This is a genomic window from Stenotrophomonas sp. SAU14A_NAIMI4_5, from assembly GCF_003086795.1.
Lineage (GTDB): Bacteria > Pseudomonadota > Gammaproteobacteria > Xanthomonadales > Xanthomonadaceae > Stenotrophomonas.
Genome location: NZ_CP026003.1, coordinates 691,534 through 806,876, shown reverse-complemented (window position 1 = coordinate 806,876; position 115,343 = coordinate 691,534). Strand labels below are relative to the sequence as shown.

At 66.7% G+C, this 115,343-nt stretch carries 91 protein-coding genes, 1 other RNA gene, 3 pseudogenes and 1 riboswitch (2 of these 96 only partly in view); of the genes and pseudogenes, 21 read left to right on the top strand and 74 right to left on the bottom strand.

Annotated features, from left to right (window positions below):
* The 4 genes in view from C1925_RS03650 to mraZ are tightly spaced (at most 14 nt apart) and all read right to left on the bottom strand, a layout consistent with a single transcriptional unit that may run on beyond the window.
* Positions 1-1,652: the 5' portion of a penicillin-binding protein 2 gene (locus C1925_RS03650; protein WP_108767747.1), read on the bottom strand. 196 nt of this gene lie to the left of the window's left edge; 1,652 of the gene's 1,848 nt are visible here — the first part of the coding sequence; its start codon is at positions 1,650-1,652; its stop codon lies off the left edge, out of view.
* Positions 1,649-1,912 (bottom strand): cell division protein FtsL, encoded by a 264-nt coding sequence (gene ftsL, locus C1925_RS03645; RefSeq protein ID WP_079220624.1) that lies wholly within the window; start codon positions 1,910-1,912, stop codon positions 1,649-1,651. The genes C1925_RS03650 and ftsL overlap by 4 nt, the downstream gene beginning before the upstream one ends.
* On the bottom strand, positions 1,909-2,877 hold the full coding sequence (rsmH, locus tag C1925_RS03640) for a 16S rRNA (cytosine(1402)-N(4))-methyltransferase RsmH (RefSeq protein WP_108767746.1): 969 nt from the start codon (positions 2,875-2,877) through the stop codon (positions 1,909-1,911). Before rsmH ends, ftsL begins: the two co-directional genes overlap by 4 nt.
* A 14-nt stretch (positions 2,878-2,891) precedes the next feature.
* Positions 2,892-3,338: a division/cell wall cluster transcriptional repressor MraZ gene (gene mraZ, locus C1925_RS03635; RefSeq protein WP_004143635.1), complete on the bottom strand. Its 447-nt coding sequence runs from the start codon at positions 3,336-3,338 to the stop codon at positions 2,892-2,894.
* A gap of 323 nt (positions 3,339-3,661) precedes the next feature.
* Between mraZ and C1925_RS03630 the strand changes: the two genes are divergently transcribed.
* On the top strand, positions 3,662-4,450 hold the full coding sequence (locus tag C1925_RS03630) for an NRDE family protein (protein ID WP_108767745.1): 789 nt from the start codon (positions 3,662-3,664) through the stop codon (positions 4,448-4,450).
* 81 nt (positions 4,451-4,531) lie between these two features.
* Here C1925_RS03630 and rnpB read toward each other — a convergent pair.
* Positions 4,532-4,883: RNase P RNA component class A (gene rnpB / locus C1925_RS03625), an RNA gene on the bottom strand.
* 193 nt (positions 4,884-5,076) lie between these two features.
* The gene (gene rsmI, locus C1925_RS03620) at positions 5,077-5,895 is read right to left on the bottom strand and encodes a 16S rRNA (cytidine(1402)-2'-O)-methyltransferase (protein WP_108767744.1); all 819 of its coding nucleotides are present in this window, start codon (positions 5,893-5,895) and stop codon (positions 5,077-5,079) included.
* 81 nt (positions 5,896-5,976) lie between these two features.
* On the opposite strand from rsmI, the gene C1925_RS03615 reads away from it, so the two are divergent.
* From C1925_RS03615 to C1925_RS03600, 4 genes are read left to right on the top strand one after another with little or no spacing between them, the layout of a single operon-like run.
* The gene (locus C1925_RS03615) at positions 5,977-7,698 is read left to right on the top strand and encodes a penicillin-binding protein activator (RefSeq protein ID WP_108770609.1); all 1,722 of its coding nucleotides are present in this window, start codon (positions 5,977-5,979) and stop codon (positions 7,696-7,698) included.
* Positions 7,688-8,056 (top strand): YraN family protein, encoded by a 369-nt coding sequence (locus tag C1925_RS03610; protein ID WP_174213483.1) that lies wholly within the window; start codon positions 7,688-7,690, stop codon positions 8,054-8,056. Before C1925_RS03615 ends, C1925_RS03610 begins: the two co-directional genes overlap by 11 nt.
* Positions 8,056-8,646: a metal-dependent hydrolase gene (locus C1925_RS03605; protein ID WP_108767742.1), complete on the top strand. Its 591-nt coding sequence runs from the start codon at positions 8,056-8,058 to the stop codon at positions 8,644-8,646. Before C1925_RS03610 ends, C1925_RS03605 begins: the two co-directional genes overlap by 1 nt.
* On the top strand, positions 8,643-10,028 hold the full coding sequence (locus tag C1925_RS03600) for an FAD-linked oxidase C-terminal domain-containing protein (protein WP_108767741.1): 1,386 nt from the start codon (positions 8,643-8,645) through the stop codon (positions 10,026-10,028). Before C1925_RS03605 ends, C1925_RS03600 begins: the two co-directional genes overlap by 4 nt.
* 45 nt (positions 10,029-10,073) lie before the next feature.
* Here C1925_RS03600 and C1925_RS03595 read toward each other — a convergent pair whose 3' ends face one another.
* A complete protein-coding gene (locus tag C1925_RS03595; RefSeq protein ID WP_216821990.1) occupies positions 10,074-11,417 on the bottom strand; it encodes a Fic family protein in 1,344 nt (447 codons plus the stop codon).
* 736 nt (positions 11,418-12,153) lie between these two features.
* On the opposite strand from C1925_RS03595, the gene C1925_RS03590 reads away from it, so the two are divergent.
* A complete protein-coding gene (locus C1925_RS03590; protein WP_108770607.1) occupies positions 12,154-12,576 on the top strand; it encodes a hypothetical protein in 423 nt (140 codons plus the stop codon).
* A gap of 53 nt (positions 12,577-12,629) precedes the next feature.
* Here C1925_RS03590 and C1925_RS03585 read toward each other — a convergent pair whose 3' ends face one another.
* From C1925_RS03585 to C1925_RS03570, 4 genes are all read right to left on the bottom strand, one after another.
* A complete protein-coding gene (locus C1925_RS03585) occupies positions 12,630-13,817 on the bottom strand; it encodes a hypothetical protein (RefSeq protein ID WP_108767740.1) in 1,188 nt (395 codons plus the stop codon).
* A complete protein-coding gene (locus C1925_RS03580) occupies positions 13,814-16,357 on the bottom strand; it encodes a TcfC E-set like domain-containing protein (RefSeq protein ID WP_108767739.1) in 2,544 nt (847 codons plus the stop codon). Before C1925_RS03580 ends, C1925_RS03585 begins: the two co-directional genes overlap by 4 nt.
* 54 nt (positions 16,358-16,411) lie before the next feature.
* The gene (locus C1925_RS03575; protein ID WP_108767738.1) at positions 16,412-16,909 is read right to left on the bottom strand and encodes a hypothetical protein; all 498 of its coding nucleotides are present in this window, start codon (positions 16,907-16,909) and stop codon (positions 16,412-16,414) included.
* Positions 16,910-17,021: 112 nt separating this feature from the next.
* Entirely contained in the window at positions 17,022-17,759 is a 738-nt protein-coding gene (locus C1925_RS03570) for a CS1 fimbrial subunit B flags: Precursor (RefSeq protein WP_108767737.1), read from the bottom strand.
* Positions 17,760-18,076: 317 nt separating this feature from the next.
* Here C1925_RS03570 and C1925_RS03565 point away from each other — a divergent pair, with 317 nt between their 5' ends.
* Positions 18,077-18,448: a DUF805 domain-containing protein gene (locus C1925_RS03565; protein ID WP_174213482.1), complete on the top strand. Its 372-nt coding sequence runs from the start codon at positions 18,077-18,079 to the stop codon at positions 18,446-18,448.
* A 100-nt stretch (positions 18,449-18,548) separates the two neighbouring features.
* Here C1925_RS03565 and thiL read toward each other — a convergent pair whose 3' ends face one another.
* From thiL to C1925_RS03485, 16 genes and pseudogenes are all read right to left on the bottom strand, one after another.
* Complete coding sequence (gene thiL, locus C1925_RS03560; RefSeq protein ID WP_174213534.1) at positions 18,549-19,505, bottom strand: thiamine-phosphate kinase; 957 nt, start codon at positions 19,503-19,505, stop codon at positions 18,549-18,551.
* A gap of 349 nt (positions 19,506-19,854) precedes the next feature.
* Positions 19,855-20,334, bottom strand: a complete 480-nt coding sequence (gene nusB, locus C1925_RS03555) for a transcription antitermination factor NusB (RefSeq protein ID WP_108767735.1) — start codon at positions 20,332-20,334, stop codon at positions 19,855-19,857.
* On the bottom strand, positions 20,331-20,798 hold the full coding sequence (gene ribH / locus C1925_RS03550; RefSeq protein WP_079220615.1) for a 6,7-dimethyl-8-ribityllumazine synthase: 468 nt from the start codon (positions 20,796-20,798) through the stop codon (positions 20,331-20,333). The genes nusB and ribH overlap by 4 nt, the downstream gene beginning before the upstream one ends.
* 203 nt (positions 20,799-21,001) lie before the next feature.
* Positions 21,002-22,102 carry a 3,4-dihydroxy-2-butanone-4-phosphate synthase gene (gene ribB / locus C1925_RS03545; RefSeq protein WP_108767734.1) on the bottom strand — a complete coding sequence of 367 codons (1,101 nt, stop codon included), beginning with the start codon at positions 22,100-22,102 and terminating at the stop codon, positions 21,002-21,004.
* On the bottom strand, positions 22,099-22,725 hold the full coding sequence (locus C1925_RS03540) for a riboflavin synthase (protein WP_108767733.1): 627 nt from the start codon (positions 22,723-22,725) through the stop codon (positions 22,099-22,101). The genes ribB and C1925_RS03540 overlap by 4 nt, the downstream gene beginning before the upstream one ends.
* Positions 22,726-22,802: 77 nt before the next feature.
* Positions 22,803-22,948: riboswitch (FMN riboswitch) on the bottom strand.
* Between the two features lie 87 nt (positions 22,949-23,035).
* Positions 23,036-23,398: a hypothetical protein gene (locus C1925_RS03535; RefSeq protein ID WP_108767732.1), complete on the bottom strand. Its 363-nt coding sequence runs from the start codon at positions 23,396-23,398 to the stop codon at positions 23,036-23,038.
* Between the two features lie 119 nt (positions 23,399-23,517).
* Positions 23,518-25,428, bottom strand: a complete 1,911-nt coding sequence (locus C1925_RS03530; protein ID WP_159097473.1) for a peptidoglycan-binding protein — start codon at positions 25,426-25,428, stop codon at positions 23,518-23,520.
* 100 nt (positions 25,429-25,528) lie between these two features.
* Complete coding sequence (locus C1925_RS03525) at positions 25,529-26,272, bottom strand: hypothetical protein (protein WP_108767730.1); 744 nt, start codon at positions 26,270-26,272, stop codon at positions 25,529-25,531.
* A 210-nt stretch (positions 26,273-26,482) separates the two neighbouring features.
* Positions 26,483-27,742 carry a lipase gene (locus tag C1925_RS03520; protein WP_108767729.1) on the bottom strand — a complete coding sequence of 420 codons (1,260 nt, stop codon included), beginning with the start codon at positions 27,740-27,742 and terminating at the stop codon, positions 26,483-26,485.
* On the bottom strand, positions 27,739-28,308 hold the full coding sequence (locus tag C1925_RS03515) for a hypothetical protein (protein WP_216821989.1): 570 nt from the start codon (positions 28,306-28,308) through the stop codon (positions 27,739-27,741). Before C1925_RS03515 ends, C1925_RS03520 begins: the two co-directional genes overlap by 4 nt.
* 494 nt (positions 28,309-28,802) lie before the next feature.
* Complete coding sequence (locus C1925_RS03510) at positions 28,803-30,029, bottom strand: hemolysin (protein WP_108767728.1); 1,227 nt, start codon at positions 30,027-30,029, stop codon at positions 28,803-28,805.
* Positions 30,030-30,032: 3 nt separating this feature from the next.
* A complete protein-coding gene (locus C1925_RS03505; protein WP_159097472.1) occupies positions 30,033-30,683 on the bottom strand; it encodes a hypothetical protein in 651 nt (216 codons plus the stop codon).
* A gap of 192 nt (positions 30,684-30,875) precedes the next feature.
* Positions 30,876-31,205, bottom strand: coding sequence for a hypothetical protein (locus tag C1925_RS20875; RefSeq protein ID WP_159097471.1), 330 nt, complete (start codon positions 31,203-31,205; stop codon positions 30,876-30,878).
* Positions 31,206-31,825: 620 nt separating this feature from the next.
* Positions 31,826-31,945: pseudogene (locus C1925_RS21500) on the bottom strand (type VI secretion protein); the annotation flags it as partial.
* Between the two features lie 173 nt (positions 31,946-32,118).
* The gene (locus C1925_RS03490) at positions 32,119-32,550 is read right to left on the bottom strand and encodes a DUF4189 domain-containing protein (RefSeq protein WP_108767724.1); all 432 of its coding nucleotides are present in this window, start codon (positions 32,548-32,550) and stop codon (positions 32,119-32,121) included.
* 86 nt (positions 32,551-32,636) lie between these two features.
* Positions 32,637-33,287 (bottom strand): annotated as a pseudogene (locus C1925_RS03485) (type IV secretion system protein); the annotation flags it as partial.
* A gap of 553 nt (positions 33,288-33,840) precedes the next feature.
* On the opposite strand from C1925_RS03485, the gene C1925_RS20870 reads away from it, so the two are divergent.
* Positions 33,841-34,146 (top strand): hypothetical protein, encoded by a 306-nt coding sequence (locus C1925_RS20870; protein ID WP_159097469.1) that lies wholly within the window; start codon positions 33,841-33,843, stop codon positions 34,144-34,146.
* 384 nt (positions 34,147-34,530) lie between these two features.
* Here the strand turns inward: C1925_RS20870 and C1925_RS03470 are convergent, their stop codons facing one another.
* The 12 genes from C1925_RS03470 to C1925_RS03405 all read right to left on the bottom strand — a co-directional run bounded on the left by C1925_RS03470 (position 34,531) and on the right by C1925_RS03405 (position 45,884).
* A complete protein-coding gene (locus C1925_RS03470) occupies positions 34,531-34,767 on the bottom strand; it encodes a hypothetical protein (protein WP_108767720.1) in 237 nt (78 codons plus the stop codon).
* Positions 34,768-35,373: 606 nt separating this feature from the next.
* Positions 35,374-36,396 (bottom strand): type IV secretion system protein, encoded by a 1,023-nt coding sequence (locus C1925_RS03455; RefSeq protein ID WP_108767717.1) that lies wholly within the window; start codon positions 36,394-36,396, stop codon positions 35,374-35,376.
* A 17-nt stretch (positions 36,397-36,413) separates the two neighbouring features.
* Complete coding sequence (locus C1925_RS03450; protein ID WP_159097468.1) at positions 36,414-37,241, bottom strand: hypothetical protein; 828 nt, start codon at positions 37,239-37,241, stop codon at positions 36,414-36,416.
* 47 nt (positions 37,242-37,288) lie between these two features.
* Positions 37,289-39,754: a VirB4 family type IV secretion/conjugal transfer ATPase gene (locus tag C1925_RS03445; protein ID WP_108767715.1), complete on the bottom strand. Its 2,466-nt coding sequence runs from the start codon at positions 39,752-39,754 to the stop codon at positions 37,289-37,291.
* Between the two features lie 4 nt (positions 39,755-39,758).
* Positions 39,759-40,073, bottom strand: a complete 315-nt coding sequence (locus C1925_RS03440) for a VirB3 family type IV secretion system protein (RefSeq protein WP_108767714.1) — start codon at positions 40,071-40,073, stop codon at positions 39,759-39,761.
* Positions 40,066-40,449: a TrbC/VirB2 family protein gene (locus tag C1925_RS03435; RefSeq protein ID WP_108767713.1), complete on the bottom strand. Its 384-nt coding sequence runs from the start codon at positions 40,447-40,449 to the stop codon at positions 40,066-40,068. Before C1925_RS03435 ends, C1925_RS03440 begins: the two co-directional genes overlap by 8 nt.
* Before the next feature lie 74 nt (positions 40,450-40,523).
* Positions 40,524-41,444 (bottom strand): lytic transglycosylase domain-containing protein, encoded by a 921-nt coding sequence (locus C1925_RS03430; RefSeq protein WP_108767712.1) that lies wholly within the window; start codon positions 41,442-41,444, stop codon positions 40,524-40,526.
* Between the two features lie 37 nt (positions 41,445-41,481).
* Positions 41,482-42,516, bottom strand: a complete 1,035-nt coding sequence (virB11, locus tag C1925_RS03425; RefSeq protein ID WP_108767711.1) for a P-type DNA transfer ATPase VirB11 — start codon at positions 42,514-42,516, stop codon at positions 41,482-41,484.
* 19 nt (positions 42,517-42,535) lie between these two features.
* The gene (locus tag C1925_RS03420) at positions 42,536-43,732 is read right to left on the bottom strand and encodes a TrbI/VirB10 family protein (protein ID WP_108767710.1); all 1,197 of its coding nucleotides are present in this window, start codon (positions 43,730-43,732) and stop codon (positions 42,536-42,538) included.
* Positions 43,729-44,460, bottom strand: coding sequence for a TrbG/VirB9 family P-type conjugative transfer protein (locus tag C1925_RS03415; protein ID WP_108770604.1), 732 nt, complete (start codon positions 44,458-44,460; stop codon positions 43,729-43,731). Before C1925_RS03415 ends, C1925_RS03420 begins: the two co-directional genes overlap by 4 nt.
* Positions 44,461-44,501: 41 nt before the next feature.
* Positions 44,502-45,458, bottom strand: coding sequence for a type IV secretion system protein (locus C1925_RS03410; protein WP_108767709.1), 957 nt, complete (start codon positions 45,456-45,458; stop codon positions 44,502-44,504).
* Positions 45,459-45,467: 9 nt separating this feature from the next.
* Positions 45,468-45,884: a hypothetical protein gene (locus C1925_RS03405; RefSeq protein WP_108767708.1), complete on the bottom strand. Its 417-nt coding sequence runs from the start codon at positions 45,882-45,884 to the stop codon at positions 45,468-45,470.
* A 598-nt stretch (positions 45,885-46,482) separates the two neighbouring features.
* On the opposite strand from C1925_RS03405, the gene C1925_RS03400 reads away from it, so the two are divergent.
* The 5 genes from C1925_RS03400 (at position 46,483) to C1925_RS03380 (ending at position 51,391) form a co-directional block, all read left to right on the top strand.
* Positions 46,483-47,049 (top strand): hypothetical protein, encoded by a 567-nt coding sequence (locus C1925_RS03400; protein ID WP_108767707.1) that lies wholly within the window; start codon positions 46,483-46,485, stop codon positions 47,047-47,049.
* Positions 47,050-47,162: 113 nt separating this feature from the next.
* Entirely contained in the window at positions 47,163-48,872 is a 1,710-nt protein-coding gene (locus C1925_RS03395; RefSeq protein ID WP_254051424.1) for a type IV secretory system conjugative DNA transfer family protein, read from the top strand.
* Between the two features lie 65 nt (positions 48,873-48,937).
* Positions 48,938-49,564, top strand: coding sequence for an outer membrane beta-barrel protein (locus tag C1925_RS03390; protein WP_108767706.1), 627 nt, complete (start codon positions 48,938-48,940; stop codon positions 49,562-49,564).
* Positions 49,565-49,749: 185 nt separating this feature from the next.
* The gene (locus tag C1925_RS03385; protein ID WP_108767705.1) at positions 49,750-50,373 is read left to right on the top strand and encodes an outer membrane beta-barrel protein; all 624 of its coding nucleotides are present in this window, start codon (positions 49,750-49,752) and stop codon (positions 50,371-50,373) included.
* Positions 50,374-50,512: 139 nt separating this feature from the next.
* Complete coding sequence (locus C1925_RS03380; protein WP_108767704.1) at positions 50,513-51,391, top strand: hypothetical protein; 879 nt, start codon at positions 50,513-50,515, stop codon at positions 51,389-51,391.
* 94 nt (positions 51,392-51,485) lie between these two features.
* Here C1925_RS03380 and ribD read toward each other — a convergent pair whose 3' ends face one another.
* From ribD to C1925_RS03355, 5 genes are all read right to left on the bottom strand, one after another.
* Positions 51,486-52,571, bottom strand: coding sequence for a bifunctional diaminohydroxyphosphoribosylaminopyrimidine deaminase/5-amino-6-(5-phosphoribosylamino)uracil reductase RibD (gene ribD / locus C1925_RS03375; RefSeq protein ID WP_108767703.1), 1,086 nt, complete (start codon positions 52,569-52,571; stop codon positions 51,486-51,488).
* 120 nt (positions 52,572-52,691) lie between these two features.
* A complete protein-coding gene (gene nrdR, locus C1925_RS03370; RefSeq protein WP_108767702.1) occupies positions 52,692-53,213 on the bottom strand; it encodes a transcriptional regulator NrdR in 522 nt (173 codons plus the stop codon).
* A 96-nt stretch (positions 53,214-53,309) separates the two neighbouring features.
* A complete protein-coding gene (locus C1925_RS03365) occupies positions 53,310-53,702 on the bottom strand; it encodes a hypothetical protein (protein ID WP_159097466.1) in 393 nt (130 codons plus the stop codon).
* 171 nt (positions 53,703-53,873) lie between these two features.
* The gene (glyA, locus tag C1925_RS03360; RefSeq protein ID WP_079220605.1) at positions 53,874-55,127 is read right to left on the bottom strand and encodes a serine hydroxymethyltransferase; all 1,254 of its coding nucleotides are present in this window, start codon (positions 55,125-55,127) and stop codon (positions 53,874-53,876) included.
* Positions 55,128-55,382: 255 nt separating this feature from the next.
* A complete protein-coding gene (locus C1925_RS03355) occupies positions 55,383-55,862 on the bottom strand; it encodes an RcnB family protein (RefSeq protein ID WP_108767700.1) in 480 nt (159 codons plus the stop codon).
* Positions 55,863-56,116: 254 nt separating this feature from the next.
* Between C1925_RS03355 and ettA the strand changes: the two genes are divergently transcribed.
* Both ettA and C1925_RS03345 read left to right on the top strand, forming a co-directional pair.
* Positions 56,117-57,781 carry an energy-dependent translational throttle protein EttA gene (gene ettA, locus C1925_RS03350; protein ID WP_108767699.1) on the top strand — a complete coding sequence of 555 codons (1,665 nt, stop codon included), beginning with the start codon at positions 56,117-56,119 and terminating at the stop codon, positions 57,779-57,781.
* Between the two features lie 124 nt (positions 57,782-57,905).
* Positions 57,906-59,222 (top strand): NCS2 family permease, encoded by a 1,317-nt coding sequence (locus tag C1925_RS03345; protein ID WP_108767698.1) that lies wholly within the window; start codon positions 57,906-57,908, stop codon positions 59,220-59,222.
* Between the two features lie 43 nt (positions 59,223-59,265).
* Here the strand turns inward: C1925_RS03345 and bcsZ (C1925_RS03340) are convergent, their stop codons facing one another.
* The 25 genes and pseudogenes from bcsZ (C1925_RS03340) to C1925_RS03220 form a co-directional block, all read right to left on the bottom strand.
* The gene (bcsZ, locus tag C1925_RS03340) at positions 59,266-60,423 is read right to left on the bottom strand and encodes a cellulose synthase complex periplasmic endoglucanase BcsZ (RefSeq protein WP_108770602.1); all 1,158 of its coding nucleotides are present in this window, start codon (positions 60,421-60,423) and stop codon (positions 59,266-59,268) included.
* 106 nt (positions 60,424-60,529) lie between these two features.
* A complete protein-coding gene (locus C1925_RS03335) occupies positions 60,530-64,969 on the bottom strand; it encodes a cellulose biosynthesis protein BcsC (RefSeq protein WP_108767697.1) in 4,440 nt (1,479 codons plus the stop codon).
* Entirely contained in the window at positions 64,951-66,114 is a 1,164-nt protein-coding gene (gene bcsZ / locus C1925_RS03330; RefSeq protein WP_108767696.1) for a cellulose synthase complex periplasmic endoglucanase BcsZ, read from the bottom strand. The genes C1925_RS03335 and bcsZ (C1925_RS03330) overlap by 19 nt, the downstream gene beginning before the upstream one ends.
* Before the next feature lie 2 nt (positions 66,115-66,116).
* Positions 66,117-68,459: a cellulose biosynthesis cyclic di-GMP-binding regulatory protein BcsB gene (gene bcsB / locus C1925_RS03325; RefSeq protein ID WP_108767695.1), complete on the bottom strand. Its 2,343-nt coding sequence runs from the start codon at positions 68,457-68,459 to the stop codon at positions 66,117-66,119.
* Positions 68,456-70,570, bottom strand: a complete 2,115-nt coding sequence (gene bcsA, locus C1925_RS03320; protein WP_254051377.1) for a UDP-forming cellulose synthase catalytic subunit — start codon at positions 70,568-70,570, stop codon at positions 68,456-68,458. The genes bcsB and bcsA overlap by 4 nt, the downstream gene beginning before the upstream one ends.
* Before the next feature lie 135 nt (positions 70,571-70,705).
* Positions 70,706-71,032: a hypothetical protein gene (locus tag C1925_RS03315; RefSeq protein WP_108767693.1), complete on the bottom strand. Its 327-nt coding sequence runs from the start codon at positions 71,030-71,032 to the stop codon at positions 70,706-70,708.
* A gap of 33 nt (positions 71,033-71,065) precedes the next feature.
* On the bottom strand, positions 71,066-71,506 hold the full coding sequence (locus C1925_RS03310) for a cellulose synthase (protein ID WP_254051376.1): 441 nt from the start codon (positions 71,504-71,506) through the stop codon (positions 71,066-71,068).
* A 236-nt stretch (positions 71,507-71,742) separates the two neighbouring features.
* Positions 71,743-72,924, bottom strand: a complete 1,182-nt coding sequence (gene pncB / locus C1925_RS03305; RefSeq protein ID WP_108767692.1) for a nicotinate phosphoribosyltransferase — start codon at positions 72,922-72,924, stop codon at positions 71,743-71,745.
* A gap of 95 nt (positions 72,925-73,019) precedes the next feature.
* Positions 73,020-73,859 (bottom strand): glycosyltransferase family 2 protein, encoded by an 840-nt coding sequence (locus tag C1925_RS03300; protein WP_108767691.1) that lies wholly within the window; start codon positions 73,857-73,859, stop codon positions 73,020-73,022.
* Positions 73,856-74,710 (bottom strand): glycosyltransferase, encoded by an 855-nt coding sequence (locus tag C1925_RS03295; RefSeq protein WP_108767690.1) that lies wholly within the window; start codon positions 74,708-74,710, stop codon positions 73,856-73,858. The genes C1925_RS03300 and C1925_RS03295 overlap by 4 nt, the downstream gene beginning before the upstream one ends.
* Before the next feature lie 731 nt (positions 74,711-75,441).
* Positions 75,442-77,658: a type II secretion system secretin GspD gene (gspD, locus tag C1925_RS03290; RefSeq protein WP_108767689.1), complete on the bottom strand. Its 2,217-nt coding sequence runs from the start codon at positions 77,656-77,658 to the stop codon at positions 75,442-75,444.
* A gap of 9 nt (positions 77,659-77,667) precedes the next feature.
* Positions 77,668-78,450 (bottom strand): general secretion pathway protein GspN, encoded by a 783-nt coding sequence (locus tag C1925_RS03285; RefSeq protein ID WP_108767688.1) that lies wholly within the window; start codon positions 78,448-78,450, stop codon positions 77,668-77,670.
* The gene (gene gspM, locus C1925_RS03280) at positions 78,440-79,144 is read right to left on the bottom strand and encodes a type II secretion system protein GspM (RefSeq protein WP_108767687.1); all 705 of its coding nucleotides are present in this window, start codon (positions 79,142-79,144) and stop codon (positions 78,440-78,442) included. Before gspM ends, C1925_RS03285 begins: the two co-directional genes overlap by 11 nt.
* Positions 79,119-80,282, bottom strand: a complete 1,164-nt coding sequence (locus tag C1925_RS03275) for a PilN domain-containing protein (RefSeq protein WP_108767686.1) — start codon at positions 80,280-80,282, stop codon at positions 79,119-79,121. Before C1925_RS03275 ends, gspM begins: the two co-directional genes overlap by 26 nt.
* Positions 80,279-81,142, bottom strand: coding sequence for a type II secretion system protein GspK (locus C1925_RS03270; protein ID WP_108767685.1), 864 nt, complete (start codon positions 81,140-81,142; stop codon positions 80,279-80,281). The genes C1925_RS03275 and C1925_RS03270 overlap by 4 nt, the downstream gene beginning before the upstream one ends.
* A complete protein-coding gene (locus tag C1925_RS03265; RefSeq protein WP_108767684.1) occupies positions 81,139-81,771 on the bottom strand; it encodes a type II secretion system protein J in 633 nt (210 codons plus the stop codon). The genes C1925_RS03270 and C1925_RS03265 overlap by 4 nt, the downstream gene beginning before the upstream one ends.
* Positions 81,768-82,187, bottom strand: a complete 420-nt coding sequence (locus C1925_RS03260) for a prepilin-type N-terminal cleavage/methylation domain-containing protein (RefSeq protein ID WP_108767683.1) — start codon at positions 82,185-82,187, stop codon at positions 81,768-81,770. Before C1925_RS03260 ends, C1925_RS03265 begins: the two co-directional genes overlap by 4 nt.
* On the bottom strand, positions 82,184-82,678 hold the full coding sequence (locus C1925_RS03255) for a GspH/FimT family pseudopilin (protein ID WP_108767682.1): 495 nt from the start codon (positions 82,676-82,678) through the stop codon (positions 82,184-82,186). The genes C1925_RS03260 and C1925_RS03255 overlap by 4 nt, the downstream gene beginning before the upstream one ends.
* Before the next feature lie 6 nt (positions 82,679-82,684).
* Positions 82,685-83,128 (bottom strand): type II secretion system major pseudopilin GspG, encoded by a 444-nt coding sequence (gene gspG, locus C1925_RS03250; protein ID WP_108767681.1) that lies wholly within the window; start codon positions 83,126-83,128, stop codon positions 82,685-82,687.
* A gap of 49 nt (positions 83,129-83,177) precedes the next feature.
* A complete protein-coding gene (locus tag C1925_RS03245; protein ID WP_108767680.1) occupies positions 83,178-84,401 on the bottom strand; it encodes a type II secretion system F family protein in 1,224 nt (407 codons plus the stop codon).
* A 24-nt stretch (positions 84,402-84,425) separates the two neighbouring features.
* On the bottom strand, positions 84,426-86,147 hold the full coding sequence (gspE, locus tag C1925_RS03240) for a type II secretion system ATPase GspE (RefSeq protein WP_108767679.1): 1,722 nt from the start codon (positions 86,145-86,147) through the stop codon (positions 84,426-84,428).
* 148 nt (positions 86,148-86,295) lie between these two features.
* Complete coding sequence (locus C1925_RS03235) at positions 86,296-88,149, bottom strand: S8 family peptidase (RefSeq protein ID WP_108767678.1); 1,854 nt, start codon at positions 88,147-88,149, stop codon at positions 86,296-86,298.
* A gap of 153 nt (positions 88,150-88,302) precedes the next feature.
* The gene (locus C1925_RS03230) at positions 88,303-96,708 is read right to left on the bottom strand and encodes an ESPR-type extended signal peptide-containing protein (RefSeq protein WP_108767677.1); all 8,406 of its coding nucleotides are present in this window, start codon (positions 96,706-96,708) and stop codon (positions 88,303-88,305) included.
* Between the two features lie 445 nt (positions 96,709-97,153).
* The gene (gene purL / locus C1925_RS03225) at positions 97,154-101,038 is read right to left on the bottom strand and encodes a phosphoribosylformylglycinamidine synthase (protein WP_108767676.1); all 3,885 of its coding nucleotides are present in this window, start codon (positions 101,036-101,038) and stop codon (positions 97,154-97,156) included.
* A 235-nt stretch (positions 101,039-101,273) separates the two neighbouring features.
* Positions 101,274-101,366: pseudogene (locus tag C1925_RS03220) on the bottom strand (IS3 family transposase); the annotation flags it as partial.
* 754 nt (positions 101,367-102,120) lie between these two features.
* Here C1925_RS03220 and C1925_RS03215 point away from each other — a divergent pair.
* Positions 102,121-104,235: a glycosyl hydrolase family 18 protein gene (locus tag C1925_RS03215; protein WP_108767675.1), complete on the top strand. Its 2,115-nt coding sequence runs from the start codon at positions 102,121-102,123 to the stop codon at positions 104,233-104,235.
* A gap of 122 nt (positions 104,236-104,357) precedes the next feature.
* On the opposite strand, the gene C1925_RS03210 is transcribed toward C1925_RS03215, so the two are convergent.
* Positions 104,358-105,143, bottom strand: coding sequence for a DsbC family protein (locus C1925_RS03210; RefSeq protein WP_108767674.1), 786 nt, complete (start codon positions 105,141-105,143; stop codon positions 104,358-104,360).
* 98 nt (positions 105,144-105,241) lie between these two features.
* A complete protein-coding gene (gene xerD, locus C1925_RS03205; RefSeq protein WP_108767673.1) occupies positions 105,242-106,219 on the bottom strand; it encodes a site-specific tyrosine recombinase XerD in 978 nt (325 codons plus the stop codon).
* 56 nt (positions 106,220-106,275) lie between these two features.
* Here xerD and C1925_RS03200 point away from each other — a divergent pair, with 56 nt between their 5' ends.
* A complete protein-coding gene (locus C1925_RS03200; protein ID WP_108767672.1) occupies positions 106,276-106,767 on the top strand; it encodes an RDD family protein in 492 nt (163 codons plus the stop codon).
* 93 nt (positions 106,768-106,860) lie between these two features.
* Here C1925_RS03200 and C1925_RS03195 read toward each other — a convergent pair whose 3' ends face one another.
* The 3 genes from C1925_RS03195 to lptF all read right to left on the bottom strand — a co-directional run bounded on the left by C1925_RS03195 (position 106,861) and on the right by lptF (position 109,976).
* The gene (locus tag C1925_RS03195; protein WP_108770600.1) at positions 106,861-107,718 is read right to left on the bottom strand and encodes a hypothetical protein; all 858 of its coding nucleotides are present in this window, start codon (positions 107,716-107,718) and stop codon (positions 106,861-106,863) included.
* Between the two features lie 78 nt (positions 107,719-107,796).
* Positions 107,797-108,897 (bottom strand): LPS export ABC transporter permease LptG, encoded by a 1,101-nt coding sequence (gene lptG, locus C1925_RS03190; RefSeq protein WP_108767671.1) that lies wholly within the window; start codon positions 108,895-108,897, stop codon positions 107,797-107,799.
* Positions 108,894-109,976 (bottom strand): LPS export ABC transporter permease LptF, encoded by a 1,083-nt coding sequence (lptF, locus tag C1925_RS03185; RefSeq protein WP_108767670.1) that lies wholly within the window; start codon positions 109,974-109,976, stop codon positions 108,894-108,896. The genes lptG and lptF overlap by 4 nt, the downstream gene beginning before the upstream one ends.
* 104 nt (positions 109,977-110,080) lie before the next feature.
* Here lptF and C1925_RS03180 point away from each other — a divergent pair, with 104 nt between their 5' ends.
* From C1925_RS03180 to C1925_RS03165, 4 genes are all read left to right on the top strand, one after another.
* A complete protein-coding gene (locus C1925_RS03180; RefSeq protein WP_108767669.1) occupies positions 110,081-111,559 on the top strand; it encodes a leucyl aminopeptidase in 1,479 nt (492 codons plus the stop codon).
* Positions 111,560-111,655: 96 nt separating this feature from the next.
* Complete coding sequence (locus C1925_RS03175; protein WP_108745936.1) at positions 111,656-112,081, top strand: DNA polymerase III subunit chi; 426 nt, start codon at positions 111,656-111,658, stop codon at positions 112,079-112,081.
* 72 nt (positions 112,082-112,153) lie between these two features.
* The gene (locus C1925_RS03170) at positions 112,154-114,982 is read left to right on the top strand and encodes a valine--tRNA ligase (RefSeq protein WP_108767668.1); all 2,829 of its coding nucleotides are present in this window, start codon (positions 112,154-112,156) and stop codon (positions 114,980-114,982) included.
* Between the two features lie 106 nt (positions 114,983-115,088).
* Positions 115,089-115,343 carry the beginning of an EamA family transporter gene (locus C1925_RS03165; RefSeq protein ID WP_108767667.1) on the top strand. 567 nt of this gene lie beyond the right edge of the window, so only the first 255 of its 822 coding nucleotides appear in the window; it begins with the start codon at positions 115,089-115,091; its stop codon lies beyond the right edge, outside the window.

The following is a 115,343-nucleotide window of genomic DNA, read 5'->3' as shown; positions in this document are numbered from 1 at the left end:
AGGCGCAGGGTGCCTTCCATCACGTTGTGGTACACCGGCGCCGAGACCAGGCCGCCGTAGAACTTGCCGCCCTGCGGGTCGTTGATGACGATGACGGTGGCGAAGCGCGGGTTGGTGGCGGGCACCACGCCGGCGAACAGCGAGTTGTAGTGGCCACGCTCGTAACCGCCCGGGCCGGCCTTGCGCGCGGTACCGGTCTTGCCGGCCACGTGGTAGCCCAGCACGGCGGCCTGCTTGGCACCACCCTGGGTCACCACCGTTTCCATCATGGCCACGACTTCCTTGGCCACGTTCTCGTCGATGATCTGCTTGCCTTCGTTGCGCTGGCCCTTGACGAAGGTCGGGGCGATCAGCTTGCCGCCGTTGGCCAGCGCCGAATACGCGGTGGCGATCTGCAGCGGCGTCACGTTCAGGCCGTAGCCGTAGGACATGGTGGTCTTGGTGGCGCCATCCCAGTTGCCCGGGCGGCGCACCACGCCACCGGATTCACCGGGGAAACCGCTGTGCGGCACCGAGCCGTAGCCGAAGCGGCGCACGCCGTCATAGAACGTCTGGTCGGTCATCTTCGCAGCGATCTTGGCGGCGCCGATGTTTGAACTGCGGGTGATCACCCCGGTGACGTTGAGCACGCCGTTGTTGCGCGGCACGTCGCGGATGGTGAAGCGGGCCACCTGCATGTAGCCCGGGTTGGTATCGATGATGGTGTCCTTGGTCACCGCACCGGACTGCAGCGCGGTGGCGATGGTCAGCGGCTTCATCGTCGAACCCGGCTCGACCAGGTCGGTCACGGCGCGGTTGCGGCGCGTGTCAGGCACCGCACCGTTGAGCGAATTCGGGTTGTAGGTCGGCAGGTTGACCATGGCCAGGATCTCGCCGGTGGCCACATCCATGATCACCATCGAACCGCCGGCCGCCTTGTTGGCCACCAGCGCGTTGCGCAGCTCCTTGAAGGCCAGGTACTGGATGCGGCGGTCGATGCTGAGGGTCAGGTCCTTGCCCGGCTCGGCGGCGCGCAGCAGGTCGCTCTCCACCGTTTCGCCCTTGCGGTTGCGGATCACCCGCTTGGCGCCGGCCTTGCCGCGCAGCCATTCGTCGAAGGCCAGCTCCAGCCCTTCCTGGCCGCGGTCATCGATGTTGGTGAAGCCCAGCACGTGCGCCATCGCCTCACCCTGCGGGTAGAAGCGACGGAACTCGCGCTGTGCGGCCACGCCCGGAATCTTCAGCGCGACCACTTTCTCCGCGTCGTCCGGATTGATCCGGCGGCGCAGGTACATGAATTCCTTGTCCGACTTCTGCGACAGGCGGCTGCTCAGCTCGTCCACCGACATTCCGACCGCCTGGGCCAGCTCGGGAATGCGGTCCGGTGCACGCAGCAGGTCCTGCGGGTTCACCCAGATCGAGGCGACCGGGGTGGACACCGCCAGCGGCTCACCATTGCGGTCGGTGATCATGCCGCGCGAGGTCTTGATCGGCAGCTCGCGCAGGTAGCGTGCCTCACCCTGGCGCTGGTAGAAATCGCTGTTGATGATCTGCACGTAGGCCGCGCGACCGACCAGCGACACCGAGCACAGGCCGAGCGCCAGGGCAACCCAGCGCAGGCGCTGGCGCAGGTTGAAGGCGTTGCGCGGGCGGTTGCGGCCGGTCTTGCTCATGGGCGCACCACCACCACGTCGGCGGCTTCAGGGAACTTCATGCCCAGCTTCTCGCGGGCCACGCGGTCGACGCGATTGGCTTCGGCCAGGGTGGCCTGCTCCAGCTGCAGACGGCCGAATTCCAGGTTGATGTCATCACGCGTGCGCTCGGCACGCGACAGCTCGATGAACGTCTGTCGATGACGGTGACGCACGAACACGACGCCGATCGCCGAGGCCACGGTGCAGGCCAACAGGATGATCAGCAGCAGCCGGCTCATGCATCGGCCTCCCGCTTCTGTGCCACGCGCAGCACGGCGCTGCGGGCACGCGGGTTGGCGGCCAGTTCTTCATCGGTGGCCTTGATGGCACCGCCGATCAGATCCAGGGTCGGCACGAACGCCACGGCCTCGGGCAGGCGGCGGTTGGCCGGCGGCGCCTTGGCCAGGCGGTTCATGTACTGCTTGACGATGCGGTCTTCCAGCGAATGGAAGCTGATCACCGCCAGCCGGCCACCGGGCTTGAGGCGTTCCACGGCCGCATCGAGCCCGGCTTCCAGATCGGCCAGCTCGCGGTTGATGTGGATGCGGATGGCCTGGAAGCTGCGCGTGGCCGGGTGGATCTTGTCCTTGCCACGCGGCATCACCGAGGCGATCAGCTCGGCCAGTTCGCCAGTGCGGGTAAACGGCTGCTTCTCGCGACGGGCGACGATGGCACGGGCGATTCGGCGGCTCTGCCGCTCTTCGCCGTAGGTCCACAGCACGTCGGCGATCTCGCGGTCTTCGACGCGGTTGATCCACTGCGCCGCGCTTTCGCCGCTGTCCGGGTCCATGCGCATGTCCAGCGGGCCGTCCTTGCCGAAGCTGAAACCACGCTCGGCCACGTCCAGCTGCGGCGAGGACACGCCGAGGTCGAACAGCACGCCATCCAGGCCTTCGGCCGTCGCATCCCACTGCAGCAGCTGGGCGAAGCTGCCACGGAAGATGGACACGCGCGGGTCCGGCGCGAAGTCGCGCTCGGCCACGGCGATGGCTTCCGGATCCTTGTCCATGACCAGCAGGCGCCCCTCCGGGCCCAACTGGGTGAGCACGCCGCGTGCATGACCGCCACGACCGAACGTGCCATCCAGATAACGTCCGTTTTCGATCACCCTCAGGCCGTCAATGACCTGGGTGTACAGGACCGGCAGGTGCACCGCCGGCGACTGCGACACCGGAAGGTGACCGGTCTGCGCTTCTGGGCGCATCCGGGCACCCCGGCTCACAACTTCAGGTCGAGCAACCCATCACCCAGATCCTCGTCAGACAATGTCTGCTGGATCAGGGCACGATGCGCCTGCTCGCTCCACAATTCGAATTTGTCGCCCATACCGAGCAATACCGCCTTTTTTTCAATGCCCACCGCACCGCGGTGGCTGGCGGGAATGCTGATACGACCGTTGCCGTCGAGCTCGAGATGGGCGGCCGAACCGACCAGCTTCTGCTGCAACAGGCGCACGACGCGCTGGGTGTTGGGCTTGGACATCACGTCGTCGCGGACCCGTTCCCATTCCGACTCGGCATACAGCCACAGGCAGCCGGCTTCGAACGGGTTGTAGGTCAAAACAAGACGGTTGTTGCTGGCACGCGCGACGAGGTCGCGGTAGGCGGTGGGAACCGCCATGCGTCCTTTATCGTCAACTGTGATGGCCGTCTCGCCCTGGAACACGACGCGTGCACCCTTCCTTCGCCCGGTGAAACATTGAACCACGAAAACCCACAAAACACCCGGTTTTCCCTCTGATGCCCACCTTAGCAGCGGCCCTAGGGTTGTCAACAACTTTTCAGCGGGGAAATCGCCAGCCACATCAATGGCTTGCGGCAATGTTTAGAGAATTGTTCAAGGCTTATCCACAAGTTGCTGATCCGTCTCAATTTTTGAGATTGAACAGAAGTTCAGGGGTGTGGAGACGGCGTGAAACATGGCCTGCGCATTCATCCAGGACGGGCTGAAAGCGGCGTCGGACTGCGCAAACCGGGCACAATGACGCCATGTGCCTGCTTGCTCTTGGCTGGTTACGTCACCCGCACTGGCGATTGGTGATGACCGGCAACCGCGATGAGTTCCACGCCCGCCCGACCGCGGCCCTGGCCCCCTGGCAGGACGAGCCGTCCATCATCGGCGGACGCGACCTGCGTTCGGGCGGAGGCTGGGCCGGTGCAGGCCGTGCCGGGCGCATGGCCGTGGTCACCAACGTGCGTGACCCGCTGGCCGCCCAGGCCGGTCCTTCGCGTGGTGCGCTGGTGGCCGATTTCCTGCGCGGCCGCGAACCGGCCGCCGTGCACATGGACCGCCTGGCCGGCATCGCCGCGGCATATGCTCCGTTCAACCTGTTGTTGGCCGATAGCGACAGCCTCGAGTACCTGGGCAACCATCCTGCCGAGCGCCAGACGCTGGGACCGGGCGTACACGGCATGTCCAACGGCGCCCTGGACGCGCCCTGGCCGAAGACCCGCCGGCTGATGGCCGCACTCTCGACCTGGCTGGACGACGACGGGGTCGGATCCGTTTCGCAGAGCGAAAGGGCTCTGACCCCAGACCTGACCCCCTTATGGAATGCCCTCGCCGACGAACACCGCCCCGCCGACAGCGACCTGCCCGACACCGGCATCGGCCTGGAACGCGAGCGCTGGCTGAGCCCGTCCTTCATCCGCGGCGATGACTACGGCACCCGCGCCAGCACCGTGCTGCTGATCGATGCGCAGGGCCATGGGCAGATGCACGAACGCCGCTTCGGCGCGCAGGGTGTATTCCTCGGCGAGAGCAACGTCGCGTTCTAGTAGATCCACGCCATGCGTGGATGACTGCACGCCCAGTAGATCCACGCCATGCGTGGATGGCATCGCCGATCTGAGAAATGGAGGCGGAGCCGGCCGATAAGCCGGGTTCTGTCGTGGACAGTCATTCCTCTAGGCGTTACGTCGCCGCAACGCTCAAGCAACCTACCCGGATCCAACGCGGGCCGCGCCAATGGATCCCTATTTGGTCTTGCTCCAGGTGGGGTTTGCCGTGCCGGTCTGTTACCAGACTCGCGGTGCGCTCTTACCGCACCATTTCACCCTTACCGGCCTTCCGAAGAAGACGTAGGCGGTATCTTTCTGTTGCACTTTCCGTCGGCTTGCGCCGCCCAGGCGTTACCTGGCACCTTGCCCTATGGAGCCCGGACTTTCCTCGGCACCCCCGAAGGGATGACGCGACTGTCTGGCCGGCTCCGCCAACGCGCATTCTAGCCTACGCAGCCCTTTTCTGCCGTGTTGATCGCGGCACGCGGTTCATCCATCCACGCATGGCGTGGATCTACTGGGCGTGCATCCATCCACGCATGGCGTGGATCTACTGGGCGTGCATCCATCCACGCATGGCGTGGATCTACAGTAGAGCCACGCCATGCGTGGCTGCGCCCTCATCAGCTGCCGTACAACGCCTTGCGCGGGGCGCCGGTCAGTTCGGCGGCCAGCCTGGCGGCGGTCGACGGCGGCAGGTGCTCGCTCAGCTTGGCGTAGACGTGGCGGCCGTGCGCCAGCTGCGCTTCGGCATCGTCACCGGCGCCCTGCACCATCACCACGAACTCGCCCTTGCGCTGGTTCTCGTCGGCCTCGACCCTGGCCAGCAGGCCGGCCAGATCACCATCCAGCACGGTCTCGAACAGCTTGGTCAGCTCGCGTGCCAGCACCGCCGGGCGCTCGGCACCGAAGATGGCCGACATGTCCGCCAGCGATTCGGCGATGCGGTGCGAGGATTCATAGAACACCATCGTGCGCACTTCGCCGGCCAGCGCCTGCAGGCGGTCGCGGCGGCCGCTGGCCTTGGCCGGCAGGAAGCCCTCGAAGCTGAAGCGGTCGCTGGGCAGGCCAGCCACGCTGAGCGCAGCGATGGCCGCGCAGGCACCGGGGATGGGGCTGACCTTGATGCCGGCCGCGCGCGCGGCGCGGACCAGGCGGAAGCCGGGATCACTGACCAGCGGCGTGCCGGCATCGCTGACCAGGGCCAGCGACTCGCCGGCCTGCAGGCGCGCCACCAGGCGCTGCGACAGGGCCTCTTCGTTGTGCTCGTGCAGGGCCACCAGCGGCTGCTGGATGCCGAAATGGGACAGCAGCTGGCCGCTGCGGCGGGTGTCTTCGGCACAGATGGCCGCCACCGAGCGCAGCACCTCCTGCGCGCGCGGGCTCAGATCGGCCAGGTTGCCGATCGGCGTGGCGACGACATACAGGGTTGGCACACTCATTTCAGCGGTACTCACGGGGCAAGGGTAGAATCCTAGCGTGTACCTGGCCAAGGCCGCTGCCCTCATCGCATGGACCCGATCATGAACAAGCCCGCCGCACGCATCTCCGCCCTGTCGTTGTCGCTGATGCTTCTGGCCGGTTGTGCCACCACCAGCCTTACCAGCGCCCCCGAATCGCCGGCCCAGAGCCAGGCGCTGGCGCTGATCGAACAAGGCAAGCCGCGCGACGCTGCCCTGCAGCTGGAAGCGCAGGCCGCCACCCTGCGCGGCGGTGCCCGCAGCAACGCCCTGGCCGATGCGGCCTGGGCCTGGCACCTGGCCGGTGACAGCGCCCGCGCACGCAGCCTGCTGGGCCAGCTGACCGCCCGCCAGCTGTCCGGCGCCAGCCTGCAGCGTTTCCAGCTGACCAGCGCCGAGCTGGCCCTGGCCGACAAGCAGCCGGCACAGGTGCTGGTCCTGCTGAAGGACGCGGGTGACAACGTGCACCCCAGCCTGCGCACGCGCTGGTACATGGCCCGCGCCCAGGCGCTGCAGGCCAGCGGTGACAGCTTCGCTGCCGCCGCCGAGCGCGCCCGTGCCCACGCCGGCCTGGCCGGGACCGCCCGCAGCGATAACCAGGCCGCCATTTCCGGCCTGCTGGGCACGCTGGACGACGCCACCCTGCGCAGCCGCGCCGCGGCGCTGCCGGCCAACGACCCGCTGTACAACTTCACCGGCCGTGCGCTGATCGCCCGCGGCCTGCCGCTGCCGCGCCCGTTCGACCGCGACGGCGCGGCCCAGTTCGATACCAGCAAGCGCCCGCCGGCGATGAGCGATGGCTACCGTCCGCCGGCAAAGATGGCCGTGCTGCTGCCGCTGAGCGGCCGCCTGGCTACCGCCGCACAGCCGGTGCGCGATGGCCTGCTGGCCGCCTATTACGGTGAAACCCGCCGTCGCCCGGACATCAACTTCTTCGATACCGCCGGTACCCCGGCCGGTGCGCTGGCCGCGTATGACAAGGCCGTGGCCTCCGGTGCCGACTTCGTGGTCGGCCCGCTGGGCCGCGACGAAGTGGATGCTGTCTACGGCCGCCAGCCGCTGCAGGTGCCGGTGCTGGCCCTGAACCGCGGCAAGGATGCGCCGCCGGCCGGCAGCGCCGGTTTCTCGCTGGCGCCGGAAGACGACGGCATCGTCGCCGCCGAATACCTGCGTGGCCGCGAGCGCAACCGCGCCCTGGTCATCAGCAGCAACGACGACACCGGCCGCCGTGCCGCTGCCGCCTTTGCCCAGCGTTTCGCCCAGCGCGGGGGCCAGGTGGCCGCCACGGTCGCTGTGGTCGACGCGGTGGGTGATGTCAGCGCGCAGGTGCGCAATGCCGGCCAGATCGATGCCGTGTTCCTGGCCGTGCGTGCCCCGCAGGCGCGCCTGCTGGCACCGCAGCTGGCCCTGGCCGGTGCCGGTGGCGCAACGCGCGTCGGCACCAGCCAGCTGACCACCGGCAGCGGCAAGGCCGAGGAAGACGTGGCGCTGGACGGCATCATCTACCCGAACGAAGCCTGGAACGTGCGCAGCGTGTCCGGCCTGCCGTCGGCCGCGCAGGTGGGGCAGACCCTGCCCAGCGCGCGCGGCGCCGCCGGCCGCCTGTTCGCCTTCGGTGCCGATGCGTGGAAGATCAGCGCCTACCTGGAAAAGCTGTCGAACGAGGGCGGCCTGGATGGCGCCACCGGTACGCTGTACCTGGACAGCAACGGCAACATCCTGCGCCAGCCGGCGTGGTCCACCTTCAGCGGTGGCCGCCCGATGCCGATCGTCGGTGGTCGCTGAGCACCTGCAACGGGGCTCGGCGGTGGAAGCCGCCGCCGAGCAGCACCTGCAACAGGCCGGGTTGCAGCCGCGCGCACGCAACGTGCGCTACCGCGGTGGTGAACTGGACCTGGTGATGGACGACGCGGGCACCGTGGTGTTCGTGGAAGTGCGTTACCGCGCACGCGCGGATTTCGGTGGCGGCGCGGCCTCGGTGGATGCGCGCAAATGCCGGCGCCTGGCCCATGCCGCGCTGCTGTACCTGCAGGAGCACCCTGCCCTGGCCGATGCGCCCTGCCGTTTCGATGTGGTGGAGGCCAGTGGCGATCCGCCGCAGCTGCGCTGGCTGCGCGATGCGTTCCGGTTGGATGATTGCTGATGCCGTCGATCATCACCCATGCCGCCGTGCCGCTGGCGCTGTGGTGCGCCGCTGATCGCGGCCGCATTCCGCCGCGACTGCTGGCCGCCGGCGTGATTGCCGCCATGCTGCCCGACGCCGACGTGCTGGCGTTTGCCCTGCACATTCCCTATGCCGATGCGTTCGGCCATCGCGGTGCCAGCCATTCGTTGCTGTTTGCTGGCGTGCTGGCCGCGCTGGCGGCGGTGCTGGCGTTCTTTGGTAGTCGCCGACCTTGGTCGGCGGTTTCGAGCCAACCAAGGTTGGCATCTACGACATCCACCGTGCAGGCCGCGGTGTTCGTCTTCGTCTGCGCGGCCAGCCATCCGCTGCTGGATGCGATGACCTCCGGCGGGCTGGGCGTCGCCCTGGCCTGGCCGTGGAGCGAGCATCGCTTCTTCGCACCGTGGCGGCCGATCCGCGTTTCACCGTTTGCCCCGCAGTTCTTCAGCGCGCGCGGCCTGGCCACGCTGCTGTCCGAGCTGCGCTGGGTGTGGCTGCCGCTGGCCACCGCCGTGGTCGCCTGGAAACTGATCCAACCTGCCCCTGCCGTCCCCCGGAATCCCTCATGAGCACTGCCCTGCCCGCCGCCCTCGTTGCCGAACTGTCCGCCCTGCTGGGCGCGGAGGGCTGGCGCATGGATGACGCTGCGCTGGAAGCCAACGCGCAGGACAACTCCTGGCGCCGGCAACGCCCGGAAGCCGTGGCGCTGCCGGCCGACATCGAGCAGGTGCAGGCGCTGGTGCGCGCCTGCCGCACGCACGGCGTGGCTCTGGTCGCACGTGGCGCCGGCACCGGCACCACCGGCGCGGCGGTGCCGCAGCCTGGCAGCATCGTGCTGTCGTTCACCCGCATGGACCGCATCGTCGAGATCCGCGCCGGCGACCGCTGCGCGGTGGTGCAGCCGGGCGTATTGAACGGCACGCTGCAGCAGGCGCTGGCACCGCACGGCCTGTTCTGGGCACCGGACCCGTCCAGCGCGGAGATCTGCAGCATCGGCGGCAACCTGGCCTGCAATGCAGGCGGCCCGCGTGCAGTGAAGTACGGCACCAGCCGCGACAACGTGCTGGGCCTGGTCGCCGTAACCGGCACCGGCGATGTGATCCGCTGTGGCGGCGCCTACACCAAGGACGCCACCGGCTACGACCTGACCCACCTGCTGGTGGGCAGCGAGGGCACGCTCGCACTGATCGTGGAAGCCACCCTCAAGCTGACCCCGCTGCCGGTCAGCCAGGCCGGCCTGCGCGTGCTGTACCGCGATGCCGATGCCGCAGCCGCCGCGGTATCGCGGTTGATGTCGCAACCGGTGGTGCCCACGCGCCTGGAATTCATGGATGCGCGCAGCCTGCAGCTGCTGCGCTTGAACGGTGCCGACGTGCCCGAGGCCGGCGCGATGCTGCTGGTCGAAACCGATGGCGACCACGACACCCTGCCCTACCTGCTGCAGGCACTGGCCAGCGCCGCTGAAGGCGACGGCATGATCGAACTGGACGTGGCGATGGAAGGCCGCGCCCGCGACCAGCTGTGGTCCGCGCGCAAGGCGCTGTCGCCTGCATTGCGCAGCGTTGCGCCGGGCAAGATCAACGAAGATGTGGTGGTGCCGGTATCGCGCATTCCCGATCTGGTGGCCGGCGTGCAGGCGCTGGCGCGTGAGTACACGCTGACCATCGTCACCTTCGGCCATGCCGGCAACGGCAACCTGCACGTCAACATCCTCTACCACCCCGAGGACGCCGACGAGAACGCACGTGCGCACGCCGCGCTGCCGAAGATCTTCGAACTGACGCTGGCGCTGGGTGGCACGTTGTCCGGCGAGCACGGCATCGGCCTGGCCAAGCGTGATTTCATGGCGCAGGCCTTCACCCCGGCCACGCTGGCTACGATGCGCGCGATCAAGGCCGCGCTGGACCCGGACGGCATCCTCAACCCGGGCAAGGTGCTGCCGGCCGCGTGAGGGATGTCAATCCCGCTTGTCTGGTTTTCAACCTGCGCAACTGACTTAGCGTGGCCGACCTGCAGCAACCCACTCGTTGACCTGCCGCATGGTGATGTAGAAGCGTGAACAATTATGTTCACCCAGATGCTTGAGCTCCTCCTCAACCAAAGCTCCCAGCGGTGCCGCATCGCTTGCCTCAATCTGCAGTGCATTGATGGCCTGCCTGATCGTCTGGCGATCGCGCACTACCAACCCGATCATGTCGTTCATCGCGCCGCGCAGACGAATTCGCGTCGGATCCGGCGCCACGGCGGCTGCGAGTTGGATCTGGTACTTCTGGATGGAACGCGAGTAGGCGATTTCAAAGAGGTCTACCGCCAATGCCACATCGCATCGCTCATAGATCCCCATCATGGCGTAGGCATAGTCATGGGAATCGATGTCCAGGAATGAAAGCGGCGCAAAGTTGTACATCAACAGCGGAATGTTCGCTGCGAGTCGACTGGTGCGCTTGTTGCCATCCTCAAACGGCTGCAGGTAAGCAACATTGACCCACAGGAAGAAGGCTGCTTCGACCGGATTGTTGATCTGCTTTGCCTTGACGATGATCCGGCTGAACATCTCCTGCAGCACCCCCGGTGCCTGTTCGGGGATGTAGCTGGTGTCCCTGATCTGGATCATCCTCGAGCGGATGTTGCCCAGCCCGCTGCTGTCGGCCAATAGATCCCGCATCAGCGTGGCATGCAGGTTGCGGACCACGGGCTCGGTCAGGCCAACCATCGGTACCTCGTTGACGAGGAACTCAATGGCTGACTTGTGATTCAGAAGCATGACCGCATCCAGATCGCCGCTTCTGGTACCGCTCTCGAAAAGCTCTTTGGTCTCCAACAGCGAGTAACGATTGCCTTCCAATCGCGAGGATGACCAGGACAGGTCCAGCAGCAAAGGCTCCATCACGTTGCGCGCATAGGTACCTGCAGGCTGCTGTCCGCTCATGCGCGCGGCCGCGTGCAGTTCATTCAGCAGCCGGTCCGGCAGAAGCTGGCTTTGGTTGGGAACGTAGTCATCGACAAACGGCCGCTGGTAAGCCACGGGTGTGCGCTGCACGAGCGGACGCTTCAGTTCGGCCAGAAGCGCTCTTCCGTCATCGAATCGAGGGTAACCACCCGTGTCACCTGAGCCGGTATTGACTGGCGAGGTCGCCACGCGTTTATAGCGCGTGCTGCGCGCCTTCCCCTCGCGCATGACAGTGCCTGCATTCTGCAGCAGCACAAGCAGTCGCTTGGTGGTTGTCCAGGGAATGCCAGCCTGGAGGGAGAGCTCCCTTGAACTCAGCCCTTCCCAATGGGCTCCCCCAGCTCGCTGTGCTTGATCGAGGACGCGCAACAGCGTGTCTTGGTCGCTCACACGGTCACCTCGGATGAAGTAGATGCTCCCATTATTGAGTAAAGCTGGGCTGATTTGGGCTGATTTGGGCTGATTTGGGCTGATTTGGGCTGATTTGAGCTGATTTGAGCTGATTTGAGCTGATTCGGGCTGATTCGGGCTGATTCGGGTTGTGATGGGACGATTTGGGTGATTGCAGCGAATGCCCCCATCGGCAGCCGCAGCGCATTGCCGCCAACTCTGCCGGACTTGGCACAGCTTTACCCACCTCCACCGCGCAGCTGGTAGAAGGGCGGCACGCGCAACAGCGCGCTCGCTCCAGGCCCCATGACACCTGCCACAGCGTGCCAACCAAGGTTGGCACCTACCAGAGCGATTGCGCGCTTGTCGCGATCTGCCCGTTCGTGCAACCGCCACCGCTCCGCTGCAAGCATTCGTAATTCTTCTACCTTTCCAACTTTTCTCATTGGGCTGCGGGCGCTTGCGGCCAATCATGGACATGCCACCGACAACGGGTGGCACGGGCTTGCAATCCCGTTTGGTAACACTGTTGTTTACGCTTGCCTGCCGGCGTCGTGCATCCCCTGTGCGCGGCGCCGGCTGGCAATCCGTCCGCGCCTTCATGGCGGGCGGTGCGTGGGGGCCTCGTGCCCGCCGGCGTTTTGCAGTGTTACCACCGGTATTGCAACCACGCACCGTCCGCCACCCTCGCCTTCGCGCGCGGGTGGCGTCCTGCTTCATGCACAAGGACGCCGAGATGACCAAGACCAAGTACCCCTTCCTGTTCGCCACGCTTGGCGACGCCGCCGCGCGCCTGCCCGATGATCTGGCGCGCACGCTGGAAAGCACGCTGGCCGCCACTGATGCCGCCAACGCCCCCGAACGCACGCCCGAAAGCATCACCGTGTTGAACTGCCTGCGGCGCATCCGCCAGGTGGAAGCCGCCAATGGCCAGCCGTGGCCGAACGATGGCCACACGCCCGGCCAGAGCATGGCGCTGGCCCGCATCGACCGCGCCAATGCCGGGCAGACGTTCCTGCTGGAGCTGCTGCACGCCATCGAACGCACACGCGTGGATGGTGACGAAGCGGAACAGGTGGGTGATGGCGCACGCGAAGGCATTCTGTTTGCCTGCCGTGCGTTGGCCGAGTACGTGGATGTGCAGCTGCGCGCGGCGTGAGGTTTCGGGGTCAGATCCCTTTGCAGCGCAAAGGGATCTGACTCGGTGCAGTGTCAGGGGTTTGCGTCAAACACGATCGTGATGTCGCCCCGCCATTGCGAGCCGGGGGCTTTTACCATCTCGTCCACGGCCGCCTGGCCGGCAATGAAACGCAGCACTGAGCGCAGGTTGCGCAGGTAGGCCGGTGATGTGAAACGGGGTGCGCCAGCATCCACCGGCGTCAACGACGTGAACTGCGCGGGTCGCCCGTCGCGCTCGTTGACCATGCCCGGCAGGGTGACATCCACATCCACGGGAACGATCGCGCTCCCACGTGTATCGCGGATGCCGCAACGGTCGCCATCAGCGGGGTACTCACAGCGCAGCTTCATGCTGAAATCCATCGAGGACGTCAGGTGGAACGGCAGCTCCTGGCGCAGGCGCGAAGGCCGTCTGCCGTAGTCAACCCATTGCGACCAACCGCCGTCCGGCGCCAGCAGCACACGCGGATGCTCAACCGGGAAACGCACCTGGAAGTCATGCTGTACGTCGAACTCGAAGTTCAACTGGATGGCCTGCACCCCGGTGATGTTGTCGCCCAGGTCGATGTCGGCGTCGGCACCACCGGTGGTCCAGCTTTCCACGGCGGTGTATCGGCCGTCCTGCAAGGTCATCGCGCTGGGAAGCTGCACATCAATGCCGATGCCCACATTGCGATAGCGGTACACTCGGTTGTTGCGAGTACGCGAGCTGTAGCAGGTATTCGCGCCACTGGGGTTGCGCACCGCCCAGCCGCCTGTCGACCACCCGAGGCCTCCGGCACCTGCGATGGAAGTGCAATCACCGGCAACACCGCCGGTGAAGGGATCTGCGCCATTGGTGAAATCCAGCCGCATGGAGAAAGCAACAAAGCTGATCGCGGCCTGGAAGCTGTGCCCGGAATCCACATTGGTGAACGTCACCATTCGCGGCGGCGGAAGGCCAAAATACAGCGTGTTGCGCCGCGAGGCGTTATCGCCAGTGCCTTGTTTGCGCCAATACTCACGATTGCCAAGATCGAATATGTAGGCATTGCGCCGCTGGCAATCGCCCGGCCGCCAGTTGCACAACGACCCGCGCGGCGTGGTGTTCTCAAACCCGGTATTGCCCGGGTCCAGTGCATTGGGCCGGAAGATACCGGTCACCTTTTTTTCCACCACCTGCGCAGTGGCGGTGCCGGGCCACAGGGCCGCGAGCAGCAGCAATACGGTGGTCCACTTCATGGCTCACTCCTTGAAGGATGCAGGACATCGGTTGTTGGCCGCGCGGCCACCTGGGGCGGGCAGCCAATACCGCCCACCATCAACAGGTCGCCCTCGTGGGGGTGCTGACCCTCTTCCAGGGTCAGCGTGCAGGCGATCTTGTCGGGGTACTGCATCTGCACCACCGGCGCGCGCGCACTCAGTTCCAAGGTGAAGAAGCCGTCGTCCTGGCTGACCGTGCGGCCGGCATGGTTGATGACATGCACGCCTCGCACGCCCTTGCCGTGGCCATCGACCACCTGGCCCATCACCGTGTAGGTGCGCAGCACATCCAGCGTGGTGTGCATCACCCCACCCTTGTTGAGGTGGTAGCGCACCGTGGCCGGCTGCAGGGTGGCGGCCGGCGCGTGGCGGCCGTGGAAATCGAACTGCACGTGGCCGGCGCGGTATGCGTTGACTGGTACGAAATTGCGGCCCGGCCGCAGCATCACGCCACCGCCCTGGCTGTCGTCGGCACGCAGCTGCACGTCCGGGAAATCGCTGCGGACATCCACGATCATGCCGGTTTCCAGGTTGCCGCTGCGGCCCTGCCCGATCATGGCGGCATGGCCGCCACCAAACACCACCGTGCTTTCCAGGTTGGCGCTGCCACTGAGGCGGCCTTCGCTGGAGCTGCGATTGAGGTACACATCGCCTTCCAGCAGCGGGCTCTGCAGGAGCAGGCCGGCGCCGGCGCCGAGACCCTGGCTGTCGACAGTGACCATGCCATTGGCGCTGCGCACATAGCGGCTGTCGATCTGCTGGGTAGCCGAGGCCGTCACGTAGCCGTCGCGGCGGCCCGCATCACCGGTGCGGCTGCCCAGGCTGCCGGCATAGCTGCGGCGGTCGCTGCCCAGCGACAGGCTGACAGTGAGGTCGACACCGCGCTGACGGCGGTACTGCGTGGCCACACTGCCGGGCCGGTCATAGGCGGATACCTGCCAGTTAACATCGTGCCGGCCGAACAGCGTCTCGCGGCGGCCATAGGACACATCCAGGCCGGTGCCGCGGGTGTAGCCGGCGGTACGTGCAATGCGGATGCTGGCGTGGTCGCGTGCGCCGAAGCGGTGGGTGATCGACACCGCCGTACTGTCCTGCCAGCCACCGCTGGTCTGCCAGCGTGGCGGCGTACCATCGCCAGGAAACACGTGCCGGCGCTGTTCCACCCAGCTGCGGCCATGGTTGGCCACTACACTGCCGGCACGGTAGCGGTACAGCGCCTGCAGATCCAGGCCACGGCCAGCGTCGCTGGAGGTGTAGAAATTCGTGTAGGTACTCAATGCCGTCGTGGCCTGCCAGTCCAGCGACACACCCGCCGACTCGCGCTCGCCGATCTTCTGCACGGTGGCACCGGCCACCGCGCGCGGATGCAGCAGATAGTTGACCACTGCACCGGCGGCTGCGCCGCCCTTGTTCTGCGAGGACGTGCTGTTCAACAAGCCCTGCTGCTGGCCCGCGAACAGGCTGTAACGCCAGCGCCGGGTGGGATCCGACCAGCGCGTCGGCTTGTGGATGGAGGCGACTTCGCGCGAGGCCTCCTGGCCATCAGCGATCACCCGCAGCTCGACATCGTAGATGCCACCCGGCAGGCGCCGGGTATCGATTTCCTGGATGCCCGGCGTGACGCCCTGCGTGGACAGCAGGCGGCCATCGCGATAGATCTCCACCACGCCTTCGCGGCTGGCGGTGACATACACGGGATACGCACTGGGGCTGCGCGAATCGGCCAACAGCACATCGGACGACCCGAACATGACGCCGAACGCGGTGTCACTCTGCGCACCGGGGGCTCGGGGCTGGCGGATGATGCCTTCGAAGGTGGGCAGGAAGTAGCCGGCACGCACGAAGTGGTCGCCCAGCTCGCGCTGTGCGTACAGCGCACTGAGGTAGTGTTCGCGGCTGGCGGCCTGCGCGTAGTACTGGTAGCTGCCGACCGTGCTCCAGCGGCCCACGCTGCCTCGCAGTTCGGCACTGTAGCGCGCTGCGGTGGGTTGGTCCTGGCCACTGTGCACGGCCAGGCTGTTGCGGACGATCAAGCCATGGCTGCCCTCTTCGGGCAAAGCGACATGGCGCGCCTCGGCGCCGCCGGCATCGGGCGTGAGCAGGGTCAGCAGGGAATTGGAAAGGCTGTAATGCAGGGCCGCAAGGCCACGGCAGGCATCCGCACAGACGCCCAACGGCATGGGCTCGGCCAGCTGCTGGGCCCAGCGCGCGCGTTCGGTTTCCGGCCACGGGCTCTCATAGGCTTCGGTGAAGGCCAGCAGCTGCACGCGGTTGTCCTCGTGCAGCACGACCTCGGCATCACCCAGGTAGCGGCCATCCAGATCCACGCGGACCGTCAGCGGCGCGCCGAACAGATGGCTGCGGAATTCTGCAGGCATGCGATCGCGCTGCTCCAGCAGACTGGGCAGTTCCCCCAGGGCCAGGCCGGCCGCCTGCGTGGAGGCGGCCGTCACCAGTGCAGCCACGGCCGTGGCCAGTGGGCCCATTCGCAGAGCAATGTGACGGGACGCGGCGTGCATGGGGAGCTCCAGGGGCGGCCTGCGGCGATCCGTGCGGCAGGCCGGTGACGCGACTTACGGAATGTCGCTCTCGAACATCATGTGGAATTGGCCCGTATAGGTGCCCTGCACGTAGTCGCCCGCCGGCTTGACCGGTGCGATGGCGAACGCCAGGGACTTGCCCGCAGCGGCCTGTGCGGCGGTTGCGACAGTGATCTTGCTGGCGGCCGTGGCTGGCACGTCGACGTTGTCGAGTTTCACCTTCAGATCCACCACTTCAGCGGCCGACGACATCTGGGCTGCGGCGGTCAGGTAGGCGCTGATCGCCGCCGGCGACTTCACGTTGATGACGCGGCCGGTCAGCTCGCGCAGTTCCTGGCGGGCGGCATCCCAGGGCAGGGTCTGCGGCAGGCCTTCCCAGCCATCCGGGGTGGACACCTGCAGACCGGCGGTGTTCGGCACGTCGGCCTGCACGTTGACGGTGATGCTCTTGGATTCGACGGCGGCCAGGGCAATGCCCGGGGCCAGGGTGAGCGCCGCAGCGGCGGCCAGTGCAACAGTCTTGATCGACATGGGAATCTCTCAGTTGAATGAAGGGGTATCGGGCCAGGAAACAAGGCAAAGCGCTGCCGGCGGCCTCCTGGCGGGACCGCGTGGGGAGTCCGGAAAATGGAGGGGTCGCGCGCTAGCGGCGCGCATCCACCCTGCGCTTGGCGTCACCTTCGAGCAGATCGAAGCGCGCAAATCGGGCGGGTCCAGCGTTCAGTTCGTAGGAGTTGCCGGGCCGTACATGTGCCAGCACGCCGGGAGTGCAGGTGTCGGGGCTGGCCTGTTCGCAATAGCGCAGGTTGTCGAGCACCAGGGTCGCGTTGCCCTGGTTGTGCACGACGTTGCCTTCGATACGGGTGTCGTAGCGCGGGTTGGTGGGGGGCACGAACAGGATGGTGCCGTAACCAGTGAACACGTGGATGGCCGAGCTCAAGCCTGCGGCTTCCTGCGCCTGTGCTTCGCTCAACGAGAATTCATCGGTGGTGGGTAACACGGGAATGAAGCGGAGACGGAAGTAACGCTCTTCGTCCCGGGTACCGCGATAGACCAAACGTGTCGCCTGCTGCCCGTTGGCAGCAATGATCAAACGACCAGGACTGGCGATCAGGCCCTCTGCACCGTCTGCACTGCGCGCCAGTGCCGCCGTATCCACCGGCACCTCCACGGGCTTGCCTTCGCCATTGAAGTGCATCTGTGAAACTTCGACACGGACATAGGCCGTGCCTTCACCGGTATTGCGGATGCGTTTGAGCAGATGACTGCTGTTGGCCGGCAGGTAATCAAACAGAGGGCCAACGCTGATCTGCGGCGTGCCAGCGTGGCTCGATGGCGCGATGGCCAGCAAGAACGACAACAGCAGTGCGGGACGGATCATGGCGGGCTCCTTTCGAGGCGCCATTCTGAATAGTCCGCACCTCCAGACCCATGCAATTAGTTGCAAACATCGCGCTCATTGCGGCGGGACATGACACTTCGCAATCGCGTCGAGAGTACCCATCATTCCCGCCATGGACGACCTGCAGCCGCGCGCCAGGCAGGCGCTTTGCGCCGCTTGTCCCGCACAGTCCCGCGGCACCGGAACTGTGGGAGAGCCCTTGCTTCAACGACACGCACGCGCAGGTTGCAACGATCTCGATATCGCGCCGGTGATGCTGCAGCCGATAGTGCCCGCTTCTTTGAAGGAGTGTTTCGGTGTTGAAGATGATGATGCCGCTCAAGCGCTATGCGCAGTTCAGCGGGCGCGCCATCCGCAGCGAATTCTGGCTGTTCCAGCTGTTCATCGTGATCGTGTCGATCCCGTTGTATGTGCTGGGCTTCGTTGCCGGCTACACCGACTCGCAGACGCTGGCGCTGGCATCGACCGGCCTGGGTCTGGTGGTCGCGCTGATCCTCACTCTGCCCTCGCTGGCAGTCACCATGCGCCGCCTGCACGACACGGACCGATCGGGCTGGTGGCTGCTGCTGGGCGTCGTCCCCATCGTGAGCCTGGTGCTGCTGGTGTTCCTGGTGCTGCCCAGCACCCCGGGCGGCAATCGTTTCGGCGTGTCCGCACCGCGCGATTGATCGCGGCGGGTCACACCCCGAATGGATCATGCGTGCCAACCAAGGTTGGCATCTACCAAGGCAACGTGGTGGCGCCGGGCCTGCCCGGCGCGCCCCTCTATCAAACGAAGTGCTGGTAACCGCCGCTGGCGGCTTCGCCATCCACCTGCACGCCCTGCCCTTCGGTGATGCGGCCGACGCGGGTCAGCGGCACATCCAGCGATTCAGACAGGTACAGCAGCGCGTCGCGCTGGTCGGCGGCGGCGGTGAAACACAGTTCGTAGTCATCACCACCGCGCAGCGCGCACTCACGGGCACCGTCGCGGCCGAGCAGGCCACGCAGCTCCGGCGAGATCGGCAGCACGTCGGCATCGATCTGCGCGGCCACGCCACTGCGTGCCGCGATGTGGCCCAGGTCAGCCACCAGGCCATCGGACAGATCCACGGCGGCATGCGCGAAGGCACGCAGGCGCAGGCCGAGGGTGACGCGCGGGGTGGGACGCAGCAGGCGCAGGCGCAGGGTTTCGTAGTCACCCAGCAGGGTGGCCGTGGCCACGTCCAGCGCGCCCTGCTGCCACAGCTTCAGGGCACCGGCGGCATCACCGATCGTGCCACTTACCCAGACATCGTCGCCAACCTGCGCACGGTCGCGGCGCAGGGCCTGGCCACGGCCGACCTGGCCCATCGCGGTCACGGTCAACGACAGCGGTCCCCGCGTGGTGTCGCCACCAATCAGCGCGATGTCGTGCTGGTCGGCCAGGGCGAAGAAGCCTTCTGCAAAGGCGTCGATCCAGTCTTCGCTGGTGTCCGGCAGGGACAGCGCCAGCGTGCACCACGCCGGACGTGCGCCCATCGCGGCCAGGTCGGACAGGTTGACCGCCAGGGTCTTCCAGCCGATGTCATAGGCCGGGGTTTCCGCCGGGAAATGCACGCCACTGTTGAGCGTATCGGCGGTGACCACCAGTTGTTCATTCGCACGCGGCTGCAGCAGCGCGGCGTCGTCGCCGATGCCGAGCAGGATGTCGTCACGCTCGCTGGTGCGGGAGCGGATGCGGTCAATGAGGGCGAATTCGGCCAGGGACATGGGGCGCTCCGGCGGGTTGCATGGATGGGCGGCGGGCGCGGGCGGATGATGCCGACGAGATGAACCGGCGGGGTGGAACCGACGCGGCGGAACCGATGAGGCGGAACCGATGGGGTAGAGTCGACTGTTAGTCGACTGTTTTCCCGTCCGACACCACGACTGCTGATCGAAAAGCAGTCGACTAACAGTCGACTCTACCAAAGCAGGTTCCCGCGCCGTTCGAAGTCCAGAGCAGGTTCCCGCGCCGTTCGAAGTCCAAAGCAGGTTCCCGCGCCGTTCGAAGTCCAAAGCAGGTTCCCAGCCATGCCAACCAAGGTTGGCACCCACCAGAAGCAGAATCGGGTCAGTGACCCGATTCGACCTTGCGCCATTCGACGGCGGCACGATCCAGCACGCCGTTGACGTAGGTGTGGCCATGCTCGGACCCGAAACGCTTGGCCGATTCGATGGCTTCGTTGATGACCACGCGGTACGGCACGTCCAGGCGGTAGCGCAGCTCGTAGCCGGCCAAGCGCAGCACGGCGCGTTCGATGGCGTCCACTTCTTCGATGCCACGGTCCAGGTGCGGGCCGAGGGCTTCGTCGATGTCGCGGCGGTTGTCCAGCACGCCATGCACCAGGGCTTCGAAATACGCCAGATCGGCGATTTCGCGGGCCTGCTCGTGGGCGAACTGGGCGATCAGCGACTGTGCGTTGCCGCCGGAGATCTGCCAGGCGTACAGGGCCTGCACGGCACGACGGCGGGCGCGCGAGCGCAGCACCGGGTCGATGCCATCACGGCGGACGGGTTTACCGGAGGGCTTGCCCTGGGTGTTCTTGTTCATGGCAGTTGCTCCAGCAGGTTGACCATTTCCAATGCAGCGATTGCGACTTCTTCACCCTTGTTGCCGTGGCTGCCACCGGCGCGGGCCTCGGCATCCTCGGCACGTTCCACGGCCAGCACGCCGTTCAGCACCGGCACGCCGAAATCCAGCTGCACGCGCATCAGGCCTTCGGCGCAGCGGTCGGCCACGTGTTCGTAGTGGCGGGTATCGCCACGGATGACGCAGCCCAGGGTGAGGATGGCGGCGTGTTCATGGGCGGCGGCCAGGCGCGCGGCGACCAGCGGCAGTTCCCAGGCACCCGGCACGCGGATCACGTCGATGTTGGCTTCGGCAATGCCGTTGCCGGCCAGGCTCTGGCGGGCGCCAGCAACCAGGGTATCGGTGATGCGGGCGTTCCAGCGGCTGGCCAGGATGGCAAAGCGCGCCGACTCGGGGGTGCGAAGATCGCCTTCGTAGTGGCTCATATGCGGCTTGGGGGTTCGATAAGGGGGTGATTCTACCGTGGATGGGCCCCGGGGCGCCCGTGGGTAGTGCCGGCCGCTGGCCGGCAAACCCGGGGTCGTGGTTGCCGGCCAGCGGCCGGCACTACCAGGGGGCCTGAAAGCTGTGCCGACCAACGGTCGGCACCTACCGTGGGTGCCGACCGTTGGTCGGCACGCCAGGCGGCTTACAGGGTCACCGTCTCCACCACTTCCAGGCCGTAGCCGGCCAGGCCCACCTGGCGGCGGGGGGTGCCCAGCACGCGCAGCTTGCCCAGGCCCAGGTCGGACAGGATCTGCGAGCCGGCGCCATTACGGCGCCACTGGCCCACGTCCTTGTCCTTGCCCGGCACCACCGGCGCCGGCTGCTGGCGCAGGCGGGCCAGCAGGGCCTCGCCGTCGCGCGGGGCCGACAGCACCACCATCACGCCCGCCCCTTCGGCGGCAATCGCGCGCAGGGCATCGGTGGCGGCCACGCCGAAATCATCGCGGCGCCAGTGCAGCAGGTCGGCCAGCGGGTTTTCCACCTGCACGCGCACCAGGGTCGGGGTATCGGCCGCCGGGGTGCCACGGACCAGGGCGAAATGCAGGTCGTGGGCGATGCGGTCGCGGTAGGTGACCAGCTTGAACGGGCCGAATTCGGTGTCGATGTCGCGCTCGTCCACGCGCTCGACGGTCTTTTCGGTGGCCAGGCGGTAGGCGATCAGGTCGGCGATGGAGCCCATCTTCAGGCCGTGCTCGCGGGCGAACACTTCCAGTTCCGGGCGGCGCGCCATGCTGCCGTCCGGGTTGAGGATCTCCACCAGCACGCCGGCCGGCTCCAGCCCGGCCAGCATGGCCAGGTCGACGCCGGCTTCGGTGTGGCCGGCGCGGGTCAGCACGCCGCCCGGCTGGGCAATCAGCGGGAAGATGTGGCCCGGCTGGTGCAGGTCGGCCGGCCTGGCGTTCGGCTTCACCGCGGTGCGGATGGTGTGGGCGCGGTCATGGGCGGAAATGCCCGTGGTCACGCCTTCGGCCGCTTCGATGCTGACGGTGAAATTGGTCTGGAACTGCGCGGTATTGGCCTGCACCATCGGCGCCAGGCCGAGATCGGCGGCGCGGGTGCGGGTCAACGGCAGGCACACCAGGCCACGGCCGTGGGTGACCATGAAATTGATGTCCGACGGCTTGACCAGCTCGGCGGCCATGATCAGGTCGCCTTCGTTCTCGCGGTCTTCGTCATCAACGATGACGACCATGCGGCCTTGGCGGATGTCTTCAAGGATCTCGGGGATCGGGGCGAAATTCATGCGGCATCCCCCTGCGGCTGCTGGCCATTGGCCGGCACACCGATCAAACGCTCTACGTAACGGGCCACCAGGTCGATTTCCAGGTTCACCGCGCTGCCCTCGCCGGTGGCGGAGAAGGCGGTGTTGGCCACGGTGTGCGGGACGAGGGCGACTTCGAATCCTTCGTCGTCCACTTCGTTGACGGTGAGGCTGACGCCGTCCACGCAGATCGAGCCCTTCTTGGCGATGTAGCGGCGCAGCGCGGCCGGCGCGGCGAAGCGCCAGCGCTGGGCACGTGCATCTTCGTGGATGGACAGGACCTGGCCGAGGCCATCGACGTGGCCGCTGACCAGGTGGCCGCCAAGGCGGTCGGTCGGGCGCATGGCGCGTTCGAGGTTGATGACGGCGCCTTCAGCCAGCTGGCCGAGCGTGGTCAGGCCGAGGGTTTCGGTGGACGCATCGGCCTGGAAGCTGCTGGCGTCGAATGCGATGACGGTGAGGCAGACACCGTTGATGGCGATGCTCTCGCCCATCTGCACGTGGTCGAACGGCAGGTTGCCGACGTTGAAGGTGAAGCGGACATCGCCGCCGATGGCTTCGCGTGCGGCCAGACGGCCGACGCCTTCGATGATTCCAGTAAACAAGAAACGTTCTCCGCGGAAAGTGAGCGAAAAACGCCGCAAGGCAAACAGGCGGGCGCAGGGCCGCGAAGGCCCTGTGGCACCGTCTTCTTTCATCCGGACTATGACCGTCGGCTCCGGCATTGGACCGGATCTGCTGACCCCCGACCATGGGCCGGGGCGCTCGCGGGCTTGTGCTTGCGCACCTACCGCCGGTGGGGAATCGCACCCCGCCCTGAAGACGTTTGTGTACCGGCGAACCGGCGCGGCCAGTGTACCACCGGCAGGCCTGACGCCTGGATGTTCCTTCAGGTGGCGGTGGGCAAAGGCACGGTCAGTGCCAGCCGTCGGGGCTGGTCTCCGGCATGCCGCCCCCCTGCCAGCCGCCGGGCGATTCCCCGTTCGGGCACACCAGCAGGTATTCCTGCAAGGATTTGATGTCGTCCTGGGTCCAATCCTTACCGTACGGATAGGAGGGCGGCTTGCAGTACGGCATCGCCATGTATGGGCCGTTATAGGGGTACATCGGCCTCCAGCAAGGCAAAGGATTCTTCTGCGGGTCCTGGCCCTTCGTGCAGAACAGGAAGGGATCATTCTTGCGGTAGTTGAGTGGCGAATAGAAGCCATCGGCGCCCGCATCCAGTTTCATGGTCAGCAGCACCACGATGCCCAGGCAGATCTTCAGCGCGGTTTTCATCACTAGTCCTCAGGGCCCGCAGCGTCGGCTGACGGGGATGGTGGATCGTCCGTTGTCCCCATGCGGGGCCGGCAAGCCGGCCCCGCATACCTTCCATTTCAGCCGTCAGCGTCCCCGGCTCAGCGCTGCAGGTCGCCCGAATTACGGGCGGCATCCGGCGCCTGCGGCTGGGCCTGCTGCGGCTGGGTCTGGGTCTGCGCCTGTTCCTGCACCTGGTGCTTGGCCCAGGGCTGGCTCAGAGTGGAGGTGAAATCGGTGATGGCCTTCTGCACCGATTCTCCATCGCCATTGCGTGCTGCACTGAACATGCGGTCCAGGAAGCCACCCGATTCCTTGCCGGCCGCAGCCTGCTTGTCCTGGGTTTCGGCGGCCTGCTCCGGTGCGGGCGACTTCAGCGCAGCGCGCGACTGCGGGCCGAACACGCCGTCCACCTTCAGGCCCTGGGCACGCTGCAGGTCTTCCACGGCGTGGCGGGTCGCATCACCATAGATGCCATCGCGTGCCAGCGGCTGCCCCTGCGCATCCTTGTAGCCCAGGCGGCCCAGCTGCTCCTGCAGCTCGGACACAGCCGTGCCCCGGGACCCATCGCGCAGGGTCTGCTCGCCGGCCGGCTTGGCCACATGCTCGCCCGTCTTGGCCGGATGGTCGCCCGCGCCGCGATCTGCACCGCGCAGTTCGGACATCGGGTCGATCTTGCGGCCATTGCGCCACAGTTCGAAGTGCAGGTGGGTATCGCCATGCGACGGGGTGTTGCCGCTGCGCCCCATGGTGCCCAGCTGATCGCCCGCTTCGATGCGCTGGCCGTTGCGCACCGAAATGTCGTTCAGATGGAAGTACTTGGTCAGCGACCCGTCATCGTGGGTGATGTGCACGGTGTTGCCGGCCGCACCATTGTTCGGCTTGACCGTCACACGGCCGCCGCCGAAGGCCACGATCGGATCACCCACGTCACCCTGGATGTCCACGCCACCGTGGGTACGGCCACCATTGCGGGAGGTGCCGAATTCGCCACGGCCTTCGCCGGGCTTGTCCTTGGCATTGATCTGGTCGTTGCCCGGCGCCGGCCAGGTTGCCCCGCCCTCGGCGCGCGCCTGCGGCTTGGCTTCCGCCTGCGGCTGTGCGGCCGGGCGCTCGGTGGCATTGCGCTCGTTCTGCGGCAGGGCCAGCTGGGCCTTGATGGCCTCGCGGGTCTGCTCATCGGCACGGCCGGTCTGTTCCAGCGAATGGGTCTGCTGGAAGTTGCGCACCGCGTCCTGGGTGTTCTTGCCGTAGATGCCGCTGTTGGTTTCCAGGGTGTTGCCCTGGCCGTCACGCACGCCCAGCTGGTTCAGCGATTCCTGCAGCGAACGCACGTCGTTACCGCGCTCGCCACGCTCCAGCACGCCATCGGCCAGGGCCGACGGACGGCCCTGTGCGGCCGGCAGCGGCGCACTGGCGGTGATGCCGCGGTCGGCAATCTCGATGGCCGCGTACTTGGCCTGCCAGTACTGGCTGAACGAGGTGGCCAGCTCGCGATCATCCATACCGCTGATGGACTCGTACGGCTTGCCGGTCACCCGCTCGAAATCGCGCGAGCTGATGTTGTTCACGATGTTGTCGTGGGTGTCCTTGCGCGAGAACTTGCCGGTGTCGATGGCGCTCTGGATGGACGCATAGCCGCCGCCACCCTGCTGGTGCGCCAGGTACATGTCCATGCCGTTGGGCTGGGCCGAACCGGACAGGAACGGGCGACCGGTTTCTGCCGAACGGTCAACGATCTGGTCGCGGTTGCGTTCGTACAGATCCGCTGCGGCACGGGTGTTGGCAACCGGGTCGAATTCGTGGCCGGTCAGGCCGAATTCCTTGGCGGTGGTGGGCACGAACTGGAACAGGCCCTTGGCACCGCTCTTGGTGTTGTTGGCGTCCGGGTTGAAGTTGCCGCCGGTCTCGATATAGGCAAACCGCATGAAATCGTCGCGGGGAATCCCGCTGCGATCGGCCTGCTTTTCGATGATGTCGAGAACTTCTTTACGATCGTGGTTACTGGCCATCATTGGCTCCTCAGGTGAAGTGCGGCCCTCGCGGGCCGTGGGACGTCAACCGGACTCAATCCTTGAGTCATGTGCAGTGCGGTCAACCGATACGTTGGACTCAGGGCGTATAACGCTCTTTGTCCGCATTGAAGGTATAGGTCAGGGTGTCGGCGGCGCCAAGGTCACGCAGCTTGCCCGGGCCGTCGATGGTCTTGCCCGACAGGCTTACGGTCAGCTTCGGCAGGCCACCGGAGACAGCGCCGAAGGCGAGTGTACCGCTACTGACGGCGCACGGTGTGACGGCGCCGTCTTCACAGGACGCCGAATTGTCCTCGCCAGCGTGGATGGAGCCCAGGTAGCCCCAGCGACGGAACGAGAGCTTGTCCACGTTGTCCGGGTCGAACAGGAAGATGGCATAGCCGAACATGGCCACGCCCTCGGTGAAATTACGGGTGGGCACGGCCAGCAGCATGCGGCCGTCATCCAGCGCGTGGGTCTGGGCCTTGCGGGCGGTGTCCAGCGGCTCGGGCTGGTCGTTGCCGCCGAATTCGCCGACATACCCGTCGGTGTCCTGCTGCACCCAGGCCGGTGCATCGGCGGTACCGCCCTGCACGAAGGTGGCCTGGCCGATGGCCACGTTGCCTGGCTCCATCATGCCGGCGTCGGAATCCGGACCTTCCTCGCCCTCACTGCGGCTGGTGAAGCCGGTGAAGTAGTGCTTGCCCTTCAGATCGAACGCCTGGCCATACCAGTAACTGACGATGGCACCGCCATCGACCTTGTAGGTGACCGCGCCATCGCCGTCACGCTGGTAGATCACGTACAGCACGCTGTCCGCGGAAGGGGGTTTGAGTGCAGTCATTGCAGAGTCCTTGTCATGTTCGGCGGCAGCCGGCCCGGCTTCGGGGGCTGCCGTAGTTCCTTTTGCACCCGCATCGGGAGCGTTGCTTCCGCACGCGGCCAGCGCAAGAGCCAGAAGTGCCATCAGCCCTGTTTTATTGATTGTCATGTTGTCTCCTGGTTCTGCGGGCGCGGCGCAGCCACACAGGCGCGCCGGGCCATGAAAAAACGGTCATCCGCCGCCACGGGCCATCTCCATCTGCTCCGGGCCGGGCTGACGCTGCTGGGGTGCCTGCTGCTGCGTCTGCTGCTGGGCGGCTTCGCGCTGGTTGAGCTGCTGCGCCTGCTGGTCGGCCTGCTGCTGCCACATCCGCCCCATCGGTGAAGCGTACAGATCCTGGGTCGCCACGCGCACGCCATCGGGGTCGTTGGCCCGTGCAGCATCCATCAACTGGGTAACGTGTGAATCCTGGCGGACGGTGCCCTGCCCCTTGGACGACAGCGACGGACCGGCAGACAGCGCGCCCTGTTCCTTGCCTGCGGCCGCGGCCGCTTCGCGTGCTTCACGCGCAGCAGGTTCGCCGGCAGGCACGGGGTCGCGGAAGGCATCGACGCTGTCGCGCACCCAGCCCACCGGGCCACCGGCGACGAAGGTCACCCCGCGCCGGAGGTTCATCACATCGCCGCGGTAGTCGGCAATCATGCGCGAATGCTCTTCGGCGCGCGGGCGCGCCTGCGGATCATCCAGCACCGACAGGTGCGGCGTGCCATCCGACGCGGTCGGCATGAAGTTGCTCATGCTGTGCGCGCCCAGCGAGCGCGCCGCTGCGGCAACCGGCAGATCGGGAACCAGCAGGTCGGCAAACCGGTTCTCGAAATAGCCGGACTGATGCAGGACGTCGATTTCCTTGTCCTTCGCGTAGGTCATCACATCGCCGTACTGCGGGCTGGCGGCGCTGACCACGTCGCTGGCCATCACATGGTTGCGCACGCGGTCATTCGGGCCGCCACCAATGCCACGGTCCAGGCTGGCTGCGCCGTAGGCGTTGAAGGTTTCGCCGCGCAGGTCGAAATGATGGGCCGTCACCTGGGCCAGCGTGCCGCCCAGCGAGTGGCCGGTCACGCTCACTTCCGGCGCCGTCGCACCGGGCTCGGCCCCCATGCGCCGCGCTTCATCCAGCGCTTTGCGGGTGAGCGCAATGGCATCTTCGGCCTGCGGATTGGTCCGCCCCAGCACCATCGCGCCATCGGCAATGACGCCATCCTTCCAGACTTCCTCGGTGCCGCGATGGGAGACGATCAGGTCCTGGCCATCGAGCGTTTTGTAGATGGTGCCCTGGTAGCCGGTGCTCTGGTTGTCGACGTGCTCGTAAACGCGGTACTGGGTGCCATTGACCGACACCAGCGCGTCTTCGCCTGTCGGACGGCCAACATCCCTGTCTTCGTAGACATGGTTGGCCAGGTTGGCGTAGTCCTGCGTGGTGACCGTCACGGGCTGATCTCGTGGGCCGCCAGCGTGATGGTGAAGAACTCATCGCGCTTGTCCATCGGCACCGCCTGCAGGTGTTCACGGCCGAAATCGGCCGAGCCGCCCTGCTCGAAGCGCGGGTAATACCCTTTCCAGAAATTGCGGGTCTTGCTGCCGCCGCCCAGCACGTGCTGCGCCGGCAGGCCAGCGACAAAACGGGTGTCGGCCGGATCGTCATGCGCACGCACGCTCACCCGCGCTTCGGTGAGTGCCCAGCGGCAGACGCCGCGCCCGTAGTAGTCCTCATCAAGGATGGCATCGGCATGCAGCGTGCCCACGTACTCGGTGTCCGAAACACGGGTCAACGCGAAAGGCTCGTGGCTGGCGATGGTCGGGACTGCACCGGAAATGGGGTCCAGCCGCCCGCACTGGGCAGCGTTGCCCACGTCGAACTGGGCCGTCGCTTCCACCACCGCGAACGGACCCGGCGCATTGTCCAGCACCACGCGGAATTCGAAGGCGCGCTTCGGGCTCGGATTCAACGTACGCAGCGGCGGGGTAGCGCGGGTGTCCACAGCAGGAACATTCATAGGGGCATCGGCTCGATACGAACCGCCGGAGGCGGCCAAAGGCAGGGACGCAGCGCAGGCGAATACGGACGCCGCCAAACGGGAGTTGCGCGAACGAGAAACGGAGGCGGTCTGCGTGGCCTGCATCGAGGCCGCACGCAGGAAAGCAGCACTCATTGGCGCGCCCCCTGCCCCGGGACGCATGCACGCACGATGGACGCCGGGATTACCCCACCGGCCTCAACACCCTGCTTGTTACATCCGTCCCAGGAATACACAGCCTTGTGCCCTCTCCACGCGCCTACCCCGGCGTACGTGGGTGGAACTCTACCAGTCCAGCCGCGTGGGTCGCGTCAAGAAAAAGTTGCGAGAGTGCGCTTCATCACACTTTTGCAGTTGTGCCAAAGGCTGTAAGCGTCAATATCATCACGCGCAGTTAACTCCTTGGGCATCGGGTGCGGCGGTGGGGGATCAGCGATGCTTTGCGGCCAATGCCCAGTAGTGTCTGCGATACATCAACGGCCCATGGGCGATGCGGAGTGTTCCTGCTGGGTAGCCTGCTGGGTGGAGGTCTGCGCGTGTTCGCGCGCCCGGTCCTCGGCGTTTGCCTGGTTGCGCACCTGGGAATCCAACGCCTGCCCGGCATCGAGCTTGGACATCTGCTGGTTGAGCGCCTTGAACCGATCAGGATCTGCGTTGAGGAGATCGTTCAAGCGCTGTTCCAGAGGGGACTGGGAATGAAAACTGGGGTTCTCCCGCATGGGCCCGCCGTCGGAGCTGGATTCGCTGCGTGCCTTGGCAGGATTGAACGGGTGAGCAGCAAGCTCAGCCGCGCGCGCCTGGCGCTCGGCGTAGGCGCCGGGTTCGTCCGTGCCGCGCAGAATGTTGGCGGCTTCGAGGATCAACGGCCGGGAGGCAACTGTTGCAACAGCGCGCACGGAGTAGACGCTCTCGCGATACGCATCAACGCGGCGCTGATCCTCGGGATCCTTGATGCGTGCCGATGGATCATCCAGAACCGACTTGACTTCAACCCCGTTCTCAACGTGATCGATGAAGTGCTTCATTCGATGTGAATCACCCAGCGCCAGCGCCGAAAATGGCCTGCTGATTTCACCAGCCATCCCACCCATGAGGCGGGACGCAAATTCAGCACTCTGCAACGTCTTCAATTCGGAGGGCTTCGCATAGACCTCCACAGTGCCATAGTGCCCGGCGCCCGCGCTGACGAAGTCGCCGGCCATTACATGATTTACGAACCGGGCGCCGTTCGCTGGCTGGCCGTCCGGAACCCTGTACCCCAGGCTGGCCGCCCCGTAAGGATTGAACGCTTCGCCTGGCAGGTTGTAGTGGTGCGACAACACCTGTGAAATCCCTCCGCCCAAGGAGTGTCCTGCGACCGATAGATGCTTCCCGTCGCGCTCGGCAAGAGCTACGGCCCGGGCGGCGAATTCCAGTGCGTCCTTGATCTGCAGGTTACCTCTGGTGAGCACCATGCCTGCGTCGGTCACGCCATCCTTGACGGGCTCCCGGTCAAACTCGGTTCCCCGGTTAACGAGGACGTAGTCGCCAGTGGTCCTGTTCTTGAAAAGCGTTCCCTGATAGCCGCTGTGTCTATCCATATAATCAACAACAAAAAACTTACCGCCCCCTGCGAGGACATCGGCGGGACTCCCGTCGGGCTTGAATTGCGGAGGCAAGTACCCGGCTGCGGCCAAGTCAGCATTGACGTTCTTGCTCATTAGTCATCCCTTCCCTGGAGTTGTGGAAATAATTATCGAAAAGTAGTTGCTGCGCTGATCCTCGGGGACATCCCTGGTGAAGCCTTCCTCATCCGTAATATTTGCTGGGTATTTTTTGCCGTCATCGATTAGTGGCTGGATATCCTTGCTGGTATAAAGCGTCTCTGAGCCATCCTCCAGCGTTGTTGATGCCGTGAAGTAAGTGAAAGACTTGGTCTTCTCTGTTTCCAAAAATGCTCCGACCAACTCCACTTTCCATCTACAAATACCCCTCCCATAGTAGTCGCGACTCAGGACGCCATCCCGGAAGAACCTGCCTTTGAATGTGGTCGCATTCACTCGCTTGAGCCTGAAGTCGAGCGAGTGCCTGTCCGTCCCGTAGCGGACGCCCTCGAAGTTGTCGATGGGAGGTAGACAGGCCTCGTCCGCAATCTTGTAACTGACATAGGCGCTTGAGGCCTGGATGTCGTCCGGCCCGTCAAGTACGGTGAGGACAAGGTCGTACGGTTCCTTGGGCGAAGGGTTCTTCTGGTAGGGTGGGGGCGCGCGCTCTTTGCCTCCACATGCCGCCAGCAACGGCAACGTCAGGAGCAAGGCATAAAGTGCCCGCGAGACACTAAGTACACGGAACAGCTTCCCTTTACGTGCCTTCATTATCCGGACCAGCATCCTCTAGTACTCAGAAGATAAGGCCGCGGATGGGTGCTTTTCAAATTGGCGCGACCTCATGGTCGAATGCGTGACGCTCATCACCTATCAAGATCCAGATTCAGGCAGTGAAGTCACCGCACCACGTTTGATGCGTCACCCGTCTCTGGCTTCGTGGGCCTGGAATGCCGAGGCCTCTCAGCGAGGTGACCGAGTGCTGTGTAGCAGCGCCTGGTCACTCTTGACGAACGGACGCGGATCGACCAGCGCGAAGATCAGCCCGACAGCGTATTGGTCAAAAATGCGGTCAGGTTGACGCCGGCAAATGACACCGGGGCGCTGCCCGGGCTTGGATGAAGCCGTCCCGGCATCCCCCCACCGCACCGCGGAACTGGGGGATCTCGTATCGCCAACGCCATGTGCGGGCATGAGAACAGTGTTGTACTCCACAGGTCCAGGCTGCTGGGCAAACGAAGCAGCGGAAAGAAGCAGCGAAGATGCAACGAGCAATTTGAGCTTAAAAGTCATGACCTCTCCTTTCCCTCCGCAATTGGCCTGGACGTGTGCAGCGCCCGCCCTTCACCGAGGAAGCCAAGGACAGAACATCTGAAGTCGGCTCAGAATCAGCCCTCAGGGGAAGGCGCAGCCTGCAAAAACAATTTTGCAATCTGCGCCACAGTCTTCAAGCGCTTCACGGCGAGCGGCCCGCTCTCCTTCAGGTGTAATTTGAAACTGGCGACGAGTGGAATTAGCAGCTATCGCAGCGCAAGCATTAAAAAAGGTCTCTGCAACCTTGCAATCGTATGAGCCACGCGCCTCACAGTCCTCAATCGCCAACGCTCGGGCTTCCTCTTCGCTTCTCGCGGAGAACGTCCAACCGTAGTTTGCATCAGCCCCCTTCGCCCAAGCCCCCCACTTTGAATGCTTGGGCGCTCTGGTATCGCCCACACCGTGGGCAGGCAGGTAAACGCTATTGTACTGAGGCGTTCCCGCCTGCTGAGCAAGTGCCGCCAGTGGCGACAGAAAGACCACAGCAAGTATGAGTCTAGATATCGAAATCATCACCCGGTCCCTTTCTTTTTATCTGAGGCGACATTACCGCTACCCACATAATCCTGGTTGAAGTCCGAAGTCTGGCCCGAGCTGTTACGACCCACATTACCGAAGCTCGAGTTCGCCACGAACTGGCCCAGCGTGCCGCTGAAGAACATGTCCGCCATCGGCGGTGCCATGACCATCAGCACCGACATCAGCAGTCCAACACCGCCGGTCGATTGGCAACTGGCGAAGGCCAACGCCACAACCATCCCAACGTTTACTCGCCCCCGTGACCTCCAGCCCAAATAGCCCAACTCCCGCGCATATAACCGCAAGAAGCTGACGCGAGCAATTCGAGCAGGAAGTCCAGGAAGAAGTCAGCCTGAGCTTGAGCTAACTAATTTCAAGGAACGGCACAGCCCTCAAATACAATCTTGCAGTCCGAACCACACTCTTTCAGTGCGGCCTTACGAACCCATTCAAGGCCATTTGCGGAGATCTGCCACCAGCTATTTCTATCACTCTCCGCGAGCGCTGCACACGCATTCACAAAGGTTCTGGACACCTTGCAGTTGCGGAAGCCGCGGGCACTGCAGTCTTCAACCGCCAGCTTACGGGCCTCACGTTCACTTCTTCCTTCGAAAGTCCATCCAAGCATTCCGCCATCACCCTTTGCCCACGCGCCCCAACGGTTCGGAGACTGGCGCTGGGTATCTCCGACGCCATGCGCGGGCAAATAGACACTATTGTATTCAACCGTCCCAGGCTGCTGTGCGAACGCCATGGGTCCCAGAAGAATCGACGAGGCGATCATAAATCTGAAAACAGCGATCATTTCTTCCCCCCGCTAGTTGGTGTCGACTGGTGTGGACTGACATCCTGCGTCACTTGCTTGAAGTCCGAAGTCTGGCCCGAGCTGTTACGACCCACATTACCGAAGCTCGAGTTCGCCACGAACTGACCCAGCGTGCAGTTGAAGAACATGGCCGCCATCGGCGGTGCCATGACCATCAGCACCGACATCAGCAGTCCAACACCGCCCTGCTGAACGGCAGCCGACTTCAGGCCGCCGCCAAAGCCCAGCGAGGCACTCATCCCTAAGATCTCGGTACCGGAAAGGATGTAGGCCGTAACGATCGCAAGCGCCGTACGGGCAACCACTGCGGTGGCCAGCGAGACCATGAAGGACAGGACGGCCATCGAGAACATGGTGCCGATTCCGTACAACAACCAGCGCTTGAACAGGTCTTTGGTCTGGTCGAACAGCAGGCAGAGGATGAACAACGGCCCGAAGCCGACGAACAGTACCAGGGCGATCTTGTACAGCAGCAGCATGGCGCCACCGATCACCGATGGGCCTGCAATGCCGATGCCCGTCAGCGAGGTGACGGTGCGCTGGGTTGCTGCGTTCTGGTCACTCTTGTCTACGGGCAGTGCGTCGACCAACGCGAAGATCAGACCCATGGTGCGCAGGTTGTCGTCGATCGAGTCTTCGATGTCGTCGTCGTCATTGGCGACAACTCTGTGGATCTCGTTCGGCAACGTGTTGGTCAGAACTGCGGTCAGTTTCACGCCGGCAAGGGAAATCGACCAGGCCGCGATGAACTAGCCGGCAATCACCCCAAACCAAGATGAACGTCTCATATCAGGGAAGCGCGCACCCTTCAACAACAATCTTGCAGTCATCTCCACAAGCCGTGAGAGCCTGACGGCGCCCCCAGGGCAGGCCCCGGTTGGAAGTCTGAATGATGCGATTGCTGGGGCCCGCCGCTACCAAGGCACACGTATTGAAGAACGTCTCCATTGGAAGACAATTCTTCGAGCCTTTCGCCTGACAGTCAGCGACTGCCAACGCTTTTGCCTCGTCCTCGGTTCTGCCATCAAAGGTTATACCCAATGTGCGGTCATCACCTCTCGCCCATGCCCCCCACTTGGCAGGGGGCGCCTTGGTATCACCCACGCCATGCCCAGGAAGATACACAGTGTTGTATTGGACTGACCCTGGCTGCTGCGCAAATGTGGCAGCCGACAAGAAGAGAGTGGAGACAATGACAATCTTTGTGAGCGCACTCATCCCTTGGTCCCCTTATTGGCAGTACTAGTACCGCTACCAACATAATCCTGCTTGAAGTCCGAAGTCTGGCCCGAGCTGTTACGACCCACATTACCGAAGCTCGAGTTCGCCACGAACTGGCCCAGCGTGCCGTTGAAGAACATGGCCGCCATCGGCGGTGCCATGACCACACGCTGGAAAAGCACAGCAGCGGGCGGCGAGATGAAACTTGATTCAGTAAACTCCGCTTTTCAGGGGACAGCACACCCCTCGCAAACAACCCTGCAATCAGATCCACACTCTTTCCCGGCCATTGCAGCCAAGGAAAAGGCGTCAGGGGTACGCACAGCCCTCGAAAATTATCTTGCACTCCTTTGAACCACAGTTCTTAAGTGCATCCTTCTTTACAGCAGATAGCCGATCAACAGCCTCCACGTATTTTCGAACACCTGGACGAACCGCAATCGCTGCACACTTGTTTGCAAAGGTTGCGACTACTTCACAATCTCGCGATCCCCGCGCGAGACAGTCTTGCGCAGCCAGCGCGACAGCCTCCCTCTCGGTGCCGGCGCCAACGTACCAGCCAAGCGTGCTGTCGGCCCCCCCTAGCTACAGCGCCCCATTTCTGAATCTGGGGGGTCGTGTCGCCAACGCCGTGCGCAGGCAGGAACACCCTATTGTACTCCGCGCTACCAGGCTGCTGCGCTACCGCCTGGGCCGAGAAGAGGACGCTTGAGATAACAGCACTACGCAGAATGGAGATCATAGGTCTTTTTCGCCTTTCTTCTTATCCACATAATCCTGCTTGAAGTCCGAAGTCCGGCCCGAGCTGTTACGACCCACATTACCGAAGCTCGAGTTCGCCACGAACTGGCCCAGCGTGCCGTTGAAGAACATGGCCGCCATCGGCGGTGCCATGACCATCAGCACAGACATCAGCAGTCCGACATCGCCCTGCTGACCGGCAGTCGACTTTAGGCCGCCGTCATAGTCCAGCAAAACACTCGTGCCCAGATCTCGGTACCGGGAAGGAGATATGCCGAGATGATCACAATGGCCGTAAGGGCGACGACGACGGTCGCCAGCCAGACCAAGGTGCCCATTAAATGCGTCAGCGTTAGATGCGATGCAGCTTCGTAAGGCCCGGGCCGCTTGGGCCCGAGTTGAATCATACGCTTCAGGGTCGGGCGCAGCCCTCAAATAGAATCTTGCACTCAGGCGAACCGCAATTCTTCAGCGCTCTCTTGCGAACAGAGGAAAGACTGGCGGGGGCTTTGGAGTAGGTTCTATTTGCAGGCCCGACTGCTACAGCAGCACAAGAGTTAAAAAACGTCTCCACGCCCTCACAATTTGTCGAACCACGTGCCACGCAGTCTTGAATAGCAAGCTTCACCGCTTCCTGCTCGGTTTGTGCCCCCACGTACCAACCAAGCGTCTTGTCAGCTCCTCTTGCAAGGGCCCCCCATCTAACATTGGGGCGAGCGGTATCACCGACTCCATGCGCGGGCAGGAAAACTGTGTTGTACTCCTGGCTCCCTGGCTGCTGGGCGAACGCGATAGTTGAGATCGTCAGGATAGCCAACGTAGCCGCTCGCAAAAAGAATGTCATACGCCGCTGTCCTTCTTCTTATCCACATAATCCTGCTTGAAGTCCGAAGTCTGGCCCGAGCTGTTACGACCCACATTACCGAAGCTCGAGTTCGCCACGAACTGGCCCAGCGTGCCGTTGAAGAACATGGCCGCCATCGGCGGTGCCATGACCATCAGCACCGACATCAGCAGTCCAACACCGCCCTGCTGAACGGCAGCCGACTTCAGGCCGCCGCCAAAGCCCAGCGAGGCACTCATCCCGAAGATCTCGGTACCGGAAAGGATATAGGCCGTAACGATCGCAAGCGCCGTACGGGCAACCACTGCGGTGGCCAGCGAGACCATGAAGGACAGGACGGCCATCGAGAACATGGTGCCGATTCCGTACAACAACCAGCGCTTGAACAGGTCTTTGGTCTGGTCGAACAGCAGGCAGAGGATGAACAACGGCCCGAAGCCGACGAACAGTACCAGGGCGATCTTGTACAGCAGCAGCATGGCGCCACCGATCACCGATGGGCCTGCAATGCCGATGCCCGTCAGCGAGGTGACGGTGCGCTGGGTTGCTGCGTTCTGGTCACTCTTGTCTACGGGCAGTGCGTCGACCAACGCGAAGATCAGACCCATGGTGCGCAGGTTGTCGTCGATCGAGTCTTCGATGTCGTCGTCGTCATTGGCGACAACTCTGTGGATCTCATTCGGCAGCGTGTTGGTCAGGAAAGCAGTCAGGTTCACGCCGGCGAACGACATCGAGGAAGCGGCGATGACAATGAGGAAGGCGCGCAGCGATCCCACCACCAGCGACATGAGCGAATCACGGCTGCGGCCGGTCACGATCATGAACCCCTGCATCAGCACCCACAGGGTCAGCAGGGTCAGCGCGATGCCACTGACCCACCCCATGGTGCGCGAGAGCAGCCCCGACTGGAAGCTTTCGATACGCCCATTGATGAAATCAAGCAGAATCTCAAAGAATGCCCACTGGGTGAAGCTGCTCAGATCGAAGCCCAACGCACTACCCATTATCTCGACGCTCATCGCACTGCTCCATTCACTCAGTTGCCGCCGAGACCGGACATGCCCGGAACGCTGATGCTGCCCTTGCCGTTCAAGGCATTGCGGGTAAGCGCCTCACGGGTGTTGTTGATATGCGCGACACGCGCTTCATAAGCAGACATGTAGGTGCGGTAGCGATCGCGGTCGTTGTCCATCAGTGCGGTCAGGGCCAACAACTCGTTGGTGTTGTACTGCACGTTGGCGTAGTCCTCGGCCGCCAGGTTGCGGCGGCGGTCCTCGATCTGCTTCAAGCGGTCATAGTTCTTCTGGGCCCGCTCGAACATGCGCATCGAGAACCGGTACTGCGCCAGTTCGGTCTGTGCCGCGGCCATGCACAGCTGCTGCTGCTGCTGGCCCAGCGTGGTGCTTGCACCGGCCGGGCACAGCTGGTCCATGGCGGTGGCGGTGGCGGTCGGCTGGCTCGCGTTGAGCGCCTCGTCACCGGTCGGCGTGGCGATCATTTCCGGTGTCTGCGTGTCCTGGCCGTTGCGCGGCGTGATCTGCAGTTTCCGGTTGAGATCTTTCAGGTTGCCATTGACCGTGCCGTTGTCGCCGATGCGGGTCTTGATCTCTTTCAGCTGCGACGTGACGCTTCCGCCGTCGCTACCGATGTTGCCCTTGATTTCGTCCAGCTTGCGCTGCGTCTGGGTATCGTTGACCTGCCACGCGGCCATTGCGGCGCCGGTGCCCAGCAGCGAGACGATCGCCAGCGAGAGGATGACCCACTTGTTGGAGCGTGGCATGGCCAAGGAAGTACCAAACATCCGCTGCCATGCCTGGCCGAAGCTCTGCTGGCTGCCGTGCTGGCGGTGTGCTTTAGAGTTCATGGTTCACCTCTGCTGTTCTTTATGTCATCTATTGCGGGGCAGGCCGTTCAGCGCGTGGTCGCGCGGCGGTCTGGGGTTGCACTGCTGCGGGCACTGCCGCGTCCGGATCCCTTGCGGTTTTCGTAGAACGCCTGCAGCCATTCCTCTGGCGTCAGTTCATCGCGATCGACTTCCAGGCGCTGCGACTGCTCGCTGAGCACCCGGTCGAGGACTTCGATGTTGTCGGTGCTGGCACTGATGACGGCCAGGGCATCATCCATGCCCCGCAGGTTCAGCTGGCACACCGTGGAACCATGGCCCTGCTTGACCAGGAAACTGCGCGAGCGCTCATCCAGACTGACGACCACTTCAAACTCGGCCTCGGTCAACTTCAGGCCTTCCATGTAATCCTCGCGCGAGGCGCTGGGATTGGGCAGCAGGATGAAGGTCGCGGTCTGTTCGATCAGCGCGGCGGAGATGTCGCTGGCCAAGGCGTCTTCCGGGCTCTGGGTGGCGAAGATGCCCAGGCCGTTCTGCTTACGGATGGTCTTCTGCTTGTTCTTGGCAAATTCCTTCAGGGCGCCGCCGCCATCAAGAATCTTCCAGAACTCGTCCATCACGTAGATCAGCGGCCGCCCGTCGATCAGCTCTTCGAGGCGGTGCAGCAGGTAGTTGATGACCGGCACGCGCACTTCGGCGTTGTCGATGATGTCGGTGTAGTCGAAGCCGATGATGTTGGCCCGCTGCAGATCGATGATGTCGGTCGGGTTGTCGAACACCCAGCCCAGGGTGCCGCTGACGGTCCACTTGCGCAGGCGCGCGTACAGGCCATCGTCGCCCATGTTGGGCAGGCTTTTCTGGAAATTGGACATCGAGCGCAGGTGCATCGGCATGTCGAGCATGCTTTCCACCGCGCGGAAGATGTCCTCCTCCTCACGCGCGGTGTAGACGGTCTTGGCCGCCAGCACCTTGATCAGGTCGCCGAGGAACTGCACGTTTGCATCGTTGCGTTCGCACTGGAACGGGTTGAAGCCGGTAGGCCTGCCGTTGTCCAGCGCAAGGTAGTTGCCGCCACACGCGCGTACGAAAATCTCCGCGCCGCGGTCTTTGTCGAAGAAGAAGATGGTCGGCGCCGGCTGGTATTTCTGCACCTGGCTGAGCAGGAAGTTGATCAGCGCCGTCTTGCCGGTACCGGACTTGCCGATGACCAGGGTATTGCCGATGGCCTTTTCACCCAGCGAGTTCTCGGCCGGATGGGTGGCGTGGAAATTGAAGTAGTACGGCTGGCCGTTGGTGGTCTGCAGTACCGTCAGGCATTCGCCCCACGGGTTGTTGTCGCGCTTGCCGGTGGCGAAATTGTGCAGCGGCGACAGGCCCAGGAAATTCAGCGAGCTGACGTTGGCCAGCCGCGTGCGGTAGCGCCAGTTGGCCGGCAGCTGCGAATAGAACGACGAGCACACCGCCAGGTCCTCCTTGGCGGAGACAAAGCCGGCATTGGACAGTTCAGCGCGGGTGGCAGCCAGGTTCTGCGACAGCGTCTTCTGGTCGTCCGCATACAGGGCCATGATGAAGTGGTATTCACCCAGGACGAAATTGCCCGAGGCGACCTGGTCCATCGCATGGTCCATTTCGGAGATCTGGCTAACCGCCTTGTCGCCGGAGGAGATCATCATGCCCTTGGTGCGATCAAGCACCTTCAGCGCATCCTGGCGCCCCATGGGGCTGAAGGAATGAGTGATGACGTATTCGAAATCCAGGTACTTGAGGCCATTGAGGATGCCCGGGTAGGTGGCCTCGCTGTATTCCTTGATGTTGAGGATGGCGCCGTAGTGGTTGCGTCCGCCTGGGGCGTTGATGACGAAATCACCCGATTTGGCCGAGAACATGTGCCGGGCGACCGGCAGGTAGTCGCTCACCGAGGCACGCAGCACCGGCACCGGCTCGTCGATGCGGTTGAGCAGATAGCCAAAGAAGCTCAGCACTTCAGAGAACACCACGCCGTTGTCGGCTTCATACATCGACAGCCGGTGTGGTGCGTAATCCTTCAGCACCGCCTCGACGTTGCCGGCCAGTTCCATCACCTTGTTGACGGCCTGGTCCTGCTCGGACTGCAGGCGGACCAGGTCACTGGAGCGCTCGACGAACTTTTTGCCGACCATGACCGGGCGATAGATCATCGTCAGGTACAGCTCGTTCTGCATGATCTTCTGCGAGGTCAGGCGATCGTAGTACTCGTCCGACATCTGCTGGTTGAACACGTGGTCGTACTTGCTGCGGATATCCACGCGGCCACGGCGCCGGATGTCATGCACCCAGAAGGCCACGTTGACGAAATCCGGCGCCCGCAGGGTCTGCAGCATGCGGTTGAAGGTGTTGTGCTTGTGCTCCAACTCCCATTCTTCACGCCCCACGAAAGGCAGCCCATCCAGGCGCCAGACAATCAGGAAGTCGCCACCGGTCGTCTTCACCACGTGCGGGGACACGTGGGAAGAGTACGGAATGAACTCGGCGATGGAGGTGTCTGGCGCCTGCATGGGACTAATCCGTTTTCGTGTCTTGAAGGTCGGGGCGGTAGCTGTTCGGAGTGAACACCCACATGCCGTTGTGATGCTTGACGTTCTTCACCTTGGTGCGGAAGCCCAGACGCAGGCCCAGCAACCGGAAGATCATCTCGTCCTGGCGTGCCATCTGCCGCATGACCATGATGACCACCGGCAGCAGCAGCAGGAACCACATGTCGAAGTAGAACGTCATCAGCAGGCAGCCGCCGGCGGCGATCGCAAAGGGCATGTACGGCACCCCCAGGAACATCGCCGGCCGCGTGCACCCGCGGAAGAGTGTGTCCTTACGCATACTTCATCAGGTCGAGCACCATGATGGCGCTGGTGCTGCCGGCGTTGCCGATGTTGCCGACGTTGTCGGGCAGCAGCATGTTGGCCACCTGGGCAGCGGCGCCGATCAGGAAGCCACCGATCAGGACCGGAGCCACGTCGCTGATGCGCTTGTGGTTGAAGGCGATCTGGTAGCCAGCGAAGATCACGGCAATGGTGACCACGGCGATCGAGGCAATGTTCAGCAGGCCGTTGAGGTTGGTGAAGAAGTTGGTCACGCTGGTCTGCGCGCCGGAAGCATCCTGGGCGCTGGCGATGAAGGGCAGCATGCACAGGCTGGCCAGGGCAACGGCGGAGAGCGCGCGGCGGGCGTTGGTGAGGTTGGCGTCGTTCTTCATGGCGGTTCTCTTCTCTTTGATGGGAAAGGGATACAGCGTGGATGCCGGACTGCGGGGGCAGCCCTCGGGTGGTGCTAGAACACCAGCGCAGCGTCGCGCGGCGGCGCTGCAGTTGCTGGCACGGCGGACGCAGGGGCCCCCGCCATGCCGTTGGAACTGGAACCGGGTGCAGCCATCGGCTGCGCTTGCTGGGCCGCCCCCGGCCAGACATTGGGGGCACCTCCCACGGGTTGCACACGCACCGGGGCGTCGCTGGTGGGCACCTGGCCCGCCGTGCGCGGATCGACCGCAGCCGGCGCCTGCATGGCCTGCACGGCCGCGGGTGCCTGCATCTGCTGCATCTGCTGCATCTGCTGCATCTGCTGCATCTGCTGGATCTGCTGCATGGACTGCTGCTGACCTGCCGACGCGGGGAGCAGGCGCGACAGCGCCGCCTCTTCCACACGCCGCGCCAGCCGCTCGGTCGCCTCGTCACGCACGACACGACGGTAGGTGGTGGTGCCGGCCGGTACGCCATTGCGGATGACCGGAATGGCATTGCTGGCGACGGTCTGGGTGGAGTTGCCACGCCAGGAGGTCATCACCTTGTCGACGTAACCATGGCGGAAGCCGGTGGTGAAGTTGCCGGAGTAGTAGCAGCTGAAGGCCTTGCCCCAATCGTTGCCCGAACGCGAATAGCATTCGGCCAGGATGCGCGAGCCGGCCTGCAGGTTCGGGCAGACGTTGAAGGCCTTCTCGTAGCTGTCCAGACCGTGGCGGTTGAGGTTGTAGCGATTGACCTGGGCAATGCCCAGCGAGAAGTTGTAGCCCTCACGCTCAAGCATGCGGGTGGTGGACACGGCCTCGGCCAGGTTCTTCGGCTGGCGCGCCAGGCGGCCGCCCACCACGCCGATGGCGTACGGGTTGAACGACGATTCGACGTTCACCACGTGGCGCATGATTTCGTTGGGCACCGCCAGATCGGTGCAGGCCATCATTTCCAGTCCAGGCAGCATGGCGTCCTCCTGTCGGCGTGGGCGTGGGCGTGCTGGTTCATGCGGCCAGCCCTCGCGCGGGATCGAAATCGATGCCGGTGATGAAACGGCGGCCGGCATGTGCCTTGATGTGCACCACGATGTCGATGGTGAGCTTGAGCAGGCGCTTGATGACTTCAAACTCAAGGCCAGAGCCTTCAGCCGAGGCCTTGACCATCAGCGCGAGCTGGTCCCAGGTCTGGGACGTGCTGCCGGCGTGGCAACTGGTGATGGAACCGGGGTGGCCGGATGCACAGTTACGGATGAAGTAGAACGACTCATCACCACGCAGCTCGGCCAGGATGATGCGGTCCGGCTTCATGCGCAGGCAGGCTTCCATGCACGACTTGGCACTGGTGTTGCTGGTGCTCTGGCCGCCCTTGGAATACAGCAGGTGCACCACGTTGGGCTGCTGCAGGAACAGTTCGCGGGCGTCTTCAATGGTGACCAGGCGCTCGTCGTGCGAGATGTGGTTCACCAGCGACTTCATGAAGGTGGTCTTGCCGCTACCGGTCGCCCCGGCCACCACGATGTTCTTGTGGTACTGCACGGCCTTCTTGAAGAAGTTGGCGTAGTCGCGCTGCGCACGCAGCTCCACCAGTTCCCTGTCGTGGTCACTGAGGGTCGGCGCCTGTTCGAGAATCTCGCCGAAGAAGCCATCCTCCTCGTACTGCTCCAGCGTCTTGCCGAAGCGTGCGGGCAGACGGATGGTGATCGACACCCGCCCGGCGTCACACGCCGGCGGGATGACGAACTGGGCACGCTGGCCGGTCGGGAACGTCAACGACACCATCGGATCGGCGTCGGTGATGCGCTGCCCGGTGTTGCTCTCATTGACCACGGCGGTGCAGAACTGCCGCGCACGTTCAAACGTGAGCGACGGGACCTCCACGCGGTTCCAGCCGGACCGGGTTTCCAGGTACAGCTCGCCCGGCCGGTTGATGCAGATTTCAGTCACGTCCGACGAATGCATGTGCTCGCCGATCCCGAGGATCTCGTACTGGTATTCCAGGAAAGCGTTGGATACCCGGGCGGTGGCGGATTCAGCGTTCATTTCTGCACTGGGTCACTGCTCAGCGGATCACGGACGAGAAGTCGACGTCGCGTGCGACGTAGACGTTCACGATCGTGCCCTGGTTGATGGTCACGGTCGGCGGACGGCTCATGTTGCGCTCCACCGCCATGTTGGCCAGGCGCTCCATGGTGCGCGCGGTGGCGCTTTCATACGGGTTCTGTACGACCGCACCGTTGACCACGGTGGACGTTGCCGGGCCGTTCTCGGCAGCGGCGTACTTGAAACCGTCAGCCAGGATGCTGATCAGCAGCGAGGAGGCGATGCGCTGGCCCCAATGGGCGTTGTAGTAGCCCGGCGAACCGGCCGAACCCAGCATGTCCACGCCCGGGCTGGACATGTTGATATCCAGGCCGGTGGGGGTGGTGATGCGGTCCCAGACAATGGCAACGCGGTTGCCGATCGTGCCGTCGCCACCGTAGGAGCCCTGCACCTTCGACCCGCGCGGCAGCAGCAGGCGCTGGCCATCGACCGAGTACACCGGTTCGGTGACCACGCACGAGGTGTAGCCCGGGAAGTCGGAGATCACCCGCGCCTGCAGCACGCAGCGGATGTAGGTGCCGCGAAGCAGCAGGGTATTCGGCTTGTACAGCGGCTGTGCGCTGGTGGGACCGTCCACGACGCCACGCGATGCCGGGCCGCCCGTCGCACCCAGCGCGCCGGGGATGCCGGACGCAGGCGGCGCGCCGGCCCCACTGTCAGCCTCGGCGCGGGCGTCGCCCATGCGACGTTCCACCAGGCTCGGGCCTCGGTTGGCTTCCTGGCCGCCGGTGCCATTCATCCCGCCCATGCCGAACCCTTGACCGGACGACGGGCGCTCATCGGTGACCGGCAGCGGCGGCAGCTCTTCCATCGCCGGTGCGGCCTGTGCGCTGCGCTCAGCCGGCAGGGCCGGCAGATCGCGCGGTGCCGCCGGGATGACGACTTCCTGGCGCGGGGCCTTGGCCACGGGCTCCTGCGGGGAGGACATGCCACCGGAGAAGATCCAGGCGGCCAGGCCTGCCAGCACGACGACGATGATGCCGAGGAACAGCAACGCCTTGCGATTCAGACGCTGGACGTCGTCGGCGCGCAGGTAGGGGCTGCCTTCGGTTTCATCCAGCTGCGGCTGGGCAGCGGCGCGACGGGTGTACGGGTTGTCGGCCAGGTGCGGCTCCGACGCCGGATCGACGTGGTCATTGGGAGGAATCTGATTCACTGCTCCGGTCTCCTGCGCAGGGCAATCGCATTGTCGCCGTGGCGCACGACGAGGTAGGCATAGGTGCCGTGGACGACAATCGTGTCGCCTTCCACGGTCGAGTTGACGATGAACTCATCGCCGGACTCGCTGTCACGCGCGAATACTGCCGGGAAGTTGCCGCTCGGGAACCGGCTGCGGTCGCCCATGCGGATGTAGGTGAAACTGCGGTCGTCATACACCGAGGAGGGAACCAGCCAGGTCGGCTGGCGCTTCTTGTAGGTGTAGTCGTAGCCGTAGTAGTAGTCGCGGCCCGGGACCAGCTGGGTATCGAGCGCCGACACCGGTGCATCGGGATCCTTGACCTTGGTCGCCGCAAATTCGGTGTCAGCCGGGTAGACCAGGCGCACCTTGTACTGCACGCCGGCGGCCTTGGCTTCATCCAGTGCACGCCAGCTGGTGGCAACCACCTTCAGTTCAAAGATGTAGGAGTGGGCCGCGGTGCGCACCATCAGGTTGGTGTCAACGTCGACGTTCTTCGGCTTCAGGTAGAAGACGTTCTCGCGACGGCTGATCTCCCAGCCGCCACCGAAGCCGCTGCTGTAATCGAGAATCTGCTCGTGCGGGCTCAGTTCGATCTGCGTGGTGATGCCCAGGCCGGTGCGCACCTGGTAGATGCGGTCAGGCGAGTACTCGTAATCCTCGATGACCTTCGCTGCCACGGGCGCGGAGGCACCGATGCAGAGCATCAGCACCAGACCGACGCGCAGCAAAGACTGCAACGTGTTACTCATCGTCCTACTCCCCCTTGTGCTGGCGCATAGCCGGTCTGCTCGGCCGGTTGCGGCGGCAATGCGCCGTTGTTCGCTGGGCCCGGCGGCAGCGCCTGCCCGGACGGATCGGTGGTCTCTGCCGGATACGCGGGTTCCCCCGGCATGCCCGGCATCGGTGCGGTAGCGGCGGCCTGCGCCTGCGCCTGCGGATCAGCGGCCAGCGGCACATCGGCCGGCGCATTCGGCGTGGGCGCGAAGTCGTTGTCCACGCGGTAGTTCATCACCCGGAAGCCGAGCGGATTGAGCAGACGATCTTCGTCGGCCAGGCGCAGTTCGGGATCGTAGGTGAATTCCAGCGTGGCGATCTTGTTGTCCAGCGGCTGCGAACGGCCCGTACTCTTGTCGAAGATGCTGCGCTGGAACCGCACGGTGGCACCACTGGGACGCTTGCCCTGGCCGCCGCCGATCAGCACGATGCTGGTGATGCGGACATGCAGGGAGCGCGACGCACCATAGATGCGGAAGGGCCGCTGCGGGTTGGCCTGGTTGTGCAGGTTCTGGTAGTCCGGCGCCACTGCCGGGCCGGCCATGGCCAGCGTACTGCGCCAGTTCCGCTGGCCGATGAGCCCCGAGTCATAGGACTCGCGCGTCAGCACAAACTGCGCCACGTTGCTCTTGTTGATCGCCTCTTCGGTGGTCACGTCGCGGTCACCGAAGTTGCCGCGCAGGCGGGCGACCGTGGCCGAGCCGGTGTAGGGATCGGCGACGACCAGGTACGGCACGCGCTCCTTCAGCGGCAGGAACAGCAGGTAGCCACCGGCAAGCAGCACCGACATCAGCACTGCGCACCAGGCGACCGTCCACGCGCGGCGCTCACTGCGTCGCGCACGTTCGGCGAGCGTGATTTCGTAGCTGACGCCCTGGGATACGGCATTTTCCACTGCCGCCGTATCGGTCTTCTTCTTTCCAAACATGGGCAGTCCTCAGCGAGCAGGCGCAGTAGGCGCGATGCCGGCTGCGGGCAGCCGATCCACGCTGGTCGCACCGCCGGCCACGCTGACGATGATGCGCGACTGTTCAACCGACACCACCACGCCCTGCGATGCATAAGCGCTGGACAGCGCCGCTGCGGCTTCAACGATGCTGGTCGTGCGGATGTCGCCCACCGGCACGTACAGGGTGTAGTCGTTGGGGTGCAGGTAGGACAGCGTCATGCCACCGTCCTTGGCCCACCGGGTCAGCAGGCCCTTGAGCGTGCTGTCCACGGGCGAGGACTGGTAGACATGGCTCTGCTGCAAGGGGATGGCATGGGTGACGTCCGACAGCCGGTTGACCGGCCTCCACTTGCCACGCGGTTCGGGCGCAGGCGGCGTAACGCAACCGGCCAGGAGAACCGTCATCAACACAACAGCAACTGCAATCAAATTCCGGCTAGGCATCCTGCGGCTCACGAAATCACCATTAACGGGTTACGAATCAGTGCAAACAGACATCGGCGACGCCGAGACAACGGCATCGAAGTCTGCTGAAGGAGCTGTGCGCAGCTGGGGGCCCCAGCGAACGCGTGGATTTTTGGCGCTCTGCTGGTGCTCAGCTGCGCCACGCCCGCAGGTCATCCCTGCCGCGCGTTCCCCGAATCCAAACATGTATTCATGAAACTTCCATTTCGTAGGCTCAGTCCGTTTACCGTTCAGATGATTCCGTTCCGCCGGCCTGTACCTCCCCAGTACCCAGCCGAATGGTCATCATCTACGGGGCGAAGGATATCTTCGGATTTGTCATCGCGTTGTGAACTAGATCACGCAACAGGCGAAATGAAAATGAGAACTCGATCACAAAAGTTATCCGCCACGTTTTGAATTTCAACGGATTTTCGCGCCGCTGTCTACCTCAGACGACGAGTTTTTAACAGTCGGCATATTCCCTACAAATCTGGCAACATTCCCTCCCCCGCCCAAGGGCTGATGACTCAGCAGGTGTGAAGTGGATCAATCAAGGATGGAAGAGTTCGTCACGAACGCCGCCCTGCTCGCTGGGCACCTGACACAACAATGTGAAAAGGCGGCTGCAGCGCAGGATGCGGCTGCGGCGCAGCTGCAGCGCGCGGCGACCGAGGTCGGACAGGGCGTGGCCAGCGGCCGTGCCGAGCTGGCGCAGAGCGCACGCGCTGCAGTGCGCGAGGCGCTGTCGCAGGAAATTCCCGCTGCAGTGGAAGCCATCGGCGATACAGGTGACCGGTTGGCTGCCCTCGCCGAGCAGCTCTCCCGCCAGCAGCTGGCGATGGCGACGCGGCTGCGCATGCTGACGTGGAAGGCACTGATCGCACTGGCATTGGGTGGCGCGGCGATCGTGGGTGGCACCGCATTCTTTGCCTGGAGCAATGTGCAGCGCGCACAGCAGGCCAAGGTGGAAGCGCAGGTGCTTGAAGCCTTGGAACAGGTCTCGATCACGTCCTGCGATGGCCGCCCGTGCATCAAGCTTGAAGACGGTCTGCAGCGCTGGTCCAGGAATGACGAGTACATTCTGGTCGATACACGCAATACGGCCGCAGCGCAGAAAAAGTAATGTCTTTCCTCAGCGGCGGCGCACGCACCGCAGGGCGTGTGCAGCCGATGCTGAGCCTGTAACGAGCCATTGTCCGGGTCGAAGGAACTGCCTTGAAAACCAACCGCCTTGTCATTTCCGCCGTACTTGCCCTGGTGCTCGCCTTCGTGGGCATCTATCTGGCCAGCTACCTGTCCGTGCTGTCGCTGGGACTGGACACGCGCGTCAGCGGCTTCGGCACCTTCTTCGACTACATGCGCAACATCAACCACCCGCGCGTACAGCCCTATGCATGGCGCATCAAGGCAGCCGGGGTGGGCGCCTTCGGCTTGATGTTCCTGCTGTGGGCGGGCCTGACGATCCTGCTTTTCAGGATGCGCAGCGACAGCAACATCCATGGCCAGGCACGCTTTGCCAGCATGCTGGACCTGGCCAGCAAGGGGTTCTTCAAAACTCCCGATGACGGCATCGTGCTGGGGCAGATGAATGGCAAGCTGATGCGCCTGACCGGCCAGCAGTTCGTCATTCTTGCCGCGCCCACCCGGTCGGGCAAGGGCGTGGGCGTCGTCATTCCCAACCTGCTCGATTACCGCGAATCGGCCGTGGTGCTGGACATCAAGCAGGAAAACTTCGATCTCACCTCAGGCTGGCGCCAGTCGATCGGCCACGAAATTTTTCTGTTCAACCCGTTCGCCGAGGACCGCCGCACGCACCGCTGGAATCCACTGACCTACGTGTCCAGCGATCCGGCCTTCCGCGTATCCGATCTCCAGGCGATCTCCGCCATGCTGTACCCCGATGGCGATGACAAGGACAAGTTCTGGACCAGCCAGGCACGCAACGCCTTCCTGGCGTTCACGCTGTACCAGTTCGAACTGAAAGACGCGATGCAGCAGACGCCCTACCCGACGTTGGGTGCCATCCTGCGCCTGTCTTCGGGTGATGGCACTGAACTCAAGCCCTACCTGCAGAAGCTGAACGAGTCGCCGTTCCTCAGCGACCAGGCACGCGCGGCCTTCGCTGGCCTGCTGTCGCAGGCCGATGTCACCTTCGCCTCGATCATCGGCTCGTTCCGGGAACCACTTAATCCGTGGCTCAATCCAGTGCTGGATGCGGCCACCAGCGCTGACGATTTCCGTCTGGACGATGTGCGGCGCAAGCGCATGACGATCTACGTCGGCATCCAGCCCAACAAGCTGGCTGAGAGCCGCCTGATCGTGAATCTGTTCTTCAGCCAGCTGATCAACGTCAACACCCGCACGCTGCCCCAGAACGACAAATCGTTGAAGCACCAGTGCCTGTTGCTGATGGACGAGTTCACTTCGATCGGCCGCGTCGACATCATTTCCAAGGCCGTGGCCTACATGGCCGGCTACAACCTGCGACTGCTCCCGATCATCCAGTCGATGGCCCAGCTCGATGCGGTGTATGGCAAGGAGCTCTCGCGAACGATCATCACCAACCATGCGCTGCAGATCATCTACGCCCCGCGCGAACAGCAGGACGCAAACGATTATTCGGAAATGCTGGGCTACACCACCGTGCGCCGCAGCTCGCGCACCCATTCGCGCGGCAACGCGCGATCGGTGTCGGACAACGAGGTGCTGGAGAAGCGCGCACTGATGCTGCCGCAGGAGCTGAAGGCGATGGGCCCGGACAAGGAAATCGTGCTGTACGAAGGACTGCCCAACCCGGTGCTGTGCAGGAAAATCCGCTACTACAAGGACCGCTACTTCACCAAACGCCTGCTGGAACGTGCCGAAGTGAAGCCATTGACGCTGACCACGCCGGCAGCACCTTCCGCACCGGGATTCAACCAGGCGCGCAGCACCACCGCACCATAGCCCTGTCATCTCTGGCCGCCATGCCGGCGGCCTGCAACGGACCGCACATCAAAAAGGACCCTGCCATGCGAAAGACTCTGCTTGCCACCGCCCTGTTCGCCCTGACCCCGCTGGCCGCCTTCGCTGCCGACAAGAGCCCGAGCTATACCTACGTCGAAGCTGGCTGGACCCAGACCCGGGTCAGTGATGATCTGCTGGATGATCCCAAACTGGATGGCGGTTACATCCGTGGTTCGTATGCGATCGGGCTGCAGGCCTATGTTTTTGGCGCTTGGTCGACGGTGTCGAAGTCGTACCGCGACAACGGTGCCAATCTCAAGCTGGAACTGGACCAGCCGGAGCTGGGTGTGGGCTATCGCTTGCCGATGAGCGACCGCGTGGATTTCACCGCTGACATTGCATGGGTCCGCCAGAACGCCGAGGCACGCCTGAAGCAGGCCGGCTTCGATACCATCCGGCAGAAGGATCACTTCAACGCTGGCCGTGCCACGCTGGGTGTGCGCACCGTACCTACGTCGAACACCGAACTGTGGGTGAAGGGCGGCTACCTTGACGGCAGCGACAGGGACGGCACCTGGGTAGGGGTGGTCGGCGGGCAGCTCAAGTTCACGCCGAGCTGGGGACTGGTCGGCGAAGTGCAGGTCGTGGAAGACATCACCCAGTTCTCGGCGGGTGTCCGCGCCACCTTCTGACGGCTGTTTGAGACGCGCGCGCGCGGCGGGCCCCGCAAGGGGTCCGCACGCTGGTCGGGGGCGGCACGGGGCCGTGACTCGCAATCTGTAAAATTTTCATTAAACTCAAGCCTCGGACGACATGAGGTCGCCACGGACTGCCAACTGGGCGGCCCGCCGATGGACTGCAATTCACAGGAAAATCCATGCGCAAGATCCTGATCGTGGCCGCACTGCTGGCCGCCGCACCGTTCTCGGCCTCGGCCGATGCCCTGAGCTACACCTACGTCGAAGGTGGCTGGACCCAGGCCAAGGTCAGCGACGACAGCCTCGATGATCCCAAGCTGGACGGCGGCTACGTGCGCGGTTCGGTGGCGCTTGCCGAGCAGGTGCACGTGTTCGGTGGCTGGAACTACGGCAGCAAGACCTATCACTTCTCCGATGGCTCGGTGAAGCTGGAACTGAACCAGCCGGAGCTGGGTATCGGCTACCACATGCCCTTCAGCGACCGCGTCGACTACACCGCCGACATCGCCTGGGTGCGTCAGCAGGCCAAGGTCACCGACCGCCTGGATGGTTTCGCTGATGAGACCTTCAAGGACCACACCAACCTGGTGCGCGCCACCATGGGCCTGCGTGGCAAGCCCTCGCGCATGACCGAAGCCTGGATCAAGGCCGGTTACATGGATGGCGGCAACAATTTCGAAGGCACCTGGGTCGGCACCCTCGGTGGCCAGATCAACTTCACCAAGACCTGGGGTCTGGTGGGCGAGGTCTCCGGCTACCGCGACGTCACCCAGTTCTCGGCCGGCGTCCGCGCCAGCTTCTGATTGCTCGATCCTCGTCGTGTAATCGAACGGGCTCCGCAAGGGGCCCGTTTTTTTTGCAACACATCCGATTCCACACGGGCGTTGCAACGGGTTAGGCTTTCGCGCCTGTGCATCACCCCATTGGAACCGGAACTCCGTCATGAAGACCCCCATCCGCACCCTGCTCGCCAGCGCCCTGCTGTGCGCCCCCGTGTTCGCCACCGCCGCGACGGCACTGACGCCGGAACAGACGCTGGACGTGTACGCGCGCGTGCTGATTGAAGACGATGCCGCTGCCGCACGCACGCTCAACGACGCCATGCGCAGCGCGCACGATGGCAAGGACGCGGTGACGCCTACGCCGGGCGCGCTGGCCAAGGCGCTGGCCCAACCGTGGATGGCGCTGCAGGCCAGCGTCGGCGGCACGCCCGACGCGGCCGCGACCGAAGCGCTGTACGCCAAGGTGCTGAAGGCATCGACCTGCCGCGCCACCGGCAGCAGCATCGAAGACAACGAGTACGTGGACGACCAGAAGATCGCCACGGTCGATTTCACCTGCAAGGTGGTGGACCTGGCCAGCGTGCGCCCGCTGTTCGCCGACAGCATGACCAGTGAAGACCCGGCCAGCAGCACGCGCTTCATCGACGCCTATACGCAAGCGTTGAAGAACGGCACGCAGCGCACGGTGAAGGGCAGCCAGAAGCTGTATTCCGGTGCCGGGCAGGCGTACTGGTTCAGCGGCAGCTTCGATGAGCTGGTCACCCCGGTGCTGGAAGCCATCGCGCCGTTCCAGGCGTGGATGGAAGATGCCGAAGCGGCCAGCGCACCGAAGGTGACCGGTGTGCCGGGTTGCGACCTGCTGCTGCAGCAGCACCGCAGTTGCGTGGCGAAGATCGCGCCGGAGCAGATCAGCGGCGTGGACGCGATGGCCGACGAGCTGAAGGCCAAGGCGCAGGTGAAGTCGGCCGACGAGATGACGCAGGAGTGCAAGGCCCTGCGTCCGATCGCGCAGATGATGTGGACCGACGAGTGCGCGTAAGGCGGTAACCGGCAAGCAGGCCACGGCGCCAACCAAGGTTGGCGTCTACCAGAGCACAGTAGATCCACGCCATGCGTGGATGGATCTCACCGCATCACGCGCGCAGCAGCAACCGCAGGTCATCCCCCACCTGGCGCTGGTCGACAACGCGCAGGCGGCGCTGCTGGTCCATCGCCTCAATACCCAGGCCAGCCAGCAGCGGGCGACCGGTATCCCCCAGCAGCGTCGGCGCCTGGTACAGCAGCAGCTCATCCACCCAGCCACCACGCAGCAGCGCGCCGGCCAGGGTGGCACCGGCTTCGGTGTGCACTTCGTTGATGCCGCGCTCGGCCAGCAGCGCCAGCACAGCCCCCAGATCCAGGCGGCCATCGATGCTCGGCACGCTGGCGAATTCGGCATCGGCCGCATCCGGTGCGCTCACCGCAGCATCGTGCACATACAACGTCGGCGCCCCACCCTCGCGCACGCGGCTGCATTCCAGAGAGCGCAGGCGGGAGTCCAGCACTACGCGCAGCGGCGGCATCACCTCGGTATCGGCCAGGCGCACGGTCAGCATCGGGTCGTCGGCCAGCACCGTATCGGCACCGGTGAGGATCGCACCGGCACGCGCGCGCCAGTGCTGCACGTCTTCGCGCGCCGCCGCGCCGGTGATCCACTTCGAGCTGCCATCGGCCATCGCCGTGCGCCCATCCAGACTGGCCGCCAGCTTCACCCGCAGCCACGGGCGGTTGCGCTCCACGCGCGACAGGAAGCCCTTGTTGAGCTCGCGCGCCTGCGTCGCCATCAGGCCCTCGCACACTTCGATGCCTGCTTCGCGCAACAAGTCGAAACCACCGCCATCGACCTTCGGGAAGGGATCGCGCAGCGCCGCGACCACGCGCGACACACCGGCTTCGATCAGCGCCAGCGCGCACGGTGGCGTGCGGCCGAAATGCGCGCAGGGCTCCAGGGTCACGTAAGCGGTGGCACCCCGCGCTTCGCTGCCCGCCTCGCGCAGGGCGAAGACCTCGGCATGCGGGCCGCCGGCACGCTGGTGCCAGCCCTGCCCGACCACGCGTTCGCCATGGGCGATCACGCAGCCGACCATGGGATTGGGGCGGGTGGTATAGGCGGCGCGCTCGGCCAGACGCAGTGCGTTGGCCATGTGCAGGTGGTCGAGGACGGTGAACGGCGTGGTCATGTGGCCATGGTAACGCCGCGGGTGTGGATGCATGCCATCGTGCCAACCAACGGTTGGCACCCACCAATGGACGGCCCATCGGTGCCAACCAACGGTTGGCACCCACCACCCACCCGGGCGTCAGCCCTTCTTCTTCTTGGTCAGGGCGATGACATCGCCCAGCAGCTGCAGCTGTTCGGTGCTGGACGGCAGGTCGCGTTCCAGCTTCTCGATCTCCTCGCGGAAATCGGCCACGTCCTCGAAGCTGCGGTAGACCGAGGCGAAACGCACGTAGCCGACGTGGTCGAGCTTGCGCAGTTCGTTCATGACGAACTCGCCGACCTTGATCGAGGGCACTTCGCGTTCGCCACTGATGCGCAGCTGGTGGACCACGGCGCGTACCGCCGCTTCGATCTTCTCTTCCGGCACGGCGCGCTTCTGCAGCGCGCGGTCGAAGCCGGCGCGCACCTTGCGTTGGTCGAAGGCTTCGCGGGTGCCATCACTCTTGACGATGGCCGGCAGCTTCAGCTCGACCGTTTCCAGGGTGCTGAAACGTTCGTTGCAGGCCTCGCACTCACGCCGACGGCGGATCGTCGCGCCGTCTTCGGAGACGCGCGAGTCGATGACCCGTGTATCGGCATGCTGGCAGAAGGGGCAATACATGGAACGCCTGGCTCAGGGGGAATACCAATCTGTCATCGTCATGACAGCGTCGCAAAGGTACCTGAGAAGGGCTTTTGCAGCAAATCCGGGCGGCGCTCAGCCTTGTGCGGCAAGGGATTGTCGCCAGCGCAGCCACGCCAGATGCGCAGCCGGCAGCAGCAGCGGCGGGCCGTACAGCAGCAGGCCGAAGCCCTCCGCGCGTTCGGTCAGCCCGACCACCACGCCCAGCACGACGGCGGGAATGGCCGCGAAGGCGCCGAGCAGCAACAGGCACCACCACACCCGGCCCATGGCCTGCAGGCCCGATCGGCCCTGCAGCAGGAAATCGGCGCCGATACGCACCCAGGCGACGATGCCGAGTGCACCGGCCGCGCCCCAGCAGACCAGCAGCAGCCGGCTCAGCAGGCGGGTCTCCTGCATCAGGCCGGCGTACACGCCGACCAGGGCCACGATGCCGCCCAGCAGCAGGCCGGGCAGGCCGAACAACACAGGGCCAGTGCGAGCTGCAGGCGTTTGTGCAGGCGCTCATCCATGTGCGTTGCTTCCTGGGTGCCGGGGTCAGAGCCCTTTTCTGCGAAAAGGGATCCGACCCCTGCTTCGATCTGGATGCCCGGGGTCGGATCCCTTTCCGTCAGGAAAGGGCTCTGACCCCAGGATCAATCAACCGTAGACCGGGTACTTGCGGCACTGCGCGCTGACGGCGTCGCGCACGCGGGCGATGACGGCGTCATCGGCCGGGGCGTCGAGCACGTCGGCGATCCAGTTGGCCAGGTCCACGCAGTCCTGTTCGACGTAACCACGGGTGGTCACGGCCGGCGTGCCCAGGCGCAGGCCCGAGGTCACGAACGGCGAACGCGGATCGTTCGGCACCGAGTTCTTGTTGACGGTGATGTGGGCCTTGCCCAGCGCGGCTTCCGCGTCCTTGCCGGACACGTCCTTGCCGATCATGTCGACCAGCATCAGGTGGTTCTGGGTGCCGCCGGAGACGATCTTGTAGCCACGCGCGATGAGCGTGTTGGCCATCGCCTGGGCGTTCTTCACCACCTGCTGCTGGTAGGCGGTGAAGCCCGGCTCCAGCGCTTCCTTGAAGGCCACGGCCTTGGCGGCGATGACGTGCATCAGCGGACCGCCCTGGATGCCCGGGAACACCACCGACTGCAGCTTCTTGACCAGGTCTTCGTCGGCGCCCTTGGCGACGATGATGCCGCCGCGCGGGCCGCGCAGGGTCTTGTGGGTGGTCGAGGTGACCACGTGGGCGTGTTCCAGCGGGCTCGGGTAGACGCCAGCGGCGACCAGGCCGGCCACGTGGGCCATGTCGACGAACAGGTAGGCACCGACCTTGTCGGCGATGGCGCGGAAGCGCGCCCAGTCGATCACCTGCGAATAGGCCGAGAAACCAGCCACGACCATCTTCGGCTTGTGCTCCAGGGCCAGGCGCTCGACTTCGTCGTAATCGATCAGGCCCTGGTCGTTGACGCCGTACTGCACGGCGTTGAACAGCTTGCCCGACGCGTTGACCTTGGCACCGTGGGTGAGGTGGCCGCCGTGGGCCAGGCTCATGCCGAGGATGGTGTCACCCGGCTGCAGCAGGGCGAAGTACACGGCCTGGTTGGCCTGCGAACCGCTGTGCGGCTGCACGTTGGCGTAGTCCGCGCCGAACAGCTGCTTGAGGCGGTCGATCGCCAGCTGCTCGGCGATGTCCACGTATTCGCAGCCACCGTAGTAGCGCTTGCCCGGGTAGCCTTCGGCGTACTTGTTGGTCAGCTGGCTGCCCTGGGCCTCCATCACGGCCGGGCTGGTGTAGTTCTCGCTGGCGATCAGCTCGACGTGGTCTTCCTGACGCTGGGTTTCGGCGGCGATGGCCTTGGCCAGTTCGGGATCGTAGGTTTCGATGCGGACGTCACGCGGGAACATCGGTTACTCCGGCAGGCAGGGAAAAGGGGGTACGGCACAGCCCCTGATTGTAGCCCCGTGGCGGCCTGCCGGGGCCGAAAGGGACGGGGCCGGATCCCCGTGGAGGAGATCCGGCCCCGTATGGTTTTGCCGGTGGGCTCTGGGGTCAGAGCGCTTTCCTGCGGAAAGGGATCCGACCCCGTCAGCGACCCCGTTGCCTGGATGGGGTCAGAGCCCTTTCCTGTGGAAAGGGATCCGACCCCGTCAGCAACAGACTCAGCGGCTGAGCACGTACTGGGCGATGACGCCGGTGGCGATGGCCACCAGCAGCATATTGCCGCGATCATCCCGGATCCACTGGTGGCCGTACGGCGGGCGACGCAGGTGGTAGCGCGGGTAGTCGTTCACCACGTAGACCGGGCCGCGGTAGTAATCGCGGTAGCGGTGGCCGACCTGCCAGCCGTAGCCCGGGCCCGGGCGATAGCCGGGGCGGTAGACCACGCGCGGCGGCGGCGGTGCCGGATGGTAGTAGCGGCGGTCATGGTCGCGGCGCCAGTCACGGCGCGCATCGCGGCGGTCGCGTTCGTAGTCGCGGCGTGCCTCGCGGACGTCATGGCGGTACTCGCGACGATCGTCGCGGCGGTCTTCGCGCCACTCGCGGCGGTCACGGTGGTCGTTGTCGGCAAAGGCCGGGGTGACGGCGCCCAGCGCCAGTACAGAGGCCATGGCCCCGGCCACGATAAGGGTGATGCGCATGACAGACCTCTGTTGAAGTGGATGGTGATGTCCATATTGCGCAAGCGATCTGAACGGTTTCCGGCTGGAAACGCTTCCCGCTGACGCGTTCCACTCAGTATTCAGCCTTCGGCCAGCCCCACGGGGCCCCGGCAGGCGCGGCCGCGAACCGGTTCCGGCTATAATTGAGGGTATTCCATTCAGTCTGTGCCCGCTGTCGTCCGGGATCTTCCCGCTGACGGACGGGTGCAGGGCCGCGCCCCTACGGAGACCTCATGTCCTCGCAATACATCTACACCATGAACCGCGTGTCCAAGGTGGTCCCGCCCAAGCGGCAGATCATCAAGGACATCTCGCTGTCCTTCTTCCCGGGCGCGAAGATCGGCCTGCTGGGCCTGAACGGCGCCGGCAAATCCACCGTGCTGAAGATCATGGCCGGCGTGGACACCGATTTCGAGGGCGAAGCCCGCCCGCAGGCCGGCATCAAGGTCGGCTACCTGGCGCAGGAACCGGAACTGGACCCGACCAAGACCGTGCGTGAAGCGGTGGAAGAAGGCGTGGGCGAAGTGCTGCAGGCCCAGGCCGCGCTGGAAGCGGTGTACGCCGCCTACGCCGAGGAAGGAGCCGACTTCGACGCACTGGCCAAGGAACAGGAGCGCCTGGAAGCGATCCTCGCCGCTGGCGATGCGCACACCCTGGAAAACCAGCTGGACGTTGCCGCCGATGCACTGCGCCTGCCGCCGTGGGATGCCGTGGTCGGCAAGCTGTCCGGTGGTGAAAAGCGCCGCGTGGCACTGTGCCGCCTGCTGCTGCAGAAGCCGGACATGCTGCTGCTCGACGAACCGACCAACCACCTCGACGCCGAGTCGGTGGAATGGCTGGAACAGTTCCTGGCGCGCTACACCGGCACCGTCGTGGCGGTCACCCATGACCGCTACTTCCTGGACAACGCCGCCGAGTGGATCCTGGAACTGGACCGTGGCCGCGGCATTCCGTGGAAGGGCAACTACACCGACTGGCTGACCCAGAAGGATGAGCGCCTGAAGCAGGAAGACAACCAGGAAAAGGCCCGCCAGAAGGCGATCCAGAAGGAACTGGAGTGGTCGCGCCAGAACGCCAAGGGTGGCCGCACCAAGGGCAAGGCCCGTCTGGCCCGCCTGGAAGAGCTGCAGTCGGTCGATTACCAGAAGCGCAACGAGACCAATGAAATCTTCATCCCGCCGGGCGAGCGCCTGGGCAACGCGGTGATGGAGTTCAAGAACGTCTCGAAGAAGTTCGGCGACCGCCTGCTGTTCGACAACCTGAGCTTCCTGGTGCCGGCCGGCGCCATCGTCGGCATCATCGGCCCGAACGGTGCCGGTAAGTCGACCCTGTTCAAGATGATCACCGGCCAGGAAAAGCCGGATACCGGCGAGATCGTGGTCGGCCCGACCGTAAAGCTGTCCTACGTGGACCAGAGCCGCGACGCGCTGGAAGGCAACCACAACGTCTTCCAGGAAATCGCGGGCGGCCTGGACATCCTCAACATCAACGGCATCGAGATCCAGTCGCGCGCCTACATCGGCCGCTTCAACTTCAAGGGCCAGGACCAGCAGAAGATGGTCGGTTCGCTGTCCGGTGGTGAGCGTGGCCGCCTGCACATGGCCAAGACCCTGCTGCAGGGTGGCAACGTGCTGCTGCTCGACGAACCGTCCAACGATCTGGACATCGAAACCCTGCGTGCGCTGGAAGATGCGCTGCTGGAGTTCCCGGGCAACACCTTCGTCATTTCGCATGACCGCTGGTTCCTGGATCGCATCGCGACCCACATCCTGGCGTTCGAAGGCGATTCGCACGTGGAGTTCTTCCAGGGCAACTACCGCGAGTACGAAGAAGACAAGCGCCGCCGCATGGGCGACGACGCCGCGCCGAAGCGCCTGCGCTTCAAGGCGCTGAAATAAGAAAGGAAGAACGGCCGCGCTCTGCGCGGCCGTTCTGCATTCTGGTAGGTCACCACCGTTGGTGGTGACGGAAGGCGTACCGACCAACGGTCGGTACCCACCACCAACGGTTTGAGATTTCCCCATGTCCCTGTTCGAACGCCTGTTCCAGCTGCAGCAGCACGGCACCACCGTGCGCACCGAGCTGCTGGCCGGTGTCACCACCTTCCTGACGATGTCCTACATCGTCTTCGTCAACCCGGAAATCCTGAGCACCACGGGCATGGATGCCGGCGCCGTGTTCGTCGCCACCTGCCTGGCCGCCGCGCTGGGTTCGGCAGTGATGGCACTGGCAGCCAATTTCCCGGTAGGCATGGCGCCGGGCATGGGTCTGAATGCGTTCTTCGCTTTTACGGTAGTGGGCGCGGCCGGCCTGCCGTGGCAGCAGGCGCTGGGCGCGGTGTTCATCTCCGGCCTGGTGTTCCTGGTGCTGTCGCTGACCGGCGTGCGCGCGTGGCTGGTGGCCGGCATTCCGTCGTCGCTGCGCTCGGCCATCGTGGCCGGCATCGGCCTGTTCCTGGCGATCATCGCGCTGCAGAAGTCCGGGGTGATCGTCGGCAACGAAGACACCCTGGTGGCGCTGGGCCCGCTGAACACCGCACCGCCGCTGCTGGCGCTCGGCGGTTTCCTGCTGATCGCGGTGCTGGAAGCGCGGCGCGTGCGCGGTGCCATCCTGATCGGCATCCTCGCCGTCACCGGCGCCGGCTGGGCGCTGGGTGACGTGCAGTACCACGGCCTGGTCTCGCTGCCGCCGAGCCTGGCACCGACCTTCCTGCAGCTGGACCTGCCCGGCCTGCTGCACCACGACGGCGGCGCGCCGCTGGCGGTGCTGCTGCAGGTGGTGCTGGTGTTCGTGCTGGTGGAAGTGTTCGATGCCACCGGCACGCTGTACGGCGTGGTCGGTCGTGCCGGCCTGCTGAAGCTGCCGGGCGCGCAGAAGCGCTTCGGCCGTGCGCTGCTGGCCGACAGCACCGCCATCGTGGCCGGTTCGCTGCTGGGCACCAGCAGCACCACCGCGTTTGCCGAAAGCGCCTCGGGCGTGCAGGTGGGTGGCCGCACCGGGCTGACCGCACTGGTGGTGTCGGCGCTGTTCCTGGCCGCGCTGCTGTTCTCGCCGCTGGCGGCGATGGTGCCGGCGTATGCCACCTCCCCTGCCCTGCTGTTCGTGGCCGGCCTGATGCTGCGCGAACTGGTGGAAGTGGACTGGAGCGACCTGACCGAATCGGTGCCGGCCGCGCTGTGTGCGCTGGCGATGCCGTTCACCTATTCCATCGCCAATGGCCTGGCGTTCGGCTTCATCGCCTACGCCGCGCTGAAGGCCGGAACCGGCCGCTGGCGCGAGGTGCACCCGGCGGTGTGGCTGGTGGCGACGCTGTTCGTGCTGCGTTACGCGTTGGAATAAGAGATCGAGGTTGCCGGCCAGCGGCCGGCACTACCCGCGGTGATCAATGCCGCGGCTGCAGCTGGCCGTCGGCGCCGAAACGCCAGCGGCCTTCGGCCCAGCCGAGGCCGAACAGGCTGAGCATCTGCGTGTAATAGACCGGCGTGGCGGCGCGCTGCTGAACGGCGCTGGGCAGGCTGTCCTGCAGTTGCCGGGCCAGCGCGGTTTCGCCCTGCGCCAGCAGGTAGGGCAGCAATGCCGCACGGAAGCCGTCATTGCCCTCGCCCTGCCCTGCGCCGCTGCGGGTATCGATCTTCTCCCACATCGCCGCACCGCTGCGGAGGCGCTGCAGCGGGCCGGACAATGCCTGCGACTGGCGCTTGAACAACGGGTCGCGCGGTGCGGTCATGCCCGCCCAGGTGTAGCAGCGGATGGCGTCGTAGCTGCCGACCGCACCGTTGACCGGATCGGCCACGAATGCCCCGTTTTTCCATGCAGCCCAGTCGGGCGCGAAGCCGTGCGGGCTGCTCTGCTGCAGCAACGCCACGGTGTTGCCGGCCAAGGCTTTCCACGGGCCGTCGCGATCAACAGCGGCAAAGCGGCGCAGCAGTGGCAGCGGCAGGTAGCTGGGATTGACCCGGGTGACCCCGTCGGCCACGAACCCGTGCGGGCCGGGCAGCAGCATCGGGCCCAGCCCATCAAGGTCGGCGATCTCGCGCTCGCGGACCTGCGCCAGCATGGCCATGGCGATGCGCTGATAATCCGGCATGCGCCACAGGCGCGCCGCTTCCAGCAGGGCATAGGCCAGCCACAGGTCCGAGTCGGATGCGGGATTGGGATCCAGCACCGACCAGCCTCCCTTGCCATCGCGGCCCCACAGCCAGGCTGGCAACCGCGCGGCCATGTCGCCACCGGCGAGGTTGTCCTGGGTCCAGCGCAGCACGCGCGCGAAGCGCTCGGCATCGTTGGCCACCAGCGCGAAGAACAGCGCATAGGACTGGCCTTCGGAGGTGCTGCGCTGGTCGGCCTGGGTGCGATCGATCATGCGACCGTCCTCACTCAGGCTGCTGTCGCACAGCAGCTGCCAGGCCGGCCAGCCACGGCGGCCATCGTTGGCGGCGCAACCGGGTACGGCGATGGACAGCAGCGGCAGTGCGGCCAGCGCCGCCAGCAGGCGGCGTCGGGAGACCGTAGCGACGAGCGGGGTGGCGACAGGCGGCATCAGCATCTCCAGGTGCAGGAGCCGGGGCAGGCACCGGCCGGGCTGCAGGTATAGCGCAGGCAGCGGGCACGCGGCGTGCAGGCCTGCGTGCCCGACCCGCCCACGCTCAAGGCCCGCCGCTGTACGGCGAGCGCAGCACCTGCGGGCGCATGCCCAGGCCCGAACCCAGGCGGTCGAGCAGGAAGCGCAGGTACAGGCTGGTGCCGAACTGGCGGTAGTCACGCGCGTTGTTCAGCTCCATCCGGCCGCCCAGGAACAACTGGCTGGACAGCTGCCACTCGGCGGCGGCGCTGAGGTTGTAGGACACGCCGGTCTTAGTCTGGCCACTGTAGACCGGCGCCACGTACTCACTGGTCAGCCCGAGCAGCGCAGCCATCGACGCGGCGTCATAGGCCGCCTGCTGCAGGGCAGCGTCGGTGGGGAAGTAGTCAGAGGCCTTTTCCTCGAAGTGCTGCACGCCGACGCTGCCATCGACCTGCCAGGCCAGCCGCGCGCGTTCATTGCGGCCGTTCCAGTGCACGGGGAAGCCGACATCGAGATAGCGCTGCGGGCTGAAGTAGCCACCCTGCCCGTAGGTGAAGCCACTCAGGTTGCGCTGGTACTGCAACGCGGTGACATTCAGGCCAGCGGTGAGCGACTGGTTGCTGGTTTCCAAAGCGTGTACGTACACGCCCAGGCCAACTTCGCTGCGTTCGTTGTTGGCCACATTCTCGCCCTGCAGGCGATGCCAGGACAGGTTGGCGTAGCCACCGATGAGCCCGTTGTCGAGCGTGCCGCCGATCTTGGCACCGGTGGCGGTGACGCCGCCCCAGCGCTGGCCGGTGCGGTCGTCCTGTACGCCGGAGAAAGCGAGGACGCTGTCGGTGACGGCGCGGCGCGAGGCTTCACCGGTCCAGGTGAAACCATCGCCGATGCGGCCTTCGTAGGCGACGCCGCCAACCACCTGGTTTTCCGAGAAGCCCAGCGGCGAGGTGCCGACATCCGCGCGCAGGCCGCCGCGCTGATAGCCCACCGAAATACCGGCGCCCGTCGCATCCTGCGCGGACATGCGACGCGCGCCGGCGGCGTTGGCCACCATCGCATACAGCGTATCCTGGAAGGTGATCGGACTCTGGCCGCTGTTGGCACCGCTGGCCAGTGCCTTCAGCTGTGCCTGTTCGGCGCTGGTCAGTCCGCGCGACAGGCCTCCGTTGTTCAACAGCTGGGTCGCGATCTGGCTGATCGGCGTAGTGCCGACATCGCGCGACAGCAGGTACGCCGGCAGTGGATCGGCAAACAGCAGTGCCAGTGCCGCCGTTCGTCGTTCGGCGGCGGTCAGGGCACCATCGGTCTGGTTGTACAGTTCCTGGTAGCGACCGGTATCCAGTGCACGCTGTTCGATCAGGTTGCGCGTGGCGTTGCTTTCACCACGGGTCAGCAGGGTCTGGTAGAGCGAAGAGCCCACCAGATCGTCCACCGGAGTACGGTCAGCGGCCAGTGCGCCGGCCAGCGCCGCCTGCGGGCCACCGCCAAAGCGGCTGGCGTCGACATACGCGGCATCCGGTTGCCCGGCATCGAGCACGACCGGGGTCACGGCCACGATCAGCTTGCCATCGCCCACCGCGAAGCGGGCCTCCATCGGCACCTGCAGATCATCCAGCTTGCCTTGCCCGGGTTCGCCATCGCGGCTGCGGTAACTGGCACCGACGGCCAGGCTGCTGCTGTTCTCTGCCGTGAGGTCACGCAGTTCGGCCAGCACGGCCTGGTTGCCGGTGCTGCCGGTGGCGGCCTCGGTACGGCGGCTGCGGCTGGACTGGCCAGGTACCGGCAGCGCATCGAGCTGCGCCGTCGCCGTGCGCGCGCTGACCGGCTCGGGCAACCCGGACGCATCGAACAACGGCCCCTGCACGCTGCTGCGCGGCAGGCCGCTGCTGCCGACGGGCGCGGCAGCGGCCAGCGCATCGACCGCCGCTGGCAGTGGCAGGTCGTCGCTGCGCAGGGCACGGCTGGCAACGCCGCGGTTCATGCCGGCGAACGGGTTGAACGCACCGGCACCGCCGGCCAGCGCTGCGTTGCGCGAACGCGGCATGCCGGCGTCGGCGTAACCGGACTGGCGCGCGGCAGCAGCCAGCGAGGCCTTGAAGTAACTTTCGGCGCGACGGTTCTTGCCGGCGGCGCGGTAGACGCGGCCGGCACCGGCCAGCACGTCGGGTGAATCGGGCGCCTTGGCCAGCGCCTGCTGCAGGTAGGCCTCGGCGGTATCCATGTCACGCAGCGAGGCGGCACTGCCGGCGGCGGCGACCAGCGCATCGACATCGCCGGGACTGCGCTGCAGCTGCTGCTGGTACAGCGCCAGCGCCTGGCCATGATCGCCGGCGGCGCTGTACAGCCGCGCAAGTGCGGCGATGTTGCGTGGGTCGTCGGGATGCTCTGCCAGCGCCGGGGCCAGCACGCTGTAGGCCGCTTCCAGGTTGCCCTGCTCGCGCAGCGCATCGACCTGGCGCAGCACGTAACCGGAACGCAGATCCTGCAGGCGCGCCTGCTGGGCGGCATCCAGCTGGACCTGTCCCAGCTGGCGCAGCACGGCGGCGACTTCGCCATCACGACCCGCGCGCAGCAGCACCGAAGCGTACTGCAGGCGGGCCTCGTTACTGGGGTTGTCCCCCTGCAGCAGGCCGCGGGCGAGCGTCATTGCGCGTTCGCTGCTGCCGATGTCTGCATAGGCACCGGCCAGGGCCGCCACCAGTTCCGGGTTCTGTGCCTGGTTGCCGAGCGCAGCTTCGGTGCGTGCCAGCAGCAGCTGCGCTTCACCGGTGCGCTGGCGCTGGGCCAGGCTGCGCGCCTGCGCACCCTGCGCCTGCACCAGGGCCACGGTGCGCAGCGCCTCGACCTCGGCCGTGCGCGCGTTGGCCGGGATCTGCTCGAGCAGCGTGAGCATGCGCGGCCACTGCTGGCGTTCCTGCGCGAACAGCGCCTGCGCCTGCAGCGCCTCCACCGACCCGTCAGTGCCCGCAGCAGCCAGCTCGGCCATGACCCGGTCGGCTTCGCCGACCTGCCCCATGCGCTGGTACAGGCGCGCCAGTTCCAGACGCAGCCAGGGATCGTCAGGCTGGGCCAGCAGCGCGTCCTCCAGTTCCACCTGCGCCATCTGCAGGCTGCCAGCGGCGATGGCTTCCTGCGCGCGGGCGCGGGCCAGGTTGGCGCGCAGCACGGCACGGCCGCCGGCCTTTTCCTGCTGCGCGGGGGTCATGCGCTCCATCATCACGGCCGCTTCTTCGGCGCGGCCCTGGCGGCCAAGCAGGCCCACCAGGCCCTGCAGTGCACCTGCGTTGCCGGCCTCCAGTTCCAGGGCCTTGCGGTAGCTGCGTTCGGCTGCAGCGGGGTCAGTGCCTTCCTGCAGCTGCGCCAGCGCCACATAGCCGGCCGGCTGCTTCGGCTGCAGGCTGATGGCCTGCTGCACGCGCGCCAGTGCATCGGCACCGCGCTGCCCGCGCACCTGCTGCAGGGTCAGCCAGTAACGCGCACTGTCGGCGGCACTGCGCCACTTTCCATCGCGGGCCACGGCCTGCTTGAGCAGTTCATTGGCCTCTTCAAAACGTTCCTGGCGCAGGCGCACCGAGCCCAGGCCGCCGAGTGCACCGGCATCGCGCGGACGCGCGCGCAGCACCTGGGCGAAGCGGCTTTCCGCCTGCGCCAGCTGGTTGTTGTCCAGCGCGCGGAAGGCTTCACCGAGCAGACGCTGGTTGGGGTCGACCGCCGCAGCGGCAGTGCTGGCCTGCTCGCGCAGCTGGCCCGCCTTGGCGGCCACTTCGCGATCGTTCGGCTGTGCGGCCAGGAAGGTCTGGTACAGCGGCGCGTCGGCAGGACCTGCATTGAGCCACAGCAGCGCCTGGCGCCACGCCGCCCGGGCGGGGCCACCGGTGTCCTGGCGCTGGCTGAGCGCGCTGAGCTGGCTGATGCCATCGCGGCGGCTGGGCTCGCGGTAGGTCAGCACCTGCGCCAGCGCCAGCCGTGCCGAGGGCGTGTCGTTGCGACCAACCAGTTTCTGCAGGCCATCGCGCGCGCGCGCCCAGCCTTCCGGGGTGCCGGCCAGAACCTGGTAGTACTCCAGCGCAAGATCGTCCGGCGGCGCGCTGCCGGCGAACGCCTTGTCGTAGCTGCGCACCGCATCGACATAGCGGCCGGCCGCCGCTGAACGGCGCGCGGCCTGCAGCGGGTTGTCACCGCCACCGGAACCTCCGCCCAAGGCCAGCCGCAGGCGCGCGGTCTGCGGCGCCTGCGGGTGGCGTGTATGCAGCTGCTGCAGGCGCTTCTGTGCTTCGGCACGGCGTCCCTGGTTGAGGTCGATCAGACCCAGGCCGAGCAGCGCATCGGGCTGGTTGACGTCGGTAGCCAGCAGCTTCCGCCAGGTATCGGCTGCCAGGTCTTCACGGCCCTGGTCGTGCCAGTAGTTACCCTGGTTGACCAGCTGCTGCACCGAGGCGCTCTGTGCCCAGGCTGGCGTTGTCAACACGCACAGGTCGAGCAGGCCGACCAGGCACAGCGGCTTCAGGTGTTTGCGGAACATGGGTTACTCCAGGCAGGCAGCAAGCGCCCGTCGGCGGAAAATCGGAAGCGTCGGTCCATCCAGCCTTTGCCGAACAGGACCAGTGAACGCTCGTAATAATTCAGATCGGTAGCCGCGTGTACGCGGGCCTGCTGCGCTTTCAGCAGCGCAGGCTGCGCGGATGCCGCCAGGTAAGGCAGCAGGGCGGCGGAAAAGCCGGCCGGCGCGGTGCCGGTGCCGACGCCGGTCCGGACCTGGATCTTCTCGGCCAGCTGTCCCTGCTCACGCAGCATGCCCACCGGGCCGGACAGGGCCTGCAGCAGACGGCGACGCAGCGGGTCGGCGTTGTCGACCATGCCCGCCCACAGGTAACAGCGGATCGCGTCGTAACTGCCCAGATCGCCCTTGTCTGCGTCGGTGACGAACGCACGTCCGTTCCATGCGACCCAGTCGGGCGCGAAGCCGACCGGCGCGCTGGCTTCCACCAGCGCCACGCTGCGTTCGGCCATGCGTGCCCAAGGTCCCTTCGCATCGACTGCCGCAAAACGGCGCAACACGAACAGAGGCAGGTAGCAAGGGTTGAGCGTCCAGCGATCGGCATGGATGAAGCCGGCATTGCCAGGCAGCAGCATCGGGCCGAAGCCAGGCAGCTCGGCCACTTCGGCCTTGCGCATCAGCGCCAGCATCTGCCGGCCGGCATCGTGCAGGCCCGGGCGATTCCACAGCCGCCCGGCTTCCAGCAGGGCATAGGCAATCCACAATTCGCCATCGGACGCGGTATTGGGATCCAGCACGCGGAACTGGCCGGCCGCATCACGGCCCCACAACCACGCGGGGAGGTTCAGGTCGGGGCGGCCGCCGCAGAGCTGGCGACGGGTCCAGCCGAGCACCCGGTCAAACAGCACCGGATCGTTGTCGACCAGCGCGAAGAACAGCGCATACGACTGAGACTCGGAAGTACTGCGCAGATCCTTGTTGAGGAAATCCACGACCCGGCCATCGTCCTGCACATGCTTCTGCACGAAGCTGCGCCATTCCCGCCATGGGCCCGCGCAGCGCGGCAGGCTGACCGCCTGCACGGCCGCCGGCAGCAGTGCCATGCCCGCCGTCCCGGCCAACAGCTGCAGGAAACGGCGACGTGCTGCACCGTGAACAACAATGGCCATGCTCAGCCGCCTCCCTGCGCCAGGCGGCGCCGTGCCTGCCACTTCAGCAGCACGCGGGCCAGCAGCGCCAGCAGCAGGCAGCACAGACCCACCAGCAGGCCCAGCCACAGCGGATTCTGTGCAAAATACCAGCGCGCCCAGGTCAGCGGCGGCAGGTGGCCTACGTAATAGGTCTGGTTGCCGGACATGCTGCGCACGGTGTTCTTGTGCAGAAGCACGGCGCTCCCCTGGAAATCGCGCAGCAGAGCCGGTTCGAACCACGCATCGAACAGACGCCCAAGCTGGCCGGGATCGTCGGCGATGATGGCCACCACGCTTCGCCCCTTCCGCAGCGGCGATTCAAAGCCGAGCATCACCACATCATCAGGATCCGGGCGCAGTCCCACCTCGGCCACCGAGGGCAGATCGGTGCGCTGCGCGTCGGGCGACAGGAAGCTGGGCAGGTGGGAGGTCAGCCAATCGGACAACGCGAAGCTTCGTTGCTGCGTGCCCTCGCCGATGGGCATGTCCGCGGCCCATTCGGTGAACAGCGGCTGGGTGCGGCGCGAGCCAAGCACCAGCAGGTCCAGATCCGGGTTGGCGGCTACGTCGGCGGCGCGCAGGAAGCGGTTGCCCAGTGCCGGGTAGCCGGTGGACGCACCCATCCGGCCCAGCACGGTGAGCGCGTTGCCAACGTCCTCGGCAGTGAATGCATCAGGCAGCACCACGGCCGATTCGGACAGGTCGGCCATGCGCGTAAACGGGAAGCCGGCATTGCCGAACGCCGCCAGGTTGGGCATGGCCATGAAGTGGTGGAAGCCGCGCAGGTCGATGCTGGAATCGCCATCGATGGCCGCAGACACATCCGGGAAGGTGTTCTTGCACTCGCCGGCCTGGGGACGGTCGAAGAAGAAATGGAAGCGCAGCTGGCTGCTGGACGAGAACGGGCCGGTGGGCAGCATCACCTTCTGTGCGATCGGCATCTGCCCGCGCACCTTCAGCTTGTTCCACAGTTTTTCCGGCATGGTCTGCGCGCGCGGCAGGCCATCCAGCGGCAGCGTGGTGACAAAGGCATCGTTGATGTTGATGTTCAACGCGGACTTGTCAGCGCCTTCGGGCAGCGTGTAGCGGTAGCGCAGGTCCAGCGGAATGCCCTGCTGGCGCCACACGAACAAGTCCGGCGGCAGCTGCAGGCCGATGCGGATGAGGTCCGGGTGGTAGCCAACCACGTTCAGTTCACTGGTGCGTGTCACCAGCTCGTCGAAACGCACGGGACGATCACTGCGGATCCAGTTGGGTGCGTCGTAGGGCTTGCGCGCGGCGGCAGGCTTGAAGCTGTCGATGCTGGCACTCGGGCCAGACAGCGGTGCGCCCAGCGCCAGCGCCGAAGCGGCAGTACGCAGTTCGGCCTCATCGCGGCCAAGCACCAGCAGCAGCTTGCCGTTGGGGTCGTTGGGATGGGTGACCACGGCCACGGTGGGACCCGCCACCTGCGGCATTTCCAGGCCCGGGATGCTCTTGCCGGCCGTGGCCAGCACAACGGCATTGCCCTGCAACGGCAGCGCATCGGGGCTGGCGGTGAAGCGCGCGCCGCGATAGCCGGCCAGTGCGCCAAACCACGAGGAGACGATGCCGGCGGCCTGCAGCGTGCCGGCGCTGGGCTGGCCCGCGTACACGAATGGCAGATCAAGGCGGCGGGTGTCGCGGGCATCAAAGAACGGCACGGGCAGCAGCGACAGATCATTGTTCAGCTGCAGCGGCAACCACCCCAGCTGCAGGTAACTGCTGCTGTCGATGTTGGCCCACAGGCTGGAATGGTCCGGATCCTCGCACTCGCGCGTGTAATGGCCGATCAGCTGCAGGTTGATGCGGTTGTAGTCGATGATCAGCCGCGGATCGACGTCGATGTCACGTTCGATCACCTTGCCCGCCTCTTCGGTGGCAACCGGGAGCGTCGCCACGGTGACGTCGTTGACCGTTACCTTCAGGTGCGACAGATCGGGGAGCAGCGAGGGCGAATAGCTGTACTTCAGGTGCAGTGATGCACGGTCCACGACCTGGTCGCTGCGCACCGAGAACGGCACGCCCGCCGTGCCCTGCACGCCACGCAGGGTGATTTCGTAGTCGATGCCGAGCTGCTTGAGCGTCGCCCGGCTCTGCTGCATGGACGCGGGCACCGGCGTGACGGCGGACGGCAACGGCATTGCCGGTGCGGTGGCGGGCACTGCGGCCACACCCACGCCGGCGGCGGGCGCGTTCGCGTCCTGTGCCTGCACCGCAGCCCACGGCAGGGCCAGCGCGAAGGCCACCACGGTGGCACGCGGGCGCAGCCACAGGCGGCCAACGCGGAATACACGACGGGTCATGCGGAATCTCCGGTACGCGGTGGGGCGGCATCGCTGCGACGTCCGCCGGTAGTGATGAACCGCCCCAGGCGGTGGAAGCCACGCAGGCTGGCCTTGAACACATCGCCGAACGAGCGCAGCAGCGTGTCACGGTCATGCCGGCCCCACAGCTGCACCCAGATATCTGCACGGGCGAAGGTGCAGGTCACCAGCCAGCGCTCCTGCTCCAGGTCCAGCTCGCCGAACTGCAGGCTGATGCCGGATGCATCGCGGTCGTGGCGGATGATCACCGGCAGCTGCTTGCTGCGGTTGCGGTTGCTCAGTTCGATGTGGGCCACGCTGCCCGGCTGCAGCGGCTCGGGTACGTCCAGCTGCACGGCCATGCCGCCGGTGGAGAAGTTCAGGGTGCGGCAGCGCAGTGCGCGCCCTCCCTCCAGATGCAGAACCGCCGGCATCGACAGCGGTACGCGATGCGAGCGGCGGATCTGCCGCTGCTCGCCGGAGGTAGCGATGACCGCACCGAGCATGATGGTGTTGTACAGCGTCCAGCCCAGGTTCAACCAGATGGTGTTGCTCTGCCCATCGGTATCGGCCATGACCAGGCGCACGATGCCGACCACGATGCCGATCACGTTCAGCAGCAGAAGCACCAGGTAGGGCCGGGCGATCTGTGCGTCGAAGTAGCTTTCCTTGACCAGACCGCCCTTGGCGGTGACGTTGAACTTGCCCAGCTTGGGATTGATGACCGCCATCAGCGTCGGCCGCAGGATATACCAGGCCAGCGTGGTCTCGTAAACCTCGTTCCACAGCAGGTGGCGGTGGCGGCCCTGCACGCGGACGTTGGTGAGGTTGGCCTGCAGGATGTGCGGCAACGCGTAGGCCAGGATCATCAGCGCCGAGGCGTGGATGACGTGTGCACCGAAGAACAGGTAGGCCAGCGGCGCGGTGAGGAAAATGATGCGCGGCAACCCATAGAAGAAGTGCAGCATGGCGTTGGTGTAGCAGACGCGCTGCACGAACTTCAGGCCACGGGTGAACAGCGGGTTGTCCACGCGCAGGATCTGCGCCATGCCACGGGCCCAGCGGATACGCTGGCCGACATGTGCCGAGAGGCTTTCGGTGGCCAGGCCGGCAGCTTGCGGGATGGGAATGTAGGCGCTGCGCCAGCCGGCCTTGTGCAGGCGGATGGCGGTGTGCGCGTCTTCGGTCACCGTTTCCACCGCCACGCCGCCGATGGCTTCCAGCGGCGCACGGCGCAGCACGGTGCACGAACCACAGAAGAACGTGGCATCCCACAGGTCATTGCCATCCTGCAGAAGGCCGTAGAACAGCTCGCCTTCGTTGGGCACCTTGCCGAACGTGCCGAGATTGCGCTCAAACGGGTCGGCCGAGAAGAAGTAATGCGGGGTCTGCACCACGGCCAGCTTGGCGTCGGCAAGGAAACCACCCATTGACATCTGCAGGAACGAGCGGGTCGGAACGTGGTCGCAGTCGAACACGGCCACGAACTCGCCATGGCTCTTCTTGAGCGCGGCATTGATGTTGCCGGCCTTGGCATGGTTGTTGTTGGTACGGGTGATGTAGTGCACGCCGACCTGTTCGCAGAACTCGCGGAACTCATCGCGGCGTCCGTCATCGAGCAGGTAGATGTTGAGCTTGTCGGCCGGCCAGTCCAGCACGGTGGCAGCCAGGATGGTGGTTCGCACCACCGACAGCGGTTCGTTGTAGGTGGGGATCAGCACGTCCACCGTCGGCCACTGTGCCCGGTCCTCCGGCAGTGGCACCGGTGGCCGGTTGAGCGGCCAGGCCACCTGGAAGTAGCCCAGCACCAGCACCACGTAGGCGTAGATTTCCGCCGCCACCAGGCCAGCACCGAGCGTCAGGTCGACCAGCGTGCCGAAGCCGAGTGTCTCGGTCAGCCGCCACCACATGTACCGGGTGGACATGACCAGCGAAAGGCCCATCAGGATCAGCGGAATGAGCCGCCCTTCACGGTTGCGCAGGAGCAGCGCGATGCCGAATACCACAGCCGAGAACACCAGCTGGTAGGTCACGTCCAGCGGCACGGTGGCGACGAAGGCCAGCAGGGCGAGGGCACCGGCGACCAGAACGGCCAGGCCCAGGCGAACCATCAAAGCGCTGCGCGCGGGAGGCGATGTGTGCGTCATGCGGCTTCATCCCGGCCGCGACAATGCGGCCTCTATCGTGGCGGAATCGCGGCCGCCACCTTCCCCGATGCCGGAAGGTGCACCGCAGGTGGCGTTGACTCAGCGCCGGCGCAAGCGCGCCAACGGACTCTGCCCGGCATCCTGCAACGGTGCCTGGGCCAAGCGCTGGAACAGGTGCTGCAGCGGGGTTCCAGCGGCCGCTACGGAGGCGACCGACGGCGGCAGGTGACCCGGTTCGGCTTCAACCGACGGCCCAGTGGTCTCGACGGCGGCCGGCATCGGCACCGCCGGCGAGGTCTCCTGCGGCGCGCCGGCGACAGTGGCCGGCTCATCGGAGAAATCGTGGTATTGGGGTGCTCCGGCACGGGTGCCCAAGCGTTTGAACAAGCCGGCCACATCATCGTGACTGGCAGAATCAACAGACATTCAAAAGCCCTCGATAGACGGTGAACAGAACGCTCAGCTGACCCGGCGCAGGACGTAGCGTGACACATCTGCCGAACTCCCCGGCCCCGGCTCCAGGTCCAGCGCGGGCGACATGCCTGCCTTGCGGAACCAGACCCGGTAGACCCCTTCCAGGAAGGAGGTATTCCACCCGGCATGGTGGGCCAGCAGCGCGGTCAGCGGTGCCGCCAGATGCTCGATGACCACCTCGGTACCGCCATCCCTCAGCGTCACCGTGCCCCAGCTGATGCTGGCCCAGACCGCATTGGCGGCCGCTTCCAGCGCCTCCAGCGTGTCTGCGGCGGGCAGCATATGCGCGCGCGCGAAGCGCTCACCCATGCGTGCCATCAGCCGGGCGACATCCGCGTCTGGCAACGCCCCGGCAAACTCGTCCGCCATGGCCAGAATGAAACCCCGCCACTGCGGCGAACACGCCTGCAGGCGGTAATGGTCCAACAACTCAGATGCGCTCATGTAGGTCCCCAACGGCCCGGCGCAGAACGGGCAAACTCGTTCACTCGTCCCGCAACCGACAAAAAGTGTGAACTACGCCCCGGTTTATTGTGGCACATCCCGAACCGGGATGGAGGCTTTCCTCGGCTCAACCCTATGGATTTGTTGATATTTTTTATGAACGCAGTTTATTGACCGGTCACTGCCGCGCTCAACGGGTATTCGACGGGGACCGACATTCAACCTTCCGGCGGCAGTTCGAAGACCTGGCGCAGGTAGCTGAGGTAGCCCGGGTCGTCGCACATGCTCTTGCCCGGCGAGTCGCTCAGCTTGGCCACCGGCTGGCCGTTGCAGCGGACCATCTTGATGACGATGTTGAGCGGGGTCGGGCCAAGATCGTTGGTCAGGTGCGTACCTACGCCGAAGGCCACCTGACAGCGCCCACGGAAGTAGTCGTACAGGCGCATGACCTTGGTGATGTCCAGGCCGTCGCTGAAGACCAGCACCTTGCTGCGCGGATCGACGCGGCGCTGCTGGAAGTGGGCGAGCATGCGGTCGCCCCAGTCGAACGGATCGCCCGAATCGTGGCGCACGCCGTCGAACAGCTTGCAGAAGTACATGTCGAAATCGCGCAGGAACGCATCCAGGCCGACCACGTCGGACAGGGCGATGCCGAGGTCGCCGCGGTATTCGCGCGCCCACGATTCCAGCGCCGCCACCTGCGAATCACGCAGGCGCGGGCCGAGGGCCTGGAACGCCTGCAGGTATTCGTGGGCCATGGTGCCGTGCGGGGTCATGCCGTACAGACGGGCGAAGTGCACGTTGCTGGTGCCGACCAGCTGCGGGCCGAGCGCATCGCGCAGCAGCGGCAGCAGGCGCGCATGCCAGTCGCGTGAGTAGCGGCGGCGGCTGCCGTAATCGGCGATGCGGCACTGTTCGAACCCGGGGGTATCGCGCAGCAGCGCGGCCTTGGCCTGCAGGCGGCGTTCGCCCTCGGCGAAATCAGCGGTGGTGGTGTTGCGGAACCAGACTTCGTTGATGATCGCCAGCAGCGGCACTTCGAACAGGATGGTGTGCAGCCAGGGGCCGGTGATGTCCAGGTCGATCTCGCCCGGCACCGTCGTCGACGGCTTCAGCTGGATGTACTTGCGATCCAGGTGGAACAGGCCGAGGAAATCGGCGAAGTCGGGCTTCACGAAGCGCAGGCCACGCATGTAGTCCAGCTCTTCGTTGCTGAAGCGCAGGCTGCACAGGTGGTCGATCTCTTCGTTGATCTGGTCGATGTAGCTCGCCAGGTCGATACCGGGGGTACGGCACTTGAACCGGTACTGGACCAGGGCGCCGGGGTGCTGGTGCAGCACCGCCTGCATCATGGTGAATTTGTACAGGTCGGTGTCGAGCAGGGACTGGATGATGGCCATGGGGCAATTATGCGCCCGTTCGGGTGAATCGCGTTTCCCGGCCGGGCTGCGGGTAGATCCACGCCATGCGTGGATGCCCCCGCCCCACCCCGCCGTCAGAGCGCCTTGCGCAGCAGCCGCGGCACCAGCATCAGCGCATGCGCCCAGATCGCGCCCCACACCAGCACGCGCACTGGCGCCGAGCGCTGCTTCGCCTCGAACTTGCTGAAGTAGCGCCACAGGCCACGGTGCTTGTGCCATTCGACGAAGAACGGCCGCGAGCGGCTGGACACCCCGCGCACGTGCGTCACCCGCAGATCATTGGCGATGGCCACCACGCCGCCGGCCTCGCGCACGCGGCGGCACAGGTCCAGGTCTTCGGCGTGCAGGCGGTAGCCGGCATCCCAGCCACCGAGGCGATCGAACAACGCACGCGGCATCAGCAGCAACGCACCGGACAACGCCGGCACCTGCTGCATCGCCTGCGCCGGGTCGCGCGGAATGGCCAGGCGCCCGCCACGTCCGGGCGAACGCAGCATGGCCAGGAAATCGGGATCGCGGCGGCGCACGGCGTCGTCGGCAAAGCCATGTTCGTCCACCTGCTCCACGCCCAGCAGGCAGTCACCCAGTTCCAGCGCGCGCAGGCGCAGCGCCGCCAGGGTGTCCTCCTCCACCAGCAGGTCGGGATTGATGAAGGCCAGCCAGGGGCTGCCTGAATCGGCCACGCCCTGGTTGTTGGCGGCGGCAAAGCCGGGATTGTCCGGGTTGCCGATGAAGCGCACCCGCGGGTCGTGACTGGCGTGGCGCTGCACGATTTCCAGCGTGTCATCCTGCGAACCGTTGTCCACCACCCGGATCTCGGCCACGTCCTGCGCCTGGCGCAGGCGCGACAGGCAGGCATCGATGGTGCTGCCGCTCTGGTAGGTGACGACGATGGCGGCGATGGCAGGGTTCAAGCAGGCGACTCCGGCGGCGGTGGCGTGGCGAACAGGTCGCCCTGCTCTCGCGGCATTATCGCCTGCTGCAACCGTTGCTGCAGGTCATCGCGCAGCGCATGCAACGGGTCGTGCATGAGGAAATCGGCCAGCCGCGGCATCCAGCCCGGCCAGCGCGCGGCCAAGGCCTCCAGATCGCCCTCGCGGCTGACGGCCTCGCCGGCGCGGCTGACGAAGGCGTTTTCGCACAGCACGTTGCGCCAGCCCAGCCCCGCCATGCGCAGGCTGAGGTCGACCAGTGCCGCATTCCAGCCAAGGTAGCTGTCGGTGTCGAGGCCACCGGCACGGCGCCGCGCGTTGCCGCGCACCAGCACGGCATGGGTGACCGCCGAGGGCAGTTCCGGGTGCAGGTTCGGCAGGCCTGCACAGGTGTGGGCCAGCAGCGCGGTATCGGCCGGCTCGGGATTGATTTCGCCCAGCCGCGGCCATGCAGCGGTTTCGCCGGCATTGCACCAGGGCGTGGCGGTAGCGATGGCCGCATCGCGGGCGAAGGCCGCCTGCAGCTGCTGCAGCCAGCCGGGCGCGGGCACGCTGTCCGGGGCGAGCACGGCCACGTCCAGTCCCTCGCAGGCGCGCAGCATTTCATCGAGGTGGGCGACTTCGCCGAGCGGTCGCGCGCGGCGGGTGTATTCGGCCTGCAGCGGCGTATGCGCGAGCCAGTGCTCGACCACGGCCTGCGCCCGCGGCCCGGCCTGTGCGTCATCGGCCAACCACACCGCAGTGCCCGCGGCGGTGCCGGCGTCGAGCGCGGCCAGGCAGCGGTCGAGCGCTGCATCGTCCACGCCCAGCGGCAACAACACGATCGCCCCCATCCCGCCTCCGTGGTAGTCGCTGGCGGTAGCGTAGCACTGGCAGGGCTGCGCCCTGCACCTGCCGAGGCAACGGCAACGGCCAGAGCAACAGCAGAAGCTGGGTTCCTGGGGAATGGCGGGGTGGGTCCGGTTGAGGGGGACGCCGTAAACCCCCCTCCGGGGTCCGGCCCAGCCGCTGGCGGCTGTGCGTTCGGGCGCTTGCGAAGCAGTGCTTCGCAAGCAAAGCGCCCTCACCCATGGGGGCTTGGTCGCGGCATCCATGCCGCTCACACCCCCTCAACCGGATCCACCCCGCCTTCGACAGACCTCCGCGATCTGTCAGAGCACGGGGTCGGATCCCGTTGCTGCGCAACGGGCTCCGACCCCATGTTGAATATTGATCTCTGATGGAAAAATCGTGTCGACCAAGGTCGACACCTACCAAAAGCCGCGCGTCCCAGTAGATCCACGCCATGCGTGGATGAATTCATTTCGATATCCGACAGATGTGCCGACCAACGGTCGGCACCCACCAACAGCAGCCGTAGCCCACAGCCGCGTGAAACTGTCGAAGGCGGGGCACTGTGGGTTTGCGGGGTGTGAGCCGCATGGATGCGGCGACCAAGCCCCCATGGATGGGTTTACGGCGTCCCCGCAAACCCACAGTGCCCCGCCATCCCACGGAATGCAGGCTTTTGACGTTGAAGTTGATTCTGCAGGTGCAGGGCTGCAAGCCCTGCATCAAAAAACCCTTACTTCTTGCGCTCGCGGGTGGGGAACGGCTCCATCGCGCGGAAACGGTTGCTGTACTCATCGGTCAACGTCCGCGCTTCCTGCCCGTTGCGCACGATCGTCGGGGTCAGCAGCACGATCACTTCCGAACGCTTGTTCACCCGCGTCTTGTTGCCGAACAGACCGCCGACGATCGGCAGCCGGCTCAGGCCCGGCACGCCCTTGGAACCGTCCTCGTCGGAATTGGTGATCAGGCCCGCCAGCATGATCGTGTCGCCGCTCTGCAGCGCCGCCTCGGTGGAAATCTTGCGGGTGTTGATCGGCGGGTTGCAGGTGGTCTTGGTCGGGTCGCAGCCGGTCGGAATGGCACCGGCCGAGCTGACTTCCTGCACGATGTCCAGGAACACCACGCCATCACGGGTGATGCGCGGGCGCACCTTGAGGATCACACCGGTGTCCAGGTACTGCACCTGGCTGTAGGTGCTGTCGCTGATGCCGGTGTTGACCGACACCGAGTTGATCGGAATCTTGGTGCCGACGTTGAGCTGCGCTTCGGCGTTGTTGCGCACGAAGATGGACGGGGTCTGCAGCAGGCGCAGGTTGGTCACCTGGTCCAGCGCGCTGACCACCGCGGCGGCGTTCTTGCCGAGGAAGGTCCAGCCGGTCTCGGTGCCGGTGATGGCACCAGCGAAGCTGCCCCAGATGTTGCGCCCCTGCGCGCTCGGCAGGGTGGCGCCGCCGGTGGCGCCGGTGTAGCTCTGCCCCTGCACGGCGTTCTCGAAGAACCAGTTGACGCCGTACTTCAGGTCGCCGTTCAAGTCGACTTCGGCCACCTGCGCTTCGATGTGCACCTGCAACGGCATCACGTCCAGCTTCTCGATCACTTCGCGGATCGAGCGCCAGGCCTGCGGCGTGGCGCGCACCAGCAGTGCATTGGTTTCTTCCACTGCCGAGACGCCGACGGTGTCACCTTCCACATCGAGGCTGACGCTGATGTTGCCTTCCTGCCGCTGCGGCAGGTTCATCGTGCTGGTCATGCCGCCGTTGGCGCTGGACGAGGTGCCGGTACCGTTGGTGTTGTTGCTGCTGCCATCGCTGGTGTTGCTAAAGGTGTCGCCACCCCGGCTGTCCAGCTGCATCGGCGTCGCGCCCGGCGCCAGCCCGGCGCTGGACCCCCGGTTGTTGCGGTTGTTGCTGCTCGCGAACGCTTCGGACAGGCGCTGGGCCAGGTCGCGCGCCTTGATGTAGCGCAGCTCGTAGGAGAACAGGCGGGCGCTGCCACCGGCGGTGTCGATGCGGTCCAGCCACTGCTGGATCTGGTCCAGGTAGCGCACCTGCGGGGTGATCACCAGCACGGCATTGGCGTTTTCCAGCGGCAGGAAACGGAACATGCCGGCGCTGGGCGTCTTGCTGTCTTCGCCGAATACTTTCTCCAGGTCACTGGCGACCTGCTCGGCCTTGCCCGACTGGATCGGGAACACGCCCACCGACATGCCCGACAGCCAGTCGACGTCGAAGATCTCGACGGTGTGCAGGTAGTTTTCCAGCTCGGCGCGGGTACCACCGAGGGTGATCACGTTGCGGCCGGTATCGACGTTGACGATGGCGTTGGGCCGCGCGTACGGCTCCAGCACCTTCTTCATCTCGCTGGCGGAAATGAACTGCAGCGGCACCACGCGCACTTCGAAACCGCGGGCACTGGAGGCCGGCGCGGTGCTGGGTGCGACGGTGCCGGCCAGTGCCTGGTCGGCGGCGACGATGTTGTAGCGGCCACCGCTGTAGACCATGCGGGCGTTGTTCCAGCCCAGCACCATCTCCAGCAGGTTCAGCGCCTGCGCCGGCGACACCGGCTTGGGCGTGGCCAGGGTGACCGTGCCCTGCACGCCCGGCGCGATGACGTAGTTCTGCCCCAGCATGTCGCCGAGGATCGCCTTGACCACCGCGTGCACCGACTCGCCTTCGAAGTTGAAGGTGGCGCTGCCGCCGCTGGCCGAATGCAGGGCCGGTGACGGCGCGCGCGCGGCCTCGCGGTTGATCATGGTGCCGCTGCCACGGCGGATCACCGCCTGCGGCGTGCCGGCGGCGGCGTCACCTTCGACCACCTGGGGATCGGCGGCGGCGGCACCGGCTTCCGGTGGCGGCGTGGTGGCACTGCGATGGACATGCGGGCCGGACACGGTGGCGCAGCCGACCAGCAGCGTCAGGGCAAGGGACCAGGGCAGAAAACGCAGGTTCATGCATTCACTCTATCGGTTGGAGCCATCGCCCGGGGGCGGCGACGGTTGTTGCTGCTGTTGCTGCAGCTGACGGCGACGGGCCTGGATGCGTTCGCGGATGGCCTGCATCTGCGCTTCGCTGGGGCCGTTGTTGGCGGGGGCGGCCGGCGATGGCGCGCTTGCTGCGGCGGCAGCCCTGGTGGCATCGGGGCCGGGGCGGGCACTGGGCACGACCGTGGTTGCTGCGGGTGGCGGTGGCGGTGGCGGCACGGCACCGGCGGGCGGAACAGCGCCATTGGCACCGCGCAGCACGGTCGGCGGTTCACCGCCCTGCCCGTTGAAGGTGGCCAGTTCCAGCACCTGGCTGCCGCTGGGGCCGATCACCGTGGCCTGGCGAGGCTCCAGTGCGACCAGCTGCCAGCCATCGACCGCCTCACCATTCAGGCGCAGGCGCACCGAGCGGTTCTGCTCCGTGGTGAAGGTGGCCATGCTGAAACTGTCGGTGAGCAGCACGCCGGTCAGGCGCAGCGCGGCATTCGCGGCCGGTTCGCTGCCGCCCAGCAGATACGGGCGCGGCCGCCGGTCTTCGGCAAACAGCGGGCGTTCGCCGATGGCGCTGAAGCTGTCGGCCGCAGCCATGCGCTCGGCGGCCATCGGCGGCAGGGCCGGCAGCGTGGCCTGTGCGGCGGCATCGCTGTCGGCGGCAGGCAGGCGACCGCCCAGGCCGAAGCCGGTGGCCAGCCATGTAGCGCCCGCCCAGCCGGCCAGGGCCAGCAGGAAGCCGGTGCGCAGGGTGATCGGGTCACGTTTCATCGGTGCCCTCCGCTTCCACCGGCGGCTCGGCCGGTACAGGGCTGGCATCGGCGGCAGGCGCCGCTGCAGGGGTATCCGTCGCAGGCGCGGCGGCGGCATCGCCACCGGCCCCGGGCAGCAGGTAGCCGGCCAGTTCGAACGACACGTCCAGGCCAAGGCCCGATTCGTTCGCCGATTGCTGGAAGCGCTGCGCGATCATGTTGAGGTTGTCGACGAACAGGCGCGGGCTGCCGGTTTCCAGGCTGTGCAGGACGGTGGCCAGTTCGGCCACGCCACAACGCAGGCGCACCTGCATGGCCACGCGCACGAACTCGGCATCGCGGCGGTTGTCGGTGAGCGGCGTGCGGTTGCTGATGGTGCAGCTGCGGTTGCCCGGGCTGGCCGTGGCCACCGCATCCTGCACGCGCGCGCCGAGGGCCGCGGCGGCGGCTTCGGCGGTGGCTTCGCGCAGGAAACCGGGGCGCTGCTGCAGGGCCTCGCGGGTCTGCTGCAGGCGCTGTTCGATCTGCGGCTGCTGCTGCAGCTGCGCCTGCACGCGCTGCTGGCGCTCGCGCAGCGCGGCGACGTCGTCGTTGATGGCCAGCAGTGGCTGGGTGAACCACGGGTGCACCAGCAGCAGGTAAGCCAGGCCCAGCACTGCCACCAGCAGTGCCAGCGCCAGCCAGCGGTCACGGCGTGCGCTTGGCATCGGCATCGGCCGCCTCCTTGGCTGGGGCGGCAGGGGCGGCGGCCGGGGCCACCGGCACCGGCTGCAGCTCTGCGGTAAGGGTGAAGCGGTCACGGCCGCTGCCGGCGCCGTCGGCCTGCAGCACGCCCGTCAGGTTGACCTTGCGCCACTGCGGTGCGTCCTGCAGCAGCTGCACCAGCTGCGAAGCTTCGCTGCTGAGGCCGATCAGCTGCAGGTTGTTGTTCTCGATGGCCAGTTTTTCCAGGTAGGTGCCGTTGGGCAGGCGCTGGGTCAGTTCGTTCCACAGCTCCACCGTGCTGGCGCGCTGGGCGCGCTGCTTTTCCAGGAACGCGGCACCGTCCAGCAGCGCCTGCAGTTCGCTGCGCTCGCTGGCCACGCCACGCGCACTTCGGGCGCTGCGCTCGACATCGTCGCGCAGCGCGTCGGCGGCCTCGCGGCGGTTGTCCAGCAGCTGTGCGGCAGCCAGCACCAGCATCACCAGTGCAGCCAGGCCAAGCAGCAGGTTCCAGCGCCGCATCGGGTCATGACGCGGCTGGCGCTGGGCCTGCGGCAGCAGGTTCACCTGCAACGGCTGGCCCTGCGCGTCGAGGGCATCGACACCGGACAGCGCATCGGCCCAGGCGCCCACCTGGCCGCGCCAGGCATCGAGCTGGCGCAGCGGCCAGGCCACCAGTTCAACCTGCAGCAGGCCTTCGCCGGCACTGCCGCGTTCGCGTACGTCATAGCTGACCTGGCTGGATTCGAATGGCGTCTGCCGATCAATCTCATAGCCGACCACCGCACGCAGGCGGTCGCCGGCGGCCATCGGCAGGCGCAGGTTGCGGCGCAGGACCTGCGGCTCGGCCAGCAGCCAGACCCGCGGCAGGCTGCGCAGGCGCGCGTCGAGGACACGGTCCAGTTCAGCCGGCTGGGTCGGCCATGGCAGGCTGGCCACGGGTTCCAGGCCCTGCCCGGCTTCGCGCCAGACCTGCAGCAGGTCACCCTGCCGCTGCAGCAGCAGGCGGGTCTGCGACCAGCCCAGCGCCCACTGCCAACGCGCCGGTACCCAGGCCAGCAGGGACTGCCGCCACCAGCGCAGGAAACGGCCCGCACCTGGGCCGATCCGCCCCTGCACCTGCCGCAGGCTGTCCTGCCATGCCGTCATCTTGCTGCCATTCCCTGCTCCCAGCGAAGCACCGTGTAGGTTCGTCCGGGCACACCGCCCGATCCATTGCGTACCACCGCCTGCAGGACCGACAAGCGACCGCTGCCGTCGATGGCACGGGTCTCGATACTATAGGTGCCGCTGCCGCTGGCAAGCATTGACGGCGCCGCACCGGAACCTTCGTCACGCTCCAGCTGGGCACGCTGCGCCAGCACCTGCTCGGCATCCAGGCCCAGTGCGGTCAGCACCGGCGCTCCCGCCACGCGAGGATCCGGCCGCGCCTGGCGGCTGTACAGCGTCAGATACGGCAGCATCGCCGTGTACAGCGAAGCACGCATGCCAAGCACGCGCTGCAGTTCGCCCAGGGTTTCGAAACGCTTGTTGCGCGGCCCATACGGCAGACCCGCCGCTGCATAGTCCGGCGCCTCGGCGCCACCACCGGGCTGCAGCAGGCTGTCGGCGTCGCGCCAGTCGATGATGGCACCGGCCAGCTGCCGGGCCTGCTCGGCGGGTTCGCCCAGCGCCTGCAGGAATGCTGTCAGCAGCGTCGCGTCGGCCAGGTTCAGGTTGATCTTGCCGTTCTCGTCCAGCACCCGGATCTCGACCGGGACATCGTCGTACTGCCAGCGGTAGGTGCGTCCATCGGCCTGCCAGGCCGGCCGTTGCGGGTCCGGGCGCAGGCGCAGCAGTGCATATTCCAGCCCGGCACGGGCACGTTCCTGGCCGCGCGCGTCATCGTCGAGCACGCGCTGCTGCAGGTGCTCCACGCGTGCGGTCAGCGCAAAGGCACCGACCAGCGCGGTCATCAGCGCGATCAGCCACAACACCAGCACCAGGGCGGCCCCGCGCTGTGCCTTCATCGTGCACCGCCCATGCCGCCGCTGCGCGGTGCAACCACCAGCGGCGGCCACGGCGCGCCACGCTGCGGCACGATCTGCACTTCCACCAGCAACGGCAGCCGCCGGGTGTCGTCCCAGCGCGGCAGCCAGTCGCTCATCTGTCCGTTGGCCGGGTCGATGCCGCGGTAGCGCAGCTTCACTTCTTTCAGTGCATCGGCCAGCACTTCGGGTGGGCGCGGCGGTGTTTCCGGCAGGCGTTCTCCTTCCTGCAGCAGCACCAGGTCCAGCAGCAGGCGGCGCTGGCCGGGCGCGCCATCCACCTGCAGGGTATGCAGGTAGGGCCCGCCGCGACCGAGATAGCCGGGCAGATCGGCGACGAACTGCATGCCTTCGTCATCGCCCTGGAAGAACACGGGCTCGCGGGTCGGATCGGGTACCTCGATCGGGCTGCGCAGCGCACCGCCCAGCTGGCGCCGCAGCAGCGCCTGCACCGCGCGCATGCGTTCGCTGTCGGCCGCGATCTGTTCGCCACGCTGGCTGACCGCCATTGCCGCACGCACGCTGGCGAATGCCAGGGCCAGGCCACCGGCCAGCAGCACGGTGGCCAGCATTACTTCGACCAGGGTGAAGCCGGCAGCGCGACGCTTCATCGTGCGCCCTCCAGGTCCGGCGGCAACAGGCGCAGGCTGCGCCACTGCAGTTTCTCGCGTTCGCCGTCACCCCAGCGCACCTGCAGCTGCAGTTCGGCCAGCCACGGCGCACCCGGTGACTGCGTCGGCGCGACATCGCCGGCACGCGGCTCGCTCCATGGCTGCACCTGCAGCTGCCAGTGGTAGCGGCCCTGTTCCCATTCGCCACTCTGGCTGCCGACCTGCAGTGGCGCGTCAACGCCGGCGCTGGCCAGCAGCGACTGCGCATGCAGCACCGCACGGGTACGCAGCTCGCCATCGCGAACCTGCCGCGCGCCGCCGGACAGGCTGCCCAGCAGCAGGGTCAGGGCCAGGCCCAGCAGGGCGAAGGCCACGATCACTTCGAGCAGGGTGAAGCCACGCGCCGACGGTTTCATTGCGCCCGCCACGGACCGGAACGGACCTCGCCGGTCAGCCAGCCGACATCGATGCGCCATTCGGCGGCGTCGCGCTGCAGGCGGATGCGGCCGCCACTGGAGCCGCCATCGGGATGGAACTCGATCACGCCCTGCCCCGGCACATCGCTGAGCTGCGCGGCGCCTTCAAACACCACCTGCACCGGTTCGGGCACGCTGCCACGACGCTCGTTGGCGCCCTGCCAGCGGTGCTCGGCCGGTTCGATGACGAAGCGCTGCGGTTCGCCGCGGGCAATCGCCTGCGCGCGCACCATGCGCAGCTGGCTGGCGATGTCCTTGCCCGCGCTGCGCAGCTGCATGCCGGCGAAGCCACGCGACAGGCCAGCTGCCGTGATCAGGCCGATGGCCGCGATCAACGCGATCACCAGCAGCATCTCCAGCAGCGACAGGCCGGTCGCGCGCCTGCCGTGCAGGCGCGGGCTGGGCAGCCGGCGCGGCAGGTACGGTGTCATGCAGGATTACGGCTCGTAGCGGATATCGGCGTCGACGCTGCTGCCGCCGGTCTTGCCGTCCTTGCCCAGGCTGATCAGCTCGTAGGCCTGGCCTTCGCCCGGTGCGCGATATTCGAGCGCGTGGCCCCACGGGTCGTTCAGATCGGCAGGCTTGGCATACGGACCCAGCCAGCCACCGACACCGGCCGGCGAGGTCACCAGGTCATTCAGCGAACCGGGCAGCTTGCCGGTGTCGATCTGGTAGTTGTCGATCTTCGAGGCGACGGTCTGCACCTGCGCCTTGGCGATGTTCGCCTTGCCGCGGTCGGCGCCGCCGAGCACGCGGCTGGCGACCAGGGTCAGCACCGCGCCGATCAGCACGATGACGATGATGATTTCCAGCAGGCTCATGCCGGTCTGGTGGCGTGCGCTGGCGAAGGACAGGCGGATCGGGCGACGGGAAGCAAGCATGGTCGGTCCTTTCAGTTGCGGTGAGTCGGGGTTGCGGGGAAAGCCATCGTCAGCCGATGGCGTTGGTGAGGTCGTACAGCGGTACCAGCACGGCCACGATGACCGCGCCGACCACCGAGGCCAGCACCAGGGTGATGGCCGGCACCATCGCCGCCAGCAGGCGGTCGATGCGCCGGGCGCTGTCCTGTTCGAAGGTATCGGCGGCCTTCAGCAGCATGGTGTCGAGCGCGCCGGATTCCTCGCCGACCTGGATCATCTGCAGGGCCAGGCGCGGGAAGCGCTTGCCGCGCGACAGCGCCAGCGACAGGCCGGCGCCGTTCTTCACTTCGTCGGCGGCGGTGTCCAGATCGGCGGCCAGTGCGCGGTTGCCCAGCACGTTGCGGGCGATGCCCAGCGCGCCCAGCAGCGGCACGCCGTTGCGCAGCAGCGTGCCGAGGGTGCGGGCCAGGCGTGCGGTTTCCAGCTCGCCGAGCAGGCGGCCGATGCCGCGCCGCTGCAGCAGCCATCCATCCAGCGCAAGGCGCGCGGCGGGCTGGCGGAACTGCCGTTCCAGCAGCAGCGCCAGCACCGCCGGCACCACCAGCAGCAGGATCCACCAATCACGCACGAACAGGCCCAGCTGCAGCACCGCGTTGGTGAACCACGGCAGGGCCACGTCCAGGCTTTCATACATCTGCGCGAACTGCGGCACCACGTAGCCAAGCAGGAACAGCAGCGCGCCACCGACCACCACCAGCAGGATGGCCGGGTAGACCAGTGCGTTGATCACCTTGCCCTGCAGCGCGCGGCTGCGTTCGAGGTAATCGGCCAGGCGCTGCAGGGTCTCGTGCAGGCTGCCTCCGGCTTCACCGGCGCGCACCATGTTCACGTACAGGCGCGAGAACAGGCCGTGCTGCCGTTCCAGCGCGGTCGACAGCGGCGCACCGCCGCGCACCACGTCGCGGATGTCGGTGATCGCGCGCCGCGAACGTTCGTCCTCGGGCAGGCCGAGCAGGATCGACAGCGCGCGGTCCAGTGGCTGGCCGGCGCCGAGCAGGGTCGACAGCTGCTGGGTGAACTGCAGCAGCGCCGCGCCCTGCAGCGGACGCGGGCGGAACAGGTTGCCCAGGCTGCTGCCCCCTACCCCGCTACCCTCGGCAGCCAGGCGCGTTTCCATCGGCAGATGGCCCTGGTCCTGCAGGCGGGCGATCAGCTCGGCCTCGCTGGCCGCTTCCATCTGCCCGTCGAAGACTTCGCCGTGCGGGTTCAGTGCCTTGTAACGATAGGTGGGCATGTCAGCGTCGATCTCCCGCGCGCATCAACCCTCCTCGGTCACGCGCAGGACTTCCTCGATGGTCGTCTGCCCGCTCAGGGCCTTGGACAGGCCGTCTTCGTACATGGTGCGCATGCCGGCCTCGCGGGCGATGCGTTCGATCTCACCCATGCCGTCGCGACGCATCACCGCGCGCCGCAGCGCGTCGTTCATCACCAGGAATTCCATGATGGTGGTGCGGCCCAGGTAGCCGGTCGGTGCCAGTGCCGAGGGCTTCGGACGGAACAGGTGGATCGGCCCCTGCGGCTGCAGGCGGCGCAGTTCGAAACGTTCGATCTCCTCCGGCGAGGCTTCGTAGCGCTCGGCGTGGGTGGGTTCCAGGCGGCGCACCAGGCGCTGGGCGAGGATGCCGTTGATGGTGGACGTGAGCAGGTAATCCTCCACGCCCATGTCGAGCAGGCGGGTGATGCCGCCGGCCGCGTTGTTGGTGTGCAGCGTGGACAGCACGAGGTGGCCGGTCAGCGCCGACTGGATGGCGATGCGCGCGGTTTCCAGGTCGCGCATTTCGCCGATCATGATGATGTCCGGATCCTGGCGCACGATGCTGCGCAGCGCGTTGGCGAAGTCCAGGCCGATCTGCGGCTTGGCCTGGATCTGGTTGATGCCTTCGATCTGGTACTCGACCGGGTCTTCAACCGTGATGATCTTGACGTCGGCGGTGTTGAGCTGGCTCAGCGCGGTGTACAGCGTGGTGGTCTTGCCCGAACCGGTCGGGCCGGTGACCAGCAGGATGCCGTGCGGCTGTTCCAGCACCTTGCGGAACTGCGGCAGGAACGCATCGGTGAAGCCGAGCCGGTGGAAATCGAACACTACGGTTTCGCGGTCCAGCAGTCGCATCACCACGCTTTCGCCATGCGCGGTCGGCACCGTGCTCACGCGCAGGTCCAGTTCCTTGCCCTGCACGCGCAGCATGATGCGGCCGTCCTGCGGCAGGCGGCGCTCGGCGATGTTGAGCCGGGCCATGATCTTGATGCGGCTGATGACCGCAGCGGTGAGGTTGGCCGGCGGGCTTTCGCCTTCCACCAGCACGCCATCGACGCGGTAACGCACCTTCAGGCGGTTCTCGAAGGGTTCGACGTGGATGTCCGAGGCGCGCAGTTCCACCGCACGCTGGATCACCAGGTTGACCAGGCGGATGACCGGCGCTTCGGAAGCGAGGTCGCGCAGGTGTTCGATGTCATCGACCGCGCCGCCTTCGCCGTCGGCGGTTTCCACGATCGCGCCCATCGCGCTGCGGCCCTGGCCGAACCAGCGCTCGACCAGGTCGTCGATCTCCGCGCGCATGCCCAGCACCGGGCTGACCGGCACGCCCAGCGCCAGCTGCACGGCCTGCTGCGGGTAGGCATCGTGGGCATCGGCCAGCCACAGGCGGACGCCGTGTTCATCCAGCGCCAGCGGGCAGACGTGGAACTGCTTGAGGAAACGCAGCGACAGCGGCAGGCCGTCGGCCAGCGACTGCGGTGGTGCCTCGGGCAGCTGTTTCGCTTCCAGCAGCGGCAGGCCCAGCACATCGGCGCTGGTCTGCGCCTGGTCACGTTCGGACACCAGCCCCAGCCGCACCAGCAGGCCCAGCAGGCTGCCACCGGCTTCGGCATGCAGCGGGCGTGCACGCGCCAGGTCCCCTTCCTTGAGGCGCCCGCGCGCCAGCAGCGCATCGAGGATGCGGCCTTCGGCGTCGTCGATGGCGGTGGCAGCGAGCGCGTTCACATGACTCTCCTGTCGATCCTCCCGACTTTAGCAGTTCAGCCCGGACTTCCGCTGCCTTGTGCGTGCAGGACCACGAAAGACGACGCCCGTCACCTTCCGGTAACGGGCGTCGCCAATTCACTTACGACATTGCGTGCAACCGTGGCCCTTACTGGGTGGCCAGGATGGTCACGCCGTTGAAGGCCGCTTCGCCCACCACCTTCACGTAGTAGGTGCCGGCCACCGGCTTGGCCACGCGCACGGTTTCGGTGTTGCCCGGACGGCTGGACTTGGCGTCGTTGTCGGTGGCGGTCGGCACGCGGCCCTGCGCCACGTACACCGAGACGTTACCGGTGCCGCCGTAGGTCAGCACGCTCAGCTGCTTGCCGGCGACGGCTTCGAAGGTGTACACGGTCTCGCTGCCGGTCGCGCCGGCAACACCGGCGAGGGCCACCTTGTTGGTCAGCGGGATGCCTTCGGGTTCGCAGTTCTCGGTGCACGGTTCGGCCAGGGCCTTGGCCAGCGCGGCCTTGGCGTCGACGATGCCGGTGCCGATCGGGGTCGATGCCGGAATGGTGACCGGGAACGGACGCGCGGTTTCCTTCAGCAGCGTGCGCATCGCCGCCGGGGTCAGCGGATCCTTGCCACTGGCGATGAGCGCGCTCTGCACCAGTGCAGCGACGCCGGCCACGTGCGGCGAGGCCATCGAGGTACCGCCCATGCCCATGTAGCTGTAGGCGCCCGAATCGGGGGTGGTTGCCGCATCCGAACCGGCCTGCCAGATGAAACCACCCGGGTTGCCGTCCACGCTGCCGCCGCCGCCCGGACCGGACAGGTCCACGCGCGTACCGTAGTTGGAGTAGTAGGTGATGCCACCGGTGATGCGCGTCGCACCCACGGTCACCACGCCGTCGCAGCTGGCCGGGCGGTAGTTGGCGGCGTTGTCGGTGTCGTTGCCGGCGGCCACCACCACGGTGGTGCCACGCGAGATCGCGCCGCTGATCGCATCCTGGTAGGCGCCTGCGCAGGCACCGCTGCCGCCCAGGCTCATGTTGATGATTTCAGCCGGATTGGTGTTGGCGGGAATGCCGGCGACGGTGCCACCGGACGCCCAGGTGATCGCGTCGGTGATGTCGGAGAGGTAGCCACCGCACTTGCCGAGCACGCGCACCGGCAGGACCTTGGCCTTGTGTGCGACACCGGCCATGCCGACGCCGTTGTTGGTCTGCTCGGCGACGGTGCCCGCCACGTGGGTACCGTGCCAGGAGCTGTCTTCCGGCTGCGAGCCGTTGTAGCACTCGTTGGCGTTCTCGACCCAGTCACCGTAGTCCTGTGCACCCGGCACGCGGTCGTCGGTGGCACGGCGCGAGGTCTCGGCGTCGCTGATGAAGTCGTAGCCCGGCAGCAGGTTGCCGACCAGGTCCGGGTGCTGCGGCAGGATGCCGGTATCGAGCACGGCAACGACCACGCCCTCGCCCTGCGAGACGTCCCACGCCGACGGCGCGTTGATGCCACCGGTCGGGTTGCTCAGGTGCCACTGGTACTGCGCGTAGTAGGGATCGTTCGGCACCAGGGCCGGCTTCACGTCGCCCGCGCGCAGCTCGGTGCGGCGCAGCTTGACGTCGGCTTCGGCGTACTTGACCGACGGATCGGCCTTGAGCTCCTTCAGCACGCGCTGCAGTTCCGCCGGGGCCAGGCGGCCCTTCAGGCGGATCACGTCGGCGCCGATGCCGAGCTTGCGCACCACCTGCGGGCCCATCGCGCTGGCGCGGCTGGTGCCACCGGACAGGCTGGCGCGGGTGAGTGCGGACTGTACGGTGGACAGCTTGGCCGAGCGGTCGCTGGCGGCCAGGGTGCCCTTCTCATACATCACGATGATGCGGTCGGTGCCCGCTTCGGCGGTGCTGGCCTGGCGCACCGGCTCGCGGGTCGGCAGGCCGGCAGCGTGGACCGCGCCTGCGGCGGTCACCGACAGCAGGGCGGCGGCAAGCACGTTGATGCGAAGGTTCTGCTTATTGATCACGTCACATTCCTCTTCTGGGTCATGGTTGGATCCAACACTGCGGCCATCAATCCTTGACGGATCCCGGCTGGCCGAGCCGGGGTTGCCGAGACCTCCCCTCAGGCCCTGTAGCAGAAGCAGCGCCGGCGGCGTGACCGCCGGCGCGTTGTTGCCTTACCAACCGAAGCCGGCACCGACGCCGACCGAGGCGTCATCACTGCTGAACGCACCGCCGAGGGTGACCGTGGCGCGATCACTGATCGCACGCTGGTAGCCCAGCGACATCGCCGATTCGCCGCCCTGGAAACCGATGCCGACACCGACCCGGTTCTGGGTGCGGATGCCGGCGGCACTGGTGGCCATGTTGAGCATGGCCGCGCTCATCGCGCCCTGGCGGTCGATGCGGCGATCCATGTGGCGCAGGCGGCCATCCACTTCGCCCTTGAACACATCGAAGCTGTCGGCGACGGCCTGCACGCGGCTGTCGGTGTAGCTGTTGGCGGTGGTGATGCCGCGGTCCAGCTGGCCCTTGTTCACCGCGTCGGTGGCCGCGGTACCTGCGGCCACGTTGGTGACCTGGCGTTCGTTGCCTTCGCTGCCCACCGACACCGTGTTGGCGCGGTCGGCGACCGAGCCCTGGCCCAGTGCAACCGCGTTGGCGGCGGTGGCCGATGCGCCCTGGCCGATGGCCGTGGACGAAGCGCCGCTGGCGACGGCGCCGTCACCCATGGCGACTGCATTGGCACCGACGGCCGGCTGCGCCGCCGTGGCGCCTTCGACGCTGGGCTTGGCCACCACGTTCGACCGCGAGGCCACTGCATCGGCCTCGGCCACGGTGGCGACCTGGGCGGTGCTCGCCTGCACGCTGGCGCTGCGCAGGCTGGCCGTTGCCGTGCGGCTGGTGCCACCGGCAGTGCGCTGGTCAAGCTCGCTCACCTTCCTGTCCAGTGCGCCCAGTGCGTCGCCGACATTGCTGTAGGTCGAGCCCTGGATGACGTAGTTCGGCGCGATGAACACCCCCTGCATGCCGACGCTGGCACCGCCGCCAAGGATGCTGGCGGCATCGCTGAGCGACTGGAACAGCTGGCCGCCGTTGATCGCCTGGCGGCTGCCGGACGCGATGCTGCCGGCGCCGACGTTGTTGATGACGGTGCCTTCGATGCCGGACAGGGTCAGCTGGTCGCGGCTGGCATCGTCGTAGGCCACCGCGTTGGCCGAGGTGGACTCCACCGTGGCGATGCGCGAGTCGAAATCACCGACGCGGGTTTCGACCGCACCCACACGCTGGTTGGTGACGTTGAGCTGCGAACCGGTGACCGCGTCGCTGCTGCCGGCGGCGATGCGGCCATCGGCCACGTTGACGATGCGGCGGGTGGCTGGACCATCGGTGCCGTTGCCGCCACCGACCGAGACCACGTTGGCCTCCACCGCACGCGCGCCGGCACCCAGGGCCACCGAGTTGTTGCCGCTGACCGCGCTGTTGGCACCCAGCGCCAGCGATGCATTGCCGATGGCGTTGGCGCTGCTGCCCACGGCATTGCTGCGGTTGCCGCTGGCAGTCGCGCCCGAACCCACGGCGACAGCATCAGTGCCGCTGGCGGTAGCCACGCCACTGCCATTGGCCTTGAAGCGCTGGCCGACCGCATCGGCGGTAGCGGCCACAGCGTCGAGCTGGCCCTTGTTCACCGCATCGGTGGTTTCAGTACCGGCGGCCACGTTGGTGATCTGCCGCTGCGCGGCCGCGTTGCCCACCGACACCGTATTGGCGCGGTCGGCCTGCGAGCCGTTGCCGAGCGCGACGCTGTTGGCCGCACTGGCGGTGCTGTTGGCACCCAGCGCGGTGGCATCGGTCGCGTCGGCCCAGGCGTTCCAGCCGATGGCGCTGGCGTAGTCACTGGTCGCCCAGGCGCCGGCACCGAAGGCCGCCGCGCCGGTACCGCTGGCACGCGCCGGGATCAGGCCGAAGTAGGTGCTGCCACCGATGGCCACGCTTTCATCACCCGTGGCTTCGCTGGACTGGCCCATCGCCACCGCGTTGGCACCGGCCGCGGCAGCACCGAAGCCGACCGCAGTGGTGTTGGCGCCGGTGGCCGCCGAGCCATAGCCCAGTGCGGTGCCGAGGCGGCCGCTGGCTTCGCTGTAACCACCGACGGCGGTGGTGCCATCGGCGGTGGCGGAGGCGCGGAAGCCACTGGCCAGCGACTGCGCGCCGCTGGCGATGGCTTCGGCACCGTTGGCCGTGCTGTAGACACCCGTGGCCTGCGCCGCGTTGCCGGTGGCGGTGCTGCTGATCTCGCTGGCCACCGCGCCGCTGCCGTAGGCCGCACTGTTCTCGCCGGTGGCCTGCGCCTCGTTGCCGACGGCCGCGGCATTGGCGCCGGTGGCCAGGCTGTTGAAGCCGACTGCTGTGGCATTTTCAGCCAGGGCGGTGGCGCCGCTGCCCAGCGCGGAGGCGCCGTTGCCGATGGCGTTGGAGGCTTCACCCGCAGCCAGTGCGTTGTCGCCTTCCACATAGGCACCGGCATCGCTGTCGGCGCTGCCACTGGCCTGGAAGTACTTGCCGGTGTTCTCCGCGGTGGCGGCGACGGCATCCAGCTGGTTCTTGTTCACCGCATCGGTGCCTTCGGTACCCGCTGCCACATGGGTGACCTGGCGTTCGCCGCCCTCGCTGCCGACGGCCACCGTGTTGTCACGGTCGGCCGTGGAGCCTGCGCCCAGCGCGACACTGTTGATGCCGTTGGCGGTGGCACCGGCACCGAGCGCGGTGGACTGCACTGCGCCGGCCCACGAGTTCCAGCCGATGGCGGTGGCGTAGTCGTCGGTCGCCCAGGCACCGGCACCGAAGGCCGCCGCACCGTAACCGCTGGCACGCGCCGGGATCAGCCCGAAGAAGGTGCTGCCGCCGATGGCCACGCTTTCATCGCCCGTGGCTTCGCTGGAATCACCCATGGCCACGGAGCTGGCGCCGCTGGCGGTGGCGAACACGCCGGCCGCGGTGCTGTTGGCACCACTGGCCAGGGTGCCGTAACCCAGCGCGGAGCCGAGGCGACCGCTGGCTTCGCTGTAGCCGCCGACGGCGGTGGTGCCATCGGCCGAGGCCGAGGCACGGAAGCCGCTGGCCAGTGACTGCGCGCCGCTGGCGATGGCTTCGGCACCGTTGGCGGTGCTGTAGACCGCCGTGGCCTGCGCGCCGGCACCGGTGGCGGTGCTGCTGGTTTCGCTGGCGACCGCACCACTGCCGAGGGCGGCGCTGTCTTCGCCGGTGGCCTGGGCGTTGTTGCCCATCGCCGCGGCGTTGCCGCCGGTCGCCAGGCTGTTGAAGCCAACCGCGGTGGCGTTGGCCGCTACTGCGGTGGCACCACTGCCGAGCGCGGTGGCACCGTCGCCGATGGCATTGGCGGCCTCACCGGCGGCCAGTGCGTTGTCGCCTTCCACATAGGCGCCGGCATCGCTGTCGTCGCTGCCGCTGGCCTGGAAGTACTTGCTGGTGTTCTCCGCGGTGGCGGCGACGGCATCCAGCTGGTCCTTGTTCACCGCATCGGTGCCTTCGGTGCCGGCCGCGACGTTGGTGATCTGGCGGGTATTGCCAGCACCGCCGACCGAGACCGTGTTGTCGCGGTCTGCAATCGAGTCGGCGCCCAGCGCCACGCTGTTGGCGCCCTGTGCTTCGGCGGCGTTACCCAGCGCCGTAGCGTTGGTACCCGGTGCCCAGGCACCACCACCAACCGCAGTGGAGTAATCACCCGACGCTTCGGTGGCGAGCAGGCCGAACAGCGAACCACCGATGGCCACGCTGTTCACGCCAGTGGCCAGGCTGCCCTGGCCGGTGGCCGTGGCATAGGCACCGGAGGCTTCCGAATCGCCACCGAGCGCCACGCTGTTGGAACCGGAGGCGTTGGCGAAGTTGCCGAACGCGGTGGCGTTGAAGGCCGACGCGCTGGCATAGCCGCCGATGGCGGTGCTGTAGCCACCGGTGGCTTCGGCACCGATGCCGAACGCCGCCGAAGCGGTACCGCTGGCGACGCTCTCGCTGCCGACCGCGGTGGCGGCTTCGCCGCTGGCGCTGCTGAAATAGCCCACTGCCACGGCTTCCTCACCGCTGGCTTCGGACAGCACGCCGGTGGCGGTGCTGCCGGCACCACTGGACACGGCCGCAGCACCGAAGGCGGCACTCTGCTCGCCGCTGGCTTCGCTTTCCGCACCCTGCGCGGTGGCGTACTCGCCGGTGGCCTGCGCGTTGGCGCCGATGGCGCTGGCGTTGTCCGCCGTGGCCAGGGCATTGAAGCCGATCGCCTGCGCGTTGGTGCCGATGGCATTGGCACCGCTGCCCAGTGCGATGGCACCGTCACCGATGGCGTTGGCGGCTTCGCCGGCAGCCAGGGCGTTGTCGCCTTCCACGTAGGCGCCGGCATCGCTGTCGTCGCTGCCGCTGGCCTGGAAGAACTTGTTGCCGGTGCCTGCGCTGGCGGCCACGGCATCCAGCTGGGCCTTGTTCACTGCATCGGTGGCCTGGGTGCCTGCGGCGACGTTGGTGACCTGGCGTTCGCTGCCGGCGCTGCCGACCGACACGCTGCGGTCGCGGTCAGCCACCGAGCCTGCGCCGAGAGCCACGGCATTTTTGCCGTTGGCGGTGCTGCCGGCACCGAGCGCGATGGCGCTTTCGCCACCGGCAACCGTGTTCGTGCCCACCGCGATGCTGTTGACGCTGTTGCCAAGTGCCTGGAAGCCCAGCGCCAGGCTGTAATCGCCGTAGCTGAAGGCACCGCGGCCGACGGCGGTCGAGCTGACACCGTTGGCCCAGCTGTTGTAGCCGATGGAGGTCGCGCCGTTGGCACTGGCCCAGGCCGCCGGGCCGAAGGCCGAGGCGTTGGTACCGGTCGCCCACGCACCTGCACCGAAGGCGGTCGCGCCTTCCTCGCTGGCGGTGCTGTAACCACCGACGGCGGTGCTGTCATCGGCCTTGGCGAAGGCGCTGTCACCGATGGCGACGGCATAGCTGCCGGTGGCGCGCGACTTGCCGCCCGCGGCGAAGCTGTTGTCACCGGTCGCCTGCGCGGCATTGCCGAAGGCGCTGCTGCTGGCGCCGGTGGCCTGTGCGGCATTGCCCACCGCAGTGGAACCGGCCGAGGCGGTGGTGCCGACCTGCACCGGATTGCCTTCGTCGTCCAGCAGCGGCTGGTTGTACTCGTCGTACGCCTGGCCGAGGCCACCGATGGCGACGGCACCATCGCCGTCGGCGAAAGTGTTGCGGCCCAGGGCCACGGTGTCGGCGCCGATGGCACCGGCACCTGCGCCCTGCGCAAGCGCGCCTGCGCCGATCGCATTGCTGGCCGAACCCGCAGCCACCGCACCTTCGCCTTCGGCGTAGGCGCCGGCATCGCTGCCCTCCTCACCCTGCGCCTGGAAGAAGCGCGCGGTGGTGTCGGCGGTGCTGGCCACCGCATCGAGCTGGCCCTTGTTCACCGCATCGGTGTCTTCGGTACCGGCGGCCACGTTGGTGATCTGGCGATCGTTGCCTTCGCTGCCGACGGCCACGCTGTTGTCGCGCACCGCTTCGGAGTTGGCACCGAGGGCGACGCTGTTGGCGCCACGCGCGGTGGCGTAGTAGCCCACGGCGGTGCTCTGCGCACCACTGGCCCAGGTCTGCGCACCCAGCGCACTGGCGTTCTCGCCCGGCGCATAGGCGAAGTAGCCCACCGCCGTCGATTCGGCGCCGGAGGCTTCGGTCAGGCTGCCGTTGGCCACGGCGTAATCGCCGCTGGCGATGGCACCGGCACCGACGGCCGTGGCGGCTTCGCCGCTGGCCTGGGTCTGCACGAAGAAGCCCAGGCCCGGGATCAGGTCGGCCGGGCCACCGATGGCCACGCTGCTGGTGCCGGTCGCGTTGCTCTGCGTACCCAGCGCGGTGGAGTAGTCACCCACGGCGTTGGCCACGGCACCGAAGGCGGAGGACTGCGCGCCGGCGGCATAGGCACCGACACCGTAGGACGAGGCGGCAAAGCCGCTGGCTTCGGCGCTGGCACCCACGGCGGTACCGCCGACGCCGGCACTGGTCGCGCCGGTTTCCACCGGCACGCCACCGCTGGTGATCAGCGGGTTGCCGTCTTCATCGACGGCGGCGCCACCGACGGCGACGCTGCCCGGGCCGGCGGCCTGGGCGTTGTTGCCGAAGGCGGCGCTGTTCTGGCCGCTGGCCAGTGCGTTGTAGCCCACGGCCGTGGCGTTCTGGGCGACGGCGGTCGCGCCGGCACCGACCGCAGTAGCGCCGTTGCCGATGGCATTGGCGGCCTCGCCGGCAGCGAGGGCGTCGTCACCGTCGGCCAGTGCACCGGCATCGCTGTTGCTGCTGCCGGTGGCCTGGAAGCGCTTGGCAGTGGTATCGGCGACTGCAGCCACGTCCTTCAGCTGGCCGACGTTGACCGCATCGGTGTCTTCGGTGCCTGCGGCGACATGGGTCACCTGGCGTTCGTTGCCATCGCTGCCGACGGCCACGGTGTTGTCACGGTCGGCCTGCGAGGCCGCGCCGAGGGCGACGCTGTTGCTGCCGTTGGCGGTGGCGCTGGCACCGAGCGCGGTGGACTGCGCGCCGTCGGCCCAGGCATTCCAGCCGATCGCGGTTGCATAGTCTTCGGTGGCCCATGCACCGGCACCATAGGCCGATGCACCGTAGCCGCTGGCGCGCGAGGTGATCAGGCCGAAGTAGGTGCTGCCGCCGATGGCCACGCTCTCGTCGCCGGTCGCTTCGCTGGCTTCACCGACGGCGACGGCGACGGCGCCGGCACCGGTGGCCGTGGCGAACACGCCCGCAGCAGTGCTGTTGGCGCCGCTGGCGACGGTGCCATAACCCAGTGCCGAACCGAGGCGGCCGCTGGCTTCGCTGTAACCGCCGACGGCGGTGGCGCCGTCGGCCGAAGCCGCCGCGCGGAAGCCGCTGGACAGCGACTGCGCGCCGCTGGCAACAGCTTCGGCACCGTTGGCGGTGCTGTAGACCGCCGTGGCCTGCGCACCGGCGCCGGTCGCGGTGGTGCTGGTTTCACTGGCCACCGCACCGCTGCCCAGCGCGGCGCTGTCGCTGCCGCTGGCCTGTGCGTTGGTGCCCACGGCCGAGGCGTTCTCGCCGGTAGCCAGGCTGTTGTAGCCGACCGCCGTGGCCTGCGCGGCGATGGCCACGGCACCGCCGCCAAGCGCGGTGGCACCATCGCCGATGGCGTTGGCTGCTTCACCGGCAGCGAGCGCGCTGTCGCCCTCGGCCAGGGCGCCGGCGTCGCTGTCGTCGCTGCCACTGGCCTGGAAGTATTTGCGGGTGTTCTCCGCGGTCGCGGCGACCTCGTCCAGCTGGTCCTTGTTCACCGCGTCGGTGCCTTCGGTACCGGCAGCGACGTTGGTGATCTGGCGGGTGTTGCCGGCGCCACCGACCGAGACGGTGTTGTCGCGCTCGGCGATCGAATCGGCACCCAGCGCGACGCTGTTGGCGCCCTGTGCTTCGGCGGCGTTGCCCAATGCGGTGGCATTGGTGCCCGGTGCCCACGCGCCGCCACCGACGGCGGTGGAGTAATCGCCCGAAGCTTCGGTCGGCAGCAGGCCGAACAGCGCGCCACCCACGGCCACCGAGTTGGTGCCGGTGGCGAGGCTGCCCTGGCCGGTGGCGGTGCTGTAGGCGCCGCTGGCTTCAGCATCGCCGCCGACGGCCACGCTGTTGGAACCGCTCGCGTTGGCGGCGTTGCCGACCGCGGTTGCGTTGAAGGCCGAGGCGCTGGACAGGCCGCCCAGTGCGGTGCTGTAGCCGCCGCTGGCTTCGGCACCCACGCCGAAGCTGGCCGATGCGGTGCCGCTGGCGGTGCTGCCTGCGCCGACGCTGGTGCTGCCGCTGCCCGAGGCCTGCGACTGCGCGCCGACGGCGGTGGCTTTGTCAGCGGTCGCCTGTGCGCTGTGGCCCAGCGCCGTGGTGTCGTCGCCATCGGCGGTGGCCGATGCGCCGGCGGCCAGTGCGCCCTCGCCATCGATCTGCGCGGCGTCGCTGTCATCGCCCGCACCATCGGCCTTGAAGTAGCGGCGGCCCTGCGCGGCGGCGGTGGCCAATGCGGCCTGGGTGGCCTGCGCCTGCGCATCGAGCTGCGCGCGGTTGACCGCATCGGTGGCCGCCGTACCCGCGGCCACGTTGGTGATCTGTCGTTCGCTGCCGGTTGCGCCCACCGACACGGTGTTGGCGCGGTTGGCAGTGGAGCCGGCACCCAGCGCGACGCTGTTGGCCGCGCTGGCGGTGCTGCCGGTGCCCACGGCCACCGCGTTGCGGCCGCTGGCGTTGGCGCTGCCGTCAACCACGCACTGGTCGATCACGCTGTTGCTGAGGGTCACGCAGTTGGCGTTGCCGCCCACTTCCACCGACTGTGCGGCAACGAGGCCGGAGCCTCCCAGTCCCATGGCCAGGGCAAGCGCTGCGGCCAGGGTCACCGGCCGCACGTGGTCGGCATCGCGGCGCTGGTCGACGACCCCACCGCGGGTGTTGGAAGAGGCCAGTTCCGAGGCGACCACCAACTGACCCCGTGCTTTGTTCCAGACCTTGCGATAAATCCGATTCATCGATACGGCTCCTGATTTCTGGGCTGGTTTTGGGCAAAGCAACGCCATCGCCGGACCTTCTGGTCCAACGTCCCCCCTGGGGGCGTTATTCGCGTGATTTACTGCGGGTATTGCCGAACGCCGCGCAGCGACAGAAAACCGGGCGCAGAGCGACGTGCGGTTACTGCGATATGAACAGATTTGAAACAGGGCCCAAGTGTTAACGGGAACTTTCCAGATCGTCAAGACTTTGACGCAGGAAAAGCGGTTGCCGTGAGCCAGTTCACGTTTTCGCCTATTTATTCTGCGATTTTGTTATTTACTTGTGACGGGATATCGACGCCATGTAAATGCATGTAACTCACCGCTGCGGCAGGATTTTCTGCCCGCGTAAAGAAAAACCCGACAGTCGCCTGTCGGGTTTTCCGTACGTCATCGCATTGCAGCCTGCGCGGCAAATGCGCCGTCAGCCGCACCACACCCGCGCGTTGCGGAACATGCGCATCCACGGCGAATCACCCTGCCATTCGGCCGGGGCCCAGCTCAGGTTGAGCGCACGCGGCGTGCGTTCCGGGTGCGGCATCATGATGGTGACGCGACCGTCGGTGCTGGTCAGGCCGGTGATGCCGTCCGGCGAACCGTTCGGGTTCAGCGGGTACTGGCTGGCGACGTTGCCGTTGCCATCGATGTAGCGCAGCGCCACGCGTGCGGTGGCCTGGTCCACGGCGTTGTCGAACACGGCCTGGCCTTCGCCATGCGCCACCGCCACCTGCAGGCGCGAACCGGCCATGCCACGCAGCAGGATCGACGGCGACTCCACCACTTCCAGCAGCGCGGTGCGGGCTTCGAACTGCTCGCTGGCGTTGCGGCGGAACTGCGGCCAGTGCTCGGCACCGGGGATGATGTCCTTCAGCTGGCTCATCATCTGGCAGCCGTTGCACACGCCCAGGGCGAAGCTGTCCTCGCGGGCGAAGAACGCGGCGAAGGCATCACGCAGCGCGCTGCGCTCGAGGATCGAGGTCGCCCAGCCACGACCGGCACCGAGCACGTCGCCGTAGCTGAAGCCGCCACAGGCCACCAGGCCGGTGAACTCCTGCAGGGCGACGCGGCCTTCGATGAGGTCGCTCATGTGCACGTCGTACGCGCGGAAGCCGGCACGTTCGAAGGCGTTGGCCATTTCGATCTGGCCGTTGACGCCCTGTTCGCGCAGCACGGCCACGCGCGGACGCGCACCGGTGCTGATGAACGGCGCGGCCACGTCTTCGTTGAGGTCGAAGCTCAGCTTCGGCTTCAGGCCCGGCGCATTGAACGCACGCGCCACCTCGCGCTCGGCATCGGCGTTGGCCGGATTGTCGCGGCGCTTCTGCATCGCGTGGGTGACCGACCACCAGGCGTCGAACAGCGCTTCCCAGCGCCATTCGGCCAGGTTCTCGCCGCCCAGCGACACGCGCACCACCGGTGCGGTGGTCGGCTTGGCGATGCGCTGCGCGCACTCGATCAGGGCATGGCGCTCGACCAGGTCGGCGAAAGCCGCACGGTCTTCGCGGGCGATCTGCACCACCGCACCCAGTTCTTCGTTGAACAGGCTGCGGAACGGATCATCGCCCCAGGCATCGAGGGTGATGTCCAGGCCGAGGCGCGAGGTGAAGGCCATTTCGCACAGTGCGGCGAAGGCACCGCCGTCGCTGCGGTCGTGGTAGGCCAGCAGCAGACCGGCCTGGCGCGCATCGCGGATCAGTTCGAAGAAACCACGCAGGCGCTGCGGGTCATCCAGGTCCGGGGCGGCACCGGCGAAGGCCGGCAGGTCGCCGTGGTCGGCATGCACCTGGGCCAGGATCGAACCGCCCAGGCGCTGCTTGCCGGCACCGAGGCCGATCAGCCACAGCTCGCTGTCCACGTCGCGGTCGAGCAGCGGGGTCAGCTGCTGGCGCACGTCGGCCACCGGCGCGAACGCCGAGATGACCAGCGACACCGGCGACACGCTCTTGTGCGCTTCGCCCTGGTCGTGCCACTGCGCCTGCATCGACAGCGAGTCCTTGCCCACCGGAATGCTGATGTCCAGCTGCGGGCACAGCTCCATGCCCACCGCCTTCACCGCGTCGTACAGCAGCGCGTCTTCGCCCGGGTGGCCGGCAGCGGCCATCCAGTTCGCCGACAGCTTGATCTCATCCAGCGCATCGACCGGAGCCGCGCACAGGTTGGTCAGCGCTTCGCCCACGGCCATGCGTGCCGAAGCAGCAGCATCGAGCAGGGCCAGCGGGGTGCGCTCGCCCAGCGACATCGCTTCGCCGGCCACGCCGTCGAAGTCGGCCAGGGTGATGGCAACGTCAGCCACCGGCAGCTGCCACGGGCCGACCATCTGCTCGCGCGCGGTCAGGCCACCGACGCTGCGGTCACCGATGGTGACCAGGAAGTTCTTCGAGGCCACGGTCGGGTGCGCGAGCACGCGCAGGCCGGCTTCCTGCAGGTCCAGGCCACCGGTCTTCAGCGCCGGCCAGCGCGGGGCCGGCGGGTGTGCGGTGTCGCGATGCATCTTCGGCGGCTTGCCGAACAGAACGTCCATCGGCAGGTCGATCGGCGCATCGGCCGGGGTGTGGCCCGGCACGGCGCCGTAGGCCACGACCAGGTGTTCTTCGGCGGTGGCCACGCCGACGGCGGCGAACGGGCAGCGCTCGCGGGCGCACAGCGCGGCGAACTCGGCCAAGCGCTCCTGGGCTACGCCCAGCACGTAGCGTTCCTGCGATTCGTTGCACCACAGCTGCATCGGCGACAGCGACGGATCATCGGTGGGCACCTTGCCCAGATCGATGACGCCGCCGACGTTCGAGTCGTGCAGCAGTTCGGGGATGGCATTGGACAGGCCACCGGCACCGACATCGTGGAAGAACTTGATCGGGTTGTTGGCCCCCATCGCCACGCAGCGGTCGATGACCTCCTGGCAGCGGCGCTCCATTTCCGGGTTGTCGCGCTGCACGCTGGCGAAGTCCAGGTCCTCGGCGCTTTCGCCGGAGGCCACCGAACTGGCGGCACCGCCACCGAGGCCGATCAGCATCGCAGGGCCACCGAGCACGATGACCGCATCACCGGCCTGCAGCTGGATCTTGTCGACCTGGATGCGGTCGATCGCGCCCAGGCCACCGGCCAGCATGATCGGCTTGTCGTAGGCGCGGACCAGATCGGCGCCTTCAGGCAGCTCGAAGCTGCGGAAGTAGCCGAGCAGGTTCGGGCGGCCGAACTCGTTGTTGAACGCGGCGCCGCCGAGCGGGCCGTCGGTCATGATTTCCAGCGCCGGTGCCATGCGCGGGTTCAGCGCGCGCGGCGCTTCCCACGGCTGCGGCAGCTCGGGAATGCGCAGGTGCGAGACCGAGAAACCGGACAGGCCGGCCTTCGGCTTGCCGCCACGACCGGTCGCACCCTCGTCGCGGATCTCGCCACCGTTGCCGGTCGAGGCGCCCGGGAACGGTGCGATCGCGGTCGGGTGGTTGTGCGTTTCCACCTTGATCTGGAAGGCGCTGGGCACCTGCGGTTCGCGGCGGTACTCGCCACTGGCCGGATCGGGGCGGTAGCGCGAGGCCGGGTGGCCTTCGATCACCGCGGCATTGTCGCTGTACGCGCTGAGCGTGTGCTGCGGGGTCTGCTGGTGGGTGTTCTTGATCATCCGGAACAGCGAACGGTCCTGTTCCTGGCCGTCGATGGTCCAGCTGGCGTTGAAGATCTTGTGGCGGCAGTGCTCGGAGTTGGCCTGCGCGAACATCATCAGTTCGACATCGGACGGCGAGCGGCCCAGCGCGGTGAAGCGTTCGCGCAGGTAGTCGATCTCGTCCTGGGCCATGGCCAGGCCGAGGCGCTGGTTGGCGGCCTCCAGCTGGTCCACCGGCACGCGTTCCAGTTCACCCCGCGCCGGGGTGGTGAACAGCGCCTGGCCCTGGTCGACGGTGTCCAGCACCGACTGGGTCATCGGGTCATGCAGGGCCTTGACCAGCGCCTGCTGGGCGGCGGCCTCGGTCGGCCAGCCCTGCACGTCGATGCGCAGGCCGCGCTCGACCCGGCTGACCGGCTGGCCGGCACCGCGGACCAGTTCGGTGGCCTTGCTGGACCAGGGCGACAGGGTGCCCAGGCGGGGCACGACGATGCGGCTGACGGCACCGTCGGCGATGGCCTCGGCCTGCGGCTGGGCTTCCAGGATGCGGCACAGGGTGGCCACGTCGGGGGCGGCCGTGCCTTCTGGCTGCACGAAGTAGACGTGCCAGGCACCGCTGATGCGCAGGGAGGGAGCGATGGACTGCAGGCGGGATTCAAGGCGTTCGCGGCGGAACAGCGACAGGGCGGGCGCGCCCTCGAGGACCATCATGTCCGGGGAACCGTAGTTGGGAAACGGGCCCGACATTGTACCGGAACCGGGGGGAGGGCTTTGGCCGGGCGGCGCCCGGCACCCGCAGAGGCGCCCAGGCCACGGCAACGGCCGGAGCAAGAGCCGGAGCAACGGCAACAGCGGGTTTTCTGGGGGATGGCGGGGTGGGTCCGGTTGCGGGGGACGCCGTAAACCCATCCATGAAGTGACCCCCAAAAGTTGGACAGTTGGGGGATCAGGCGGCCAACGCGGCCTGCTGCCGGTACTTTACCGGGCTCAGGCCCTTTAGTTTCAATCGGATACGGTCTTCGTTGTAGTACCGGATGTATGGAGGTCTTGCAGGCCTCTTTGGCCACCTGCAATTTGAAACGAACCTCATATCTATTCATATAACCCTCTGGGTTGGATCAGGTGTCCAACTCCAGGGGGTCACTTCACCATGGGGGCTTGGTCGCGGCATCCATGCCGCTCACACCCCCGCAACCGGACCCACCCCGCCTCCGACAGTTTCCCGGTGGCCAGTAGATCCACGCCATGCGTGGATGCCGCCCGGTAGTGCCGGCCGCTGGCCGGCAGCAGGGAAACAAAGCAAAAGCAGGAAATCAGGCATCCAGAGCGCAGCGACCGGCTTTTGCTTTTGAATTTTCTTTTGTCTTTCGTGGCTGGCGCGCGCAGGAACCTGTCCGTGGCCGGGCGGGTGGGTTGCGCAGGGGCGCAGGCGCCATGGATGGCGCCTACGAGCTTACATGGACGTACTTGCAGCGTCCCCTGCGCAGCCCACCCGCCCGGCCTCCCCCAGAAATCCGCTCTTCGCGGAAATCCCCAGCCACGAGGGGGCCCCGCCGATGGCAGCCAACCGCGCGCCAGCGCCGCTCTTCGCCGAAATGCCGGAACCATGCACTCGCTCACGGATTGACCGGGCAATTGATGACAACGTTGTCCCCACCTGGCCCCGGACTCTCTCCCCGGTAACCCAGGTACCCCGTCCGCCCCCACCGTCGCCCCCCTCCCGGGCGACGTCCGGACCTGCGTCACGCGCGGCGCCATCCGGCCCGCGCGCCACCGGAAGTCGGAGACACACCATGTACGACAAGCTTGTGCAGAGTGCCGATGTACGCAGTGCCGAACGTTCCTCCCGCTCACCCCGCCCGCGCCGCCTGGCCTGGCTGCTGGCCCTGGCCGCCGGGGCGGCCGCCCTGCCGGGCCTGGCCCAGGCCGCCAGCTGTGCCGGTGTGGCGCAGTGGGACCAGGCCAAAATCTACCGGGCCGGCGACACCCTGCAGAAGGGAGGGGTCCTGTACCGGGCGAACCAGGACATCTGGAACGCACCGCCGGACCACCCGGCCGGGGCGCCCTACTACACCAACCTCGGCGCCTGTGATGGCAGCGGCGCCAACCAGCCGCCGGTGGTCAGCCTGACCTCGCCGGCCAATGGCGCCACCTTCAGCGCCGGCAGCACGGTCACCGTCAGCGCCACGGCCAGCGACCCGGACGGCAGCGTCAGCAAGGTCGAGTTCTTCCGCGATGGCAGCTCGATCGGGGTCGACACCAGCGCGCCCTACAGCGCCAGCTGGGCCAACGCCAGCGCCGGCAGCCACACCCTGCGCGCGGTGGCCACCGACAACCACAACGCCACCACCAGCACGCCTACCATCACCATCACCGTCAACGCGGCCAGCGGCGATACCATCGCGCCCAGCGTGCCCGGCGGGCTGGCCGTGGGCACCCGCACCGCCAGCAGCATCGCGCTGAGCTGGAGCCCGTCCACCGACAACACCGGCGGCAGCGGCCTGGCCGGCTACGACGTGTACCGCAACGGCAGCCTGGTCGGCTCGCCGTCCAGCGCCAGCTACGTCGATGGTGGCCTGACCGCCTCGACCACCTACCGCTACCGCGTACGCGCCCGCGACAACGCCGGCAACGCCTCGGCGCAGGGCACCGAGATCAGCGCTACCACGCTGGCCGGTGACAGTGGCGGCACCGGCAAGCGGGTCATCGGCTACTTCACCCAGTGGGGCATCTACGGCCGCAACTACCGGGTGAAGAACATCGACAGCAGCGGCTCGGCCGCGCGCCTGACCCACATCAACTACGCCTTCGGCAACGTGCGCAACAACCGCTGCGAAGTGGGCATCACCCAGGCCTCGGACCCCAACACCGGCGCCGGCGGCGATGCGTTCGCCGATTACAGCAAGGCCTTCGGCGCGGGTGAGAGCGTCAGCGGCGGCGCCGACACCTGGGACCAGCCGCTGCGCGGCAACTGGAACCAGCTCAAGCAGCTCAAGGCCAAGTACCCGAACCTGAAGGTGCTGATCTCGCTGGGCGGCTGGACCTGGTCACGCGGCTTCTCCAGCGCGGCACGCCCGGAAAACCGCCAGGCCTTCGTGGCCTCCTGCATCGATGCCTACATCAAGGGCAACCTGCCGGTGACCGACGGTGCCGGTGGTACCGGCGCGGCGCTGGGTGTGTTCGACGGCATCGACATCGACTGGGAATACCCGGTGGCCTGCGGCATCGAGTGCGGCAAGCCGGAGGACAACGCCAACTTCACCGCGCTGATGGCCGAGTTCCGCCGCCAGCTCGATGCGGTGCGACCGGGCCTGCTGCTGACGGTGGCCGTGGGTGCGGGCATCGACAAGGTCCGCGTCACCGACCCGGCGGCGTACCACCCGTACCTGGATTACATCAACGTGATGACCTACGACTTCCACGGCGCGTGGGATGCGAAGACCAATCACCAGTCGGCGTTGTTCGATTCGCCGGATGATCCGTCCACAGGCGACCAGAAGCTGTACAACAGCAACGACGCCATCGAGGCCTTCATCAGCCGCGGCGTGCCCGCAGCCAAGCTCAACCTGGGCATTGGCTACTACGGCCGTGGCTGGACCGGGGTGGCCAGCGGCAACAACGGCATGTACCAGACCGCCGGCGGCGCCGCACCGGGTACCTACGAGGCCGGCATCGAAGACTGGAAGGTGCTGAAGAATCTGGCCTGGCAGGGCTATACCGACAATACCGCCGGTGCCACCTGGATCTACAACGGCAGCACGCTGTGGAGCTTCGACACCCCGGCCAACATCACCCGCAAGATGGGCTACGTGAAAACGCAGGGCCTGGGTGGTGCGTTTGTCTGGGAGTTCAGTGGTGACGATGCGCAGGGCACGCTGACCAAGGCGGTCAGTGATGGCCTGAAATAAGGAAAAAGCCGGGGACGCATCGCGTCCCCGGCTTTCCCCATGGATTCAACATCCGCCGGGCATGGCCCGGCGCTACCCGGCCATCCCACGGTAGCGCCGGGCCATGCCCGGCGATGTTGCGGTCAGCGCTTGGCGGACAGCTTTTCCAGCGCCGCACGCAGCTGCGCCGGCGGCAGATAGCCGCCCAGCTGGGTGCCATCGGCCGCGAAGATCGCCGGCGTGCCATTGACGCCCAGCTGCTGGCCCAGCGCGTACTGCATGGCCACCGGGTTGGTGCAGTTCTTCGCCGGCACGCTGCCGCCACGTTTGGCGTTGGTAAGTGCCTGGCGACGATCGGCGGCGCACCAGACCGAGATCATGTCGACGTAATCCTTGCTGCCCAGGCCCATGCGCGGGAACGCGAGGTATTCAACGGAAATGCCGTTGCGGTTGAGTTCGGCGATGTCCTGGTGCAGCTTGCGGCAGTAACCGCACTCGATATCGGTGAACACGCTGATGGTGTACTTCGCATTGGGCGCGGCGAACACGATGCGGTCACCGTGGTTGGCCTTGGCCAGCAGGTCGCGGCGGTAGCCGAGCAGGCCCTCGCTGTTGGCCGGGCCCTTTGCCTGGATGTCGTAGGGCTGCGACTGGAACAGGTAGCGACCGTCGTCGGACACGTACAGCAGCTGGCCGGACACCAGCACTTCGCGGAAGCCGGGGAACGGCGCCGAGCCGATGTAATCCACCTTGGAACCGGGGATGAGCGTGGCGAGTGCGGCGCGCACCGTCTGTTCGGAGGCGCCGTTGGCGCCCGGGCTGGCCTTGGCGGCCGCGGCAGCCGGGGCCTTGGCGGCGGGCGGAGCCGGTTGGGCACAGGCGGTCAGGCTGACCGCGCTGAACAGTGCAGCGATGGCAAATCGGAACATGGGCAATCCGCTGGGAATCAGACCCCGGATTCTGACACAGGCCCGTGTGACGGGCCGCGACCGCGCGCACGCCCCGGGTGACGCGCCGCGCGCTCCGTTCAGCCGCGCGGGTGATGCCGCGCGTGCAGCTTCTGCAGGTGTTCGCGCGCCACCAGGGTGTAGATCTGGGTGGTGGACAGTGAACTGTGGCCCAGCAGCATCTGCAGCGCGCGCAGGTCCGCGCCCCGGTTCAACAGGTGGGTGGCGAAGCTGTGGCGCAGGCCGTGCGGGCTGATCCGCGCCGGATCGATGCCGGCCACCTGCGCATGACGCTTGACCAGGTGCCAGAACGCCTGCCGGGTCAGCGCATGCAGGCTCGGCTCGATGAACAACGGCGTCTGCCCATCGGCCAGCGCGTGCACCTTGCCCTTGCCCACCAGCTGCGGCCGCGACTGCTGCAGGTAGCGTTCCAGCCAATGCTGCGATTCCTCGCCCAGCGGCACCAGGCGCTCCTTGCTGCCCTTGCCGGTCACCCGCAGCACGCCCTGGCGCAGGTTGACCGCGGTGGCCGGCAGCAGCACCAGCTCGCTCACGCGCAGGCCGGCGGCATACATCAGTTCCAGCATGGCGCGGTCGCGCAGGCCCAGCGGACTCTCGATGTCCGGCGCGGCCAGCAGAGCGTCGATCTGGCTTTCGGCCAGCGCCTTGGGCAGCAGCCGGGGCAGCTTGGGCGGGTCCAGCAGCGCGCTGGGGTCTTCGCTGCGCTCGCCGCGGCGCACCCCATCGGCGAAGAACGCGCGCAGCGCCGACAGCAGGCGCGCGTTGCTGCGCGGCGACCAGCCATGGCGGGTGCGCCAGGCCAGGTAATCGAGCAGGCCCGGGCGTTCGATGCCGGCCAGGCCGCCCTCGCGGCCATCCATCCAGCGCGCGAGCCCTTCCAGGTCGCGCCGGTAGCTGTCCAGGGTGGCGCGGGCCAGGCCGTTCTCGGCCCAGATCGCATCGAGGAAGCGCTGGATGCGCACGCTGTCGTCGGCGCGCAGTTCCGGCAGCTGGGTAACCAGCTGGCGGCGTTCGGCAGGGGTGGAAATGACGGCCATGCGTGCAGGATACGAGGGCCACTGCGGGCGCGGCCAGCTTTGCGTATGCTCGGCGCATGTCCCGCCCTGCCCCCGACGCGGCCACTGCGGCCGCCACCGAAACGCCCCGCCCGCGTGCGCTGCTGCCGTGGCGCGTGCTGGCGATGGTCTATGACGCATTGCCGGTATTGGCGCTGTGGATGCTGGCCGGCACGCTGTTCACCCTGGCCTATACCTTCAGCGGCCATGCGCAGCGCGAGAACATCGCGCCTTTCAGCGCCTGGCAGTGGCTGCTGTGGGCGGTGTGCTGGGCGGTGACCGGGTGGTACGCCACGGCCAGCTGGCGCCGCGGCGGGCAGACCCTGGGCATGCGGCCGTGGCGGCTGAAGCTGGAATCGCGTGATGGCACGCCGCTGCGGCGCCGCCAGCTGTGGCTGCGCTTCGCGGTGGCCACGCTGTCGCTGCTGCTGGGTGGGCTGGGGTTCTGGTGGGCGTGGCTGGACCGGCAGCGCCTGACCTGGCACGACCGCGCCAGCGGCACCCACGTGGTGCGGATGCCGAAGCGCTGAGAAAATCCGCCGGGCATGGCCCGGCGCTACCCACGTAGAGTCGAGCTTGCTCGACTGCGGTGCACGGCCGTCGAGCAAGCTCGACGCTACGGGTCAGCCTTCCGGCAGGATCACCGCCGGCTGTGTCCAAAGCTCGAAGAACTGCGACGAGAACGCCGTCGCCTTGACGTCGTCGGCGACCGGGATCTTTCCGTTCAAGGCCGCGCGGGTCGCGCCGAAGTCCTGCCACAGCTTCAGGCTGGCCTTCTTCAGGCGCTTCTGCTCACCGGCATCGCTGGCCGCCAGGTACTGCGCATACAGTTCGCGCATCGGCTTGCCCTTGTCCTCGAAGGCGGCCGGCAGTTCCGGCAGGGTGGCCGCGGTGTACTCGACCGTCGCGTCCGGCGTCCGGTAGCCATCCGGGCCAAACGCTTCCTTCAGTTCGTCCTCCGCTTCCAGATACTCGAAGAAGCCGGGCACGTTGAAGAGCTTGGTGCGGTAATCCGACGAGGTATCCGGGCTGTTGGACACCACCGTGGTCGGCAGTTCGCCCAGCAGGCCGACATCCCAGCGGCGCGGAATGAAGAAGCCGGTCACCTTCACGTACGGGCCGTCGATCACCACGTCATTCAACTCGACCTTGGACACCAGGCCACCGGAATTGGTTTTGCTGGTGACGTACTGCTCGGTCACGATCACGTACTCGCTCAGCGTCGGGTTGATCAGGCCACCGATGCCGCCGGCGTAGACCACCATGCGCACGCTGCCGATCTTGCTGCTCTGCAGGCGGTACTGGCCCGGCTCCAGGCTGATGGGCACCGCGGTGTGCGGCGGAATCAGATGCGGCTGCGCGTCGATCGACAGGGTCACCGGCTCATCGGTGGGGTTGTCGATCTCGAAGTCGACCGAGCGGCTGCAGCCGGCCAGCAGGAACAGGGCGGCAACAGCAGGAAGCAGGCGTTTGAAGAGCATGTTCATCCTTGAAAGTGTTCATCCTTGGGGTGGAGCGTGCGGGCGCCGCATGCGCCCGCGCGGTGAAGACCGGCGCTGCTACCTGCGCCGGAACAGCCAGCCGGACACCGCCAGCATGACGATGGGCGGCAACGCGTACGCAATGCGGTAATCGAATTTCAGCGCACCGGCCATACGCCCGAAGAACAGCTGCAGCAGCCAGAAGCCCAGCGCGAACAGGATGCCCAGGAACAGGCGCTTGCCCATGCCGCCGCTGCGCAGCGAACCGAACGCGAACGGCACGGCGGCCAGGCACAGCGCCAGCACATTCAGCGGGTAGAACCAGCGGCTCCAGTAGATATCCTCGAAATCGCGGGCATCCAGGCCGTTGCGCTCGCGGTATTCGATGCTGGTGCTCAACTCGCTCAACTTCAGGTTGCGCGGCTTGGCGATGCCGGTCGCCAGCGCGCCGGCATCCAGCTTGGAATCCCAGGGCTCGCGTGCGGCTTCCTCGCGGGTCGCGCCACGCTCGGCGAAGGTGTCACGCTTGACCCCCGTCAGCACCCAGCCGTCTCTGTCATGCTCGGCAGTGGCGGCGTGGGTCAGCGAGGCGATGTTGCCGTCCTCGGCGATGCGGTACAGGCGCACGTCACGCAGGATCAGCCGCGTGCCCTTGTCACCGACCAGCTGCTCTTCGCCGCTGGCAGCGTTGAGGAAGGTGTCACCCTCGCGTGCCCACAGGCCCGAATAACGGGCCGTGGTCACATCGGTGCCCCACTTGGCGCTCATCTTCAGCGCATCGGCGCGGTTCTGGCCCCACGGCCCAAGGGTCTCGGCACTGATCACCATCACGCCGGTGAGCAGCGACAGCGCGATCGCCACCGACACACTGAGGCGCTTGCGCGACAGGCCCAGCGCGCGCAGCGCGGTCAGCTCGGAGGTGGCGGCCAGCTGGCCCAGGCCCATCAGCGCGCCGATCACCGCGGCGGTCGGGAAGAAGGTGTAGGCCCGGCGCGGCACGGTGTACAGCACCCAGGCCGCGGCATGGCCCAGTGAATAGCCGTTCTTGCCGATGTCCTTGAACTCACCGGAGAAGGCCATCACCACGTCCAGGCCGGTCAACACCGCCCAGGTGAGCAGCACGGTGGTGAACACCGCACGGCCCAGGTAGAAATCGAAACGCATCGGTCGCAGCTTCATGCGCGGGCTCCCTTCGGGCGCGCCAGGCGGCCATCGCGGAAATACATCCACAGCGCGAAGCCGAGCAGCGGCAGGGTCAGCCACCACAGGCCGACGGCAGGCGGAATCCTGCCGTTGGCGATCCAGCCACTGCCGATGAACATCAGGTTGGTGCCGACCATGTAGGCCAGCAGGGCCAGCATCATCCGGCCATAGCGCTGCTGGCGCGGCGAGCTGCGGCCCAGCGGCACGGTCAGCAGGGCGAAGGCCAGGGCGATCAGCGGCGGGGCGACGCGGCGGTGCAGCTGGGCCTTGGCCTCGGCGCGGTCGTCACCCAGCAGCTGCAGGGTCGGCATCAGCTCGGGGTCATCCTCCTCCTTGGCCTGGGCGCCGTCGGGCAGAGCCACATCATTGCGGGCGAAGGTCGCCAGGCGGTAATCCAGCGCGCCGGCCAGCGGGCCCTCCACCTGGTGGCCGTCATCCAGCTCCAGGAAGCGCTGCTGCTTGCCCTCGAAGAACATGCGGCCGCCGGCGGCGGACACCACCTCCAGGCGGTCATCCTTCTGCCGCTGCAGGAACACGCGGCCCAGCTTCGTGCCATCGGGCGAAATCGAGGACAGGTAGACCACCCCGCCATTGGGCAGCGGGGTGAAGCGGCCCGGCTCCAGCCCGGCCATCAGCACGCTGCGGTTGGCGTCCTGGATCATCTGCTCGGCGGTGCGGCCGGCCCAGGGGCCCAGCCACAGCGAGCAGGCGCCGACCAGCAGCACCACCGGCACCACCAGCATCAGCAGCGGCCGCAGCAGACGCTTGGGCCCCACGCCAATGGCGGTGATGACCGCCATTTCCGAATCGCGGTACAGGCGGGCGATGGACAGCAGCAGGCCCAGCATCAGTGCCAGTGGCAGGATCAGCGGCATGTAGGCGATGAACTGCAGGCCCAGCTGCGAGAACAGCAGCTTGGCCGGCAGCCGTCCGTCGGCGATGTTGCCGAGGATGTCCACCAGCACGCCGCCCACGCTGACCACCAGCAGGACGATCAGGGTAGCCAGGAAACTCTGGACGAAATCGCCCAGCAGGTATCGGTCGAGCTTCAGCATGGGGCGGTGGTTTAAACTCTGGGGTTCGTTCGCGGTGCCGCCCAGTCTACTGTCTGGGCGTAAACGGCCTGCGATTGTACGGACTCGCCAATGGAATCTGCTCAATGGCCCTCGAATTCACCCTGAACCACCTCGCGCCGGCCGCCGCCGGCGTCGACTGCCTGGTCGTCGGCGCCTATGCCGACCACTCACTGACCCCGGCCGCCCAGGCCCTGGACGCCGCCAGCGGTGGCCGCCTGGCCGCCCTGGCCCAGCGCGGCGACCTGTCCGGCAAGACCGGCGCCACCACCCTGCTGCATGACCTGCCGGGCGTCAGCGCCCCGCGCGTGCTGGTGGTCGGCCTCGGCGAAGCCGCCCGTTTCGGCGTGCCGCAGTACCTGAAGGCCGTCGGCGACGCCGTGCGCGCGCTCAAGGCCGGCGCCGCCCGCAGCGCGCTGTTCACCCTGTCCGAAGTGGCCGTGAAGGACCGCGACGCGGCCTGGGCGATCCGCCAGGCGGTGATCGCCGCCGACCACGCCGCCTACCGCTACACCGTCACCCTGGGCAAGAAGAAGGCCGATGACGCCGGCCTGGCCCAGCTGGCCATCGCCGGCGACGACGCCCAGGCCCTGGCCCAGGGCCAGGCCATCGCTGCCGGTGTCGAGTTCGCCCGCGAGCTGGGCAACCTGCCGCCGAACTACTGCACCCCGGCCTACCTGGCTGAAGTGGGCGTGAAGTTCGCCGGCGAGCACGACGGCGCCGAAGCCGAGATCCTCGACGAGCACCAGATGGAAGCGCTGGGCATGGGCTCGCTGCTGGCCGTGGCCCGTGGTTCGGCCAACCGCCCGCGCCTGGTCGTGCTGAAGTGGACCGGTGGCGGCGACGCCAAGCCGTACGTGCTGGTCGGCAAGGGCATCACCTTCGATACCGGTGGCGTCAACCTGAAGACCCAGGGCGGCATCGAGGAGATGAAGTACGACATGTGCGGTGGCGCCAACGTCATCGGCACCTTCGTCGCTGCCGTGAAGGCCAAGCTGCCGCTGAACCTGGTGGTGGTCGTGCCGGCGGTGGAAAACGCCATCGACGGCAATGCCTACCGCCCGTCCGACGTGATCACCTCGATGTCGGGCAAGACCATCGAAGTCGGCAACACCGACGCCGAAGGCCGCCTGATCCTGTGCGACGCGCTGACCTACGCGCAGCGCTTCGAGCCGGCCGCCCTGGTTGACGTGGCCACCCTGACCGGCGCCTGCCTGGTTGCCCTGGGCCACCAGACCGCCGGCCTGATGAGCAAGCACGACGACCTGGCCAACGAGCTGCTGGCCGCCGGCGAGCACGTGTTCGACCGCGCCTGGCGCCTGCCGCTGTGGGATGAGTACCAGCCGATGCTGGATTCCAGCTTCGCCGACGTCTACAACATCGGCGGCCGCTGGGCCGGCGCCATCACCGCCGGCTGCTTCCTGTCGCGCTTCGCCGAAGGCCAGCGCTGGGCTCACCTGGACATCGCCGGCGTGGCCAGCGACGAAGGCAAGCGTGGCATGGCCACCGGCCGCCCGGTCGGCCTGCTGAGCCAGTGGCTGCTGGACCAGGTCGCCCGCGCCTGATGCCGTACCTGCCCCTGGCCGGCGCCCGCCGGCCGGGGCATCCTCCGGCCTGCCCCTGCCCGGCACGCCGGGCCCCTGCCCGACCCGGACCCTGCCATGCCCCGCGCTGATTTCTACCTGATCGCCAAGCCCCGTTTCCTGACCGAGCCGCTGCGCCTGGTCTGCGAACTGGCGCGCAAGGCCAACGATGCCGGGCTGCCCGCCCTGGTGCTGGCCCGCGACCAGGCCCAGGCCGAAGAGCTGGACGAACTGCTCTGGTCGTTCGACGAGGATGCCTACATCCCGCACCAGATCGTCGGCGAGGACGTGGACGAGGAAGAGGCCGTGGTGCTGATTTCCATCCCCGGTGACGAGGCGCCGATGCGCCCGCTGGTCATCAACCTGCGCGACGAACCCTGGCTGGGCCAGTGCGAGCGCGTGCTGGAAGTGGTGCCGGCCGACCCGGAAGCGCGCGAACCGCTGCGCGAGCGCTGGCGCCAGTACAAGACCGCCGGCTACGACCTGAACAAGCACGACATGTGAGCGCGGCGTGGCCCCCTTGATGGGCCGTCCCGCTGCCCTGATCCTTCAACGATTACCTTCTGGTTCCCCCGCATGACCCAACTCGCCTCCAGCTACGACCCGAAGTCCTTCGAGACCGACCTCTACAAGACCTGGGAGGACGCCGGCCACTTCAAGCCGTCCGGCAAGGGCGAGCCCTACACCATCCTGCTGCCGCCGCCGAACGTGACCGGCACCCTGCACATGGGCCATGCCTTCCAGCAGACCCTGATGGATGCGCTGGTGCGCTACCACCGCATGCGCGGCTACGACACGCTGTGGCAGGTCGGTACCGACCATGCCGGCATCGCTACCGAAATGGTGGTCAGCCGCAACCTGGCGCTGGAAGGCAAGGGCGAGACCCGCGATTCGCTGGGCCGTGAAGGCTTCATCGGCAAGGTGTGGGAGTGGAAGCAGCAGTCCGGTGACATCATCGAGCGGCAGATGCGCCGCCTGGGCACCTCGGCCGACTGGTCGCGCAGCACCTTCACCATGGACCCGCAGCCGTCCGAAGCGGTGATCGAGGCCTTCGTGCGCTGGCACGAACAGGGCCTGATCTACCGCGGCCAGCGCTTGGTCAACTGGGATCCGGTGCTGAAGACGGCGATCTCGGACCTGGAAGTGGAGAGCGCCGAGGAAGACGGTTTCCTGTGGTCGATCGCCTACACGCTGGACGAAGGCCTGAGCTACGAGCACGTCGAGCGCGATGCCGACGGCGTGGAAACCCTGCGCGAAACCCGCGATTACCTGGTCGTGGCCACCACCCGCCCGGAAACCCTGCTGGGCGATACCGCGGTGATGGTGCACCCGGAAGACGAGCGCTATGCGCACCTGATCGGCCGGAGCGTGGTGCTGCCGCTGACCGGCCGCCGCGTGCCGGTGATCGCCGACGACTATGTCGACCGCGCGTTCGGTACCGGCGTGGTCAAGGTCACCCCGGCGCACGATTTCAACGATTACCAGGTGGGCGTGCGCCACAGCCTGCCGATGATCAACCTGTTCACCCCGGTGGCGGCGCTGAATGAAAACGCGCCCGAACGCTTCCAGGGCATGGACCGCTACGAAGCGCGCAAGGCCGTGCTGGGCGAACTGGAAGACCTGGGCATCCTGGTCGAGACCAAGGCGCACAAGCTGCAGGTGCCGCGCGGCGACCGCACCGGCCAGGTGATCGAGCCCTACCTGACCGACCAGTGGTTCGTGAAGATGGACGAGCTGGCGCGTCGTGGCCTGGAGCTGGTCGAGAACGGCAGCATCGCCTTCGTGCCGCCGAACTGGATCAACACCTACCGCCACTGGATGAACAACATCCAGGACTGGTGCATCAGCCGCCAGCTGTGGTGGGGCCACCGCATTCCGGCCTGGTTCGATGCCGCCACCGGCAGCTGCTACGTGGGCCGCAGCGAAGACGAAGTGCGCGCGAAGAATAATCTGGGCAGCGACGTGGTGCTGAGCCAGGAAAGCGACGTGCTGGAGACCTGGTTCTCCTCGCAGATCTGGCCGTTCTCCACCCTGGGCTGGCCGAACGCGCAGGCCATGGCCGAGCGTGGCTTCGACCGTTACCTGCCGTCGTCGGTGCTGGTCACCGGCTTCGACATCATCTTCTTCTGGGTGGCGCGCATGATCATGGCCACCGACAACCTGACCGGGAAGATCCCGTTCAAGGACGTCTACTTCACCGGCCTGATCCGCGACAGCGAAGGCCAGAAGATGTCCAAGTCCAAGGGCAACGTGCTCGACCCGCTGGACATCATCGACGGCATCAGCATCGACGACCTGGTTGCCAAGCGCACCAGCGGCCTGATGCAGCCCAAGGCCGCGGAGAAGATCGAGCGCCGCACCCGCAAGGACTTCCCGGACGGCATCGCCGCCCACGGTGCCGATGCGCTGCGCTTCACCATCGCCGCGCTGGCCACCCACGGCCGCGACATCAAGTTCGACATGAACCGCGCCGAGGGTTACAAGAACTTCTGCAACAAGCTGTGGAACGCCAGCCGCTTCACCCTGATGAACACCGAGGGTGCCGCGTTCAACGGCGTGCCGCAGCCGCGCACCGATGCCGAGCGCTGGATCCTGGCGCGCCTGGCCGCGGTCTCCGCCGAGGCGCAGGGTCACTACGCCAACTACCGCTTCGACCTGCTGGCGCAGTGCCTGTATGAGTTCGCCTGGAACGAGTTCTGCGACTGGTTCCTGGAACTGAGCAAGCCGGCACTGAACGGTGGCGACGCCGCCGACGCCGACAGCACCCGCCACACCCTGCTGTACGTGCTGGAAGCGCTGCTGCGCCTGCTGCACCCGCTCACCCCGTTCATCACCGAACAGCTGTGGCAGCAGCTGGCCCCCCGCCTGGGCCTGGCCGAAACCACGCTGTCGCTGCGCCCGTACCCGACCGCCGACGAATTCGCCGGTGATTTCGCCCAGGCCGAGGCCGACGTGGAATGGCTGAAGGCCGTGATCAGTGCCGTGCGCCGCGTGCGCAGTGAACTGAACGTGGCCCCGTCCAAGCTGGTGCCGCTGCGCCTGCAGGCCGGCCTCGAGCTGGACCGCGTGCGCATCGAACGCTTCAGCGCCTCGCTGTCGTTCCTGCTGAAGCTGGACAGCATCCAGTGGCTGGGCGAAGGCGAAAGCGCGCCGCCGGCCGCCGCCGCGATCGTGGGCGAGCTGAAGCTGCTGGTGCCGCTGGAAGGCCTGGTGGATCTCGACGCCGAGCGTGCGCGCCTGGACAAGGAGATCAAGCGCGTGGAAAGCGAGAAGGAAAAGAGCGAGGCCAAGCTGGCCAAGTTCACCGACAAGGTGCCGCCGGCCGTGGTCGAGCAGGAGCGCGTGCGCCTGGTCGACTGGAACATCCAGCTGGCCGGCCTGCAGGAACAGCGCGCGAAGCTGTAACGCCTGCGGTCCGGGTGCCAACCAAGGTTGGCATCTACCAACGCGGAAATGGAAACGCCGGGCATTGCCCGGCGTTTCCATTTCTGCCACATGGCATCATCGGGTGATGCCGCTTTCCCTCTTCCTGCTGGTCCTGGCCGCTGCTGCCCTGCATGCCAGCTGGAACGCGATCGTCAAACGCGGGCCGGACAAATTTCTCGGCACGGTGCTGGTGACCGGCAGCGCCGCGCTGCTCTCAGCTGCCGCCCTGCCCTTGCTGCCCATGCCCGCGGCGGACAGCTGGCCGTGGCTGGCGGCGTCGGTGCTGCTGCAGGTGACCTATTACGGCCTGGTCGCACGCTGCTACCAGCAGGTGGACATG

Coding starts and splice junctions, on each gene's coding strand:
- ftsL (WP_079220624.1), bottom strand. CDS start 1,912: ATGAGCCGGCTGCTGCTGATCATCCTGTTGGCCTGCACCGTGGCCTCG.
- rsmH (WP_108767746.1), bottom strand. CDS start 2,877: ATGCGCCCAGAAGCGCAGACCGGTCACCTTCCGGTGTCGCAGTCGCCG.
- C1925_RS03630 (WP_108767745.1), top strand. CDS start 3,662: ATGTGCCTGCTTGCTCTTGGCTGGTTACGTCACCCGCACTGGCGATTG.
- rsmI (WP_108767744.1), bottom strand. CDS start 5,895: ATGAGTGTGCCAACCCTGTATGTCGTCGCCACGCCGATCGGCAACCTG.
- C1925_RS03615 (WP_108770609.1), top strand. CDS start 5,977: ATGAACAAGCCCGCCGCACGCATCTCCGCCCTGTCGTTGTCGCTGATG.
- C1925_RS03605 (WP_108767742.1), top strand. CDS start 8,056: ATGCCGTCGATCATCACCCATGCCGCCGTGCCGCTGGCGCTGTGGTGC.
- C1925_RS03600 (WP_108767741.1), top strand. CDS start 8,643: ATGAGCACTGCCCTGCCCGCCGCCCTCGTTGCCGAACTGTCCGCCCTG.
- C1925_RS03590 (WP_108770607.1), top strand. CDS start 12,154: ATGACCAAGACCAAGTACCCCTTCCTGTTCGCCACGCTTGGCGACGCC.
- C1925_RS03585 (WP_108767740.1), bottom strand. CDS start 13,817: ATGAAGTGGACCACCGTATTGCTGCTGCTCGCGGCCCTGTGGCCCGGC.
- C1925_RS03580 (WP_108767739.1), bottom strand. CDS start 16,357: ATGCACGCCGCGTCCCGTCACATTGCTCTGCGAATGGGCCCACTGGCC.
- C1925_RS03575 (WP_108767738.1), bottom strand. CDS start 16,909: ATGTCGATCAAGACTGTTGCACTGGCCGCCGCTGCGGCGCTCACCCTG.
- C1925_RS03570 (WP_108767737.1), bottom strand. CDS start 17,759: ATGATCCGTCCCGCACTGCTGTTGTCGTTCTTGCTGGCCATCGCGCCA.
- nusB (WP_108767735.1), bottom strand. CDS start 20,334: ATGAACAAGAACACCCAGGGCAAGCCCTCCGGTAAACCCGTCCGCCGT.
- ribH (WP_079220615.1), bottom strand. CDS start 20,798: ATGAGCCACTACGAAGGCGATCTTCGCACCCCCGAGTCGGCGCGCTTT.
- ribB (WP_108767734.1), bottom strand. CDS start 22,102: ATGAATTTCGCCCCGATCCCCGAGATCCTTGAAGACATCCGCCAAGGC.
- C1925_RS03535 (WP_108767732.1), bottom strand. CDS start 23,398: ATGAAAACCGCGCTGAAGATCTGCCTGGGCATCGTGGTGCTGCTGACC.
- C1925_RS03530 (WP_159097473.1), bottom strand. CDS start 25,428: ATGGCCAGTAACCACGATCGTAAAGAAGTTCTCGACATCATCGAAAAG.
- C1925_RS03525 (WP_108767730.1), bottom strand. CDS start 26,272: ATGACTGCACTCAAACCCCCTTCCGCGGACAGCGTGCTGTACGTGATC.
- C1925_RS03515 (WP_216821989.1), bottom strand. CDS start 28,308: ATGAATGTTCCTGCTGTGGACACCCGCGCTACCCCGCCGCTGCGTACG.
- C1925_RS03510 (WP_108767728.1), bottom strand. CDS start 30,029: ATGAGCAAGAACGTCAATGCTGACTTGGCCGCAGCCGGGTACTTGCCT.
- C1925_RS03505 (WP_159097472.1), bottom strand. CDS start 30,683: ATGAAGGCACGTAAAGGGAAGCTGTTCCGTGTACTTAGTGTCTCGCGG.
- C1925_RS20875 (WP_159097471.1), bottom strand. CDS start 31,205: ATGACTTTTAAGCTCAAATTGCTCGTTGCATCTTCGCTGCTTCTTTCC.
- C1925_RS03490 (WP_108767724.1), bottom strand. CDS start 32,550: ATGATCGCTGTTTTCAGATTTATGATCGCCTCGTCGATTCTTCTGGGA.
- C1925_RS03455 (WP_108767717.1), bottom strand. CDS start 36,396: ATGAGCGTCGAGATAATGGGTAGTGCGTTGGGCTTCGATCTGAGCAGC.
- C1925_RS03450 (WP_159097468.1), bottom strand. CDS start 37,241: ATGAACTCTAAAGCACACCGCCAGCACGGCAGCCAGCAGAGCTTCGGC.
- C1925_RS03445 (WP_108767715.1), bottom strand. CDS start 39,754: ATGCAGGCGCCAGACACCTCCATCGCCGAGTTCATTCCGTACTCTTCC.
- C1925_RS03440 (WP_108767714.1), bottom strand. CDS start 40,073: ATGCGTAAGGACACACTCTTCCGCGGGTGCACGCGGCCGGCGATGTTC.
- C1925_RS03435 (WP_108767713.1), bottom strand. CDS start 40,449: ATGAAGAACGACGCCAACCTCACCAACGCCCGCCGCGCGCTCTCCGCC.
- C1925_RS03430 (WP_108767712.1), bottom strand. CDS start 41,444: ATGCTGCCTGGACTGGAAATGATGGCCTGCACCGATCTGGCGGTGCCC.
- virB11 (WP_108767711.1), bottom strand. CDS start 42,516: ATGAACGCTGAATCCGCCACCGCCCGGGTATCCAACGCTTTCCTGGAA.
- C1925_RS03415 (WP_108770604.1), bottom strand. CDS start 44,460: ATGCTCTGCATCGGTGCCTCCGCGCCCGTGGCAGCGAAGGTCATCGAG.
- C1925_RS03410 (WP_108767709.1), bottom strand. CDS start 45,458: ATGTTTGGAAAGAAGAAGACCGATACGGCGGCAGTGGAAAATGCCGTA.
- C1925_RS03405 (WP_108767708.1), bottom strand. CDS start 45,884: ATGACGGTTCTCCTGGCCGGTTGCGTTACGCCGCCTGCGCCCGAACCG.
- C1925_RS03400 (WP_108767707.1), top strand. CDS start 46,483: ATGGAAGAGTTCGTCACGAACGCCGCCCTGCTCGCTGGGCACCTGACA.
- C1925_RS03390 (WP_108767706.1), top strand. CDS start 48,938: ATGCGAAAGACTCTGCTTGCCACCGCCCTGTTCGCCCTGACCCCGCTG.
- C1925_RS03385 (WP_108767705.1), top strand. CDS start 49,750: ATGCGCAAGATCCTGATCGTGGCCGCACTGCTGGCCGCCGCACCGTTC.
- C1925_RS03380 (WP_108767704.1), top strand. CDS start 50,513: ATGAAGACCCCCATCCGCACCCTGCTCGCCAGCGCCCTGCTGTGCGCC.
- ribD (WP_108767703.1), bottom strand. CDS start 52,571: ATGACCACGCCGTTCACCGTCCTCGACCACCTGCACATGGCCAACGCA.
- nrdR (WP_108767702.1), bottom strand. CDS start 53,213: ATGTATTGCCCCTTCTGCCAGCATGCCGATACACGGGTCATCGACTCG.
- glyA (WP_079220605.1), bottom strand. CDS start 55,127: ATGTTCCCGCGTGACGTCCGCATCGAAACCTACGATCCCGAACTGGCC.
- C1925_RS03355 (WP_108767700.1), bottom strand. CDS start 55,862: ATGCGCATCACCCTTATCGTGGCCGGGGCCATGGCCTCTGTACTGGCG.
- ettA (WP_108767699.1), top strand. CDS start 56,117: ATGTCCTCGCAATACATCTACACCATGAACCGCGTGTCCAAGGTGGTC.
- C1925_RS03345 (WP_108767698.1), top strand. CDS start 57,906: ATGTCCCTGTTCGAACGCCTGTTCCAGCTGCAGCAGCACGGCACCACC.
- bcsZ (WP_108770602.1), bottom strand. CDS start 60,423: ATGCCGCCTGTCGCCACCCCGCTCGTCGCTACGGTCTCCCGACGCCGC.
- C1925_RS03335 (WP_108767697.1), bottom strand. CDS start 64,969: ATGTTCCGCAAACACCTGAAGCCGCTGTGCCTGGTCGGCCTGCTCGAC.
- bcsZ (WP_108767696.1), bottom strand. CDS start 66,114: ATGGCCATTGTTGTTCACGGTGCAGCACGTCGCCGTTTCCTGCAGCTG.
- bcsB (WP_108767695.1), bottom strand. CDS start 68,459: ATGACCCGTCGTGTATTCCGCGTTGGCCGCCTGTGGCTGCGCCCGCGT.
- bcsA (WP_254051377.1), bottom strand. CDS start 70,570: ATGGTTCGCCTGGGCCTGGCCGTTCTGGTCGCCGGTGCCCTCGCCCTG.
- C1925_RS03315 (WP_108767693.1), bottom strand. CDS start 71,032: ATGTCTGTTGATTCTGCCAGTCACGATGATGTGGCCGGCTTGTTCAAA.
- pncB (WP_108767692.1), bottom strand. CDS start 72,924: ATGGCCATCATCCAGTCCCTGCTCGACACCGACCTGTACAAATTCACC.
- C1925_RS03295 (WP_108767690.1), bottom strand. CDS start 74,710: ATGGGGGCGATCGTGTTGTTGCCGCTGGGCGTGGACGATGCAGCGCTC.
- gspD (WP_108767689.1), bottom strand. CDS start 77,658: ATGAACCTGCGTTTTCTGCCCTGGTCCCTTGCCCTGACGCTGCTGGTC.
- C1925_RS03285 (WP_108767688.1), bottom strand. CDS start 78,450: ATGAAACGTGACCCGATCACCCTGCGCACCGGCTTCCTGCTGGCCCTG.
- gspM (WP_108767687.1), bottom strand. CDS start 79,144: ATGCCGATGCCAAGCGCACGCCGTGACCGCTGGCTGGCGCTGGCACTG.
- C1925_RS03275 (WP_108767686.1), bottom strand. CDS start 80,282: ATGACGGCATGGCAGGACAGCCTGCGGCAGGTGCAGGGGCGGATCGGC.
- C1925_RS03270 (WP_108767685.1), bottom strand. CDS start 81,142: ATGAAGGCACAGCGCGGGGCCGCCCTGGTGCTGGTGTTGTGGCTGATC.
- C1925_RS03265 (WP_108767684.1), bottom strand. CDS start 81,771: ATGAAGCGTCGCGCTGCCGGCTTCACCCTGGTCGAAGTAATGCTGGCC.
- C1925_RS03260 (WP_108767683.1), bottom strand. CDS start 82,187: ATGAAACCGTCGGCGCGTGGCTTCACCCTGCTCGAAGTGATCGTGGCC.
- C1925_RS03255 (WP_108767682.1), bottom strand. CDS start 82,678: ATGACACCGTACCTGCCGCGCCGGCTGCCCAGCCCGCGCCTGCACGGC.
- gspG (WP_108767681.1), bottom strand. CDS start 83,128: ATGCTTGCTTCCCGTCGCCCGATCCGCCTGTCCTTCGCCAGCGCACGC.
- C1925_RS03245 (WP_108767680.1), bottom strand. CDS start 84,401: ATGCCCACCTATCGTTACAAGGCACTGAACCCGCACGGCGAAGTCTTC.
- C1925_RS03230 (WP_108767677.1), bottom strand. CDS start 96,708: ATGAATCGGATTTATCGCAAGGTCTGGAACAAAGCACGGGGTCAGTTG.
- purL (WP_108767676.1), bottom strand. CDS start 101,038: ATGATGGTCCTCGAGGGCGCGCCCGCCCTGTCGCTGTTCCGCCGCGAA.
- C1925_RS03215 (WP_108767675.1), top strand. CDS start 102,121: ATGTACGACAAGCTTGTGCAGAGTGCCGATGTACGCAGTGCCGAACGT.
- C1925_RS03210 (WP_108767674.1), bottom strand. CDS start 105,143: ATGTTCCGATTTGCCATCGCTGCACTGTTCAGCGCGGTCAGCCTGACC.
- xerD (WP_108767673.1), bottom strand. CDS start 106,219: ATGGCCGTCATTTCCACCCCTGCCGAACGCCGCCAGCTGGTTACCCAG.
- C1925_RS03200 (WP_108767672.1), top strand. CDS start 106,276: ATGTCCCGCCCTGCCCCCGACGCGGCCACTGCGGCCGCCACCGAAACG.
- C1925_RS03195 (WP_108770600.1), bottom strand. CDS start 107,718: ATGCTCTTCAAACGCCTGCTTCCTGCTGTTGCCGCCCTGTTCCTGCTG.
- lptG (WP_108767671.1), bottom strand. CDS start 108,897: ATGAAGCTGCGACCGATGCGTTTCGATTTCTACCTGGGCCGTGCGGTG.
- lptF (WP_108767670.1), bottom strand. CDS start 109,976: ATGCTGAAGCTCGACCGATACCTGCTGGGCGATTTCGTCCAGAGTTTC.
- C1925_RS03180 (WP_108767669.1), top strand. CDS start 110,081: ATGGCCCTCGAATTCACCCTGAACCACCTCGCGCCGGCCGCCGCCGGC.
- C1925_RS03175 (WP_108745936.1), top strand. CDS start 111,656: ATGCCCCGCGCTGATTTCTACCTGATCGCCAAGCCCCGTTTCCTGACC.
- C1925_RS03170 (WP_108767668.1), top strand. CDS start 112,154: ATGACCCAACTCGCCTCCAGCTACGACCCGAAGTCCTTCGAGACCGAC.